Source organism: Polynucleobacter sp. VK25 (assembly GCF_018687355.1).
Taxonomy (GTDB): Bacteria; Pseudomonadota; Gammaproteobacteria; order Burkholderiales; family Burkholderiaceae; genus Polynucleobacter.
Genome location: NZ_CP061288.1, coordinates 683,487 through 798,829, shown reverse-complemented (window position 1 = coordinate 798,829; position 115,343 = coordinate 683,487). Strand labels below are relative to the sequence as shown.

Below are 115,343 nucleotides of genomic sequence, written 5' to 3'. Positions count from 1 at the left end.
CCCATTTCACATCACCGCTATCGGCAGCAATACCTTCAAAGCGCTTACTCAAGATTGTTTTTAATAGGGTTGTCTTACCAGCACCGTTTTGACCAATGATGGCAATTTTCTCGCCAGCGCGCACGCCTAATTTGAAATTCTTGAAGATAACGCGGTCATAAGCTTTGGTCAGTGCATTGCACTCAACTGCCATGTTATGCAACTTCTTCTCAGTGTCAAAACGTATGAATGGATTTTGACGTGAAGAAGGCTTCACTTCAACAATCTCAATCTTCTCCAGCTGCCTCTGACGTGAAGTCGCTTGACGAGCCTTCGAAGCATTTGCAGAGAAGCGCGCCACGAAAGCAGCTAATTCAGCAATTTTTTCTTTGGCTTTTACGTTATTGCTTAACTGTTGTGTACGAGCCTGCACCGATGCCAACATATAGGAGTCGTAGTTGCCTGGGTAAACCTTTAAGGTTCCATAGTCCATATCGGCCATGTGCGTACAGACTTCATTGAGGAAGTGACGGTCATGGGAAATGATCACAATGGTGCTCTTAATTTGATTCAGGATGTCCTCAAGCCAATGAATGGAATGAATATCCAAGTTATTGGTTGGCTCATCTAGCAACAAGACATCTGGATCGGAGAACAATGCTTGCGCAAGCAACACACGCAACTTCCAACCTGGGGCAACATTGCTCATAGGCCCGTTGTGTTGTTCGATAGGAATGCCAATACCCAATAACAATTCGCCTGCTTTAGCTTCTGCTGTATAGCCACCGTATTCAGCATACTTACCTTCAAGCTCGGCAGCCTTCATGTAATCTTCATCAGTAGCGTCTGGATTAGCGTAGATTGCATCGCGCTCAGCAGCAGCCCTCCACATTTCTTCGTGACCCATCATCACTACATCTAGTACGCGCACATCCTCGTAAGCAAATTGATCCTGACGCAACTTACCCAAACGAATGCCAGGATCCAAACTCACATTACCGCTGGTTGGCTCGAGCTCGCCACCTAAAATTTTCATGAAGGTCGATTTGCCGCAACCGTTTGCGCCGATCAGACCATAACGATTACCGCCGCCAAACTTCACGGAAATATTTTCAAACAGAGGCTTTGCCCCAAACTGCATGGTGATATTAGATGCTGACAGCACGGATGTTTTCTAGCTTTCTGAAATTCAATTGGATAGTTACCCCCCGACTTTGGGGGCAAAGACCGTTATTTTAACGGCTTAGAGGTCTTTGTTGGCAGGAAGCTCGAGGTCTTGCTTAGACTTTGACCCTAAATGGGGTGAAATTCGTATGAATATCATAGAAATCCTCATTTTCCTTACGCTTAAGGAAGTTCACGACCCAATAGGTCATCGGGGTTGCCAGAACTTCCCAGGAGGTCTTCAGGACGTATTGAGCCAGCGCTACCTGAATGATTTCATGGGTTGGCCAGATACCATAGAAAGCCAACACATAGAAGAATGAAGAATCAACCATCTCCCCTACCGCGGTAGAGCCAATCGTCCTCATCCACAGAAAGCGCCCCTGAGTCCAAACTTTCATTTTGGCCAAAACATAGCCATTTACAAGACTGCCACACCAAAACGAGAACATGGAAGCTAAGGCAATACGCCATGAATTACCAAAAACCGTTTCGAGGCCTTGCTGGTAATTGGCCATATATTCACCTGACGCTACTGGCAAGGCGATGACAATCTGCGCCATGATGGCTGCAAATGCGAGGGCAGCAAAACCTGCCCAAACCGCCCTGCGATCGTAGGCGTATCCGTAGACCTCGGTGAGAATATCGCCAAAGAAATAGGCAATTGGGAAAAATAGGATTCCCGCACCAAACGGAACGGACCCAAAGTACGGCAAATCCACTACCGCCGCCTTGCCGGCACCAATAAAATTCGAGCACAACAAAACGACCACAAAGGCGGCCAAAATGAGGTCGTAATAGCGATGATGTCTTGGTAAGTCCATAAGTGCAGAAAAATGGATAATACAAATAAGAATATCTGCATTCCTGGAAATTCGCAGGGAGCGGACCTAAAGTAACGATCACACCGAATAGAGGATGACAAGGCAATGAGCAAAAGTAAGGCAAGCTTTAACTGGGCAGACCCCCTGCTTCTCGATACCCAGCTAACTGAAGAAGAGCGCATGGTTCGTGATGCAGCAGCTGAATACGCTCAAGGACGCCTCATGCCACGCATTCATGATGCTTACCGCAATGAAACAACTGACCCAGCCATCTTTCGTGAAATGGGTGAACTTGGTCTATTGGGTATCACTATTCCCGAACAATACGGCGGAGCAAATCTGAACTATGTTTCTTACGGTTTGATTGCTCGTGAAATTGAGCGTGTTGATTCTGGTTACCGTTCCATGATGAGTGTGCAGTCCTCCTTGGTCATGGTGCCCATTAATGAATTTGGTAGCGAAGCACAAAAGCAAAAGTATCTGCCTAAATTAGCGAGCGGCGAATGGATTGGTTGCTTTGGTTTAACAGAACCAAACTATGGTTCCGATGCTGGCGGCATGATTACTCGTGCCAAGAAAGTCCCTGGTGGATTTTCATTAACGGGTTCGAAGATGTGGATCTCCAATTCCCCAATTGCTGATGTATTTGTAGTGTGGGCGAAAAATGATGAAGGCATTATTCGTGGCTACATCCTTGAGAAAGGCATGAAGGGCTTAAGCGCTCCAAAAATCTCCGGCAAGATGGGTCTGCGCGCCTCCATCACGGGTGAAATCGTAATGGATGAAGTATTCGTGCCAGCTGAGAATGAATTCCCTGAAATTGAAGGCCTCAAAGGCCCCTTCACCTGCCTTAATTCAGCTCGTTATGGCATCGCCTGGGGTGTTTTGGGAGCTGCTGAATGGTGTTGGTATGCCGCTCGCCAATACACCATGGATCGGAAGCAATTTGGCAAGCCACTAGCCGCCAATCAATTGATTCAAAAGAAATTGGCTGACATGCAAACTGAAGTTACTCTTGGTCTCCAGGGTTGTTTGCGTTTAGGTCGCATGAAAGATGAAGGCATTGCTGCTCCAGAAATTACTTCCATCATGAAACGCAACTCTTGTGGCAAATCTTTGGACATTGCTCGTATGGCACGCGATATGCACGGTGGCAATGGTATTTCTGATGAGTACGGCGTTGTGCGTCACATGCTCAACTTAGAAGTTGTGAACACCTACGAGGGTACTCATGACATTCACGCCCTCATTCTGGGTCGTGCGCAAACTGGCATTCAAGCGTTCAGTTAATCGGCTAACTCAGAACCAAGCTCAGAAACGATGGCCTTTGCTGCTTTGGCAAAGGCCTCGTCGCTATCATCTTCTAGTTGTACAAAATTCTCGATCTTGTATTGGGGAAAGTTCCGCACAATTGATGATTGGTATGAGGGGTCGTAATGCCTTACGAGCAACTCTTCAACCAGCTCTGGAAAATTACCCGCATCAATAGCTTCATTCCATTTGGAGATTTGCACTTTTCCATAATGGGTAGTGAGCAAAGCTAACTTCTGCTTGAAATTATCGGTATCCGTTAAGAAGTGATGATATTCACGAATCAACCAAGAAACTCGAGTCTGCGTGCTCGACCGCAATTCGATACAGGCACCATTGCGAATCTTTTCCATCAAGGCATCAGGTACGTGTAAGCCCCCTACCTTTTTGCTTTCAGACTCCACAAATACGGGCTTAGAAGGATGAAGCAAACGCAAGGCGTTCCACAAGGCAGTCTCAAAGCCTTTTTGCGAAGGCTGGTCTTCGTTGGGCTCGTTACCTAGCACTGAGCCGCGGTGCACGGCCAAGCCCTCTAGATCTAGAATTTGAGCGCCTAGAGCGCCAATATCCTGTAGGACTCTTGTTTTGCCGCTCCCCGTCATTCCACAAATAACCTGAAATGAAAATTGTTTTGCAGCATGGTCCAGGCCGTCAATGACGGTTCTTCTAAATCCCTGATATCCGCCCTCGAGCTGTTTAGCTTTCCAGCCAATGCGATTGAGAATATGGGTAAACGCACCACTTCTTTCGCCGCCACGCCAGCAATAAATTAACGGACGCCATTCACGGGGGAACTCTAGAAAGTGACTCTCTAGGTGTGTAGCAATATTTTTAGAAACTAAAGCGGCGCCAAGTTTTTTGGCCGCAAAAGGAGATTCTTGTTTATAGAGCGTACCAATTGTGGCGCGCTCCTCGTTATTCAAAACCGGATAATTGACTGCGCCTGGAATATGATCCAGCGCAAACTCAGCTGGAGATCTGACATCAATCACTAAATCAAACTGATCTAACTCAGATAAAAATTGATCAGATCTGAGAATGTGCGGATTACTCGGTTGCACGGTAGGCTAGCGCAACTTCTCTAATACATGCTCCGGCCATGGAGCAGACTTATTGGTAGTGAGATCAACCCAAACCATAGTGGCACCACCAATAGCAGCCTCCACTTCGGGTGAGGTAGTTAAAGCCATACTGGTGTAGAGATCAAGACTAGTTCTACCAATAGCACCAATTGAAGTCTTCAAGATCAACTCGCCTGGAAAGGTGAGCTGCTGATAAAAATTACAGAAGCCATTGAGCATCAACATCGACTCACGACCAGGAGCAACATCGTAACCCATGGAAGTAATCCACTCGCAGCGCGCTTGCTCCATATACCGAAAGTAAATAGTATTGTTAACGTGCCCATACGCATCCATATCACCCCAACGAATGGGCATGATCATTTCATGAACCAGTTTTCTCTCTTCTGGAATGGTGATGCGCATAGATTGACGAAAGCTTTGTTAACTTAACCCACTTGCAGCGCAAGTTGATATAGATTAGTTGAGCGCGCACCAGAACGGCAGAATGCTAAAACTGGACCAGGCATTGTCTTTAGCAAACGCGCCATCTCTCTCACTTGTTCAACAGTCATAGCGCTAGGCACGACTGGTAAATAAGCGTAATTCAATCCCAATTTTTCTGCTTCCGCTTGAATGCTTGCACTGGTTGGCTGGTCTGGACCACCTTCACCATCAGGGCGATTATTAATTACGCTCTTATAGCCCTGCTGAGCAATTTCAGCCAAGTGACTTGGATCGATCTGACCGAGAGTGCCAAACTGGTCGTTATGGCAAGAAATTGGAAGACTCATGAAACCCTCTACATTCAGTAAATATGTGATGGGGTTGATTTTAAATCAGGCGCGACTTAGATGTTTGGTTTGGCTCTATGGGCAGTAAAGAAACGCTCGCAGATTTCCATACCTACAAGCATTGCAATGACAAACACCAAGGCTTTGAGGTGACCAGCGCCCAAAGCCACTAGGGCTGGACCAGGACAAAAACCAGCAATGCCCCAACCTGCACCAAAAATGAGGCTGCCAACAATGAGCGGCTTCGTGATATCCCTACGAGTTGGGATATGCAAGGCGCCACCAAAAAAAGCTTCCGTTCTTTTACTAACTACGTAAAACCCGCCAAGACCTACTATGACCGCACCCAACATCACGAACATCAATGAAGGATCCCAATTACCAGCTAAATCTAAGAATCCCAAGATCTTCTGGGGATTACTCATGCCCGAGATGATCAAGCCCCAACCAAAGAGGACGCCAATAGCGTACTGACTCAAAAGACCAAAATGTTTTTTCATCTTAGACTCCGATCAAATGACGAAGAATAAAAACAGTTAAGAAGCCTGCGCCCATAAAGGAGAGCGTGGCAACAAGAGATCGCGGCGATAAACGCGAGAGTCCGCAGATACCATGCCCACTTGTACAACCAGATCCATAGTGAGCACCAAAGCCAACCAGAAGACCGGCAATCACAATGGCAATCCAGTCGGATTCAATTTCTACAACTGGGAATATTCCAAAAAATAGTGCCGCCATAAATGGCGCCGATACCAAACCCAAGACAAGACTGACACGCCAGGCTGAATCAGTCAGCTTGGGGTGTAGCAATCCAGAAACAATGCCGCTGATGCCCAAAATACGGCCATGCAGCAGTACGTAGAGTGCAGCAGCAATACCAAGGATCATTCCACCCAATAAGGAAGGGATGGGCGTGAATGAGAACCAGTCAATTTGCATTATTTAATCTAGCAATCTATAAAATTAGCTGCAAGGGTTAGGGGCAAGACGTTTTTGCAAGTAACGCAAGCCTAAATAAGCTCCGAAAATAAATCCTGGTAATGCCAGTAATGATCCCAGGGCTAGCGTTGAAATACCACTCAAACCCTGCCCCACTGTACAACCTAAAGCGGTCACACCACCAAAGCCCATCAATGCAGCACCGACCAAATGATTCGCAGTGTCTTCAGTGTTGCGGAAGGATTCCCAGCGAAATGATTTTGTCGCAATAGAAATCACAGCCGACCCCAAAATCATTCCCAAAACAGCCATAATGCCAATTGTTATCACTTTCGAGGTATCGCTGTACATCATTAACCAGTCAAGTGAATAGGCGTAAGGCGCTACAAAAGACAAACTTTCCATACGCCCCGAGTTCGTAAGCAAAAAAACTTCTTCTAAAGTATTTGGATCTTCAGCAACAAAACCAAGATTGCCTGAGACCCACCATACGGCACAAATTGCCAAACCAACTGAAATGCCAGCAAATAGATTTTCAGCAGTCCAAAATGCTTTACTCACCAAGGCATATGTAATAAATGCAGAGCCAATGATCAACCCGAGAGCCAGATGCAGGGTTGGACGAGCAACGCCCAGAGGCGCACTTAAAAGACTCGGAAGATCCTGTGGAGTATTAAATGCAATAAAGAAAGTATCCAGGGTATTAATGCGAATAACACCTAAGAACCCACGCATCGTCATATAAGCCGTTAGACCCAGCACCATAAACACAACGATAGACTTTAAATTACCGCCGCCGATACGGATCAAAGTTTTGCTGCCACAACCTGAAGCCAAAACCATCCCGATGCCGAACAAAATGCTGCCCACAATTGTGGAAAGCCATAAAAATTTGCTTCCGGTATACATACTCTTCAGAGGATCAATCCACCCGAAATAAGACATTAAAGTAAATCCAATAATGGCAACGCCAATAGCCAGGAACCACTGCTTCAGACGATCCCAACTAGACATAATGAATACATCTGATACGGCACCCATGCTGCAAAAACCTGTCTTTTGCATGACTGCACCAAGAAAAAAGGTAATGGCAAAGGTTGCCCAAAGAACTGACTGACTTAAAGATTTAATATCAACAACATCCATAGCGACTGTATCTTGAAAAATTAAGGTTTAAATTTATAAAACTGCTGATTGAGAAACGCAGTAACGTCTGCCTCATCCTCGGGAAATAAATCAAGGCGGAGCTCGCTGTTACAGAGTGCAACCATCTTCTTTAAATTGGCTAGTGATTTCACTTTGCCATCGGAGCGGGTGTAAATCATGTCGCCGTTACCAAAGCCACTTTTCTTGGCGTGGCAGGCGTAGCATTTTTGCTGATCGATGACCTTACCATTCGCCAAATCCGGAGCAGCAATCACTGGCACGCTGAAAAGCATACCGATCACGGCTGTAGAGATGGATCGAAGAAAAGTCATTTTCATTACAAATCAAGGATTTAGCATTAATTGTCTATTTTAAGGCCCAATGGCTGAATTTGCCCTACTCGGACTGGATAGACAAATAGACGTTATAGGCATTCATGCGGTTGGCAGCCCTAAACAGCGGCATCCCTTCATATTCCGACCAGTTAGCCTGCTTATAGGCATCCTCAAATAGATCCATATTGATAGCCGCTTTGGACATGGATTCACGCAGGTATTTCAAGTAATTCCTGGTAAAGACAATATCTTCGGCTGGCTTAACCGAATAATTGCCATGGCCAGGAATCACAATATTTGGGTTGAGCTTTTCGATTTCATCAAGGGCTACTAACCACCCTTTGCTATCGGCATTACCGACAAAAGGAATGCGCCCCCTAAATACTAAGTCCCCAGCAAAAAGTACTTTTTCTGAAGGCACGTACACCATGAGATCTTCGGGAGCATGAGCAGGTCCTACCCTGCTAATTAAGAAATCAATACCGCCAATCGTCAATTTTGATTTTTGATCAATCCATTCATCGGCAGATACGAGTCTTGTATTGGCATTAACCCAAGGAGCAAAATCGATTCTGGATGCAATTAAGCGCTGTTTTGCAGTTTCAGAAGAAAGATAGTTTCGCCCTTCACCCTGAGCGTAAATCTTAGCGCCTATTTTTTTAAATTCTTGTAAGCCATAAACGTGATCAGCGTGATAGTGACTGATGATGACAGCGACAATTTTTTGGGGAGAAATTTTCCTTATTTCTGCAATTAACTTTTGCGCAAGAACAGGTGAACCCAAAGCATCCACCACCACTACACCACTCGGGGTAACAACAAACCCAGCGTTTGAGATGAAGTTTTGGTTAGTGCTACTCCCCAGCTCAGGCAGTCCGCGAACAAAATAGGTATGTGGCGCTACCTGAATCGGTTTTAGCTGAACAGTGTCAGAAGGCTTACTCTGCCCGAAGGCTGAACTCAAAAAGACAAAGGATCCCAGAAGGATCCCCGCAAGACTCTTAGAGCATTTCATACTGGATTGCTTAAGGTTTGATGTAGGCAAAACCATCTTTATATTGCAGATCGGCTACACGCACCACACCTGATGGCGTGAAATCTGCATCCAGAATAAATTGATCTTTCTTTAAATTACGATTCTTGAGGGTGATTTCACACACCTCAAACTTTACGCCACGTGATTTAAGAGCAGAGACCAATGGGGCATATTCCGTATTGTTCTTTTTGTCTTTGGCGCCCTCCATCAACAAATCAACGCCATTGGCGTGGGTCACAACAATAATAGTAGTTTGCGGCGACACATCCAAATGGTTTCGAATGTTTCGTAGACCTTTTAAACCTTGAGTCTCAGCATCATCGATGTGATAAACCACTTTGGTATTGCCGGAAGATTGAGCTGAAACAATGGAAGCAAATCCAAATGCAAGTGCCGCAGCAGTAATGATGGATAGTATTTTTTTCATGCTGATTCTCGTGTGGTTAGATATAAAACCAATTAAATTGGGGCCATACCAGGGTTATTTGAAACCCCTTTAATGATTGGCTCGTTGAGCTTGACCGCTTTAACAACTTTGACATCACGCAAGTGTCGCTCCATGACATCCCAAATCGCTTCGCCACCGACATTTTTCGCCTCTTCACTGACTGGGGCCCAGCCAGCTACCTTGTAAGTCTTGCCAGCTTCAATCGGCTTACCATTCAAACGCATATCGGTAATGCGCTTACCAGCGGTTTGCACTGGATCAATGGTGTACTGCATTCCACCAACACGAACCATATCGCCACCCTGTTGGTAATAAGGATCAGGATTAAATAAGTTGTCAGCGACGTCTTCAAGAATGGTCTTAATGGTTTCACCGCTCATATTGGTAACTGTAGTGTACGGATAGGTAATCGCTGTTTGGTCCAATAGATTCTCACGCGTGATCGCCTGACCTGGCAATAGGCTAGTACCCCAACGGAAGCCTGGTGAGAACGCAATCTCCGCATTCTTCTGCGCCATCAGTCCATCTAGAATTAATTGATCAAAGCTGCCGTTGAAATTACCACGGCGATATAAGAGACCTTCAGTCGTGGCCAGCTTTTCATTCAACTTCGCTTCATAGGGTGCTCTAACCTTCGTAATGAGCTTACTCATGGTTGGGTCTGCCGGAATCATATTGGAGAAAATCGGCAATAACTTGTAGCGGAAATCTACTGGCTTGCCACCTTTAACATCAAAGTCGAGCACGCCAAGGAATTTACTATTAGATCCTGCATTGGTAACGAGCGTTATGCCGCCAGCATTTTTTACCTTAACCGGAATAGGAACGCCGTCATGAGTATGGCCACCTAAGATAGCGTCCAAACCACGAACACGGGAAGCCATCTTCAAGTCCACATCCATACCATTGTGAGATAAAAGCACCACCACCTTGGCTCCTTTTGATCTCACCTCATCAATCGTCTTTTGCATATTCTCTTCTTGAATACCAAAGGTCCAATCCGGAGTGAAATAACGAGGATTCGCAATCGGTGTGTACGGGAAAGCCTGACCAATAATGGCAACCTGAATACCATTCTGCACTTTCATAACATATGGGTTAAACACCATGTCACCAAAGTCTGCAGTCTTTATGTTTTGCGCAATGAAAGAAACTTTCCCCTTGAAATCGCCGTTCACAATTTCCATCACGCGCTTCTCACCCAAGGTCATTTCCCAATGAGGCGTCATAACATCAACACCCAATGCTAGAGCGGCATCAACCATATCCTGACCATTGGTCCAAAGCGCAGTACCTGAGCCCTGCCAGGTATCTCCACCATCAAGCAGCAAAGCACCTGGACGATTGGCTTTCATTTGCTTGATCAATGTGGCCATATGCGCAAATCCACCCATCTTGCCGTAGTTCTGCGCGGCAGCCACGTAATCTAGATAGGTAAATGCATGTGCATCTCGCGTACCTGGAGCAATGCCATTGGCTTTTAAGAAATATTCACCAACCAAATGCGGTGTCTTACCTTCTTGCGCGCCAATACCTAGATTTACATTAGGCTCACGGAAATAAATTGGTAGCAATTGAGCGTGACAGTCTGTGAAATGCAGAAAGTGCACATTACCAAACTTAGGCATGTCATAGAATTTTTGTGCAGTACTTTGCGCATTCACAAAGTTTGATTGCAGACTCATTCCACCTGCAGATGCAATAGCCAAGGCCTGCAAAAAATCACGACGACTTAAAGACATAACATTCCCCTAGGAAAACAGGCCTGTCGGCCTGTCTTTTATTTCTTATTTATTAACTGGTGAGGCAGGATCAAGCAGTAAGGCCATGACATCCTGAATCTGTTGCTCATTTAAGAGCTTAAAGTGCGCAAATCGAGGCATATTACTGCATGCGTTATATGCCTTTGAGTTATTGATACGGTTCCAGGTGTAGGTCACGACCTCCTGAGAATAACCACGCAACTTTCCATAGCCGGTTAATGATGGGCCGATATTGCCATAGGAAATTTCTTTGGAATCGATCTGGTGACAGTTGTAGCAGCCACCACCAATAACGGTATCAGCCTTATCAGTCCAAGTAGCACCGCGACCACTCTGTGCAATTGCTTCGCCCTTCTTCCAATCACCGATATATTTGCCATCAGACGGTTGCTTAATGCTATCCATATTCATTTTCTGAATCTTGTCACGCATCTTTTCCCCCTGCTTGCTGTTGGCAAACACAGGATCAGAACAAAACTTTTGGGTTTCGTCTTGTGCAATACGGTCTAGACCGGCGATTCCTTCGGCTCTAAAGCTATCAGTCATCATCCTGTTGAACTTTGGGTCGTTCTTTTGCTGTGCCACCGCTACATTTTGCAGCAAGCTTGAGGCAACAATAAATCCAGCAATAGTTAAGAGCTTTTTGATATTTGTATTTTTCATGATCTTTGTCTCTTATCTCTTAACGCTTTAAACCAGGGGTTTCAACTGTGCCGCCATTTGCAGTCTTAGCCATATACATGGACAAAGCAATCGTGACATCTGATCCATAGATTGGGAATGGGAAGCGTTGCTGACGGTAGCAATCATTCAAGCGTTGCTGCATTGTCCAAAATTGGCCGCTCGATACACGATAAGCGGGCCAGTAACCCCAGCCCATCGCTGCGCCCTTTTGCTCAGTTAGATTAGGCAAATCTTGTAGACGAATACGTTTACCATTTTCAGCATGGCAAGAGGCGCAGGAGAAATCCATTGGCCCGCCTTGGAAAAAGAAAGCGCGCTTACCAAGTTCATACATCTCTTTTTCTTTTGGATGCGCTGTGCTGACTTTAATTTTGTCGCCCTTAGACAAGGTGACTACATAAGCAACAATCGCTTCCATATCCTTCTTAGGACCCTTTTGAAAAGAGGCATCAATCATCTCTTGCGGATCACGACCTTGTAGCTTTTGCATGCAAGTCATCAGACGAGACTCGAGATCCTGAACCTTATTGGTGTCTTTGAAGTAACGCGGCAACTGTGCTGCTGCGCCCTTCACTACACCCGGGCCTAGACCTAAATCGCACTTTTCTAAAGTGGCATTCTTTGGACCAGCTGGCTTTTTCCAAAGCTCTTCACCAGCCGCTTCATAAAGCTCTGAAGGGTTGCCATCAGCGATCATCTCGCGATATTTCGCAATATCGTCTGTGGCACTATTTTGCGCTGAGACTGAAGATGCCACTGTTAATAAGGTAGCCAATAATCCAGAGGCCAGCCCTAATGTAAATTTACGCTGCATTTGCAACCCTTTCAAAGCCCACGAGATAGTAGATATTTAATGATTCACCAGCAATTAAGAAGCAGTCGCTTCGTCAGTACGCTTGTCGCCTTTGCTATCTACCCAGCTCACCACAATCTTGTCACCTTTAGCACCCTTGTACTTAAAGTTCAAGAATGGATCCTTTGAAACCGCTGGACCAAACTGACCATTCAATACATCTTTGCCATTAGCTTTGACGTTAATAGTGCTAATGAACCATGCGGGAATCGTTTTACCGGCAGCATCTTTACGCTGACCAGATTCCATATCGTGTTTCATCAAAATCTTTACATCCACAATTCCACCGTTCTCAGCAGCTCTAACGCGCATTGGATCAGCCATGTTTTCCTCTTGTAATCTAGTAATTAATTAATGATATTTATTGGATTGAGAGCGATTAACCGCCGCAACCACCCAAAGTAACTTTTACTTCCTTAACAGCCATGCTCCACTTGCCATCAGCTTTTACCAAGGCATATACGTTGGAGGTTTGACCCATCTTGATACGAGTAGTAACAAAAGGCTCCGTGCCGGCAGGAATAAAAAATTGTGCAGCTAAGGCGCTTGGGTTTTTCTCAACCAGGATAGCCATTTGCTCTGCTTTAAGTGTTGTAACAATTCCAACGGGAACTACTGCACCATTTTCTGCAATATCTGGAGCGTTCAAAGTAACAGCGCCAGACTTATCTGGACTGCCTGCACCTAGGATCTTGAATACATCATCGAGACTCTTGCCTTCAAAAGCGGCTTTATTCCACTCTTGAGCTTGGGCTACGCTGATGAGACCCGCAGAAGCCATTAAGCCGAAAACGGCTGAATATTTCATTAAACTGCGTCGCTGCTGATTCATAAAAACTCCTTTAATAATCTACTCTTAGTATCAAATATAGCGGTATTTCAAAAAACCTTCTGTAAACCTATTGTCCAGTCAGGACCCAGTGCACAAGAGTTGCCCTATCCTCATCGGATAACTGTGACTGTGGCGGCATGGGAATTGCACCCCACACCCCAGAACCCCCATTCTTGACCTTAGCCATGAGCCTTTCTTGAGCGCCGCCTTGCCCCTTATATTTGGCAGCAATATCGGCAATGGATGGGCCAACCAACTTAGCATTAGGCGCATGGCATGCTGAGCAGTTTTCACTCTTAAACAGCGCTGCAGGGCCTTTTGTAGTGGCAACATGGGTATCAGCAGCATGGGCTAGACCTTCACCCGTGGAGCCTGGCAACTTATCCAATGGCGGCTTGGTAGAGTCTGATCCACGATATGGGCCGTATAAACGATTTTGCTCTGCAATATTGCCATGGGCATCCCTGGCAAAGTCTGGGAGTGTGGACCCAATCTGCACAAACTTTACGCAATTTGTCATGCAAGATGAACCGTTCACATCTGGTTTGCCATTGACACTCCAGAAACCATGATTACGCGTCATACCATTGCGGTTAGGCATCTTCTTCTGCACATCCGCAATATTGGTATTACTTAATACAAAATCATCCGGGACAATTTCGCCCAGGCTCAGAATAAAAGCAACGAGTGCATAAGTATCATCTGGTGTTAATGATCTTGGCGCATTCCAGGGCATAGCTCGATAGATGTAGTCCCATAAAGTAGATACGGTTGGCACCTTCATCAAGGTAGTGCGCTGAGGTTGCTTGCGATCACCCAAAGAAGCAACCCTTCCTGTTTTCACGTCGTCAGCGGTGGTTCCACCAGCAATTGGCGTAAAGATCTCGTTAGATTCACCAAAAACGCCGTGACAGCTTGCGCACTTGGATTCCCAAATAGCCTGGCCCTGCTCTACCGATCCCGATCCCTTTGGTAGACCCTTAAAGTCTGGGCGCACATCAATATCCCAAGCCATCTCCTCTGCAGGTGTTGCATTGCGACCAACGCCTGGAAACTTAACAGATCCCTGAGTGTTTTGTGCACAAGCTAGTTGCGCTGATAACGCCGCTAAGAATGCAATTACAAAGCGGGCGATTAATTTATCCAACTTGTACATTGCTCACCTCGCCGTTTGAATCCAACTTCCAAGACTGAATTGCATTGTTGTGATAAATCGAGCGATTACCCCTGACATCACGCAATACTTTGATGGAAGGTTGAATATAGCCTGTGTCATCAACCGCTCTTGACTGCAGAATTGCCGGCGAACCATCCCATACCCAGTCAATATTGAAACGAGTAATGGATTTTGTGAGGACTGGTGTTTCTAACCGAGCAGTACGCCAGTTATTGCCACCATCAAAAGAAACATCAACACGCTTAATCTTGCCGCGTCCTGACCACGCCATACCACTCACGTTATAGAAACCTTTATCTAGTAATTGCTGGCCGCCAGAAGGCGTAGTAATCACTGATTTGCATTCCTGAATCGACGCATATTGGCGGTGCATGCCATCTGGCATCAGCTCAATGTAGTGAACCGCCTCATCTTTGGTATTCCAAGGCATATCACCCACCTCGAGGCGACGCAACCACTTGACCCAGCTAACACCTTGCACACCTGGAACAACTAGGCGCAGTGGAAAACCGTTTTCCGGGCGTAACATTTCGCCATTCATGCTCCAGGCAACAATCGTATCGTCTAGGCAGCTCTCCAAATTAATGGTGCGAGTCATACCAGAGCCATCACCACCCTCAGCAAGTAAGAACTTACCTTTTTTCAGATCAGCACCACACTCTTCAAGCAATACTTTGAGGGGCACCCCAGTAAATTCACAGCATGACAACATGCCATGGGTGTACTGCACTGTTGGCACAGCAACGTTACCCCACTCTAAGCCAGTATTGGCGCCGCACTCAATAAAGTGTGTGCGAGAAACCGAAGGCAATCTCATCAAATCGTTCATCGTAAAGACGCGCGCGTTCTTCACCATGCCGTTCACCATCAAGCGATGTGTTTCAGGGTTGAGGTTGTACCAACCCTGGTGATGCCGCTCAAAATGCAAGCCGTTAGGAGTAATGGTCCCAAATAAACCTTGCAGCGGAGTAAATGCAACAGAAGATGCGGAGACGCGAGTTAACCCAGGTGATTCACGTCGAATCAAATTCGCTTCGTAAATTGAAGGTACGCCGTATGGCATGGTGGCAACGTTTTTACCTAAAGTGGTTTGCCATTCTTGTTTCTCAAGAATCGCTGGATCGCCATCACCTGCGGCAAAGGCCATGGGCGCCACTAATCCTGCTGCCGCGCCGCCTACTGCAGACATAAAGCCTTTGCGCAAAAAGCCACGACGACTTTCATCTAATCCATTCGCATTAATATCGGCAATCAACTCTTGGGAGATAAAGTGTTCTGGCGCCTTTACTAAGCGCGCTCTATTGACGGGCTTCTCAATCGCGGAGATGTCCTCGGCACTCAATTCAATTTGCTTCTTAGTCATTTGACCTCAACTTAAAATAATTACTGCAATGCTTATTAAATACTCTTAGTGAATACTCTCAGCAATCTTGGCACAGACTGTTTGACACATCTCAACCGTTGCGTTATCCGCAATCGAGTAATAAACCGTTACACCCTCTTTTCGCCTCAATAAAATTCCAGCCTTATGAAGCGCCAATAAGTGTCTTGATACATTGGCCTGACTTGTGCCGCACATCTGTACAACCTCAGAAACTGATTTTTCACCGCTACAAACTGCGTACATGATGCGCAAGCGAGCTGGCTCAGATAGAACATTGAAATAGGAGGCAACTTCAGAAAATACCCTCTCCATTTGTTTTGGGGTTAAGTTTTTGCTTGCTTTTTGAACTTTTGCTTTCATATGACCTATTTATATGAATATATGCGTATAAATGCATATTTAACGCTCAAGTTAACTAAGTTCATATAGTGAGTTACCCTGACAGCATCTAAAGATACAATCATTTGATGGATATTGAAGCCCTCCTTCTCTCATTAAGGCTAGCTATTTGGACCCTAGTCCTGATTATTCCTTTTGGTATCTGGGTAGCGCATTCACTCCAAAGCATGGGCAAAAGCAGGTCATGGATCGAGGCATCACTTGCCCTTCCTTTAGTTCTACCCCCCACCGTCTTGGGCTATTACCTCCTAGTGGGCCTAGGAGGTAAAACGCTCTTTGGGATCCCGTTGGTATTTTCTTTCACCGGAATTCTCATTGCATCGCTAATTGTCAATTTGCCTTTCGCCATTCAGCCAATACAACGTGCATTTGAGGGTATTAATCCTGAGATCCGGGAAGCTGCTCAAGTGAGCGGACTGACAAAATGGCAAATCTTTCGACTGATTGAATTACCGCTGGCGTGGCGTGGGATTACCAGCGCAGCCGTGCTCACTTTCGCCCATACCCTAGGCGAATTTGGTGTGATTCTGATGGTTGGCGGCGCCATTCCAGGAGAAACCAAAACAGTATCCATAGCCATTTATGACAAAGTGCAAAGTTTTGATACGTCTGGCGCTGGCGCGCTTTCATTGCTGTTGCTTTGCACCTCCCTAGTAGCCATTGCAATCTCCTATGGCGTCTTTGGGCGCAGTTCATCCCAATCAAAAAAGTGGAGAAGCTAATGCTTAAAGTAAAACTTCTCCAAACTAACCCAAATCCCTTGCAACTAAACATTGAATGCATCCCAGGAGAATTGCATGCGCTAGTAGGGCCATCTGGTAGCGGCAAGACAACCGCCCTTAGAACCATCGCTGGCCTAAACGATGCCGAGAGCGGAAAAATTGAGTGTGATGGCAAGCTATGGTTTGAGGCGAATGAAGTTAATGGAGTTACCACCTCCTTAAGCCCTGCCAATCGCTCGTGTGGATTTCTATTTCAGCAGTACGCCCTTTTTCCCCATCTCACAGCACTTGAGAATGTATGCATACCGCTATACAACTCAACATCACAAATTGCGGAACGCAAGTTGCAAGCACAGCAATGGCTAGACCGCATGGGAATCGGTGAGTTAGCCAATCGCATGCCAAACCAACTCTCGGGCGGACAACAACAGCGGGTTGCGCTTGCTAGAGCGCTGGCGCGATCACCAAAAATACTCTTACTTGATGAACCCTTCTCTGCGATTGATGCGCCTACGCGCCAGGGCCTTTATAAGACCCTAGCTGAACTTCGTCAAGATTTAAATATTCCAATCCTGCTGGTCACTCATGACTTAAGAGAGGCTGATTTATTAGCTGATCGCATTACTGTGATCGATCAAGGCGTAGGACTTCAAACTGCTCCGCCACAAGTGCTGTTTGACAGACCTAGAAACTCGCGGGTTGCTGAACTAGTTGGTATCAGCAATAAGTTTGAAGGGATCTTTACAGCAGGAAAGTTAAGCTGGGATGGTAGCCAACGTATCTTTGATGTAGCCGACAAAGGCAAAATCCCACCAAATACACCTGTTGCCTGGGTTATTCCAGCAGAGGGGCTAAGTCTTCACCTCAGCTCCAGTGCAACCACTATCACTGTGACTGTTGAGCAGATCAGCGCCTTAGGTCAGATAGCGGTCATTCAACTACGTACGCTTGATGGTGGACACGCTATTACTTGGGAAGCTTCTGCTGCAGAAGTTAAACGGCTCTGCTTAGATGTCGGAAAAAATACAAATCTTGAGATTGATGGCAGCAAGATTCATATCATGCCATTACGTCCGATTAACGATCCTCGTCGCTTTACAAACTAATAAATCAATTACTTTCTAGCAACCAGCCCCAATATTGCAGACATGCCCGTGTGTCTCGGGCCCTCAGAAAGTTCTTTCTCGTAACTTACGAGCTCAAGAACCTCAAACTCTTTAGCAAGATCCCGGATTAATTCTTCTGTGTACAGATGCTCTATTAAGCTTGGACCACCAGTTTTGTATTCGAGCTGCTTGGGTGTGTAGCCCTGCAGAATGAAAAGGCCACCCGGCTTTAGAGTTTGATAAGTCTGCTCAAATATTCTGGTGCGCATTGCTGGATCGGCAAACTGTATGAAGATTCCAATTGCTGCATCGTATGTATTTTCGGTCCAAGCATAGCTATCAGTATCGGAAAATGAATACTCAACCTCGACTTGGTTATCTTTGGCAAACTGTTTTGCTTTAGAAAGTGCGATGTCAGACGCATCAAAGCCAACGACTTGCATACCTTGCTTAGCCAACCACACGCCATTGCGGCCCTCGCCATCAGCGATACATAACACCTTATCTTTTGGCTTTAAGTATTGATGTGTTTTTTCAACGAGATATTCATTTGGCTCTTTGCCAAAGATGAACTCTGCCTTATCAAAGCGCTCATTCCAAAATTGCGTAGCATCAGAAAAACCCATGGGCTTATCTTGGTGTACTTGATTATTTTTTGAGTCCACCAACGAGATCATTCTTTAAGTCATTGATGTTTTCAAGTCCAACCGCAATGCGCACTAAGCCATCTGAAATACCAGCAGCTTTACGAGCCTCTGGTGTCACGCGGCAATGCGTTGTTGTGGCTGGATGAGTAATGGTCGTGCGGGTATCACCCAAGTTTGCAGTAATCGAGCAAAGCTTGGTTTGATTGATCAGTTTGAACGCAGCCTTCTTGCCACCCTTCAAGGTGAAGGAAAGAATTGCCCCACCTTCTTTTTGCTGGCGCATTGCCAAAGCATGTTGGGGGTGTGATTTGAGGCCTGGGTGATAAACACGTTCAACACCAGGCTGCTTCTCTAGCCATTGAGCCAAGGCGAGTGCATTTTGACTCTGTTGCTTCATACGAAGCTCTAAAGTCTCTAAGCCTTTCAGGAATACCCAAGCATTAAATGCGGAGAGCGTTGGGCCTGCGGTACGAACATATGGAAATACCTTGCCCATGATGAAATCTTTGCTACCAACAATTGCTCCACCCACTACCCGGCCTTGTCCATCCAAGTACTTGGTAGCCGAATGAATCACGACATCAGCACCGAGTGCCAATGGTTTTTGCAATGCCGGCGTACAGAAGCAGTTGTCAACAGCAAATAATGCACCTGCCTTCTTCGCTATCTTTGAAATGGCTTTGATATCAGCAATCTCAGTTAAAGGGTTGGAAGGTGTCTCCAGGTAAAAGAGTTTGGTATTTGGCTGCACTGCAGCCTGCCATGATTTGGTATCAGCCAAATCTGCATAAGTGGTTGTGATGCCGAAGCGGCCTAAGATGTTAGCGAACAACTGAATCGTTGCACCGAACACCGAACGTGAGCAAACCACGTGATCGCCCGCTTGTAGATGAGCCATCGCCATTGTGAGAATGGCGGACATGCCGGAAGCAGTCGCAATACAAGCCTCGCCACCTTCTAAAGCAGCCAAGCGATCCTGGAACATGCTAACTGTCGGATTGGTGAAGCGTGAATAGATGAATCCTTGATCGGCATGCGCAAAACCATCGGCTGCTAATTCAGCACTATCAAAGCAAAAACTAGAAGTGAGGAACATCGCCTCTGAATGTTCTTGGTATTCAGCTGTGCGACGGGTACCGGCGCGAACCGCTAAGGTCTCAAGCGCTAGCTTAGAAAAATCCGGTTTTTTGCGGGTAGTTTTACTCTTCATCCTGCTATTTTGACACCGAATTGGAGATTTGCCTCGAGTGAGGCAAATTCCTGTGGCTTTTTAGTCTTCGGTAGCCAAATGCAGATGGAGTTGTGAACGAGCAAAGTCGCTCGAATCCTTTTGGCGATCTGCTTTAGCGGCCGAGGTATTTCTGGCAGCTTCCAAAGCATCTAGATAGGACTCGGTGATGTCACCAGTTACATAGAAACCATCAAAGCAAGAAGCCTCAAAGTTCTTAATGTCTGGATTCACGTCCCTAACTGCCTGCTTCATATCTTCAATGCTTTGATAGATTAATTGATCGGCACCAATCATCTTATTGATTTCTTCATCGGTGCGGCCATAGGCAACCAATTCGCTGCGGGTTGGCATATCAATACCGTAGACATTCGGGAAGCGCACTGGCGGCGCAGCAGAAGCAAAGATCACTTTCTTGGCACCAGATTCACGAGCCATCTGCACAATCTCAAAGGAAGTGGTTCCACGGACAATCGAGTCATCCACAATTAAGACAGTCTTATCTTTGAACTCAATACGCATAGCGTTGAGTTTTTGACGAACTGACTTCTTACGAACAGCCTGCCCTGGCATGATGAAGGTGCGGCCGATATAACGGTTCTTAAAGAAGCCTTCACGGTAATCCACTCCAAGATTCTTGGCTACTTGCATTGCTGCAGGTCGGCTTGAGTCTGGAATTGGCATGACTACATCGATCTCAGAGACATCAGTCTCCTTGCGGATCTTCTCGGCCAAGTAATCACCCATACGCATACGCACGTTATAGACAGTGACGCCATCAATCGTGGAGTCTGGGCGGGCCATGTAGACGTATTCAAAGATACACGGTGTTAATACGGCATTAGGTACGCATTGGCGTGAATAGAAATTACCGTCTAAGTCGATATAGATTGCTTCGCCTGGATTCACATCGCGCACGAATGTAAATCCTAGACCTTCAAGCGCTACAGACTCAGATGCAATCATCCACTCGGGACCTTGAGGTGTATCAATACGACCAATACAAAGAGGACGAATACCATACTGATCGCGGAAGGCCAATAAGCCATAGCCTGCTATTAAAGAAACTACTGCGTAAGAACCTTTAACGCGATTGGTTACAGCAGTTACTGCATTAAACATCGCGCCCTCGTCGAGAGCTACGCTATTCGTTTCTTTTTGGAGCTCATCCGCTAATACGTTGAGCAGCACTTCAGTATCAGAACTGGTATTGATGTGACGACGGTCACGATAGGCCATCTCTACACGCAAGCTTGGTGCGTTAGTTAAGTTGCCGTTATGCGCCAAGATAATGCCGTAAGGAGCGCTGACATAAAAAGGTTGCGCTTCTTCTTCGCTACTTGCAGAGCCGGCAGTTGGATAACGCACTTGGCCGATGCCAGCATTACCTACCAAGCTGCGCATATTGCGAGTTCTAAAGACGTCTCTAACTAAGCCATTGGCTTTATGCATCGTGAACGAATTACCGTTCATGGTTGCAATGCCTGCAGCATCTTGACCGCGATGTTGCAAAAGCAACAAGGCATCATAGAGAAGTTGATTTACTGGTGAGTGGGAAACAGTTCCGACGACGCCGCACATATCTCTAGATTCCTATTGTTATTTTAGGAGTAATGGTAGGGGTAACTTTAGGCATTGCATCACCTAATTGCTTTGCCCAGTCGGCAGGAAGCCAACCTTTAATTAAACCGGTTGCCATATCAATTGCTGGCCTGGTAATGGCATTCTTCCAGGCCATACTTTGCGGAATGGGCGTGAGTGCAGCGAGAGTCGCAAGCACCACCACGATCAAGCCGCCACGAATCACGCCAAAGATCAAACCCAAGAAACGGTCAGTCAAACTCAGACCGACCGACAAAATAATTTTTTGCACTACTCCACCAAACAAACCGCAAACAATCAGAGTCAGGATAAAGAGGATGAGGAAGCTGATGCCCAAGCTAAGTAGCTCATCTAGATGAAATGTAGACAGCCATTCTGTGGAGAGGTAATTACTGTAGTGATAAGCAACCCAAGCAGCTGCGAACCATGAGGCTAGAGCAAGCACCTCTTTAAATAAGCCGCGAGAGATACCGACTAAAGCGGATATCAAGAGCACAACTAGGGTGAAGTAATCCACCGATGTTAGCTTGAGGGTGGATAAATATTCCATTACTGCTTACCGGATTCGACGAGTCTTGGTGAGAGACCCATCGCCTTAATTTTCTTTTCTGCGGTTTCTGCAGCATCTTTGTCGGTAAAGGGCCCTGCACGCACAAGGAAAATCTTGCCTCCATCAGCTCCCGCTTTATTCAGGGTATAGCTTGGAATGTTTTGATTTTTGAGTCTCGCGGACAAGGCCTTTACATTAGCCTCGGATGCAAAGGCGCCAATCTGAATAACGTATTTACCTGAACCATTTGAAGCGGCAGGCTTAGGCGTATCTTCTGTCTTAGACTTAGCGTCTGCCTTAGGAGTGCTTGCCGCAACCACTTCTTCACCAGCCGCCAATCCTAGTGTTGCAGATTTATTTGCAACAGGTGGTGTTGGTTTAGTTTCTGATTTTGATTCTGTTTTAACGTCAGCCTTAGTTTCTGCTTTAGCTTCTGGTGCAGGTGCAACTGCCGCTTTAGGAGCTTCTTTAGCAGACTCAACAGGAGTCTCAGCTTTTGGTTTTTCTTCTAGCTTGGTTTCAGTACCAGGAATTGGCAAGCTGGTCACAATGTTGACAGCGATATCGTTTGGCGCTGACTTTGGTTTGTTATCCAAAATACGAGGCAAACCAACGACAGCAATTAATACCAAGACTGCCGCACCGATTAGACGATGACGCGCTCTTTGCTGTTCTGGATCTTCTGTAAGAGCTAACTCTTCAGCTTCTGCTGCGCGCTGAAAACTACGGGGGGCCACTCGTTTAGCGGTGCGACTACCCCTTGAACCTAATTCAAGGTCATCAGACTGGGTTTTTCGCTTAAAAAAGCTTGGTAAACGAATCATGGATCAGTGGGCCTGGTTGTTTCGGTAAGTCATTACGCCTGCAACGGTATAGAAGGATCCGAAGGTCACAATTCTATCACCCTCACCTGCCAAAGATAGCGCTTTTTGATACGCTAAAGCAGGTTCTGGGAAGCATTCAATGCCGCCATCAGCCCCATTTTTAGGCTTTACACCCATAGCTTCGAGCTTCTCGGCCAAGACCTTAGCGCTGGCAGCCCTAGAGGTCGGCAAATCGGTACAAAACCAGAAATCCACGATATTGAGAAGAGGTTTAATCACGCCCTCAATATCCTTGTCAGCCATTGCCCCAAAAATGGCATAGGTATAGGGGTGGTAACCCATCTTATCCAACCCCTGGGCCAAAGTAGCTGCGGCATGGGGGTTGTGGGCGACATCTAATACGATAGTAGGTTGACCCGGCAAGACCTGAAAGCGTCCTGGCAACTCAACGAGCGCAAAGCCATTGCGAATATCTTGGGCACTCACTGGTAAGCGCTGGTGAAGCGCCATCAAAGCAGCTATGACTGCTGAAGCATTCAGAATCTGATTGGCGCCACGCAGTGCTGGATACCCAAGTCCACTAAAGCGTTTTTTGCGCCCTGCCCAACCCCATTGCTGCTTATCACCCTGGAAGTTGTAATCGCGCCCCTGCAACCAGAGATCACAGCCCAGCTTTTCAGCATGGTCAATGAGTGATTGTGGCGGCACAGGGTCACCACATACTGCAACATGCCCCGGACGGAAAATGCCCGCCTTCTCCAGACCAATTGCTTCGCGTGTGCCGCCCAAGAAATCCGCATGATCGATGTCGATGCTAGTCACGATGGCGCAATCTGCATCCACGATATTGACCGCATCTAAACGGCCACCCATTCCCACCTCTAGTACAACTGCATCTAAATTCGATTTCGCAAATAAATGCATGATGGCTAAAGTGGTGAACTCAAAATAGGTTAAGGTTGGCGCATCTACCAAACTCACGCGGGCTTTTTCAACGGCAGCAAAATGCTCAAGCAAGAGATTGTCTTTAACATCCTCACCGTTGATGCGAGCACGCTCATTAAATTTGAGTAAATGTGGTGAGGTATGGCAACCCACTCTATAACCGGAGGCTAAGAGAATGCTCTCCAAGAAAGCGCAGGTAGATCCTTTGCCGTTTGTACCAGCAACAGTGATGACTGGGCATTCAAAATGTAAATCTAGTGCGGCTTTGACTCGATTGATGCGCTCCAGCCCCATGTCGATACCAACAGGGTGAGCAGTTTCGAGGTGGCTAAGCCAAGCCTCTAGGCTGGGAAACAATACGGGGGCTTGGTGTGCTGAGCTCAAGCGCTTAAACGGCTGCGCTACCCGCTATTGCAGGCTCAGGAAGCTTTTGTAGTAGCGCCAACAAACGGGCAATTTCACCGCGCATTTGACGGCGATCAACAATCATATCGATGCCGCCTTTTTGCATTAAGAATTCCGAACGCTGAAATCCTTCTGGTAATTTTTCACGCACAGTCTGCTCAATCACACGCGGGCCAGCAAAACCAATTAAGGCTTTTGGCTCCGCCATTACGACATCACCCATAAAGGCAAAGCTCGCAGAGATACCACCCATCGTTGGATCGGTAAGCACGCTGATATAAGGCAAACCTTTTTTGGCCAACAAGGTCAACATCGAGTTGGTCTTGGCCATCTGAAAAAGGGATAACAAACTCTCTTGCATACGCGCACCGCCAGTAGCGGTAACGCAAATGAAAGCACACTTCTTATTAATCGCCTCTTGTACTCCGCGGGCAAAACGCTCACCGACTACAGAGCCCATCGAACCGCCCATGTATTGGAATTCAAAGCAAGCGGCCACCACCGGAATAGTTTCAATCTTGCCCCCCATCACAATAAGGGCCTCAGATTCACCAGAAGCGTCATTTGCTTCTTTAATGCGATCTGGGTATTTTTTGGAGTCTTTGAATTTCAGTGGATCGGTTGGATAGATGTCAGCTCCGATTTCGTAGCGCCCTTTTTCATCCAACAAACTATCCAAGCGCAGGCGTGCGCCAATGCGCATGTGATGACTACATTTTGGACATACCGATAAATTCGCTTCAATGTCAGTGCTATAGAGAACAGTCTCACAACTCGGACACTTAACCCACAATCCCTCAGGCACTGACTTGCGATTTGCAGGGTCAGTATGTTGAATTTGGGGTGGGAGTAATTTATCTATCCAGCTCATTAGTTTTTAACTATCCAATGCGTCGCGAATTTCACGAATGAAGGTTTCCAGTGATTGTACTGCCTGCCCAGGGGGCGCATCTTCTAAAAGGCGAATAATGCGGCTGCCAATCACGACTGCATCAGCGCTCACTGATACCGCCTTGGCGCTGGCTGCATCACTAATCCCAAAGCCAACAGCGATAGGAATATCAGTTTCTTCACGAATTTTTGGAATAATGCTGGCCACATCCTGAGTGTTAAGGTTGGAGGCGCCAGTAACCCCTCGCATAGAGACGTAATAGATATAACCAGAAGCAATTTTCGCAGCGTCTTTAATCCGCTCATGAGATGAGGTTGGTGCCAATAAGAAAATCGGATCAATACCAGCAGCGCGCATACGAGCTGCAAAGTCCACGCACTCCTCTGGTGGGTAATCCACCACGAGAACACCATCGACTCCAGCGGACTTAGCTTCAGCTGCAAAACGCTCCGCACCCATTTGTTCCACAGGGTTTGCATAGCCCATCAGAACAACCGGTGTATTGGCGTCCTTCTGACGAAACTCTTTCACCATCTCTAGGCAACTACGCAAAGTAACGCCTTGGGTCAATGCGCGCTCTGATGATCTTTGAATCACAGGACCATCAGCCATTGGATCTGAAAATGGTACACCCAATTCAATTACGCTTGAACCACCGCGAACTAATGCATGCATTAACTCAACCGTTTGTTTAGGATCTGGATCGCCAGCAGTAATAAAAGGAATCAATCCTTTTTTACCTGTTGCTTTTAGCTCCTTAAAGAGCGCAGTAATTTTTGACATAGCTAATTCGTTTTTCTATTTTTGTTTTTTATTCTTATTTTCTGCTTAGCCTTCGGAGCCAGTTGCCTGTGCAACGGTATGCATGTCTTTGTCACCACGGCCAGATAGATTGACCAAGATGGTTTTATCTTTTGGCAAAGTCTTAGCGAGCTTGCAGGCATAGGCAATGGCATGAGAGGACTCAAGAGCCGGAATGATGCCTTCAATCTGACAGCAATCATGGAATGCTTGGAGCGCTTCTTCATCCGTAATTGCTACATAATCTGCGCGACCAGAATCTTTCAACCAAGCATGCTCAGGTCCAACACCTGGGTAGTCCATACCAGCAGAGACTGAATGTGTTTCAGAAATCTGACCATTCTCATCTTGCAATAAATAAGTACGATTGCCGTGCAATACACCTGGTTTACCTACGCACAGAGCAGCAGAATGTAAGCCACTTCCTAGACCGTGACCTGCTGCTTCAACGCCAATGAGCTTCACTTCTGGAAAATCAATGTATGGATAGAAGATACCCATCGCATTAGAACCACCACCAACACAAGCTAAAACATAGTCAGGCTGACGACCAGTCATCTCTGGCATTTGCACCTTGCACTCTTCACCTATGACACTTTGGAAATCTCTCACCATCATTGGATAAGGATGAGGACCAGCAACCGTACCGATGATGTAGAAAGTGTTGTCTACGTTGGTAACCCAATCACGCATTGCCTCGTTGAGAGCATCTTTCAAAGTCTTAGTGCCAGACTCCACTGGAACTACTTTGGCACCAAGTAATTTCATACGGAATACGTTTTGCGCCTGACGAGCCACATCAACAGATCCTTGATATACCGTGCAATCCAGGCCAAAGCGGGCACAGATGGTTGCTGTAGCAACCCCATGTTGACCAGCGCCTGTTTCAGCAATGATGCGAGGCTTGCCCATGCGCTTAGCGAGCATAGCTTGACCGATGACGTTATTAATCTTGTGTGCGCCAGTGTGATTTAAATCTTCACGCTTAAGATAGATCTGCGCGCCACCCAGCATTTCACTCCAACGCTTAGCGTGGTAGACCGGTGATGGTCTACCTACGAAGTGTTTGAGCTCGTAATGAAACTCTTCAATGAATTCTGGATCATTTTGATATTTTGCATAAGCCTCTTTAAGCTCATTCAATGCAAACATCAATGTCTCAGAAACAAACACGCCACCGTATGGACCGAAGTGTCCTCGTGCATCTGGCTTGTCGTACATAGCTACCTCTTTTGATTTATCTACAGCAAATTATTGAGATGATGCTTTGGCATCTGCTGCGCGCACTGCTTTTACAAACTCAGTCATCAGCGCAGGATCTTTAACACCCCTGCTGCTTTCTACGCCACTACTGACGTCAACCGCGCAAGGATGTAGGCGTGCAATTGCCTCGCCCACGTTGTGCGTGTTCAATCCACCACTCAAAACGACCCGAGGCGCGTTTTCGCTTACCCATGTCTGTGGAATCCCTTGCCAATCAAAAGGAACGCCTCCGCCACCATATCCCTCAACGAGGGCATCCAGCAGAAAAGCATTTGCATCCCCATATTGTAGGGAAAAATCATCAAAAGCGAAGCCAGTGCCTACACGGGCAGCCTTCATCCAGGGCTCGCCTGCGGCAAGCTGGGCACAGCGCTCTGGGGTCTCATCCCCGTGAAACTGCCATAGGGTAATCGAGGCAGCAGCCCGTATCGCGGCAAATTGCTCATCTGTGGCATTTACAACGAGTCCAACAGCATCTACCCCTGCTGGGAGTCTAGAGGTGAGCTGGGCTGCGATATTAGGGCTTACAGCGCGTACGCTAGGAGGGTAAAAAACAAAGCCAACTGCATCCACCCCTGCAGAAACAGCAGAATCCACATCTGCCGCCGTCTTTAAACCGCAGATTTTGACCCTAGTTCGGTCCGGAGAGTATGTCAGTAAACCCATGAATGAATGATAAGGCCAAGGGCCTTTATTTCCCTTGCGCTTTCTTTTGCTCTTTATTTGGTTTTCCGATGACCTGGGCTGGCAGCCAAGAGTTTTCCAGCCAAGGCTGCGGAATGGCAAATTCCTCAGGGTAGGTGATTTTGGCCAAATACAAACCATCCGCCATAAATGTAGGAGCTGCGATTTGCCTATTCTTTGCTGCCAAGACTTCGGCCATCCATTCGGGCTTTTGTCTATCTTGGCCTATCTGTAAAAAACAGCCAACCACATTACGAATCATATGATGCAAGAAGGCATTGCCCCGAATCCGAAAATACAGCCATGGCTGCTCAGAAATAATCTCAATCGAATAAATCGTTTTAATCGGAGTCTTGCTCTGGCACTCCGATGATCTAAATGAGCTGAAGTCATGCTGCCCAATTAAACACTCGGCTGATTTTTTCATCGCCTCAACATTAAGCCACTGATTTGGCGGCAACATTAAATAGCCAGCACGTGAATCAGACATTGGCGAACGACAAGGACCTGCTTGTAGGGCATAAATATATTCACGTTCATAAGCAGAAAAGCGCGCACTGAACTCATCACTAACTGGCTTTGCCCAGTTCACCACAATCGATGACGGCAGAAAAGAATTCACTCCCCTCACCCATGAAAAGTCTTCGCGCTCTACATTGGTATCAAAGTGCACCACCTGCCCTAGCGCATGCACACCAGTATCGGTTCTGCCAGCAGTAATGGTATGGATAGGGCATTGAGCGCTGGATTGCTCGCCTACAAAAGCAGATATCGCTTTTTCTAATTGGTCTTGTACCGTATTGTGATTGACCTGCGTTTGCCAGCCTGAATATAAGCTGCCGCTGTACTGGAGGCCAAGGGCTATGCGCATGATCTAGGTATTACGATGCGAAATCTCTGCCAACAAACCCTGCGCTTCAATCGTAATTGCAGGGTCAACCGAATTACTCATTCGGAGCACTTCATCCAAAGACTTTTTAGCTGCAGAAAAGTCCTCAATCGTGATGTAGGCGCGCGCTAAATTCAACTTGACACGTAAGGTATCGGCCAAAGGATTGGCTACAGGAATATTTACTGCTGATGGCACTTCTTTTGCAGGTTTTGTAAGATCGAGATCGATTCCTTCAAACAATGCCTTTGCGCGAGCTGGCATTTCAAAATGAGTACCAGCTGCAGGCTTTTCATCTTTAGCTACATGGCGAGCATCCGCGTGAAAGCTTGGCAGCTCTGAGCGTCGAGCATTGCGAGCTAAGCCCCACAGCAATAAACCAGTCAATGCAATTAACGCAATCGCCAGTATGGCCGGACCAAATCCGCCCAAGCCAAAATTATTGTCTACCGCTTTCTTCTCTTTAGATTTATCCAGTAGTTTTTGTAGATCAGCGATATTCTTTTCTAGCTCAGCAACGCGAGCTTTGGTTTGCTCCAGCATTTTCTCCTGAGCTACCAACTCTTCTGTATAGCGACGTTCTTGTTCGTTACCATCAGCGCTCGAACCAATCTTGAGACGGTCCCTAGGTGAAGCTTCGGTAGATTTAGCGTTAGTGGATTTGGAAGAGCCTGTAGCCGCCTCCTTATCACCATGCTCTTTGCGCCACTGCTCATTAGCATCGGCAACAAACTGATTTGCTTCTGCAGGACTGATCGAACGCAATAGAGCCTGGCTTGGTTTTGTTAGTTCAGCGCCAGCAGCCAAACGATTAATACTGCCACTGGCAAAGGCATCAGGGTTGGCTTTGTATAAAGCCATCATGGTTTGATCTAAAGTAGCGCCATCCAATTGAGGTGCAATGATGGCGGCAATCTCAGACAATGTTTGACCAGACTTTACCGTTACCTTCTGCACGTCACCGAGTAGCAATGTAAATGTTTTTGTAAGGCTACCGCTTGCCCAATTGAGGTTCACTAGCACATCGAAGAATGGATCATCAGTCATCGGAACTGAATTCACAGTCTCGACCAGCACCATGAGTTGCTCTTGGCGATTACGGTAAACCATCGCCTGTGGATTGAGCTCGAGAATCTTTTGAGAAATTCCTAAGCGCTCGTAAGCTAGCTTATTGGGCATTGCTACATTTAGAGTAGATAAGGCGCTCTGCTCATCTGCCCCAACCCGAATCGGAATTTCTACGCGTAGTGGCTCACCAGGACGCGACTGTAGCTGTGGAGCACCTAAGGTGATTGCGCCAGCTACAGCAGACCAACAAAGCAAAACAAAGCAAAGAAGCTTTAATAAGCCTAGCTGGCTAATACGAGACATAGAAGTTGAATTACTTCTCAAGCAAGATGCGCAGCATACGGCGCAATGGCTCGGCAGCACCCCACAAGAGTTGATCGCCAACCGTGAAAGCACCTAAGTACTCTGGGCCCATTGCCATTTTGTGTAAACGGCCGATAGGCACAGTTAATGTACCGCTTACTGCTGCAGGCGACAAATCACGCTCAGTAGTTTCACGATCATTCGGAACCACTTTGACCCATTGATTATCAGCAGCCAAGATCGCCTCAATCTCTTTGAGCGGAATATCTTTTTTGAGCTTTACAGTTAAACCTTGTGAATGGCAGCGCATCGCGCCTACGCGTACACATAAACCATCAACTGGAATACTGCCAGGAGTGCGGAATGCCGGGCGACCCAAGATCTTATTGAACTCAGCGCCACCCTTCCACTCTTCTTTAGTTTGACCATTGTCAACCGGTACATCGATCCACGGAATCAAGCTACCCGCTAATGCAGTATTACGGAAGTTCTTTTTCGGAAAATCGGCTGAGCGCAATGTCTCAGTCACTTTGCGATCAATATCTAATATCCAAGAGGATGGATCAGCCAACTCAGTAGCTACGCTGTCGCGCAAGGCACCCATCTGTAGCAATAGCTCGCGCATATTTTGTGCACCAGCACCAGAAGCAGCTTGATAAGTCATCGCGCTGATCCACTCAACCATGTCAGCCTTAACCAAACCGCCCATAGCGATCATCATCAAACTCACAGTGCAATTGGCGCCGATCCAATTCTTACCACCTGAAGCCAAAGCCTTATCAATTACTGGACGATTGACAGGATCCAAAATCAATACCGCATCATCTTTCATACGCAATGCGCTAGCTGCATCAATCCAGTGGCCATTCCACCCTGCTGCACGCAATTTAGGGAAGATCTCATTGGTGTAATCACCACCTTGGCAAGTCAGAATGATGTCGCAACGTGACAATGCTGCAATGTCATTGGCATTTTGCAAAGTGCTTTCACTCTTAGTCACTTTTTTACCATTGAGGAGCGGCACTTCACCACCCGCTTGGCTGGTACTAAAAAATACAGGCTCGATGAGATCAAAATCTTTCTCGGCAAGCATGCGCTCCATGAGAACGCTGCCAACCATACCGCGCCAGCCAACTAAACCAACCAAAGGTGTATTTGTATTTGCCATGATGATTAACTATCTAGTGAATTTGTTTTCTTAAATAAGAATTAATGTTTTCGTTTTTTCTACTAAGCTAACGCTGCAACTACAGCATCACCCATTTCAACCGTTGATACCTTTTTCGTGCCTTCGGTGTAGATATCGGCAGTACGCAATCCTTGCGCCAATACTTTCTGCACCGCTTTTTCAATACGATCTGCCTCTGCAGGCATGCCCAAGGAATAACGCAACATCATTGCAGCAGACAAAATGGTTGCCAATGGATTAGCAATGCCCTTACCAGCAATGTCAGGTGCTGAACCATGGCTTGGCTCATATAAGCCCTTGTTGTTCTTATCTAGGGATGCAGATGGCAACATACCAATGGAGCCAGTCAACATAGCAGCCTCATCAGACAAGATGTCGCCAAAGAGATTGCCAGTTACTACAACATCAAATGCTTTAGGTGCTTTAACCAATTGCATAGCCGCGTTATCTACATACATATGAGATAACTCAACATCTGGGTACTCTTTAGAAACGCGAATCATCACCTCGCGCCAGAGCTGCGAAGTTTCCAAAACGTTGGCTTTATCTACGCTACATACTTTTTTGCCACGCTTACGCGCTGCTTCAAATGCAACATGACCAATGCGCTCCACTTCTGGTTCGCTGTAATGCATGGTGTCAAAGCCTTCACGCGCACCCTTAAATAAAGGCAACTCTGAAGTACGAATACCACGTGGCTGACCAAAGTAAATATCACCATTGAGCTCGCGCACAATCAAAATGTCCAAGCCGCCAATAATTTCTGGTTTAAGACTTGATGCAGCAGTGAGTTCTGGGTAGCAAATAGCAGGCCTGAAGTTCGCAAATAGTTGGAGATGCTTACGTAAACCTAAAATAGCCTGTTCAGGACGTAGTTCGCGTGCAAGTGTGTCGTATTTCCAATCACCGACTGCGCCAAACAAAATAGCATCTGCTTTTTTAGCCAACTCTAATGTGGCTGGTGGCAAAGGATGGCCAGCAACGTCATAAGCAGCACCACCAACTGGTGCTTCCTCTAAATCAAATTTAGGGCCAAGCGCTTGGAGCACTCGAACGGCTTGGGCAACGATTTCCGGACCGATACCATCGCCCGGTAGAACTGCAATTTTCATGAAAGGCCTTTAAATCAACGAAATTACGGCAATTGTGTAGCAAGCCAAGGCATCTTGAGGATGCGCTCGGCTTCATAAGCCTTGATTTTATCTGCATGTTGCAGAGTTAAGCCAGTATCGTCTAAGCCGTTGAGCAGGCAATACTTTCTAAAGGGGGCTACTTCAAAGCTATAAGCAGTGCCATCAGGAGTAATCACCTGCTGAGCGTCTAAATCGATTGTTAATTGATAGCCATTAAATGCTTGGGTTTCATTAAAAAGATGGTCGACCTGCATTTCAGTCAAAACAATGGGTAAAACACCGTTTTTGAAGCAGTTGTTATAGAAGATATCGGCAAAGCTAGGTGCGATTACTGCCCTAAAGCCAAATTGATCCAATGCCCATGGAGCATGCTCACGAGAACTGCCACAACCGAAATTTTTACGTGCCAACAAAATTCCGGCGCCTTTGTAGCGCGGTTGATTAAGAACAAAGTCTGGGTTGATGGGACGCGTGCTGCAATCTTGACCTGGCTCTCCGTGGTCTAAGTAGCGCCACTCATCAAAAAGGTTTTGACCAAAACCAGTCTTCTTAATCGATTTCAGAAACTGCTTCGGAATAATGGCATCGGTATCCACATTCTCGCGATTAAGCGGAGCAACTAAACCTTTGTATACCGTAAATTTTTCCATGATTCGACTTTTACTCTATTTGCTCTAATTATTTACTTCACAGGGGTAACTACAACATCCTTACCCTTGGTTTGAGATTGATTGTTTTGTTGTGTGTTACTTGATCCACCCATGGAAGTCCCCATGTTCTGCAAATCTTTGCCAACACCTTCCATCGTGCTGCTACAAGCAGAAATAATGATTCCAACAGCACCAATAATTGTTAGCCTGGAAATTAAAGAGAGTGAAGAGAATTTCATTGTTCAGTTTCCTTATGAAATCTTGCGAACATCAACAAAGTGACCTTCGATTGCCGCAGCAGCAGCCATTGCAGGGCTCACCAAATGAGTACGACCGCCATTACCCTGACGGCCCTCAAAATTACGATTGGATGTTGAAGCACAGCGCTCGCCAGGCTCAAGGCGATCAGCATTCATGGCTAAACACATAGAACAGCCAGGCTCACGCCATTCAAAACCAGCGGCCTTGAAAATACGATCTAGACCCTCACGTTCTGCTTGGGCTTTTACCAAACCTGAACCAGGTACTACTAAGGCTAACTTCACATTCGCAGCAACTTTTTTACCCAAACGATCAACTACCTTAGCGGCAGCGCGCATATCTTCTATGCGGCTATTGGTGCAAGAGCCGATAAATACCTTATCAATAGCAATGCTGCTCAAGGGTGTATTCGGAACGAGGTTCATGTACTCTAAAGCGCGCTCCATTGCTGAGCGTTTATTAGGATCACGTTCTTTTTCAGGATCAGGAACACGCTCGCTAATCGCCAGCACCATTTCCGGTGAAGTGCCCCACGTCACTTGCGGAGCAATTTCTTCTGCGCGTAACTCAACCACAGCATCAAACTTGGCATCAGCATCTGAATGTAAGGTTCTCCAATATTGCATAGCTTGCAACAATGCTGGGCCCTTAGGCGCATATGGACGACCTTGAATGTATTCAATCGTAGTTTCATCTACGGCAACTAAACCAGAGCGGGCACCAGCTTCAATCGCCATATTGCAAACCGTCATACGACCTTCCATCGACAGGTTGCGAATGGCTTCGCCAGCAAACTCAATGGTGTAACCGGTGCCACCTGCAGTACCAATCTTGCCAATCACTGCGAGAACGATATCCTTAGCAGTAGAGCCTGGTTGTAAGCGACCATCAACGCGTACCAACATGTTTTTGCTCTTCTTCATGAGCAAAGTTTGGGTTGCCAATACGTGCTCGACTTCCGAAGTGCCAATACCAAATGCCAAAGCACCAAAGGCGCCATGGGTGCTGGTATGAGAGTCGCCGCAAACTACGGTCATGCCAGGCAAAGTTGCGCCCTGCTCTGGTCCGATGACATGAACAATCCCTTGGCGGGTATCGTTCATTTTGTATTGAGTAATGCCAAAGGCATCACAGTTCTGATCCAAAGTATCTACTTGTAACTTAGAAATTGGATCGGCGATACCTTCGGAACGATCGGTCGTTGGTACGTTGTGATCTGAAACCGCCAAATTGGCGGATATGCGCCAAACTGGACGGCCAGCCAAATTCAAGCCTTCAAATGCCTGAGGGCTAGTTACCTCATGAAGCAACTGACGATCAATATAGATCGTGGCTGTGCCATCATCTTCAGAATAAACAACGTGGTCATCCCACAATTTGTCATAAAGCGTACGAGACATGAGAGACCTTAGTTACCTTATTTACGAACTGAGATGTTCGGAACCTTGCGGTTTGTTTCGCCAACGTACAACTGACGTGGACGACCAATCTTGTACTCAGGGTCAGTAATCATTTCTTCCCACTGAGCAATCCAACCTACTGTTCTTGCCAAAGCAAAAACACAGGTAAACATTTCTGTTGGAATGCCAAGAGCGCGTTGCACGATACCTGAGTAGAAGTCTACGTTTGGATAGAGCTTGCGGCTCACGAAATATTCGTCTTCCAAAGCAATCTTTTCAAGCGTCATTGCCAACTTGAACAATGGGTCATCTTGGAGACCGAGCTCATTCAATACTTCGTAGCAAGTTTCGCGCATCAACTTCGCACGTGGGTCAAAGTTTTTGTAAACACGGTGACCAAAGCCCATCAAGCGAACGCTTGAGTTCTTATCTTTTACTTGAGCAATAAATTCATGAATCTTGTCTACGCCGCCATTAGCTTGAATTTCGTTCAACATTTGCAAGCAGGCTTCGTTTGCACCGCCGTGTGCTGGACCCCAGAGGCAAGCAATACCTGCTGAGATGGCGGCGAATGGATTGGTGCCTGATGAGCCGCACAAGCGTACTGTTGAAGTAGAGGCATTTTGCTCATGGTCTGCATGCAGTGTGAAGATGCGATCCAAAGCACGAACCAATACTGGGTTTACTTTGTACTCTTCACATGGTGTTGCAAACATCATGCGCATAAAGTTTGCTGTGTATGACAAAGAGTTATCTGGATAGATAAATGGCTGTCCTACGGAATATTTATATGCCATCGCAACCAAAGTAGGCATTTTCGCAATTAAGCGAATTTGCGCAATTTCGCGCGCTTTAGGCTGGCTGTAATCAATCGCATCGTGGTAGAAGGCAGCCATTGCGCCAACCAAACCAGTCAATACTGACATTGGATGGGCATCACGGCGGAAGCCACGCAAGAAGAACTGCATTTGCTCATGAACCATGGTGTGGTGCATAACCATTTCATCAAATGCTTTTTTCTCAGCAGCATTTGGCAGTTCGCCATTGATCAGGAGGTAGCAAACTTCCAAGAAATCGCAATTATTTGCCAAGTCTTCAATTGGGTAGCCGCGGTAGAGCAATTCACCCTTATCGCCGTCGATATAGGTAATCTTGCTATTACATGACGCAGTAGAAAGAAAGCCTGAATCGTATGTGAACTTCCCAGTCTGACCGTAAAGCTTGCGAATATCGATTACGTCAGGACCTACTGTCCCCTTGTAAATTGGCAGATCAATATCTGGTGTGCCATCCGAAAACGAGAGTTTTGCTTTGATGTCCGATTCAATCATTTCTAATCCTTAGTCATTCAAAATTATGATTAATGCACTGCTCATTCATGCGTCTATGCCGCTACCGCTTTGAAAGGCTGAATTACTTCTCTCTCAACCTTTGTAAAATCGTTTTGAAAGAGTCTGCTTGCATCTCTTTCTCCAAGCTAGCTACAGAATCTTTACGACCAATCAATAAATCCATTAAATCGTTGTCATCTAAAGCCAATAGCTGGCTTAAAACTTTTCCATCTTCTACGCTTAACTGAGTGCCGTAACGCTCAAAGAAACGCTGCAGAATTAAATCGTTCTCTAGCAAACCCCTACGAGCATCACTCTTTAAACGATATAACTCTGCATTACCGAGGGTCATACTGCCCTGCGAACCATCAACTCTTTAATCTTGCCAATCGCCTTGGTTGGATTTAAGTGCTTAGGACATACGTCAACGCAATTCATAATCGTATGGCAACGGAATAAGCGGTATGGGTCTTCCAAGTTATCCAAGCGCTGATTGGTATCTTCATCACGGCTATCAGCAATAAAGCGATACGCCTGCAATAAACCAGCTGGGCCAACAAACTTATCTGGATTCCACCAGAAAGATGGGCATGAAGTTGAGCATGATGCACACAAGATGCACTCGTACAAACCATTCAACTCTTCGCGCTCTTCAGGGCTCTGGAGACGCTCTTTTTCAGGAGGTGGATTTTCGTTTACCAAGTAAGGCTTGATAGATAAATATTGCTTGAAGAACAATGTCATGTCGACAATCAAATCGCGCACTACTGGCAAGCCAGGTAATGGGCGCAATGTGATGACCTTCGGCAAAGTCAACATATTAGTCAAGCAGGCCAAACCATTTTTACCGTTGATGTTCATTGCGTCTGAACCGCAGACACCTTCACGGCATGAACGACGATAAGAAATGGTTTCGTCTTGCTTCTTTAAGGAAATCAAAGCATCCAACAACATACGCTCACCAGTGAGCTCTAGCTCATAGCGTTGCATACGCGGAGCAGCATCGACATCTGGATCGTAGCGGTAAATTTCGAATATACGGATATCACTCATTTTCTATTTCTCTTCGCTTAGAAAGTACGTTCTTTAGGTGGGAAGGACTCAACAGTTAAAGGCTTCAAGACAACCGGCTTGTAAGTCAGCTTGTTTCCCTCGCTATACCAAAGGGTGTGCTTCATCCAATTCTCATCATCACGCTCTTGATGGTCGTCGTGCGAATGCGCACCACGACTCTCCTTACGAGCTGCCGCAGAAATCATGGTTGCATTTGCAGTCTCGACCAAGTTAGCCACTTCCAAAGCCTCAATACGCGCTGTATTGAAAATTTCGGACTTGTCCTTAACCCATAAGTGCTTGGCGCGCTCTGTCAATTTAGCCATTTGACGAACACCTTCATCCATCAATTCTTGATTGCGGAATACGCCTGCATATTTCTGCATGCACTTACGAATGTCGTTTGCAACGTCTTGAGCGTATTCGCCAGAGGTGGAGTTATCCAGGGCAGCAATACGAGCCAAGGTTTGCTCACCAGCATTTGCAGGCAATGGCTTGAACTCACGATTCTTGAGATCAAGACCAACAATGTGGTTACCAGCTGCGCGGCCAAATACCAAGAGGTCGAGCAATGAGTTAGTACCCAAGCGGTTAGCGCCGTGAACTGAAACACATGAGCACTCACCAATCGCATATAAGCCATTGACGATCTCATTGTGAATACCATTCGCTGGAACAACTACTTGTCCATTGATGTTTGTAGGGATACCGCCCATCTGATAGTGAATGGTTGGCACTACTGGGATTGGCTCTTTAGTTACATCAACGTTTGCAAAGTTAATACCAATTTCATAAACAGATGGCAAACGCTTCATGATTGTCTCGGCACCAATGTGTGTCAAATCAAGCACAACATAGTCACCATTAGGGCCGCAACCGCGCCCTTCTTTGATCTCTTGGTCCATACAACGGGATACGAAATCGCGTGGAGCTAAATCCTTATAGGTTGGCGCATAACGTTCCATGAAACGCTCGCCATCCTTATTACGCAAAATACCTCCTTCACCGCGACAACCCTCTGTCAATAACACGCCCGCACCAGCTACGCCAGTTGGGTGGAATTGCCAGAACTCCATATCTTCTAATGGAATGTCTGCGCGAGCAGCTAAGCCCATGCCGTCGCCGGTATTAATAAATGCGTTTGTAGATGCATCCCAAATACGGCCAGCACCACCAGTAGCCAACATCACAACCTTGGCTTCTAAGATGTAAACCTGACCTGTTTCCATTTCAAGGGCGGTAACACCAACAACGTCACCAGCATCATCACGAATCAAATCCAACGCCAACCACTCAACAAAGAAGTTGGTTTTAGCGCGTACGTTGCGCTGGTAAAGGGTATGCAACATTGCATGACCAGTACGGTCAGCTGCAGCGCAAGCGCGTTGCACTGCTTTCTCGCCATAGTTGGCAGTGTGACCACCGAATGGACGCTGATAAATCGTGCCATCTGGGTTGCGGTCAAACGGCATGCCAAAGTGCTCTAACTCGTAAACGACTTTAGGAGCTTCGCGACACATGAACTCGATCACGTCTTGGTCACCTAACCAGTCAGATCCTTTGATGGTGTCGTAGAAGTGATAGTGCCAGTTGTCTTCACTCATATTGCCTAATGAAGCACCGATACCACCTTGTGCGGCAACAGTATGTGAACGTGTTGGGAATACCTTAGTTAGCACCGCAACATTCAAGCCGGCTTCAGCCAACTGCAATGATGCGCGCATACCAGAACCACCTGCTCCAACAATCACCGCATCAAAACGGCGGCGTGGCAATGATTTTTTAATTGCAGTCATTGAATTACACTTTCCACAAAATTTGTACGGCATAGGCCGCACAGGCTACGAGATACAAAACGGTTAACACTTGCAGTGTCAAACGAATGCTGACAGGCTTGATGTAATCCATCCAGATGTCACGGATACCAATCCAAGCGTGATAGAACAAGCTGATGAATGCCAAGAGCGTCAACAACTTCATGAATTGATTGCTAAACAAAGCAGCCCAACCTTCATAAGTTGCGCTACCAGTTACGCAGTAATCAACCAACAAAACGATTGTGAACACCACCATCACGATCGCAGTAACGCGCTGGATGATCCACTCTTTAAGGCCGTAGTGCGCACCGACTACTAAGCGCTTAGGTCCAATTTGATAAATAGGCATGAAATTTCCTTAAATGATGTGCGCTTAGTACACGCCGAATAATTTGAGACCAACAACTGCGGTCAAAGCCAGACCCAAGAAAAATACAAAAATTGCTGAGCGGTTTGCATCAACTTTTTCAACGCCGATTTCTAAATCCAAGAGAAGATAGCGAATGCCAGCGCAGAAATGGTGCAAGAAGGACCAAATCAATCCAAGGCAAATAATTTTCACCAGCACATGGCCAGTAATTGCTTGGAACTTTTGGTAGCTCACTTCCGAGGCCAAGCTCTGGTCTAAAAGATAAAGCAGGAAAGGCAACATTAAAAAGAGTGTCGCCCCGCTAATACGATGAAGAATCGACACTTTACCGGCCCAAGGAAGGCGGTATTTAATTAATTGCGCAAGACCAATATTTCGGTAGACCGGTCTGTCTTTTTTAACGTTTTGCTGTGAATCAACCATGGGTAATCTCTATCTTTAGGTGGAGGTTCATTGTGGTTTTGTTGTATCGCAACATATTCTATTGGAAACCTTAGGGGTGGTGGGGATTTTTTAGCGTTTAAAGGGGTGAATTACTGGTTTTTACTGATCTAGCTCTTCTGTGGTTCTTACTTAACTTAGTTCAATTTGTTCTCATAATGCTGCTCTGAAGTGTCATACCTTGCATGCCGAATTTCTACTGGTTTATTCCCGTAGGTAAATGCCACACGCTCTACCGAAAGGAGTGGCGCTCCTGCTTTTAGGTGCAGGTGTTTAGCCAATACCTCATCAGCAGCCACGGCTTTGATTTTTTCTTCTGCGCGAACCATATGGGTGGCGTATTGCCCTTCATAGAATGCGTACACTGGTCCATGCCAAGCATTGAGCGCCTCAAGATCCAAACCCTTAAAGCGCAGACCTGGCAGAAAAATCTCTTCAAAAACAATGGGTTTACCCGCAAAGCTTTGAACACGATCGATGTGAATAATCGGGTCACCTGCCTTTAATTTAAGCAAGTTGGCCACGTAGGTTGTTGCTTTAGTCTTTTTGCAGGATAAAAATTGATTGGTTAAGTGAAACTTTTCACCAGAATCGGGAGCTAATCGTAAAAAACGGTATTGCCAGTCATCTTCTTGATGGGTGGCTACGAAGGTGCCCTTCCCTTGCCTGCGAACCAAGAGATTTTGAGCCGCAAGCTCATCTATAGCCTTGCGAACGGTACCCTGACTAACAGCATAACGGGCTGCAAGCTCCATTTCACTGGGAATAGCATCCCCTGGCAGCCACTCTGAGGCTTGCAAACTAGCCAAAATCATCGCTTTAATCTGCTCGTACAGAGGGCTAAATGAGGCAATAGGCAAAGTCAAATCAGACAAATTAACTCCAGACCGCGTCAATTGGATAAAATTCTCACTAATTCTAGTCTTATATAAGACATCATTGACAGTGTAAAGCTAAAGTCCCTACACTTGAATGGATAATAGAAAAGTTTTCTTTATTTAACCCTCACAACCTTCATTTGGAGTTCTCAGTAATGGCAAAAGCCCCAATGCGTGTCGCCGTAACCGGTGCAGCCGGTCAAATCGGATATTCCCTTTTATTCCGTATCGCCAATGGCGACCTTTTAGGCAAAGATCAGCCCGTAATCCTGCAATTGCTTGAGATTCCTGATGAAAAAGCCCAAAAGGCCTTAACCGGCGTAATGATGGAGTTGGAAGACTGTGCGTTCCCATTGCTGGCAGGTATGACAGCCCACTCTGATCCAATGACCGCTTTTAAAGATATCGATGTTGCGCTATTAGTTGGTGCACGTCCACGCGGCCCTGGTATGGAGCGCAAGGATTTGCTCTCAGCGAACGCGCAAATTTTCACTGCTCAAGGTAAAGCCTTGAATGCCGTTGCCAAGAAGACAGTAAAAGTATTGGTTGTTGGTAACCCAGCAAATACCAACGCTTACATCGCCATGAAATCTGCTCCAGATATTCCTGCGAAGAACTTCACTGCAATGTTGCGCTTGGATCACAACCGTGCCCTCTCACAATTGGCCAGCAAGTTGAATAAGCCAGTTGCTGATATTGAGAAATTAGTTGTCTGGGGTAACCACAGCCCGACTATGTACCCTGACTATCGCTTTGCAACGATCGATGGCAAGTCTGTAAAGGATTCCATTAACGATGCGGCATGGAATAAAGATGTATTTATTCCTACCGTAGGCAAGCGTGGCGCAGCCATTATTGAAGCGCGCGGCCTTTCTTCTGCAGCCTCTGCAGCCAATGCAGCAATTGACCACATTCATGATTGGGTACTTGGCACAAATGGCAAGTGGGTAACTATGGGTATTCCTTCTAAAGGCGAATACGACATTCCTGCTGAAGTCATTTATGGCTTCCCAGTGGTTTGCGAAAACGGCGAATACAAAATGATCGAAGGTTTAGAGATCGATGCATTCTCTCGTGAGCGTATGACACATACATTAAATGAATTACTCGAAGAACAAGCTGGCGTTAAGCACTTGCTCTCATAAGGAAATTTTGCACATGAAAAAAAATCTTCTCACCATTAGCGTAGTGCTTGCAAGCCTTCTAGGTGCTGCAAATGCTAGCGCTAATGAAGAAGTATTTACTTGGACATGCCAAGAAGGTAAGCAGTTTAAAACGGCTGGGACAACCGAGAAAATTCGTTTAACTTGGGACTCCAAAACACACGATTTAGACCGTCAAACTTCCCTACCCGGCAGCTTGCGTTACAAGAATACGAACTCTGGTTACGACCTAGTAGTGTTAGGTAACAAAGCAATGTTGTTCAACATTAAAGCGGGTGTGCGTCTTGCCGATTTCTGCCAAACAGCAGAAATGAAGTCAGGCAAGTTGCCACATTTGTTTGCTGGCGCGGAACCTTTTGTGCAGAATTAATTTCTGAGATTGCATTCAATAAAAAAGCCGCTTAGTTGCGGCTTTTTTATTGCTTAGTTTTTCTTTAATGGAACAAGGGCTGCTGTGACGGCGCATCATCCGGCATCTCGGCATGCACTGCTTCACCGGAGCGGTCTGGAAATAACGGCGCGCCGCAGTCATCACAAAGTTCCGGATCAAACAGCATCGCGTGACGGAAGACATCCTCTACTCCCGCATCATGCAAGGCATCACAGATCTTCTTAATCGGGCTCTCGTCATCCGATAGGTCATTCAAGGCATCACTCGCTACACTTTCGCGGTCGTATAGCGGCCAGATGACGCCATACATCACGTCGGATGAACCCTTTACGCTAAAGGCAATTCGATACTCATCTGCCTGCTCTTCACCAAAAGCACCGACCACACAAGATAGGCCGGCTGGCAAGATTCCCAGAGTGCTTTCTAAGAAGTTCACTGCGGCACGAATGCTGAGAGGTCGAACATGCTTATCAGCCAAACGGCAGTTTGTGAAATACGCTTCGGGCAAGAGCAATTCAAACTCGCAACCCGGCATCAAGGAGGCTATGGATTCCTGCATTGCATTTTGCCAACCAATCAAACTCACGCCCCGCTCTTGACGAGCCGGCGGCTCAGCCTGCCAACGGAAAATGGGGGAGCCACTCGGCGTGCTTAAGGCGGCAATAATGAAACGAGGGTCTGCCAATACAGCAATGGTTTCAGACATATCACGCAACTCAAGCTTGACTTCATTTGAAGAGATTGCGGCAGTTGCCAAAGCTTCAGTCAATACACGAGTTTGGCAATGTGAATGGGGCATTTGGTCAATGCTATACAGCCAAGGAACTATGGCTATGCGCGTATCGGTTGAGGCAATAGCGCTGTGTAAAGCCTGCGCAGTTGACTCAATGATATTGACTGGTAGTGGCCCTGAAGGAATCTGATAACGTGTATGGGCAACGATAGGCATTGCGACTAATAGCACATCCCACTCTTGCCCCTCATGCTCCACCTTCAATGACTCAGCCAATGTTTCTGCGATATCTGCGAGTACTTCAAAGGCTACGGTGTTGATACGAAAGGTCTGATCCAAGGCAGCATCAATCACATTTTGATTTTGACTTTTGAGTAGGCGCATTAAGCGCACATTCAAGCGCTCCTCCCAGAAACGATCTTCAACTTGACTTCCAGACGCCGCCAAAGAAATAGCGTCAGCGACCAACTTCTCTACTTCGGGAGAATTGCGTTGCGATGGTTTGGTGCGATGCACGGCCATTATTTTCTTTCTGCCCTTCTAAACACCGGCTTATCTACTGTAGATTCTGCAGCAAAGTATTTATAACCATCTAAATTGAAGCCTTTTAAATCTGCTGGATCGGTAATACGATTTTCAACAACGTAGCGCGCCATTAAGCCACGAGCACGCTTGGCATAAAAAGAAATGATTTTGTACTTACCGTCCTTAGCATCCTGAAAAACAGGGGAAATGACCTGGCAATCCAACTCTTTAGGCTGGAGTACCTTGAAATACTCCTCTGAGGCTAAGTTTAAGAGCGCAGGCTTCTTTTGCTTCTCCAGATCCTTCTTGATGAAGTCGGTGACGCGACTCCCCCAAAAAGCATAGAGATCCTTACCTCTGGGATTTTTAAATGCCGTACCCATCTCGAGGCGATAAGGCTGCATCAGATCTAATGGCTTTAGCGCACCGTACAGGCCTGACAAAATGCGGATGTGGTCTTGAGCAAACGCCACCGCTTTAGCATTTAGGGTTTTGACATCAAACCCATCATAGACATCCCCATCAAAAGCATAGATTGCCGGCTTACTGTTCTCTGCAGTGAATTTCTTGGACCAGTCCCGATAACGACCAACATTCAAAATGGCTAATTGATCGGATAGACCCATTAATTTGGCAACATCCTGCGGACCCAGCTTCTTGAGGTCTGCAATGAGCTTGGCTGATTCTGAGACAAACTCGGGCATGGTTGGAGCCTTGACCATTGCAGGGGTCTTGTAATCCAGAGATTTAGCAGGTGAGAGAACGATCAGCATGGCACAATTTGTTAATGTATTTTTACCATTCTAGCGACTACCGGATATATCCGCTTTAAAAGACTGATCACCACCTCCCCTCCATGAGCCCACTAGAGACCCCCTCTTTTCCAAGTCGCCTTCCGCTGGTGGGAACCACGATCTTTACGGTAATGTCTGCCCTTGCTGCAGAGCATCAAGCGATTAATCTGGGGCAAGGCTTTCCTGACTTTCCTTGCGACCGAAAGCTGATTGCCGATGTGAATGCAGCTATGCTGTCAGATCGCAATCAATATCCTCCAATGGCTGGGGTTGCAGAGCTTCGTAATGGCGTTAGCAAAAAGATTGAATCTCTTTATGGCCACCACTACGATCCTGAAACTGAAATCACAATTACCGCCGGTGGCACACAGGCTATTTTTACAGCCATACTCTCTTGCGTTGGACCTGGCGATGAAGTCATCATCATCGAACCCGCTTTCGACTGTTACCGCCCCGCAATCGATTTAGCGGGAGGTAAAACGATTGCGATTTCATTGCAAGTCGTACGCGATGACTCTGGGCAAGTTGCTGCCTACGAAATTCCATGGGATTTATTGGCCCAGGCAATCAATCCCAAAACGCGACTCATTTTATTTAATACTCCTCACAATCCTACTGGCATGGTTTGGGATAAAGCAGACCTAGATCGCCTGGCAGATTTAGTTCGCAACACTTCCGCATTAGTTCTGAGCGATGAAGTCTATGAGCATATGGTCTATGACGGTGCCAAGCATCATAGCGTTGCATCCCACCCAGAGCTAGCAGCCAGGAGCTTTCTGGTTTCTAGCTTTGGGAAAACCTTTCACGTTACTGGCTGGAAAGTGGGTTATGTTGCCGCCCCGCCTGCGATGACAAAAGAGTTTCGCAAGGTTCATCAATTCAATGTCTTTGCTGTTAATACGCCAATGCAATACGGCTTGGCTGCCTATCTTTCAGATGAAAAACATTACTTAAATTTGCCAGCCTTTTATCAAGCTAAGCGAGATTTTTTTAGAGCGGGGTTGAGTCAAACTAAATTCAAATTACTCCCTACTCTAGGCAGTTATTTTCAATGTGCCGATTACTCTGCATTGGAAATTCCTCAAGCCAAATTAAATGAGGCTGATTTTTGTAAATGGCTTACTACCGAAGTTGGGGTGGCTGCCATTCCTGTCTCTGCTTTTTATGATCAAGCTACCGAGTCTGGAGTCATTCGTTTTTGTTTTGCAAAGCAAGACCAGACTCTTGCAAATGCGCTGCAGCGCTTACAAACCTTATAGAGGAAAATATGTCCAATCCAAAATCCAATAGCGTGATTGATGTCTACAGCTGGCCAACACCCAATGGTCACAAGATTCACATCATGCTCGAAGAATGTGGCTATCGCTTAGGTCGCGACTGGATTGCCCACCCGATTGATATTGGTGCTGGAGATCAATTTGCCAAAGCCTTTTTAAAAATTAGCCCCAATAACAAGATTCCAGCAATCGTTGATCCCAATGGACCGGACGGCAAACCCATCAGCCTTTTTGAGTCCGGCGCGATTCTGCTCTATTTGGCGAGCAAGACTGGCAAGTTCTTGCCGCAAGACACGCGCGGCAAGTACGAAGTACTGCAATGGCTGATGTTCCAAATGGGTGGACTTGGACCCATGCTTGGGCAAAACCACCACTTCCGCCTTTACGCACCTGAGAAGATTGAATACGCCATCAATCGCTACACCAATGAAGCTAAACGCATCTATGGGGTGTTGGACGGCCAACTGAAAGATAATCCTTATATTGCTGGGAAATCCTACTCTATTGCTGATATTGCGATTTATCCATGGACGCGTAACTGGAAGAATCAAGGTATCGACATCAACGACTACCCGCATTTCAAAAAGTGGTTTGAAAAGATTGGTGAACGACCAGCAGTAAAGCGTGGTTGCGAAGTATTAACCGCATTACGTAAGCCCTTGCACGATGACAAGGCAAGAGAGCAGCTATTTGGTTCCACCCAGTATCAAAAGAGGAAATAAGATGAGTATTCAATCAGTAGGCGTCATTGGTGCCGGAACTATGGGTAACGGTATTGCCCAAGTATGTGCTGTAGCAGGCCTGGATGTAGTCATGGTTGATATTAATGAAGCTGCCGTACAACGTGGTCTTGAACAAATTGGCAAAAGCTTAGATCGTCTCGTCAAAAAAGAAACGATTACCGTTGAAGCCAAGGAAGCTGCACTTAATCGCATTAAAGGTAGCACCTCTTACGCCGACCTTAAAGGATTGGGGCTGGTCATTGAAGCCGCCACCGAGAATCAAGCAATTAAAGAAAAGATACTTAAGCAAGTAGATGAAATGGTGAGCAAAGACACCATCATTGCCACCAACACCTCCTCGCTATCCATCACCAAACTCGCAGCGCTTGACTCCAACCCTGCCCGCTTTATTGGCATGCACTTCTTTAACCCGCCACCCCTGATGGCTCTGGTGGAAGTGATCCGCGGCCTGCAAACCAGTGATACTACTCATGCTGCCATTATTGATATGGCTAAGCATGTAGGCAAAGAGCCAATCACGGTTAAAAACTCACCAGGCTTTGTGGTTAATCGTATTTTGTTACCAATGATTAACGAAGCTTTCTTTGTGCTGTCAGAAGGACTTGCTAGCCCGGAAGATATTGATGCTGGCATGAAGTTAGGCTGCAATCAACCAATTGGCCCACTGGCTTTGGCAGATCTGATCGGACTAGATACTTGCTTGGCTGTCATGGAAGTCTATTTTGAAAACTTCAGCGACTCTAAATACCGCCCCTGCCCACTTCTGCGCGAGATGGTTGCAGCCGGATATCTCGGACGCAAAACAGGTCGCGGTGTCTATACCTACGATAAATAATTTCACTCACAACTTATTAACTTAGATACCTCCATCGTGAACCCTATCTCCCCTTTAGTTCGCAAACTTGGCTATGCCGGTCTTATTCCATTTATTGGCTTAGCCTTAATGGTGCAGTTGGCTCCAACCCCATTGAATTACTTAAGCGCCGAATCTTTAGCGGGTTATGGCGCTGTAATCACCTCATTTATGGGCGCCTTACATTGGGGTGCCAATCTGCACTTGCTCGGCAAAGCACCTGTGGGCGATCGCTGGGAAGACCGTAATGCTTGGATCTGGGGCGTTATTCCAGCTTTAGTTGCATGGCTAGCGCTGCATATTTATATACCAGTGGGTTTACTGATTTTGGCCTCCACTTTAATTATTCAGCGCAATATTGATCAGAACACCTATCAATATTATTTTTCTGATGAAGCGACTCGAAATGCGTTCATGACGATGCGCAATCGTTTGACCTATGTTGCCGCTGCATGCCTTACTTGGGCATCCCTAGTAATTCTTTTTATTCAAGCATGATGCAATGAGCAATCTTTTTGACAGCGCTCCGCCCCCTCCATTAGCGGAAGCATTGCGCCCAAAAACGATTGAAGAAGTCATAGGACAAGCCCATCTATTAACTAGCGGCAAACCGCTCAATCTGGCCTTTGCCTCTGGCAAGCCTCACTCGATGATTCTGTGGGGACCTCCAGGCGTTGGCAAAACTACGCTGGCACGTCTTTCAGCCAAGGCATTTGATCGAGAGTTCATTGCGATATCCGCAGTTCTTGCTGGCGTAAAGGAAATCCGCGAAGCAATTGAGCAAGCTCAGCGAAACATGGATCAGTATGGCAAACAAACAATTCTGTTTGTAGATGAAATCCATCGCTTTAATAAAAGCCAACAAGATGCCCTGCTACCCCATGTGGAATCAGGCTTATTTACCTTTATTGGCGCCACTACCGAGAACCCTTCATTTGAAGTGAACTCAGCATTACTATCACGGGCCCAGGTTTATGTACTGAAGTCCCTAACTCCAGAAGAGTTGAAACTCCTCTTTAAACGTGCGCATCAGCATGCCATGCCTGAAGTGCAATTTGAATCTGCAGCAATTGATACGCTCATCTCAAATGCTGATGGTGATGCCAGACGCCTGCTGAACTTGGTTGAACAAGTACGTAATGCGGCACTCACCCCAAATGCAGAAATCAAGATAGTGGGTCAGCAATTTATTGAAAACGCACTAAGCGCTCAAGCACGGCGCTTTGATAAAGGTGGCGATCATTTCTACGATCAGATCTCCGCGCTACATAAATCCGTTCGAGGATCCAATCCAGATGCCGCCTTGTATTGGTTTTGTCGTATGCTTGATGGCGGCGCAGACCCCCGCTACCTAGCCAGACGCATTATTCGAATGGCCTGGGAAGATATTGGTCTAGCAGATCCACGAGCAATGCAGTTAGCTAACGATGCAGCTCAGACCTTCGAAAGGCTGGGCTCCCCTGAAGGCGAGCTTGCACTGGGACAAGCGGTGGTTTATCTTGCGGTTGCTTCTAAGAGCAATGCCAGCTACAACGCTTTTAACGCAGCTCGTGCTTATGTCGCGAATGATCAATCTAAGGCAGTACCCAATCACCTACGCAATGCCCCTACGAAGTTAATGAAAGAGCTTGGTCATGGCAAAGCGTATCGCTATGCCCATGATGAGCCTCATGGCTATGCTGCTGGCGAATCCTATCTACCAGATGGCATGAAAGAACCCCATTGGTATGAGCCGGTTGAGCGTGGACTAGAGGCGCAAATCAAAGAAAAACTGGCTTTCTTGAAAAAGCTCGATGATGAGCACAAGAAGAAATAAAAGAATAAATCGAGAAATAACCTGCAAGATCATATGAGTACGAAGATAGCTGCCACTTTTTATTACGATATCGTCTCTCCCTTTGCTTATCTTTACGTCAAACAAAGAAAGCGTCTTGAAGATCAGTTAGATATCAAGCCAGTTCCTATTTTGTTAGGCGGTCTACTCAGAGCATCTGAAAACAAAGGTCCAGGAGAAGTAGCTGCGAAACGTCCACATACTTATCAGTTCTGTGTTTGGCAAGCCGAGAAGTTGGGCATTCCTTTTCGCTTTCCTGAGCACCATCCGTTTATGACTGTTGCGGCACAGCGCCTCTTAATCGAGAAGAATGCCGATTGGGCTATGGTTGAGCGCGCCTTTGATTATGTTTGGGTAGAGGGCAAAGATCCCAATCTATCCTGGCCAGAATTTTGCACTTACTTAAACTTACCAGCAGATACACCAAAACCCGAAAGCCCTGAAGTAAAAGCCAGGCTGATTGCCAATACCAATCAAGCTAAAGTCGATGGGGCATTTGGAGTGCCTGCTCTGATAGTCAATCAACAGTGCTTTTGGGGTGTGGACACCATTGACTGGACCTTGGATTACCTTGCTAGACCCGGCATGTTTGAAGAAGCTTCTTATGCCTATGCCAGCAATGTACCTAATGGGCTAGTCTGATAAGCCCAAACAGGTTTTCCACTTCAGCGGTATTGGGCAATACAATCAAATACAAGCTATTTTTATTGAAGGAGTTCTTATGCGTAAGCTATTTATCGCACTTGTAGTGGCTGTTTCTTGTTTTACCAGTCATTCAGTGTTTGCAGGGCCAAAGGTGGAATTCAAAACCACGATGGGTAATTTCGTGGTTGAGCTTGATGATGTAAAGGCACCCAAGACAACTGCTAACTTCTTAAATTACGTGAAGAGCGGTTTTTATAATGGCACCATCTTTCATCGTGTGATTGATGGCTTCATGATTCAGGGCGGTGGGTTTACTGCTGACTTAAATCAGAAGCCTACAGATTCTCCAGTAGTGTCTGAAGCGCAGAATGGCCTTAAGAATAATGTTTACACGATTGCGATGGCGCGCACCTCCGATCCAGATTCTGCAACTTCACAGTTCTTCATCAATGTGAAAGACAATGCCGCACTGGACTACCCCAATGCTATGGGCAATGGATATACCGTGTTTGGCAAAGTAGTTTCTGGCACACAGACCATCGACGCTATCCGCAAAGTACCGACGATGGTTGCCCCCGCTCCGCGCATGGGCAGAATGGTTGATGTTCCAAGCAAGACTGTCACTATCGAATCTGCCACGATTCTGAAGTAAATAGAGCTTATTAGGTCAGCCGCGATGATTTTGCTCGACGATGCGCAAAGCACCGCGGCCTCACCTACCAGTCGCCTCTATGAGAATGCACTTCATTATTGGCGGGTTCTTCCAAGCGGTGATCAATCGACTGATTTAGTAGCGACACAACAATGCTTTGCTGAAATATCTTCCGCTCTATCTAGAGGAGAATATGTTGTAGGCGCTTTTGCTTATGAGTTGGGCAGACAAATTCATAAACTGCCTCAAAGATCACATTTGCCCGATGACCATCACCCTTTAATTGAGGCCTGGTCATTTGTAGACTTCAAAAAACTCTCTAAGCAAGATGTAGATCTATGCATTAGCCAAAAGCTCACTTCCCTCGATCAATCCCAAAGTAATGCTGGGGTAATGGATATTCGGGAATCTCTGAATGAAGATCAATTTTCGAATGATATTGCTGCGATTCAAGAATACATTCGTAATGGCGATACCTACCAGATCAATCACACCTACCGAATCACAGGTAAAACATATGGCGCACCACTCGCCCTGTATAGCCGTTTAAGAGACCGCCAGCCTGGAAGATTTGGTGCTTACATAGAGCATGAGGGTAATTTTTTATTGTCGCAGTCTCCTGAATTGTTTATTGCACGCGATGGCGACACATTAAAAGCGATGCCAATGAAAGGCACTGCTAGTGCTTTATCTGCAGTAGCGAGCACCCTCTCTGAGGACCCCAAGAATCAAGCAGAGAACGTCATGATTGTGGACTTGCTGCGCAACGATCTGAGCCGCATCTCTTTACCAGGAACAGTCACCGTCCCTAATTTATTTGAAGTAGCAAGACATGGGGATGTTTTGCAAATGACTTCCACCGTGCAGGGGCAGATTCAGCCTGAAACTTTACTTTTCGATATTTTCAAAGCAGTGTTTCCATGCGGATCTGTTACAGGTGCCCCCAAAAAACGCAGTATGGAAATTATTCAAGAGTTAGAGCCTCAGGACCGTGGTTATTATTGCGGCGCCTTAGGTTGGCTTGACCCCAATGGTAATTTTGCCTTTAGTGTGCCGATTCGGACATTGGAGATTCATCGGGATGATCAGTCTCATGCATCTCATTTCACACTCGGGATAGGTGCTGGTATCACCAATGATTCTGATGCTAGCCAAGAGTGGCAGGAATGCCGCATTAAAGCAGCGTTCCTCATGGATCTGCCCAGCACTCAAGGCCTATTTGAAACCATCGCCATCTCTCAGGGTGAGGCACTCCGATGGGAGGCTCATCTATATAGGATGAAAGCCTCCGCTCTCTCTTTAAGAATTGCCTTCAACCAAGAAGTCGCAACGAATTTGGTTACAAGCACTTGTGCATCCCTTGATAAAAATTTGTCCTATCGACTAAGACTCGATCTTGCGCCTAATGGCGAGCTTTCTGTTACAAGCGCAGTCATTGACCAAACAAACGAGCCTGTCAAAATCTTTTGGGCCAAAGATATTCTTTCTGGTGACGTAACCATGTTTTCTGGAGACTTCTTATTGCGTCACAAAATTAGCAATCGCACGCTCTATGATCATGCTTGGCAAGAGGCTGTGAAGCTAGGTGGATTTGATGCGCTGTTTGTGAATGAGCAAGGCTTTGTTACTGAGGGTGGCAGGACTAGCATTTTTATTAAGCCTCAAGGAAGCTCTGAATGGCTCACACCCCCTATTTCAGCCGGCCTTCTGCCTGGGGTAATGCGCGCAGTATTGCTTGCTGACCCCTCCATGAATGTCCGTGAAGCTAACCTGACTATTAAAGATGTTTCAATGGCAGAAGAGATTATTCTTAGTAATGCCCTACGTGGCGCCATTAAAGCCCACTTTTAGAAAGTCAGCATGAAGTATTGCCCTAACTGTGCCTCTGTATTAACGATCAAGATTCCGGCCGACGATTCGCGCGAACGCCATGTATGCGAAGCTTGTGGCAGCATTCACTATCAAAATCCCCGCAATGTGGTGGGTAGCATTCCGGTGTATGGCAAACAGATTCTGTTATGTCGCCGAGCGATTGAGCCACGCAATGGGTTTTGGACCTTACCTGCTGGATTTATGGAGTTGGGTGAAAGCACTAGTCAGGGTGCCGCACGCGAAACTCTTGAAGAAGCCGGTGCCGCCGTGGAAATTGGACCACTTTATTCCTTGCTGAATGTGCCCCACGCAGAGCAAGTGCATCTGTTCTATTTGGCCAAGCTGCCAACGCCGGAGTTTTCTGCTGGCGAAGAAAGTTTAGAGGTGGCACTTTTTCATGAGCATGAAATCCCCTGGGATAAATTAGCTTTTCCCACTATTAAGCAAACACTCGAATGGTTCTTTGCCGATCGCGCTGCAGGCCATTTAGATTCAGGGAAAGAATTTCATGTGCGCAGCCGCGATGTTTTACCCTCCGAACGTATTTGAGTCAGCATGAGTCAGATTGCTTGGTTAGGGCCTCAAGATCCTTTTCCAAACCCTCTCACAGAGGCAGACCCTGACCCCAGCGTTCCCGGATTAATTGCAGTCAGCGAGCATATCTATCCAGGGCAGCTTGCTCGCGCCTATCAACAAGGTATTTTTCCATGGTATTCAGATAACCAACCTATTCTCTGGTGGTCTCCTGATCCCAGGATGATATTGAAGCCTCAGGCATTTAAATGCAGCGACTCCTTGCGAAAAATTATTCGCTCCTTTTGTCAAAATGCTCGTTCGCAAATAATGGTTGATGATGATTTTGGCGCAGTCATACGCTCATGCGCTACCAGCTCCCGCAAAGATCAAGATGGCACTTGGATCACCCACGAAATTATTGATGCCTACACCGCACTTCATGAACAAGGAAATGCCCATAGCATTGCTGTTATGGAAGAGGGTCAGCTGACTGGCGGCCTCTATTGCGTCGCCTTTGGGGGCATGGTGTTTGGTGAATCTATGTTTAGTCATAAGACCAATGCATCAAAGATCGCATTAGCCGCACTCAGCGCTTGGTGCCTCAGTAACAATATTCACATGATCGACTGCCAGCAAGAGACAGCTCACCTCCTCTCATTGGGGGCGGCCCCAATGCCCAGACAGGCCTTTTTAGAGCAACTGCAAATATCCATAAATCAAACTAAGATTGAGCAATCCTGGACTTTTGATAAAACCATCTTGCACCACTGGCTATGACCCAGCTTAAAGAACTCCCTCTCACCGCACTGCAGTTTTATGCAACAGCACCATATGCTTGTAGCTATCTGCCGAACAAGACTGCACGCTCGCAAGTAGCCACGCCTTCACACCTCATTCATTCGGACGTCTACAACGATTTACTCAATGCTGGATTTAGACGCAGTGGTTTATATACCTACCGCCCCTATTGTGATGAATGCAAAGCATGTGTTGCTACGCGTATTTTGGTAAACCAATTTTCACCTTCACGCAGTCAACGTCGCGCACAGAAAAAACATGTTGGCCTAGTCACCTCCGTTCTCAATCTTGGCTATCAAGAAGAGCACTACCAACTCTATCAACGCTATCAAACTGAGCGCCACGCAGGTGGTGATATGGATAGCGATGATCAAGATCAATACATGCAGTTTTTATTACAAAGTCGAGTGAACTCACGCATTGTCGAGTTTCGGGATGGTCCCCACGACCCCCATCCCGGTCGTTTGCGTATGGTCAGCATGATCGATATTTTGGAGCAGGGTATTTCGTCGGTCTATACCTTCTATGACACCTCTGAACCCACTGCAAGTTATGGCGCTTACAGCATCTTGTGGCAGGTAGAACGGGCTCGGGAATTGAATTTGCCTTACCTTTACCTTGGTTACTACATCAAGGAAAGCGACAAGATGTCATACAAGGTGAAATATCAACCGATGGAGGGTTTGATTGATGACCATTGGCAACCGCTGTCTGAGTCATAATATCTACCCATGATCGATCGTTACTCTCTTCTACGCCCATGGCTCTTTTGCATAGACCCAGAAAAAGCGCATAACCTTACTCTAAGCAATATGGATCGCTTGCAGCGCTGGGGATTATTAGAGCGCCTAGTTAGCAAACCAATTAACGATCCACAAAGACTCTGTGGTATTGAATTTCCGAATCCCGTTGGATTGGCGGCAGGATTAGACAAAGACGGAAAACATATCGACGCACTTGCTGCATTGGGATTTGGTTTCTTAGAAATTGGCACAGTCACTCCAAAACCACAGCCCGGCAATCCTAAGCCACGGATGTTTCGCTTACCCGAAGCTCAGGCGATCATTAATCGCATGGGATTTAATAATGATGGTGTGGATGCCTGCGTAGCTAGAGTTCGTCGCTCAAAGTTTTGGCAAAGCGGTGGCGTACTTGGATTAAATATTGGCAAGAATGCGAGCACCCCTATCGAAGAGGCTTCGAGTGACTATGTACTAGCAATGGAAGCAGTCTACGAAATTGCCACCTACATTACCGTCAATATCTCTTCTCCGAATACGCAGAATCTACGCGCCTTACAAGGCGAAGAAATGCTCCGTGATCTATTGGGCAGCTTAGATGTAGCAAGACAACGTTTAAGTGACCGCTTTGGTATCCGCAAGCCACTGTTTCTGAAGATTGCACCAGACTTAGATCACGGTGATATCAACCTGATTGCTGATCTTCTGATGGAGTTCGGAATTGACGCAGTCATTGCAACCAACACAACCATCTCCCGAGATGCAGTGCAAGGCATGGAATACGGCACTGAAGCCGGCGGCCTATCTGGTGCGCCCGTGCGCAATGCATCAAATGTTGTGATCAAAGCCTTAAAGGCAAGATTGGGCAACCAATTACCCATCATTGGGGTTGGCGGCATTCTGAGTGGTGCTGATGCTAGAGAGAAGATCATGGCTGGCGCCAGCCTAGTGCAGATCTATAGCGGCCTGATCTATCGCGGTCCAGATCTTGTGAATGAGTGCGCCAGGGCCCTGAGACAGCCTTAATTCGCAGGGATAGCTCCCTAAAATGGGATTTCATAATATGCAATTTCATCCGAAATCGCTACAATGAAGGCTATGAATACGAGCAAAAGCGTCAAAACTCCTAGATCTACTGGCGAGGTAGGTAAAACTGCCATCCAGGTAGTGGAGCGCATGATGAATTTGCTTGACGCGCTTGCCGACCAAGAGGATTCCAGCAGTCTCAAGAACTTGGCGGAAATGACGGGCCTACACCCTTCTACTGCACATCGAATTTTGAATGACATGGTTGCTTGCCGATTAGTGGAGCGTGGTGATGGCGGCACTTATCGCCTTGGTCTAAAACTATTAGAGCTGGGTAACTTAGTTAAAGCACGTCTATCTGTGCGTGAGGCCGCTCAACTACCAATGCGCACTCTTCATAAGCTCACCGGTGAAACTGTGAACTTATCCGTTCGCCAGGGAGATGAAATCGTCTACGTTGATCGCGCTTATAGCGAGCGCTCCGGCATGCAGGTTGTTCGTGCGATTGGTGGTCGCGCCCCACTACACCTAACCTCAGTTGGAAAACTCTTTTTAGCTAGCGATGATCCTGGTCAAGTGCGCGCTTATGTCACTCGCACTGGTTTGTCTGGGCACACACGTAATAGCATTACTGAGCTTGGCAAACTCGAAACTGAACTCAATCATGTTCGCAAGGTTGGTAGCGCACGTGACGATGAAGAATTAGAGCTGGGGGTTAGCTGCTTGGCTGCTGCCATTTTGGATGACACCGGAAAATTGGTTGCCGGTTTATCGTTAAGCGCCCCAACAGATCGGATTCAGGCAGATTGGTTACGTGCCCTGCAAGAAACTGCTCTGCAGATATCCAAAGGAATGGGCTTCAAACCCAAATCCGCTGAGCCTGGCTCAGCAAGCCAATAACTCTATAAGTTACATCAAGCGTCGAATGGAATGTGCGCTGCCAGAAGGCATACGCTCATACCAATCACGTACACGCACAGCATCAGCAAAACGCGATTGCGTTCCAACCGAATCCAAGAAGACTAATAGCAATGGCGTGTTGTTTACTCTGGCTTGCATTACTAAACATTTGCCCGCAGCATTAATAAAGCCAGTTTTCTGAAGACCGATATTCATGTCGCCTGATCGCACTAGGCGATTGGTGTTCAAGAATTTCTGCGGACGTTTTGCAATCACCATGGTTAAATCTGGCCAGGTTGAAAATTCCCGAATCGTTTTGTACTGGTATGCAGCGCTCAACATGCGCGTGAGATCTTCTGCTGAAGCAACATTCTCACTTAGGAGTCCTGTTGGATCTGCAAAATGCGAATGGTCCATGCCCAACTCTTTTGCCTTGCGATTCATCGCATCTACAAACGCCGGAATGCCGCCTGGATAATTTCTGCCCAAGGTATATGCTGCGCGGTTCTCAGAGGACATCAAAGCCAATAATAGAGCCTCTTCGCGCGTCAGAACCGTACCGCCAGCAAGTCGTGAAGTGCGATAGATGTGCACGTCATCTGCATTGATGACCAATGTTTCGTCTAGCGGTAACTTAGAATCCAACACCACCATTGCTGTCATTAACTTTGTAATAGAAGCAATTGGCAAACTCACTGAAGGGTTCTTTTCAAAATACACTTCTTTAGTATCTTGATTGACGACCATCGCTACGCTGGATTTCAGGCTGAGCTCATCGTGTTGACCACGTAAACCCAACGCTGTCGCAAGAGATGGTCTTGCCGGAATGATAGGTTCGGCTGCACGAGTTACTGTGACGCGAACGGTTTTGGGCTTCTTGGCAGATTTTGTAGCGGTCTTAGTGGTTGCCTTGGCGGGAGTTTTAGCAGCCTGCTTATCTTTAGTAGAAGCAATAGCTGGTGCGCTTAATAATGTGCCAACAGCAAAAAGTGCCCCTAAGGCAGCAAGCCAAAATCGATTCAAACGCATCCCAAAATACCTTCCAAAACTTTCAACATACGGAATGATAATTAATTTCCTAAGGTAAGGCGCTTTTATTCGCCCCATTCTAGGTAATTCATTCCACTAAATGAATGCCAATATGAACGCCCTATTCAGCAATCGTGGCTACTGTATTGGTCTGACGGGCATTTACCAGTACCACGCCAGTCATCGTCAAACACAAGCCCACGGCCATCAGCAATGTAAATGGCTCATCAAACAACATCCAAGCCATTGCAGCAGTTGTCGGCGGCACTAAATAGAGAAAGCTAGTGACTTTAGTTGCAGCCCCCTTGCGAATCATCATAAATAGCAAGCTAATTGATCCAATGGACAAGGGAAAGATAGCCCATAGCAATGCGCCGGTTACAGGGAGATTCCAAACCATCTCTCCCGACTCAAATAAATACATACAAATAAAGCACAGCACCGCTGAAACACCAAACTGAATAGAAGACCCGGCGCGCAGATCAAATACAGGGCAGAACTTCTTTTGATACAGCGTGCCAAACGTAATGGATAAGAGTGCAATAAATGCCAATATGTAACTAACTACAGGGATATGCACAAAACCAATTTTCTCGGCAACCACCAATGCAACGCCTGCAAATCCAAAACCTAGACCTATCCATTGGCGTGGCGTTACCTTTTCAGAAATCCACGCAGCAAACCACGCAGTGACGATTGGCTGCAGTCCCACAATAATGGCCACCAACCCTGCCGTCATCCCCAATCTGACTGCACACCATACTCCGAGCAAATAACCAAACTGCAACAAGATGCCAGCAACGGCGATATGCTTGATTTGCGACCAACTGGGCCAGGTGATTCTCCACACCAGACTAAGGGCTGCCATCGCCGCTAGAACACCTGCAAAACGCCAAAACAGAAAGGTAGCCGGCTCTACGTATGGCATAGCTAGACGCGCAATTACAAAGCCAGTACTCCAAATGAGTACAAATATTGGCGCAATGGCGTTATCTAGGGAAAGCTTCATGGGTAACTTACTGAAAATATTGAGATTTTTTTCTAAGACCCTAATTTTAGGCTCTTTTCCTAATTCGGCCATTTATGAGCTTTACATGGCTCTTATGCTGCAACGCAATATCTATGCAATACAATTATTTAATGGGAGTACATTAAGCTAAAAGCATCAGAAAATAAAAGTAGCAAGTCCGACGAAAAGAGATAGATATGAATTTAACTCCAGAGCAAATTGCAGCAGCTCAAAAAGCAAACTTAGAGACCTTGAGCGGATTAACCAATCAAGCGTTGCAGAGCATTGAAAAATTAGTTGAACTCAATATGCATATTGCCAAGCAAAGCTTGAGCGATAGCATGAATAGCGCCAAGAAAGCCTTGGAAGTAAAAGACATTCAGCAATTACTTGCCCATCAAGCAGAAGCCGTGCAACCCATGGCTGAAAAAATTATGGCTTATAGCCGTCATTTATATGAATTAGCTCATGAAACACAAAATAGCTTCACCGAGTCTGCCGAAAAAGAATTGCAAGCTGGTCAGAAAAAAATCAACTCTTTAGTCGAAGAGTGGACTAAGAATGTCCCAGCGGGATCGGATGCAGCCGTGCAAGCGATGAAGCAAGCGATTGCTTCTGCAAATAACGTATTCGAAACCAGCCAAAAAGCTGTGAAGCATGCAGTTGAAGTTGCACAAACCAACCTGACTGGCGCTACCGAAACAGTATTGAAGACTGCTGGCACAAGCAGCAAAGCCTCTAAGAAGAAATAAGAACTGCAGAGAACCCTGCAATGACCAAAAGTCTCAACAGAGATGAGTTGCTAACCCTCGCCAAGTCTTTTAACCTCAAAGATAAATGTCCTGACTGCTCATCGTTAAGCTGTGCAGGCTGGGAAACCATTCCTGGCGGCTTCATGACAGCCTCTCTAGAATGCGTTGGGACTCTGAGGGTAGAAGATGCCCCTGAGTATTGGGAAGAAGATCTCCCCAAGGGAATGACTATCTGGTCTAAGGATGCCCCCATCTCAATTGCCTCTCACCCCTATAACAAGTCTGACGTATGTGCATGCAAGCAATGTGGATGCAAGTACCTTCGATATACAGAGTGTGGTGGTTACTATGTAGATGAACGCATTCGAGAACTCAGAGCTGAGCTCATTTCATAACTATATTCACCGCAATCATTACGTTGAAGTAGAAAAGCCCCGATTACTCGGGGCTTTTGTTTTACAGATGTAGCGTTTCTTAAGATTTCTTTTTCACTGGAGGCAAGTCAGTGCAATGACCGTGCGCTGCTTCAGCCGCCAAGCCAACTGACTCTCCCAGGGTTGGGTGCGGATGAATCGTTTTACCGATATCTACTGCATCAGCACCCATCTCAATTGCTAAACATACTTCACCAATTAAATCACCAGCGTGTGTGCCCACAATTCCGCCACCAATAATGCGGTGAGTCGTTGCATCAAAAATGAGTTTAGTGAAACCTTCATCGCGTCCATTAGCAATCGCGCGTCCACTAGCAGCCCATGGGAATAAACCCTTCTCATAAGCAATGCCTTGAGCTTTACACTGCTCTTCTGTCAAACCAGCCCAGGCTACCTCAGGATCAGTGTAGGCAACTGATGGAATTTGCTTCGCATCAAAGTAAGATTTTTGACCTGCAGCAGCTTCGGCGGCAACGTGACCTTCATGCACTGCTTTATGTGCCAACATTGGCTGACCAACCAAGTCACCAATTGCAAAAATATTGGAAACATTGGTGCGCATTTGTTTATCAACAGGAATAAAGCCGCGCTCATCAACTTGAACGCCCGCTTTACCAGCATCAATCTTCTTGCCATTCGGAGTGCGGCCTACTGCAACCAATACCAAGTCATAGGTTTGTGGTTCTGCCGGTGCATTTTCACCCTCAAAGCTCACCTGAATTCCATCAGACTTTATTTCTGCTTTTGCTGCACGAGTTTTGAGCATGATTTTTTCAAAACGTCCGGCATTAAACTTCTCCCAGACTTTTTCTAAATCACGGTCCGCGCCAGCCATGAGACCGTCTATCATCTCGGCGATATCAATACGTGAGCCGAGTGTGCTGTAAACAGTAGCCATCTCTAAACCAATAATGCCGCCACCAATGACGAGCATGCGCTTAGGAATGCTCTTCAGCAATAAGGCGCCAGTACTATCCACAATACGGGGATCTTCAGGCAAGAAAGGCAACTTCACAGGCTGACTACCAGCAGCAATGATGGCCTTCTGAAAGCGCACTACCTCTTTTTTACCAGTGAGATCTTGACCAGTACCATCAGTTAGTTCAACTTCGACATGGTTTGCATCCAAGAACTTACCTAAACCGCGCACTACTTTTACCTTACGGGCCTTTGCCATACCAGCAAGACCGCCAGTCAATTTAGCAATCACCGATTCTTTATAGCCACGCAATTGATCAATCTCAATTTTGGGTGCGCCAAAAGTAATGCCGTGCTTAGCCATAGTTTTGACTTCATCCATCACTGAAGTTGTGTGCAGTAATGCCTTGGATGGAATGCAACCGACGTTTAAGCAAACACCACCCAAAGTTGGGTAGCGCTCTACTAATATGGTATTCATACCCAAGTCAGCACTACGGAACGCTGCGCTGTAACCACCAGGGCCAGCACCAAGCACTAGCACTTCACATTCATGGTCCGCTTTACCGCTGTACTGCCCTGCTACTGGTGCAGGCGCGGCTGCCATTGTTGGTGCTGCTGGTGCTGCTGGCGCTGCTGAAGTGGGCTGAGCAACCGGTGCTGCACCACTCGCTTCGATCTCTGCAATAACAGAACCTTTGCTGACTTTGTCGCCAAGCTTTACTGCAATACTAGTAACAGTACCTGCTGCATCTGCTGGTACCTCCATCGTTGCTTTGTCGGACTCAAGAACCAATAGCGGCTGTTCTTTTTCAATCACATCGCCAATCTTAACCAGCACTTCAATTACCGGTACATCTGAATAGTCCCCAATGTCCGGAACGAGGATCATTTGCTTAGCCATAGATCCCCCTTATAGACTGGCGCGACGGAAGTCGGCCAAGAGCTGAGCAATGTACACGTTAAAACGCGTAGCTAAAGCGCCATCAATCACGCGATGATCTGCGGATAGAGACAATGGGCAAATCAGACGCGGGACAAATTGCTTGCCATCCCAAACTGGTTTCATAGCAGCTTTGCTCACACCCATGATTGCTACCTCAGGCGCATTAACGATCGGCGAGAAATATGTACCGCCGATACCGCCTAGTGATGAGATCGTAAAGCTCGCGCCTTGCATTTGATCTGGCTTCAACTTGCCGTCACGTGCAAGAGCAGCCAAGTCTGAAGTTTCTTTAGCTAACTCAAAGATACCTTTCTTATCCGCATCTTTAATCACTGGCACCACTAATCCGGTTGGCGTATCTGCAGCAAAACCAATATTGAAGTATTTCTTCAAAATAAGGTCATCGCCATCTAAAGAACTATTGAACTCTGGATATTTTTTCAACGCAGCCACTGCAGCCTTCATCAAGAAAGCGAGCATGGTGATCTTGACGCCCTTTTTCTCATTCTCTTTATTCGTGAGAACACGGAATGCTTCCAAGTCAGTGATATCAGCATCTTCGTGATAAGTCACGGCTGGGATCATCACCCAGTTACGACCCAAATTGGCTGCTGTGAGTTTCTTAATGCGATTGAGTGGCTGACGCTCGATCTCACCAAACTTTGTGAAATCGACCTTTGGCCAAGGAATCAGATTTAATCCGCCTAAGCTGCCGCCACTAGAGGCAGCTGCAGGACTACCCGCGCCTCCACTCATAGCAGCCTTCACAAATGCCTGTACGTCCTCTTGGGTAATGCGCCCTTTAGGACCGGATCCTTTGACCTGGTTAATGGTGACACCCAACTCACGTGCAAATTTACGCACAGATGGACTTGCATGACTTGCTGTCGCATCTACTGGCGGAGGTGTATTGCCAATAGGAGGAGGTGCTGGAGCACGTGCAATGGGAGGCTCAACAGCTTTGGTTACTGGAGCTGCTGGTGCTGCAGTTGCAGCCACTGGTGCAACTGTTGATCCCGATGCCCCACCTTCCAAGATCACCACCACTGATCCCTCAGAGAGGCTGTCACCTACCTTGACTTTAACTTCTTTCACAATCCCAGAGTGGGATGAAGGAACGTCCATGGTAGCTTTATCAGACTCAAGCACCACGATAGACTGCTCTTTCTCAACCTTGTCACCAGCTTTAACCAGAACTTCGATTACAGGTACATCTTTGTAATCACCGATATCTGGGACCTTGATTTCAATTGGAGCACTGCTTGCACCAGCGGCCGCAGGAGCTTGTACCGGGGCACTCGCTACTGGTGCTGCTGCTGATACTGAAGTTGAAGCTGCTGCACCCTCTTCTAAGGTAATCACAAGTGATCCCTCTGACAGGTTGTCACCTACTTTGACTTTGACTTCTTTCACAATGCCAGAGTGGGATGAAGGAACGTCCATTGTGGCTTTATCTGACTCAAGCACAACAATGGATTGCTCTTTCTCAACCTTGTCACCAGCTTTAACCAAGACTTCAATGACGGGCACATCTTTGTAATCACCGATATCCGGGACTTTGATTTCAATTATTTGACTCATAGTATTTATCTCTTATCAAACCGTCATTGGGTTTGGTTTAGTAGTGTCGATATCGTATTTCTTGATTGCTTCAGCCAATTTAGAGCGATCAAGCTGACCAGCATCAACCAAAGATCTCAAGGCAGTCAGAACCACCCAACGACGATCTACTTCAAAGAAGTCACGGAGTTTTTCACGAGTATCGGAACGACCAAAGCCATCAGTACCCAAAACTTCGTAACGACGACCCATGTGCTGAATTGCTGGACGAATCTGTTCGGCAAACAAACGGACATAGTCAGTAGCTGCAACGATTGGGCCTGAAGTATCTTTCAAGCACTTCTCAACGTGAGATAAGGTTGGCGCAGCCGTTGGATTTAATAGGTTGCTGCGGTGAACTGCAGTCCAGTCACGGCCAAGCTCAGTAAAGCTTGGGCAACCCCACAAGTCAGAAGCAATGCCCCAGTCTTTATGAAGAATCTCTGCCGCTTCAATCACTTCACGGAAGATGGTTCCAGAACCTAAGAGCTGTACACGGAGCTTTGCCTTGTCATCACCAACTGACTTCAGCTTATACATACCCTTGATGATGTCTTTCTCCGCACCCTTAGGCATTGCTGGATGTGAATAGTTTTCATTCATCAAAGTAACGTAGTAATAAACGTCTTCCTGTACTTCCAGCATGCGACGCATACCATCCTGAATCACCACTGCCAATTCAAATGAGAAGGTTGGGTCATAGCTAATGCAGTTTGGAATCGCACCGCTCCACAGATGACTATGGCCATCTTCATGTTGCAAGCCTTCGCCGTTCAAAGTAGTTCTACCGGCCGTACCGCCGAGTAAGAAACCACGGCTGCGCATATCACCTGCCGCCCAAGCTAAGTCGCCAATACGCTGGAAACCAAACATGGAGTAGAAGATGTAGAAAGGCAACATTGGCACGCCATGCGTAGAGTAAGAAGTCGCGGCAGCAATCCAGTCGCACATGCCACCCGCTTCGTTAATTCCCTCTTGCAGAATTTGACCAGTCTTATCTTCTTTATAGAACATCAATTGATCATGATCTTCTGGTGTGTAAAGCTGACCTAATTGATTCCAAATACCGAGTTGACGGAACATACCTTCCATACCAAAGGTACGAGACTCATCCGGAACAATCGGAACTACACGCTTGCCTAAAACTTTATCGCGCACGACTGTGTTGAGCATACGTACGAACGCCATGGTTGTGGAGATCTCACGACCTTCGCTAGTTGCCTCAAGTAATGCCGCAAAAGTATCTAGTGAAGGAACCGGCAAGCTCTCCGCTTTAGTACGACGCTGTGGCAAGTAACCGCCCAACTCTTGACGTCGCGCCTTCATATACTCCAACTCAGGACTGCCTTCAGCAAACTTCACCAAAGGCATGTCATCTAATTGCTCATCTTGTACCGGAATCTCAAAGCGATCACGGAAACGACGGACATCGTCGTCATTCATCTTCTTCGCTTGGTGAGCAATATTCATCGCCTCACCTGAACCACCCATGCCATAACCTTTAATGGTATGGGCGAGGATTACCGTAGGCTGCTTCTTGTGATTTACCGCTGCATGGAATGCTGCGTAGACTTTATGAGGATCATGACCGCCACGATTGAGCTGCCAGATCTCATCATCACTCCAATCACTCACTAGGGCTTTTAACTCTGGAGTGTTAAATACTGTCTCACGAACGTAGCTGCCGTTCTTGGACTTCATAGTCTGATACTGGCCATCAACGATCTCACCTAGGCGCTGCATCAAGATGCCTTTTTTGTCGCGTGCAAATAGAGCATCCCACTGACCACCCCAAACCACTTTGATCACATTCCAGCCTGCACCACGGAACTCGCTTTCGAGCTCTTGAATAATGCTGCCGTTACCACGCACTGGTCCATCTAAACGCTGTAAGTTGCAGTTAATAACAAAAATGAGGTTATCGAGTTTTTCACGACCAGCCATTCCGATCGCGCCCAGTGATTCTGGTTCATCGGTTTCGCCGTCACCCAAGAAAGCCCAGACCTTGCGACCCTGCTCTTGAATAAAGCCACGATCAGTGAGGTACTTCATAAAGCGAGCTTGATAAATCGCCATGATGGGACCTAAGCCCATCGACACGGTCGGGAACTGCCAGAAGTCTGGCATCAACCAAGGATGCGGATAACTGGAGATACCTTTACCGCCCACTTCTTGGCGGAAGTTATTAAGTTGACCCTCTTCGAGGCGACCCAACATATAAGCACGTGCATACACACCTGGTGCTGAGTGACCCTGAACAAAAATCAAATCTCCGCCATGCTCAGGAGATGGTGCATGCCAGAAATGATTAAAGCCTACGTCATACAAAGTAGCTGCTGACTGGAATGAGGAAATGTGTCCACCAACGTTGGTGTCTTTGTTGGCGCGCAGAACCATTGCCATAGCATTCCAACGAGTATAGGAACGAATACGATGCTCAATATTCTGATCACCAGGCAAACGTGCTTGATTTTCAACAGGAATGGTGTTGATATATGGAGTCTCAGCATGGAAAGGTTGAACCACTCCGTTCACACGTGCATGAGAAATTTGTTGATCAATAAGGTAGGCAGCTCTCTCAGGGCCCTCGTTGCGAATCACGCCATCCAGCGCTTGCAACCATTCTTGGGTTTCTCCTGGATCAGCATCTTGTGGATTCTGTTTACCTAATACTTGGTCTGGAACTGCTGCCATCTTTTGTCTCCAATAAATAGTGCTTAATTTGTCATTAACTCTATAGGCAATATTCTAGGAAGGTATATGGGTGTAAACAAGCAATTTTCCACATAATGATAGTATTTCTCATAATGTGGTATTTTATTGCGCTGCAAATAAGAAGCTCTGATACAGGCAAAATTGCAGTTCAGAGGGGCTAAGTAAGGCAAAATCGTTACATTCATGAAAAAAACAGCCTTTTCCGGACTAATCCTGAATCCTTACAGATGGCTTCGCAAAATTCGCGGATTCAGGATTGTTTACACCCCACTTGTAGCCATTGTTCTGTTTACAGCAGTTATGGGCATTATTTTGGGCACGCTGCATTTACAGGAAAAGACCCAGCAAGAAGCAGCACTATTTAGAGAACTCTCTTTTGCCAAGCAACGCATTCAGACTCGCTTCGCCAGCAATTTAGATGCATTGACAACCATCAACCGAGAAGTAGCTGCCAGCGAAGACCAGGTCAAGTTAAGGCAAATTGCTCGAGAACAGGCAGAAGATCTCATTTTAAATAATCATGAGATTGTCAAAATCATTTGGCTTAACAAAGACAATCAGCGCCAATGGGTCGCTCCATTTGACAGCGGTAAGCAAGATTGGATTAGTAAAACTCAAAATGACCAACTCATTAATTCCAGTCTTGCGTCAACTATCGAACTGAGCCGCGTAACCAGTAGAGCAGCCTTCAGTCAGTTTGTTTCCCTAAACCTACCAAGCAATGAGCCAATCTCAGTAGAGAGAAAAATCGTTTTATGGCAAGTAGTCCCCAATATCGTTGGCGGGGAAATTGTTGGGTACTTGGCGGCACTCTACACCACCCGAGGCATATTGGATGTTATCCCCGGGGAACTGAAATCAAATTACCGCTTCACCCTTCTTACTGATGATGAAAGAGTGTTGGGCATCTCCTCTGATAAAAACACCCCAAAAAGGGCATTTAGCAATCAGACTAGTTTGGATATTGGAGTCTTAAGCCCCAACCTCACCCTACGCATAGATACTTACCCACCGCCAACCAATCTCACTTTCAGAATGTTGATTGGGGTAGTTCTCGGATTGAGTGCATTCGTGGTTTGGAGTCTGTGGTCAGTTCTCAAGCAGATGCAAGTGCGTCAAGAAGCCGAGGCAAGTCTTCGTGCAGAAACCAGATTTCGTAATGCCATGGAAAACTCAACTCCCGTAGGTATACGTGCGCACGATATGCAAAAGCGCATTACCTATGTGAATCGCGCCTTTTGTGAAATGACTGGCTGGACTGCGGACGAATTAATCGGACTCACTCCACCGTTTCCATTTTGGCCTGATAGCAGAAGAGATGAGCTTGTAGAGAAAATGAATCGGGCGATGAAATCGGAGATCAACCTCATGATGAGGGTCGGTATTGAGGGTGCGATCTTAAAACGAGATGGCAGCCTAATACAGACGCGCACTTTTATTGCGCCTCTCATTGATGAAAAAGATAAGCAGACTGGCTGGGTTACCTCTCTGATTGATATTTCAGAGCCAAAGAAGATTCGTGAAGAACTAGCCGCTTCTCAAGAACGTTTCACTACCGTTTTAGAGGGCTTAGATGCTGCGGTATCTGTTGTATCACTTGAAACAGACGAGCTACTGTTTGCCAACCGCTTCTATCAGGAAAACTTTGGTAGCGACTCTAAAGGCCACTTTCAGTTAGCCCATCAAGAAAAGCAAATCGATACTTTGCATAATATTGCGCAAGATCTTCAAGATTACATTCGTGATGGCATCCCGACTTCATTCCTGTATCAGGAGTCAGAGTCTGAAGAGATTCAGTTGACTGATGGCAGCAATAAATGGTTTGAGGTTCGTCGCCGCTATATTCCTTGGGTTGATGGACACTTAGCCCAATTATTGATTGCTACCGACATCACCTCTCGTAAGGCTTCCGAGGATCAAGCGCGCCAGCAAGAGGAACGCATGCAGTTCACTAGTCGTCTCACTACGATGGGTGAAATGGCGTCCTCTTTAGCCCATGAATTAAACCAACCACTTTCGGCTATTTCCAACTACTGCATGGGTGTTGCGAAACGCTTAGAAGGTAACTTAGACCCTGCGCTCAATAAAGAAATTTTGCCTGCCCTCGAGAAGGCCTCTGAACAGGCGCACCGAGCAGGCACCATCATTCAGCGTATTCGCGGCTTTGTTAAGCGCAGCGAGCCACAACGCAAAGAATCTAATATTGCTGAAATTATTAATGATGCCGTTGGCTTGGTTGAAATTGAAGCCCATCGCCACCGCTTAACCATCAACTCTGAAATTGCTGAAAATCTACCAGTAGTGAATCTCGACCCAGTTCTGATCTTGCAAGTAGTAGTGAATCTACTCAAAAATGCCTTGGACAGCGTCAGGGAGGCATACCCCCTCTCCTCCCGCTGGTCGGCACCGCCAGTGCGGATTAGCGCGGATTTAGATACCAGTATTTTCCCAGCCATGCTCAGAATCCAGGTTACCGATGCCGGGGGCGGGATCTCAGAAAACGTCCTAGAACACATGTTTGAGCCATTTTTCAGCACAAAATCGGATGGGATGGGCATGGGACTTAATATTTGCCGCTCTATTATTGAATCCCACCATGGCAGGCTATGGGCAACCAACGTCCAAGACTCAGAACAGACTAAGCTGGCTGGCTGCACCTTTACAATACTATTACCCCTGGAATCCCCCCAAATCCAAGGCTAATATTTAACGGATTTACCTTACGAGAACTGATATGAACCTAGGTGCTGCCGCAAAACCAAACCAAGCTGAAGTGGTCTATGTAGTCGATGATGACGAAGCAGTTCGTGACTCGCTGACTTGGCTCCTAGAAAGTAATGGTTACGTTGTTCGTTGCCATGCAAGCGCAGAACGTTTCTTGCAGTCTTTGCAAAGTACTGATAAGTCCACGATCTCTTGTGCCATATTGGATGTGCGCATGCCAGGTATGTCTGGCCTCGAATTACAAGAGCGCCTGACTAGTGAAAACTTACCCATGCCAGTTGCTTTTATTACTGGTCACGGAGATGTCTCTATGGCAGTCTCCACCATGAAACGTGGCGCAGTAGACTTCATTGAAAAACCTTTTAAAGAAAATGATCTTTGTGGGTTGGTGGATCGCATGCTTGCTAAAGCACGTATCGATTATTCACAAGCTAGTCAGCGCAAGATCACCCAGAGCTTACTCAGCAAGTTGACTGGGCGTGAGCGTCAAGTTCTCGAGCGCATTGTTGCTGGTCGCTTAAACAAACAAATTGCCGATGATCTTGGTATCTCCATTAAGACTGTTGAGGCACACCGCGCCAACATCATGGAAAAGCTCAACGTCAATACGGTTGCAGACCTGCTCCGCTTGGCATTATCCGATCCCCAGCCTAATTAATTAACAGGGTTTTCAATGCCAGCCCAACTATTAGACGGAAACGCCCTTTCTAAAAAACTGCGCACTGAGATTGCCGCGCGCGGCGCCATTGTTACCGCCAAAGGTACAAGGCCTGGTTTAGCGGTAATTGTGGTTGGCGACAACCCTGCCAGTGCGGTGTATGTGCGTAATAAAGTGAAAGCCTGTGAAGATGTTGGCTTTCATTCTGTTTTGGAGCGCTACTCTGTTGAATTAGGCGAAGAGGAGTTGCTCGCCCGTATTGCTACCCTCAATGCAGATCCTTCAATACATGGGATCTTGGTGCAATTACCTTTGCCAGAGCACATTGCCTCTGAGCGGGTGCTTGAAGCAATTGCCCCAGAGAAAGATGTAGACGGCTTTCACGTTGCTAATGCTGGTGCCTTAATGGTAGGTCAACCAGAATTCAAGCCATGCACTCCATATGGTTGCATGAAGATTCTCGAAAGTATTGAATACCCAATTCGTGGTGCTCGTGCAGTGATTGTGGGCGCATCGAATATCGTAGGCAAGCCCATGGCTATGCTGTTGTTGCAAGCCGGCGCAACCGTCACTATTTGCAATAGTAAGACGCGTGACTTAGCCCACCATACAAAAGACGCTGATATTTTGGTGGTGGCTACCGGCAAACCCAAAATGATTTCCGGCGATATGGTGAAGAACGGCGCGGTTGTCATTGACGTAGGCATCAATCGCCTGCCTGATGGCAAGCTCTGTGGCGACGTCGATTTTGATACCGCTAAATATGTAGCTGGCTGGATAACGCCTGTTCCTGGCGGCGTAGGGCCTATGACCATCACTATGTTGCTCATGAACACTCTAGAGGCCGCTGAAAAGGCTGCCAAGCATTAACTAACTAGGCGCTAAGGATTTGTCTGGGACTTTTGGCAAAATTGCTCCCAGTCCATTAAGCTAGAGGGATGACTACATCCCCTACGAATCACCTACCTGCCGAACTGCAAAACAACCCTCTGACCACTTTTGGCCGAGGCATTGCCGCCTACTCCGAAGTCAAGCCTGAGCACATTGCGCCGGCGATTGAATATCTGCTCAAGCATGCACAAGATGCGGTTGATTTAGCTACTAATCCAAGTACTCCATCTACTTGGGATTCCTTAGCAGAACCACTAGAAGATGCTACAGAAACCTTAGGCAGATCTTGGGGTGTGATTTCTCATCTCAATAGTGTTGCTGATACACCAGAGTTGCGTACCGCTTATGGAGAAATGCTGCCGAAGGTAACTGCATTCTTTTCGAGTCTTGGACAGAACTTAGATCTTTACAAAAAGTTTAAAGAATTAAGCAAGTCTTCTGACTTTTCAAAGCTGAGCGCAGCCCAGAAGAAAGTGATTGAAAACTCCCTGCGAGATTTTCGTTTGGGTGGAGCAGAACTCAGCGATGCTGATAAGCCTCGCTTTTCTCAAATTCAGGATGAGCAAGCAACCTTAGGCAAAGCCTTCTCAGATCACGTCTTAGATGCGACCGATGGCTTTGTGCATCTTGTAACTGACAAAGCGGACTTAGTAGGGCTACCTGAAGACGCCCTTGCTGCTGCCGCAGATACCGCGCAGCAAAAGAGCCTGAAGGGCTGGGCATTCACGCTGCACTTCCCCTCTTATTACCCAGTCATGCAGTACTCAGAAAACCGAGCTTTACGTCGCCTGATGTATGAGGCCTATGTGACACGCGCTTCTGAGCTGGCGCCTGAGTATGCCAAGGGAAAATTAGAGTGGGATAACACCCAAAATATGTTGCAGCAGTTAAGACTGCGTGATGAAGAAGCGCGCATGCTGGGCTTCAAAAATTATGCTGCACTAAGTTTGGCTCCGAAGATGGCTAGTAGCGTTGAAGAAGTAGATTCTTTCTTAACGAATTTTGCACAAAAAGCAAAGCCTTTTGCACTTAAAGATTGGCAAGAGCTTTCAGAGTTTGCCAAGACTAAATTATCGATTACCGATGGATTAGAGCCATGGGATGTTGCTTTTGCATCAGAAAGATTGAAGCAAGAACGCTATTCCTTTTCCGAGAATGAGCTCAAGCAATACTTCCCTCTACCAAAGGTATTGGATGGGCTCTTCCAAGTGATTCAGACTTTGTTTGGCGTCAAGATAGAAGCAGCAGCTTTGCCAACATGGCATTCCGATGTTCAATCCTTCTCAGTCAAGAATGCCAAAGGTAATATCGTGGCTTACTTCTACCTTGACCCCTACGCTCGCCCTGGTAAGCGTGGCGGGGCTTGGATGGATGACGCTCGTGGTCGCAGGGTATTGACCGATGGTGAGATTCAAGTTCCAGTAGCCTACTTAGTCTGTAACTTTGCGCCTCCAGTGAAGGTCGATGGTGTGCTGCGCCAACCCACCATTACGCATGATGATGTAATCACCCTCTTCCATGAGAGTGGTCATGGTTTGCATCACCTCTTAACCCAAGTAAGTGCTTTAGGGGTTTCTGGCATTAATGGTGTTGAGTGGGATGCTGTAGAGCTTCCAAGTCAGTTTATGGAAAACTTCTGCTGGGAATGGGAAGTGCTAGAAAAGATGACTGCCCACGCAGAAACAGGCAAACCTTTACCGCGTGAACTCTTTGAAAAAATTCTAGCTGCTAAGAACTTCCAGAATGGCTATATGACCTTACGCCAAATCGTGATGTCATTAACCGATTGGCGTCTGCATGCGAGCTTTGATGCAAAAAAAGCCCAAGGCCAAGGAGTGCTGGATCTATCCAGGGCAATTGCAGATCAGTTCAATGTCATTCCGCAACCTAAGATCTCGCGCTGGATTAATACCTTTAGCCATATCTTTGCCGGTGGTTATGCGGCTGGATATTACAGCTATAAGTGGGCAGAGGTCTTATCGGCTGATGTCTACTCGGCCTTTGAGGAAGCAGCAAAGTTAACAGGCAGCGTCCTCGATGAAAAGACTGGCGCTCGTTATCGTGAAGAAATCTTAGAAGTCGGCGGCAGTCGTCCTGCTGCCGAATCCTTTAAAGCCTTTAGAGGCAGAGAGCCAAGTATTGACGCCCTCTTAAGACATGGTGGCTTAGCTTAGAGCTTAAACACCGGTCTTACCAGCCTTTTTATTGGCACGGTTCTCAAAGAAGGTTTCGATTTCTACGTAGAAGATTGGGACTAGAGCTACCGCGAGGCAGGTAGAGGCGATCATGCCACTAAATACCGTAATGCCAAGAGAGATACGTGCTGCTGCACCTGCACCAGTAGACGTAAGTAATGGCATTACCCCCAAAATAAACGCAATCGATGTCATCACGATTGGCCTAAAGCGTTCTCTGGATGCCTCTAAGGCTGCATCCACAAAACTCATCCCTTTATGTCTGCACTCAATAGCAACCTCAACAATCAAGATTGAGTTTTTACAAGAAAGTGCAATCATCAATACCAAGCCAATCTGTACATAAATATTGTTTGGTAGACCGGTGAGCAACAAAGCCAATACCGTTCCCGATAAAGAAAGCGGAACTGCAGTTAAAACGGCTAGTGGTGCTATCCAAGTTTCATACTGTGCTGCAAGAACCAGATATACCAACAAGATGGATAGTGCAAAGATCAGAATCACGGTATTGCCCACCAAATTTTCTTGATATGACATGCCTGCCCATTGATAGGTGACGCCATCAGGCAAAGTTTTAGCTACTTGATCCAGGGCCTTCATCGCCTGCCCAGAGCTATAACCATCATTGGCTGCACCCAGAACTGCAGCAGACGGATAAAGCTGGAACTGTGATGCAAAGGCGGGCCCAGTGGTGTCTTTAACGTCAATAAAGGATCCCAGCGGCACCATATTGCCGCTCTTATTTTTTACATAGAGACGGTTGATCTGCTCAATAGCATTGCGATATTTACCGTCGGCCTGCACATACACTTGGTAGGTTTGACCGTATTTGAAGAATTGATTGACGTAAGAGGATCCCAGATAGGATTGCAATACATCATAAGCATCCCCAATATCAACACCAAATGTTTCTGCTCTGCCCACATTAAAGCTGAGCTGCAGTTGTGGCACGTTATTTTGGAATGGCGTAAAGATCATCATGATCTCTGGATGTTTTTTAGCTTCCGCGATAAAAGCCTTAGTGGCTGCGTCTAACTTGGCAAAATTATTGCTGCCGTCAGTTAGCATTAATCTCAACTCAAACCCGCCAGATAGACCCAAGCCAGGAATAGCAGGTGGCAAGAGTACAAAAGACTTAAGCTCTTGAACCTGCTTAAGCCCTTCATTCATATTGTTGTAGATATCACGCAGGCCCTCGCCTTTGCCACGCTCTTCCCATTTTTTCATAATGACGTATAGGCCGCCGCTATTCGACTGAGAGCTACTATTGTTCAGTAAGTTGATGCCGCCGATCACCACAACCGTGTCAACACCAGGCACCTTCTTAATTACTTCAACTGCTTTTTTCATTCCCTCTTCAGTGCGCTGTAAAGATGCCGCATCTGGCAAGGTAGTTGAAACCACCAAATAGCCCTGATCCTCGTTTGGAATAAAGCCTGTTGGTACAAACATCAAACCAATGAGAGAGGCAGCAATAATTCCAATACCCACCATAGATGCCTTCGCTCGATTCTTCATCAAGCCTTCAATCTTGTGCTCATACCAAGTTGCCAAGCGATTGAAATACAAATCAAATTTTTGATAGAGCTTATTTTTAACCGCATTAGGGTCAACGGGTTTTAAATACTGCGCTGACTGAGTTGGCTTTAAAGTGATCGCATTAATTCCGCTAATTAAAGCAGTGGCTGCAATCACCAGCGCAAACTGTCGATACATCTGCCCCGTAATACCCGCAATAAATGAAGCAGGGATGAACACTGCCATCAACACCAGAGTAATACCGATGATCGGGCCCATCAAAGCAGTCATAGCATCAATCGCACCTTGCTTCGGATCTTCGCCCTCTTCTACCTTCTTAGATACCGCCTCAACGACCACAATCGCATCATCCACCACAATGCCAATACACAAGACGATCGCAAACAAGGTGAGCAAGTTGATGGAGAAGCCAAGCGCAGCCATACAAGCAAATGCGCCAATAATGGTGACAGGGACGGTTGTGGCAGGAACCAGCGTTGCACGCCAGTTCTGCAAGAAGATCATGATTACAAGCAGCACTAAGATGCCTGCCTCGTAGAGCGTTTTATATACCTCATGAATCGAGGCCTTCACAAACATCGTGGTATCAAATGGAATTGCCCAAGTAACTTCTTTTGGAAGTGTCTTGGCGATACTCTTCATTTCATCTTGGACTGCTTGTGCGGTTGCAATTGCATTTGCGCCAGGCATTTGATAGATAGCAATACCGCCCGCTGGCTTTTCATCAATCTTGAAGAATTGACTGTAATTCTGGCTGCCCATTTCAATTCTGGCAATATCCCGCAAATAGGTTATTTCAGCCTTGCCACCAGATTTGACAACAATTCTGCCAAACTGCTCAGGGGTTGTCATGGCACTCGTGACATTCAGTGTTAACTGAAAATCCTGACCCATTGGTGTTGGTGGAGCACCAATTTGACCTGCTGTGAGTAAGACGTTTTGCTTATTGATAACGGCAATGACATCGTTTGGCGTCAGATTGCGCATCTTGAGCTGGGCAGGATCAAGCCAAACTCGCATACTGTAGTTACCCACACCAAAGACATTGGCAGCAGCGACGCCTGGCAAACGCGCTAAGCGCTGTTGCAACTTTAGGTTTGCTAAGTTACTTAAAAATAAACCGTCATGCTCTGGATTGGATGAAGTGAGGGTAACGAACTGCAGAATGGCAGTTGATTGTGTTTTCGTTGTGACGCCCTGCTTCTGAACTGCCTGTGGCAAAGAAGGAAGTGCAATAGCTACACGGTTTTGTACGTTAACCTGAGCTAAATTAGGATCCGTTCCGACCTTAAAGGTAACGGTTAAGGTGTAGTTTCCGTCATTAGTGGATGCAGACTCCATATAGAGCATCCCATCCACACCATTGACCTGAGTTTCAATATTGCTAGCCACCAATTGCTGCACAAGGGTGGCGCTTGCTCCAGGATATCTAGCGGTAACCTGAATGGTCGGCGGAACAATATTGGGGTACTGAGCAATCGGCAATCCATTAATGGATACTGCCCCAACCAATAGCATGATCAGTGCAATCACATTGGCCAGTACCGGCCGTTCGATAAAAAATTTAGAGAGCATGATTATCGGGCTGGCATTGCCTCAAGCGTGACCTCTGTTGGTTTGGCGATCTGATTAATACTGAGATTGATAAATCCATTAATGACGACCTTACTGGCGGCGGTCAAACCTTTGCTGATCTCGACATATTTCTCGAAGCGCTGCCCCAAAGCAATATCTTGACGTTGTGCGCGCAGCGCCTCATCCAAGACAAAGACGTAGTCACCCACTTGATCGGTCATTACGGCGGTCTTCGGCAACAACAAAGCCTGTCTCGGAGCACCATACTGAGCCATGACACGAGCATATAAACCAGGGATTAACTCGTACTTCTCGTTCTTAAAGATTGCCCGTAATTGCAAGGAGCCAGTCTCTGTGGAAATTAAATTAGCTGCGTAATCCAAGATGCCTTCAAATGGATATCCAACCTCCCCTTGAAGACCTGCATAGATAGGCAAGGTATTGACTTCAGACTTGCGCTCTGCATTTGGATCTTGGCTCTTTTGAAACTTTAAGTAATCTCTCTCGTTAATGGAGAAGTACACATAAATTGGTGAAATCTGCTGAATAGTGGAAAGCTGAACCCCTTTTGTAGTGCTGTCTAAATAGGTGCCGACATCCAATAGGTGCCTTCCCATGAGGCCATCAAAAGGCGCTTTGATTTCGGTATAGCCTAAATTAATCTTAGCGAGAGTTAAGTTAGCCTCAGCTTGTTGGTACTGAGATAAGGCTTTATCAACTGCCGCCTGAGAAGTTGCATTTTCTTTGAGCAAAGATTTCTGACGACCATACTCAAGCTTCGCTTCGGTATAGATCGCTTGCTTTAACTTCACCTCTTGAATATAGGGCTCCTGCTCAATCACAAACAGAAGATCGCCCTTCTTCACCATGGCTCCATCTGCAAATCCAATCTTGGTGAGATAACCTTTAACCCGTGCATCCAGGTTTACCGTGAGAAATGGTTCTACCAAGCCATCAAATGTAGCAAAACTACGAATCTCTTGAGACAGTGGCTGGGCAGTTGTCACTGGTATGGGACTCTGCTTAACCGTCTTTCCACAAGACTTCAAACAAATCAGCGCAATTAAGGCGACTATAACCAACAAAGATATGCCAATCGTGCGTGGTGATAGCTTCTTCTTAAGCATAGGAATTTCAACTGTGCTCAACTTCTCTAGAAGCGCATTCCATTTAGCGATAAGTGATCTCCATAAGGTCAAGAAGCGACCCCATACAGGCATCAGCAAAAGTTTGGCTTTTATTAATAGATCTTTCATGGCGCAGCACTTCCCTGGGTCGGCGGAATAGTTGTATTAGGTGCATCTAATTTAGTTGGCGGCAGAGCTTGTGTAGGCTTTGATGGGTCTGGAGCATCTACCAGAAACTTACTGACCTTAACTGTTAGCGGATCACCCGCCCTTGTGAGGACAGAACCCCAATCTGTTCGGTCTGTCATATCAGCAATCATCTGGTTTGGCAGCTTAGGTGGACTCATATCTGCAGTCCAACCGCCACCCAGCGCTTTAAAAGCGCCAACATAGCCAATAAGTTCATTGGATGAAGTCTGAACTAAGGCGTTTTGAATACTTAATAGTGACTGTTGTGCAGTAATCACAGTGGTGTAATCATTCTGCCCCGCCTTGTAACGCTCAAGCGCTAAATCTGCAGCACTTTGTGCTGCAATCACACCGCGACTTAAATCTTCTTTTGAGCTTTTAGTGGTTGAGATGGTGATGAGTGAATCCTCAACTTCCTTCTGAGCATTTAAGACTTGGTTCTGATAAGCCAACAGGCTCTGCTGGAAGATGGCATCCTGCACTCGAACTTGATCCACAATCGCACCCCGATAAAACAGCGGTAAAGATATTCCAGCATTGAATCCAGAAGAGTTATTACCCCAACTAAATAAATTAGCAGTCGATAACGTTCCGTAATTGGAGGTGGCATAACCAAAGACGCCACCCAAGGTAAATGTTGGGAACAGTTGTGCTTTGCTTACGCCAATTAAGGCAGATTTAGAGGCGGCATCAAACTCAGCCTGCAGAACATCCGGACGACGACGCAGTAAGTCTCTTGGCATACCAATGCCTAGAGCAGTAGGTGGCTTGAGTGTGCCCTTGGTATTGCCATAAGTCTTTTCATAATACTCAGGAGGCTCGCCCAATAAAATGCTCATGGCATGCTGATTTTTTCTTAAATTAGCGATCAAACCCGGAATCTGGGCCTTAGTCTGCTCATACTGTGCCTGTGCCTGACTTAAGTCCAGCATTGAGGTAGCGCCATATTTGAAGCGGGCGCCAGCAATACGTAAGCTTTCTTTTTGTAAGGCTAAATTGGTTTTGGCAACCTCAATCAATTCTTCGTAGTTGCGAATATTGATGTAGGTATTGGCTACGTCTGCAGTTAATGAAACATCCGCCGAGTAGAAGGCAGCAACTCCAGATAAATACGAGCTCAATGAACTCTGAATTCCACGGCGATTCTTGCCCCAAAAATCTAACTCCCAACTCACCTGCACTAAAGCATTTTTTGAGACCAAGTTATTGGAATCATTAATTGCCTCTTGAATTGCGCTATTGCGGGCATTGGAATATGAAGCACTTAAAGCAGCAGATGGCAATAATGTGGCATCACTCACGCCAAGCTGGGCCTGCAATTGATATATCCGAAGAGCAGTTTGCTGCAAAGTTAAGTTTTGAGCTGTTGCTTGTTTTAGCAAGGCATTGAGTGTCGGATCATTAAAGCTTTGCCACCACTCCACCGGGTCCAGAATCTTGTTTGAGTTTTCACCTAAAGATTCTGTAAATTCAGTTTGAGCAGATGATTTAAATTGGTCCGCAGCCTTAACCGGTGGTCTAGCGTAATCTGGCCCAACCATCATGCAGCCAGCCAGCATCAAAGTGCTGGTAGCGACTAATACATAGGAGAGCGCGTTTCTGGGTAATGGCATTCAGGAGGTCAATTTTTTAAAGCTATTCAGTCCACCAAAATGGTGCTATTTCTGTCAATAATAAGCCAATATGACCCCAGCCCAGCCTACTAAACCTTCTTAATTACCGCAATTACAGGGGCATGGTCTGAAGGCTGCTCCCAGGTCCTAGGCTCTTTATCGACTGTACTAGCGCTGCATTTTCCTTGAAGTGCCTCGCTTAGTAAGATATGGTCAATACGCATTCCGGCATTTCTTCTGAAACCCATCATGCGGTAGTCCCACCAACTAAAGGTTTTAGGCGCCTGCTCAAACATTCTGAATGAATCATGTAGCCCTAGCTTAATGAGCCCCTGAAATGCTTCTCGCTCAGGCGGGGATACTAGGTTCTGACCCTCCCACGCTTTAGGGTCATGCACATCTTCATCAGCTGGGGCGATATTAAAGTCACCCAAGAGTGCAAGGCGGGAGTTTTGCTTGAGCTCATCATCGAGCCAAGCATTGAGCGCTTTCAGCCAACCGAGCTTATACACAAATTTATCGCTATCAGGTGACTGTCCATTCGGAAAATACGCTGATACCAACCTCATCGGTTGCGTGCCAGCAAAACAAACCGTTGCAGCCAGAATGCGTTGCTGCTCATCCTGGTTGCTTGGAATATTTCTAATGGGCTTAAGGAATGCTGTTTCAATATCAGATGCAATTGGTGCAAGTGCTGCCTTACGCAGAATGATCGCAACGCCGTTGTAGGTCTTTTGCCCAGCAGCTAGACTCAGGTAACCCGCGTCCTCTAATTCTTTATGGGGGTACTTATCATCAGTGAGTTTTAGCTCTTGCAAGCAAAGCGCATCAATTGGCTGCTGCTTCTTTTCCTGGTCTTGAAGCCAACGTAAGACTTGTGGAAGGCGAACTTTCAAAGAGTTCACATTCCACGCAGCTATTCTTACTGAATCAGTCATCGATACCCAATTCTTGTAACTTACGAGTAATCGTATTGCGACCAATACCAAGGCGTTGTGCAGCCTCTACCCTTCTGCCGCGAGTTACCTCTAAGGCAGCTTGTAGAACTGCTTTTTCAAAGCGAGCAGTCAAGGCATCAAAAACCTCTTTGTCGCCATCTTGCAACATCTTGACAGCAAGACGTCCCAAGCCACCCTCCCAGTCACCTGTGGCAGCCTTTGGAGCAATAGGGTTACTGGGTGAGGACTCGCCCTGAATAATGACGGGTTGCTCACTCGCCTCTGTAACGATGTCAGCAGGAAGATCGCTCACACCAATCACGTTTGCAGACGTCATCACGGTTAACCAGTGACACAAGTTCTCTAGTTGACGCACATTCCCAGGGAAAGGCATCAGACTGATTTCCTTTAAGACTTCATCAGATAATTTTTTAGGTTCAACACCTAATGATTTTGCACAGCTCAACATGAAATGTCTGGCTAACATTGAAATGTCTTCACTACGCTCACGCAATGAGGGCATACGCAAACGAATCACATTTAAGCGATGTAATAAATCTTCGCGGAAGAAGCCAGCAGCAACTCTGGCATCTAGGTTTTGATGGGTCGAGGCAATGATGCGTACGTTTGCCTTAATTGGGTCTTGTCCACCAATGCGATAAAAATGACCATCAGTTAGAACTCGAAGTAAACGAGTCTGCAAATCAAATGGGAGATCGCCTACTTCACCTAAAAATAGCGTACCGCCGTCGGCTTGCTCAAAGCGGCCACGACGCAAGGTCTGAGCCCCTGGGAAGGCACCGCGCTCATGACCAAATAACTCAGACTCCAATAAATCCTTTGGTACAGCAGAGGTGCTCAAGGAAACAAATGGACCTTTTGCGCAAGGGCTATGTTTATGCAAGGCATGAGCAACCATCTCTTTGCCGGTACCAGACTCACCCGTAATGAGTACTGTGGCGTTAGATTGCGCCAAGCGTCCAATAGCACGAAATATCTCCTGCATCGCTGGGGCTTGACCAATAATCTCGGTGGCATCTTGTCTCCAAGCACTGAGATCTTTCGCTCCAGAGTCATTGCGAATACCCTGCTCTACCGCACGACGGATTAACTCAATTGCCTTTTCTACATCAAAAGGTTTTGTGAGGTATTCAAAAGCTCCGCCTTGGAAGGAGGAAACTGCAGAATCCAAATCAGAGTAAGCCGTCATGATGATGACTGGCAAATTCGGGTGACTCGCCTTCACATGCTGCAACAGATCTAATCCATTGCCACGTGGCATGCGAATATCCGAAATCAATACCTGAGGAGCTTCTTTTTCCAAGGCATTCAGTACATCATTTGGATTAGAGAAGCTCTTATGCGGAATGTTCTCGCGTGCCAATGCTTTTTCTAAGACCCAACGAATGGACTGATCATCGTCAACGATCCAAATTGGTTTCATGATGCTTTCTCCTGCCTACGGTATGGAATTTGAATATGAAAATCGGTACGTCCAGGTCTACTATTGCATGCAATAAAGCCCTGGTGCTGCTGAACAAAGGTTTGTGCCAGGGTAAGGCCAAGCCCACTACCCCCATCCCTGCCCGAAACTAATGGGAAGAAGATGCGCTCAATAATGTCTTCTGGGATCCCAGGACCGTTATCAATCACATGCAGATCCATGGCTAACTTATAGCGATGCTTTGCAATGGTGACTGAACGCGCGACACGGGTTTTCAACTCAATCTGAGCAACACCGCTATTAATTTCTTCGCTGAGCGCTTGTGCTGCGTTATGAACAATATTTAAGGTTGCCTGAATCAACTGCTCGCGGTCCCCCAATACATCGGGAAGGCTCGTGTCGTAGTTACGAATAATGCGCAGGCCTTTTGGAAACTCTGCCAAGACCAGGCTACGCACGCGCTCTAAGGCTTCATGCACATTAAAGGACTCCATCACATGCGCCTTGCGATGTGGCGCCAGAAGGCGATCTACCAAAGTTTGGAGACGATCAGATTCCTTAATAATGACTTGGGTATATTCACGCAAGCCTTTATCAGGTAATTCAAATTCTAATAACTGGGCCGCTCCACGAATGCCGCCCAATGGATTTTTAATTTCATGCGCTAAATTACGCATCAATTGTTTATTTGCCTCAACTTGCTGTGTCACGCGTTCATCGCGCTCACTCCGCAGTTGTTGATCTATCGGAAACCACTCCATCATGATGAGATTGGGATCTTCTAGGGCTGCTACAACTACGTGCGCAGGAATAGAGTCCTGATGGATGCTTCCTGGCAAAGAATGCAACATCATTTCTTGGCGTTGCGCGAGTATGTGCCCTAGCTTCACCTCAGAAATCATGTCATTTAAAGCAGTGTTATCGCCAAACAAATTGTGCACAGACTGACCCTCAAGTGATTTACGCGATAAATCCAGTGCTGACTCAGCAGCCGGGTTCACGTACACCAATTGTTGGTTGTCAGCCTCAAATACCACGATGGCATTGGGCATCTGATCAAGCAATGTCGGAAAAAAAGGAGCAGCCGAAGCTGCTCCCTTGAACGAATTGCGCAACAGACCTGCGCTCAAGTTCTCTCCTTCGCTTACAGGGAGTAGTACATATCAAATTCGATAGGATGAGTAGTCATACGGAAACGTGTGACATCTTCCATCTTCAAATTGATATATGCATCAATCATGGACTCAGTGAATACACCACCGCGAGTCAAGAACTCGTGATCTTTCTTCAATGCATCCAATGCCTCTTCCAAGCTTGCGCAAACGGTTGGGATCTTTGCATCTTCTTCTGGTGGCAAGTCATACAAGTTCTTGTCAGCAGCTTCGCCTGGATGAATCTTGTTCTGAACACCATCTAAACCAGCCATCATTAATGCTGAGAAGCAGAGGTATGGGTTCGCCAATGGATCAGGGAAGCGAGTTTCAATACGACGACCCTTAGGATTTGGAACGTGTGGAATACGAATCGAAGCAGAACGGTTACGTGCTGAGTAAGCCAACTTCACTGGAGCCTCAAAGCCTGGAACCAAACGCTTGTATGAGTTTGTACCTGGATTAGTAATCGCATTCAATGCTTTGGCATGCTTGATGATGCCGCCAATGTAGAACAATGCGAATTCTGACAAACCTGCATAGCCGTTACCAGCAAACAAGTTCTCGCCGTTCTTCCAAATGGATTGGTGAACGTGCATACCAGAACCGTTGTCGCCAACTACTGGCTTAGGCATAAATGTTGCTGTCTTACCGTAAGCGTGAGCTACGTTTTGAACAACATATTTCTGCCAGATAGTCCAGTCAGCGCGCTGTACTAATGTGCTGAACTTAGTACCCAATTCGTTTTGGCCTTGACCAGCAACTTCATGGTGATGAACTTCAACTGGAATACCCAATGATTCGAGAATCAAACACATTTCAGAACGCATATCCTGGAATGTATCTACTGGGGCAACTGGGAAGTAACCGCCTTTTTTACCTGGACGGTGGCCAGTGTTACCGCCTTCGATCTCTTTAGATGAAGACCATGGAGCCTCTTCGGAATCAATCTTCACGAAGCAACCCTGCATGTCGGCACCCCAACGAACGCCATCAAAAATAAAGAATTCTGGTTCTGGGCCAAAGTATGCTGTGTCGCCCAAGCCTGTGCTCTTCAAGTATGCTTCAGCGCGCTTAGCGATAGAACGTGGGTCACGGTCATAACCTTTGCCATCGGCTGGCTCGATAACGTCACATGTCAGAACCAAAGTTGGCTCTTCATAGAACGGATCGATGTAAGCAGCTGTTGGATCTGGTCTGAGCAACATGTCAGATGCTTCGATACCCTTCCAACCGGCGATAGAGGATCCGTCAAACGCATGACCACTCTCAAACTTGTCTTCGTCAAATGCAGAGATAGGAACTGTCGTGTGCTGCTCTTTACCCTTTGTATCCACAAAGCGGAAATCAACGAAAGTACATTCTTTCTCTTTAACTAACTTCATCACATCAGCGACGGTCTTCGTCATGCAAATCTCCTCTATTAACTAAATTCGGAATCAAAACTTAAGGCATACACCCTTGTTTATTCCAGGCATCAAACATGCCTAATGGATGTATGTAATTTACTGAAGCAAACAAATGGGAACTCTCATTATTGCACTGTTTAAGTGCCCAAATACCCCTCATCCAAGCTCAAATACCCTTATTTGCACCTTTTTAGTGCAATTAGGATCAGCTGATATCGTGGATTTCGTAACCCAGCTCTTGGGTGCCTGCTCTTAAGGCAATCCAAGCGCTTTCTAACAGGTTGGCATTACCCTTGATGCCCAATTCAATATGGCGCTGGGCATACACGCCACCCTTTGAGGCATCCCCTACCGATGGGAGACTAAAGACCTTCACCCCAGGAAAACTGGCTTCAATACGCTCCATGAGAGGAGTCAAAGACGATTCAATTCCTTTGGGCACGATGAAACTCTGCTCAGCCCAGTTCTCTTGATGAAATAAGTCCTTGTAATGAGTATCCAAACACCAAGCCATCATCGGCGCCGCCATTACCGGAAAACCTGGGACAAAGTGATGCTCTTGAATTCGAAAGCCAGGAATTTGGTTGTAGGGATTGGGGATGATTTCACTGCCAAGCGGAAACTCACCCATCTTAAAACGATGTTGATTTTCGGGAGTATTTAAATCCGCCTTAATGGGGTCGCCCTCTGCCGTTGACTGAATACGACCGGCAATGAGTTCTTGCGCTGTTGGGTGTAATTGCGTTTTAGTACCCAATGCAAGTGCCGCGCATTGACGAGTGTGATCATCTGGTGTTGCACCAATACCGCCGGTACTAAACACCACATCGCCACTCACAAAACTGGCTTTTAAGGTAGCGGTAATTTGCTCAGGATCATCAGCAACATATTTAGCCCAAGCCAGACTCAGTCCACGCTCATTGAGTAACTCAATCAGCTTGCTCATGTGCTTGTCTTGACGACGACCTGACAAGATCTCATCACCAATCACAATCAAACCAAAGCGTCTGGTTGCAGTTGGTGCTCCTACTACTTCATCTATTTCAACTTTTTTCATTTCATCATTCATTTTATTGGCCATCGTATTAACTCTGATTCGGAAGCTCCATATCAACAACACGCGATTGCACAGTAAGTGCTTTGTCCAACTCGTCCTCTCTCAGTTGCTTGAGAGCGTCTAACAAGAAATAGCTGAACCATAAAGCAGCAAACACAAAGATCAAAGAATAAATCCAGAGCGCTATAAAGCTCACGATCGGGAATAAAACCAATGCCAAGGCGGACGTGGCCCAAAAGAAAGTAGGCACCGCGCCCAACATCCCCGATGCAATGCCCATACAGAGCAAAGGCCAGCGGTATTTTTCAAGTAAAAGATCCCGCTCTTCTGAGCTGGCATGTTTTGCAAGGACATCGTATGACATGAGTCGCATTGTTAACCAGCCCCAGAGGAGTGGTGGCAATACTGCTACTAATGGTGGGACCCACCAGACGGGTAAGGTCAACATGACTAAAGCCAAACAAATTAGCGCTGACCACAAGGTATAAACCAAGCTACCAAAGAAGCCGCCACCGCGTTTACATTCCAGTTCTTGGAATGGGGATTGTCTGCAGGCGATTTTTACAATCGCAGGCACTGTTGAAAAGGCGATGAATATCAGCAAACTGATTGTGATCAAAGGAATAATCAGCATCACAAAAAATAGCGGTGCAATCCATGCCCTAGCATTTTCAAAGCCGGCCCATACAAGGCCTTCTTGTATCCAACTAGTGAAGATAGATGTTGTTAGAAAGGTGCTTAAGGTCTCAAGCGCTGGAGTCCAAGTCAGCCAAATCAGAACACCCCATAACACTGACACGATCAAAAATGGCCTTAAGCTTAGCCATAGCATCCGAGGATGCATGGTCCCAACCAAGGCCATTCCAAATGATTTAAATACTTGCGGTAATCCGACCATACAACTCCTATTGCCTGCAGATCTGCAATCTACTTAGGCTTGAATTCCTTAACGGCGCGTACCAGACCTTGCCATTGCTGCGTGAGGATATTGTGCGATACCGTTAAATTCCTCACCCCCGTAGGATAGACCTCTTTAGGAAATACGGCGGTTCTGAAAACCATATCCCACCATGGAAACAAAATGCCAAAATTACAGCCGCCTAAGACTCCAGGCTTACCCTTGGCCTCATGGCCGTAGCCTACCGCATGGTGCATACGATGAAACATTGGAGAGATCAGCAGATATTTAGCAGACCCAAGGTGCACTTTGATATTGGCATGCTGCCAACTTTGAATAAATTGGCTCAGCGCTATCAACATGATGAATTGGCCGGGAGACACGCCAAACAACAACGCAAAGAACGCCATAAAGGTGGCGCGCATGATGTCATCGAGTATGTGGTTGCGATTATCTGACCATGCCGTCATAACAGTTTGACTGTGATGCAAAGAGTGTAGCTGCCACCACCAATTAAATGCATGGGAGGCGCGGTGATATAGGTAGTCAACAAAGTCCAACAACACTAAGTAAATCAAGAAGCTAATTACTGGGATTGAACTCACCCCAGGCCACCACGACTCAACATTTAAACGGTCGAAACGAAAGTCGTGCAAGATTGAATCGATCTCAAAGAAGAATCCGGATAAGGCAATGAAGATGAGTCCGTGGAAAATGCCTAGGCGATGAAACAGGGTATAGAAAACATCTGCCCTACTCGTTTTTGCAAAGCGTTCTTGCTGTTCCGCAGGAGCTAAGCGCTCCCACGTTCTTAATACAACAATAATTAAGAAAATTTGAATGCAGCCAAATAAGAACCAATCAACTCCATCAAATACATCCTCGGCCCAAGCCATTAAATCCAATTGATACAGAATCGGACCCACCACATTGGAGAAAATGAATTCCTGCACGCTTGCGTAAGCGTTTGAAATCAATGAGGTGAATGCACTTAAGTCCATGTCTTATTTTGACGGATTTACAGAATTTTTGGGGAGCAAGCCAAAGCAGAACCCGCGACCCTTTAGATTCACAATGAGCTGCTCCAAAACGGCAGGCGCCCAAGGGTCTTTTCTAGACCAAATACCCAAGTGAGCCATGGTGATATCCCCGTCGGCAATATTACGACTCGCCTTATCTAACAGACTGCTATTGGGATGCTTGTCCGAGTTCAGCTCATCACCCAAGAAGCCAGCGGGAGCCCAGCCAATATGCTGATAACCGCACATATCGCCCATCCGGATTAAGGTCGGTGAAGTTTTGCCACCAGGAGCACGCCAAATCTTTTGTAGCGGGTGATCAGTCAGCTCCTGAAACCGCTGATCAACTCGGCGAATCTCTTTGCACATCGCCGCTTCGTTATACAGAATCATCATGCCTGCTTTTGGACCAAATTGAGGCTTCTCAAATACTTCACCTTTAGGGCCGTCTTTTACGAAATACGTATGGTCGTAGGTATGGCTGCCAAAGTGATGGCCTTCTTTAACGCGCTCTTGCCAATAAGTCTTCCAAGAATCATCTAAAGAAAAGTCGCCGCGGAATGTTTTCTCATTTGCCAAGAAGAAAGTCGCTTTTACGTTCTGTCGCTTGAGAATCTCGGCAACCTTTTCTGCTACAGACATATTGCCTGTATCAAAAGTGAGGTAAACCTTTTTGCTGCACTCGGGAGTCTGAGCAATAGCACCCAATGAAAAACAGCCGAGCATAAGCGCGGCTGCAGTGCGGATCAATGCCTTATGACTGATGCGCTTCATAGTGACTGTTACTCCCATCCAGCCCTTGGAGTAAAGAACACACCATGCGGAGATTTACCAACCGGAATGACTGTTACCAACTTCATAGTTGGGATGTCGATCACCCCCACCTTTTTAGAGAAGCGAAAAGTGACCCAAAGTGTTTTACCATCCGGGGTAATTTCCATGTCGTCAGGACCAGCCGGTAGTCCAGTAACATCACCAACCTTCTCCAGGGTTTGCATATTGAGCAGGCTGATTGTGGAGCCAATACGGTTACTCACGAATACGTGCTTTTTATCGCCCAAAGGACGGAAATTATGAGCGCCCTTGCCTGTGGGAATACGCTTTATTTCCTTACGTGTTTTCCAATCAATCACCTGAACGTAGTCGTCGCCAGTAATACCAACTAAGAGATATTGGTCTCCAGGCGTCATCCACAAACCAGCAGGAACTTTTCCTGTGGGCATGGTCCACAATACATTTTGAGTTTCCAAATCAATTGCGGCAAGCTCATTAGAGTCTTGCAAAGTAATAAATGCAATTTTGCTATCCGATGTGAAAGCAATATGGCTTGGTGTCTTAGCCAACTTCACAGTCTTAGCTAATTTCAAGTCTGCACCGTTGGCCGCATAAATGTCCACACGATCCAAACGATTACCGTTTGCTACAAACCATTTGTGGTTTGGCGAGTAACCAATTTGGTAGGGGTCAATAATATTGGGAATCTTACCGGTCAACTCACCAGTCGTTGGATTCATCAAGGCTACATCGTTACCAGCTGCATTTGCAATCAGTAAAGTCTTTTGATCTGGAGTCAACATCAAATGGTGAGGCTCTTTGCCAACTGGAATTGTTTTGATGACTTGACGTGTATTCATATCAATCAGACTGACAGAAGCTTCTCCAGAGTTTAGGATGACAGCTAACTTTGGTTGATTGGCAGTAGATGCTGACGATACGGTATTGGCAGCTTGAGCAAAAGCATTTTGATTGACCGCAAGAAGAGCCAACAATGTGGAGGTCGCAAGAATGCGAAAACCTCTAATCTTGATAAATGTATACATACCTCCATTGTAAGCAATTGGGAGGGTTTAATAGGCCTCCAAATCTAATGGATATCGGTACGGATTTGACTTAGCGCAAGCTTGCTAAAACCTTTTCGAGGCGCTTTAAGGACATCGGGGTCGGTGTTTTCAACTCCTGAGCATATAAAGCTACCCTCAACTCTTCCAACTGCCAGCGGAAATCCACTAAAGCTTGATCTTCGGCCATTGCATACGAAGCGGCCCCCTTATTGCCCTGCATCAGCTTTTGCCAGGGTCGGGCAACGGATTCCCAATCCTTTTGGAGTTGGGCGTCACGACTGGGGTTAGAACGTAATTTATCGATCCGCATTGCAATTGCTTTTAAGTAACGAGGTACGTGTACTAATTGGGTATACGGTATATCAGCAACAAATTTTGGAAATATGAGCCCCTGCATTTGCGTCTGAATATCAGCATAGGCAGTCGGTGAAGCAGCTTTTGCACTGGCCACTTTTTTCTGCAAATCAGCATGGGCTTGCAACGCATTTAATGCGTGACGCGAAATCTCTTGGGCAATCAGCGCTAACCGTGGCTTACCTGCCTGAAGACGCTCTGCAAATTGCTCTGCATTGGCTGGAAGCGGCTCGGTCATAAATGCACGCTCAAGAGCGATATTGAGAATCTGCTCTATTAGACCCTCTACCGATCCTACATTGATAAATAACAAACCCAACTCACGAATACCAGGCAGCTGCTTTTGCAATGCCTTAATCGTATCTTTATTACTCAGAGCAAATAAGCGCCGCAATCCTAGAGCGTGTTGTTTACGCGCCTCTTCCAAATCATCAAAGACCTCAAGATCACAGTAGTCAACGCGATCTACTAATGCGGGATAACCAAATAGGGTCTTATTCCCTTTTTGAATCTCCAAGGTTTCTGGTAACTCTCCGAACTCCCAAGTGCGATAACCGCCCTGCTCGACTTTGCGCGTGGCATCAGCGACCTTTGTATTCGCTTGGGATCTTTCCCCAACCGGTGGCTCGACTCCTAACTCGACCTGGGCTGTCTCTTGGGCAATTGCTTGGAAAGCACTGCGGGCAGTCTGTCCATACTCAGAACGTAAGCGAGCCAAGTTACGCTCTACTTCAAGTTGCCGCCCATGCTCATCAATCAAGCGGAAGTTCATCGAGGAGTGCAACGGCAAGGCCTCAGGCCTAAAGTCTGTGCGTTTAATTTCTAAACCACGTTCTTTACGAATATCACTAATTAGACTGTCTAAGAAGTCGCCCGTTCCAAATTGCTTCTCTTCTAACTTTCGCTCTAGGAAGGACTTTGCATAGTCTGGCAACGGTACGCAATGGCGTCTGAGTTTTTGCGGCAAGGATTTCAGGAGAAGGAGTACCTTCTCCTCACACATCCCGGGAACTAGCCATTCACAACGACGACCATCCACTTGATTAAGTTGAGTCAAAGGAACAACTAGAGTTACCCCATCCTTTGGGCTGCCAGGCTCGAAGTGATAGGTCAGACTGAGCTGTGCGCCGCCGACCAACATGGTTTTCGGATAGCGATCTACGGTAATACCAGCTGCCTCATGGCGCATCAAGTCGGCTTTTTCTAAGCGGAGCTGTCCATCCAAGTCTTGCTCATTGTTTTCATCTTTATTTTTATCTCTGCTTTTATCTTTGCTTAACCATGCCTTGAGGCTTTCTCGACTGCGCACCTCTTTGGGCACACGAGAGTTATAAAAAGCAAACAGCAAATCATCATCGACCAATACATCTGGACGGCGCGAACGATGCTCTAGAGCCTCAATCTCTTTAATCAGTCGGCGGTTATGCCAGAAGAATCCAAACACATTGGGGTATTTCTTTTTGGCATCGGCTTCTGTTTCGCGCTGCAAGGCGGGTGTGTCCATGCGCCCAAACATTTCCTCTTGCACCAAAGCTTGTTGAATAAATAACTCTCTTGTCTCTTCAGGGTTATGTGGCTCGTAGCGAACGCGGCGCCCATGATAGATTGGTAAGCCATATAAAGTACCCCGTTCAAAGGCCATGACTTCGCCCTGGCGGTTATCCCAGAATGGATCACTCAAGGATTTGATCAGGCGATGCGCAGCAACACGCTCTACCCATTGCGGCTCGATCTTGGCAATCGTTCTGGCGTACATGCGATTGGTTTCTTGCAGTTCGCCAGCCAAAATCCAAGCACCCGCCTTTTTGCCGATGGTCGAACCAGGCCAGATAAATGGACGAATACCACGCGCCCCAACATAACCGCCTGTTTTGCTATTGCGATCTTGGGATTTTTCATCCTCTTCTTTTTTAGCCACATATCCAAGTAGGCCCGTTAATAAAGAGAGGTGAACTTCTTCATAGGTTGCGGCTATGCCATTTTCTTTCCAGCCCTTTTCGCCGAGCATGGTGTGCAATTGACCATGCACATCGCGCCACTCTCGTAAACGACGCGGTGACAGAAACTTACTCTTACATAGGTTCTCGAGTTGACGATTGCTGCTCTTATGCTTTAAAGCGTCTTGATACCAATTCCAAAGCTTTACAAAACTGAGGAACTCCGATCGCTCATCCGCAAACTGCAGATGTGCTTGATCGGCAGCAGCAGCTTGGTCCATTGGCCGATCACGCGGATCTTGTGTGGCCAAAGCAGAAGCAATGATGGTGACCTCTTTTAAAGCATTCTGCTCTTTGGCTGCTAGTAACATTCTGCCAATACGTGGATCAAGGGGTAAGTCTGCCAGTTGCTTACCGGTCGCAGTGAGTTTGAAGCTGTTGTTAATATCCTTACCAATATCCTTAGCATCAGCTGACTCTGACTCATCAAATTCAATCGCGCCCAACTCATCAAGTAGCTGAACGCCATCTGCGATTGCTCTTCCGAGAGGTTTATCAATAAAAGGAAAGTGTTGAATCTTGGGCAAGCGCAAGGAACTCATGCGCAAGAGCACTGCAGCTAATGAGCTACGGAGGATTTCTGGATCAGTAAATTTAGGGCGGCCTTGATAATCTTGTTCGCTATACAAACGTACACAGATACCATCAGAGACACGTCCGCAACGACCCGCCCTTTGATTGGCAGCAGCCTGGGAGATGGGCTCAATCTGGAGCTGCTCAACCTTATTACGGTAGGAATAGCGTTTAACTCTTGCTAGACCGCTATCGATGACGTAACGAATATTCGGAACAGTTAACGATGTCTCTGCAACGTTAGTTGTCAAAATAATGCGTCGCCCATTACCTGGACTAAATACCCTCTCCTGCTCAGCCACTGATTGACGTGCAAACAAACTGAGGATTTCTGGGTGAAAGCGTTGTTGCAGGACATGGTCCTTGCGTAATGCTTCTGCACAATCGCGTATTTCTCGCTCGCCGGGCAAAAATACCAATACATCACCGGCACCAGCAGTGCCTTCACGCCATAGACTCGCAATCTCTTCAGTCACCGCATCCGGAATTTCCTTTGCAGTCTTGGATTCTTTTTTTCCATCCGGCTTAACGTCAGGTTCTAGTGGTGAGTAACGCTGCTCTACAGGGAACAGTCGGCCACTGACCTCAATGACTGGCGCAATCTTGCCATTGATCGCAAAGTGCTCTGCAAATCGCTGGGCATCAATCGTTGCTGAGGTAATGATCAGCTTAAGGTCTGGTCGCTTGGGAAGCAGCTGTCTTAAATACCCCAATAAGAAATCAATATTGAGACTACGTTCATGCGCCTCATCAATGATGAGCGTGTCATAGGCGCGTAGTTGAGGGTCACGCTGCGTCTCCGCCAACAAGATGCCATCGGTCATCAGCTTAATGGAAGCGGTATGGCTAGTCTTGTCAGCAAAGCGAACTTGGTAACCCACATCTTGACCAATGGGTGAGCCTAGCTCTTGGGCAATTCTCTTGGCGGTGGCAGTTGCTGCGATTCGGCGAGGCTGAGTGTGGCCGATGAGCTTGCCACCATTGATGGTGCCCCTCCCCAGATCCAAGCAGATCTTCGGCAGCTGGGTAGTCTTGCCTGAGCCTGTCTCACCGCACACAATCACCACCTGGTGGCTCTGCAGGGCATCCTTGATCAGCTGACGCTGACCAGAGACCGGCAATTCCTCCGGAAACCGTATTTCTAGCCTGCGTGAGGTGTTGGAAGCAGACACAGGCAGTGACATTGCTTTGGGTTTTTGTTGGTTTATAGGCTCTTGCACCCTATAATTTTCTCACTATGCCAACAAATGCACCGAACCAGGCCTTAATTGCCGAAGAAACGACCTCCAACTTCCCCTTCGTAGGGTGGTTGCGCGATGTTGCGCCCTACATTCATAGCTTTCGCGAGAAGACCTTTGTAATTGCCTTTGCAGGTGAGCTTGTCCAAGAAATCGGCCTTGAGAACCTGATTGAAGATATCGCCATGCTCCATGCCATGGGTATGCGCATTGTTCTGGTTCACGGCATCCGTCCTCAGATTGAAGAGCAGCTCATGCTCCGCAATATTAAAAGCAAGTTTGGCAAGAGCGCCCTTCACAGCTATCGGATTACCGATGCAGCTGCACTAGAGTGCGTTAAAGAAGCTGCCGGTGAATTGCGTCTCGATATTGAGGCGGCATTTAGCCGTGGCTTACCAAATACACCAATGGCTGGCTCACGCATTTCTGTGATCTCCGGCAACTTTATTACTGCAATGCCAGTGGGCGTTGTAGAAGGTACTGACTACATTCATACCGGATTGGTACGTAAGGTTGACTCTAGCTCCATCAGGCAGTCTTTGGATAGCAACAAGATTGTGCTGCTATCGCCTTTAGGTTTTTCACCAACAGGTCAAGCATTTAATCTGGCATACGAAGATGTGGCTGCGTCCACCGCTGCCGCCCTAAAAGCAGATAAGTTGATCTTCTTAAGTCCATATGCTGGCTTAAAAGATGCTGAAGGTGATTTCATCACCGAACTCTCTATGCCACAACTGCAAGAATATGTGTCGCAGAACAAAGATATGGATCTTGGCATGAAGAGCCTACTCAATATCTCTGGTAAAGCTATACGTGCGGGTGTTAGCCGCGTTCATTTCCTGCCATGCAATCAAGATGGAGCGCTGTTGGAAGAGCTCTTTACCCATGATGGTATTGGCATGATGCTCGCCTCATCTGATATTGAGAACTTACGTGAGGCCAATCAAGATGACGTTGGTGGCATCTTGCAATTGACTATGCCCCTGGAAGATGAAGGCATCTTGGCAGCGCGTGGTCAAGATGTGATTGAGCGTGATATCCAACGCTTCTCAGTGATTGAGCATGACCGTGTTCTCTTCGGTTGCGCAGCCCTCTTCCCATTTCCAAATGGTGTTGGTGAGTTGGCTTGCCTTGCCGTTGATCCTGATGTTCAAGGATCCGGAGATGGCGAACGCTTATTGAAGCGTGTTGAAATGCGCGCCAAACAAGAGGGCATTAAAAAGTTGTTTGTTCTAACCACCAGAACTGAACACTGGTTCTTAAAGCGTGGCTTTAAACGGGCATCAGTAGATGATCTGCCGGAAGAGAGAAAACAAATTTATAACTGGGACCGCAAGTCCATGGTTTTAACTAAAGATCTATAAGAAATCCAAGCAACTTAAGAATTACTAGAAAGGTATTACAGATGGCACGCATGGTTCAATGTATCAAACTCAATAAAGAAGCTGAGGGAATGGATTTTGCCCCGCTTCCAGGCGAGCTAGGCAAGAAGGTTTGGAATCAAGTTTCCAAAGAGGCTTGGGCTGCTTGGTTAAAGCACCAAACCATGTTGATTAATGAAAACCGCCTCAATATGGCCGACCCACGTGCACGTCAGTACCTTTTAAAGCAAGTAGAAAAGTACTTCTTTGAGGGCGGCGCTGATATGGCGCAGGGTTACGTGCCACCAGCAGAATAAATATTTACACCTTTTAATTAATTATTGATTTGGGGTGTTGACACTACCAAAGATAAGCGTAGGATGAAGTTGTGGTGAGGCAGTTTTGGTGCCCCGCTACATTGGCGAAAGCCACTCTAAATAAGTACATCTATGTACTTATAGGCTAAGGAACTAAATACCTTCCGAGAGCCTGCGCCATGCATACCATGGCAAACAAACCCGATGGGCATACCCCGTCGGGTTTTTTAATACCCAAATAATCTCAACCTGTAATTAAAGGGCTATGCGTTCCACGCCAGCAGCATTGCTTACCAGCAGAATATCGGCTTTTTCTTTGGCAAATAAGCCGACGGTAATGACGCCAGCAATTTGATTGATTTGCGCTTCCATCTGAAGAGGGTTAGCAATCTTCAAACCAGCCACATCCAAGATCCAGCCACCGTTATCAGTAATAAAAGGCTCGCTTGGTGTTTGGCTTAGATCGGCTCGGGTGTTCTTGGCCAAGCGCAAAGTCACTTTGCCACCAAACTTCTCTAACTCTCTACTCACAACGCCTTTAGCCAGTGGAATGATTTCTACCGGTAATGCAAAGTTACCCAGCATAGGCACTTGCTTAGATGAGTCGCAAATACAGATAAATTGCTTTGCCATAGAGGCAATAATTTTTTCTCTGGTAAGCGCTCCTCCGCCACCTTTGATCATGTGGCCAGCTGGATCAATCTCATCTGCACCATCGACATAGGCTGGTAGACCCTGTACATCATTTGGATCGAGCACTTTGAAGCCATGCTTAAGTAAACGATCGGTAGTGGCGTTTGAACTTGATACGGTGCAAGCAAAATGATCCTTATGAGGAGCCAGCGCATCAATGAAGCAATTGGCAGTCGAGCCTGTGCCAACACCCAAAATCTGTCCTGCAGGCAGCTTAAGCACTTCATCTCTAGCCGCTTCGCCCACCATTTGCTTTAGTTGATCTTGGTTCATATAGCTATCAAATGCCTTTACTGGAACTGAGTAATTAATCCATCTATCATATGATATCTACCAGAAACCCACCCTAAAGCAGCGAGTAAGCCCATGAATAGCACCCCTTCGTCACTAAGCCAACTCGAGCAACTCAAGAAGCTCACTACCGTTGTGGCCGATACAGGCGATTTTGAGCGTATGCAAGCGTTCCAGCCACAGGATGCGACGACCAACCCTTCCCTAATCCTGAAGGCTGCCCAACAAAGCAATTACCAGAATTTAGTCCAGTCAGTCAAAGCAGCCCACCCAGGCATGAGTCCGACTGACTTAGTGGATTACATCTTGGTTGCCTTTGGCTTAGAGATTCTGAAAATTGTTCCGGGTCGTGTTTCTACAGAAGTAGATGCCCGCTTGTCTTTTAATACAAAAGCTACCGTATCTAAAGGCAAACATTTAATTGCCCTCTATGAATCTCATGGCATTGATCGCAATCGTATTTTGATTAAGCTTGCCGGCACATGGGAAGGTATTGCTGCCGCAAAAGAATTAGAGGCGGAAGGTATTCATTGCAATATGACTCTACTCTTCTCTTTAGTGCAGGCTGCAGCATGTGGCGCAGCTAATGCAAAACTGATCTCTCCATTTGTGGGTCGCATCACCGATTGGAATAAAGCGAAGTTAGGCGCTAACTGGAGTGATAGCACTAATGGTGGCGCAAATGATCCTGGTGTGACTTCAGTAAAGAGAATCTTTCATTACTACAAGCACTTTGGCATCTCTACGGAGATCATGGGTGCTAGCTTTCGCAATACCAGCCAGATCCTAGAGCTAGCAGGGTGTGACCTCTTAACCATTAGCCCAGAGCTCTTGGCTGAACTTCAAAACAGCAATACATCTATTGAGAAAAAGCTCAATCCAGTCAATGCCGCGGCGGCATTGCAGGCTGAAGGCCTTACACCATTGAAGCTCGATGAGTCTAGTTTCCGACTGCAACTCAACAATGATGCAATGGCCACCGAGAAATTGGCTGAAGGGATCCGGAACTTCTGTGTGGATACTGAGAAGTTGGAAGCACTACTAGCGAAGTAACTACTTCTTAGCAGTATTGATGCCCAGTATTGAGTAGGCAGGGCAATTGCCGATCATTCCTGTTAATAAGGGAATAATGCCTATCCAAGCCCAAGGGCCAGTAATGCCAAAACCAGCTAAGCCCATTAGCGTAACGCCAACAGTCATTCGTAGAACGCGATCAGTGTGTCCGATATTGCATTTCATATGAAGCTCCTTGTTTTACTTGGCAGCTTTGTCATTCTCTTTTGCTAGGCGCTGTCTTAATGCCTCATACAAGCATACGCCACTTGCAACAGAAACATTCAAACTCGATACAACACCTTGCATTGGGATGCGTACGAGCTCGTCACAGTTTTCTTTAGTGAGGCGACGCATGCCCTCGCCTTCGGCGCCCATCACAATCGCAATGGAGCCCGTGAGATCGATGTCGTAAATGGATTTGGTGGCCTCGTCATCGGTGCCGATGAGCCAAACGCCAGCTTCTTGCATTTCTTTCATGCTGCGAACGAGGTTCGTAACAGTAATCACCGGCATCACCTCGGATGCGCCGCTAGACACTTTACTTACGGTGGCATTAATAGATGCAGAGCGATCTTTAGGAACCACTACAGCATCTACGCCAGCGCCATCCGCAACACGCAAACAAGCGCCAAAGTTATGGGGATCAGTAATACCATCTAACACCAGGAATAGCGGCTTCTCTTTTGCGCCCTCTACATCCTCAACCACTTCAGTGATAGTACGTGCAATCGTCATTTTCTCAGCCAAAGCAACAACGCCCTGGTGACGATCATGCCCAGTCAACTTATGGAGACGCTCTGCATCTGCTGCATGCAAACGCTCGCCTAGAATCTCTTCTGCTTGCTTTAAAAAATCGCCCATACGTCTATCACGACGACTAGGATCAAAGTAAACCGACTTCAAGCTATCTGGATCTACCCTTAAGCGCGCTTGTACTGCATGAAATCCAACTAGTATTTGCTTCATCTTTTTTTCTTGATCTTATTTTTCTATTGAATCTTTATTTACGGCGTGCTTTAGTGCTCCGAACTGGAGGCTTGCTACCTGCTGGCTTGCCAATAGACCTGCCTGGCTTAGCAGATTTACCATTCTTGCGGGCAGCTTTACTCTTAGACTGATTGGCCCCTAATGTACCCGCAGATTTAGCTGCGTTGACATTAATGCCGCTTGGCTTTTGTGGAGTCTTGTTGTCAGAGCGACCTCTTTGAGGGGCGGCCTTCTTATTGGGTCTACCCGTGTCACTCGCTAGCATCAGTTGTCGACGATTAGACGACCCGCCAGGCTCAGCACCAACGGATTTAACAAGGCTAAATTCAATCTTGCGTGCATCAAGATCAACTCGACTTACCAATACATGCAAACGATCACCCAAGCGATAACGAATACCAGTACGCTCACCACGCAACTCTTGACGTGCTTCGTCATATTGGAAGTAATCTCCGCCAAGCTCAGTGACGTGCACCATGCCCTCAACGAACAAATTTTCCAGTTGAATAAATAGACCAAAGTTAGCAACGCCTGTGACTGTGCCGGCATACTCTTGACCTAAATGGTCACGCATGTAGTAACACTTCAACCAAGCCTCTACATCACGTGAAGCTTCATCAGCACGACGCTCATTGGATGAGCAATGAACGCCTAACTGACCCCAGATTGGTAACGCTGCATTAGCCCCTTTAGGTGGCTTGGTGCCTTTGGCTGCCCCTGCTTTAGCATCACTTTGGGATTTCTTGGCATTGACTGCATTCTCACGACCTTTGCCCTTACGCGGCAAGGTGAGGTTGAGTGGAACCTTAGGAGGCAATACGGGTACGTATGGTTTTTTCTGTAGGATCGACTTGATCACGCGATGCGTTAGCAAATCAGGATAACGGCGGATCGGGCTCGTGAAATGAGAATACGCTGGATAAGCCAAACCAAAGTGGCCTTCGTTATCCGGCTGGTACATCGCCTGCTGCATCGAGCGCAATACCACCGACTGCAGCATATTGGCATCAGGTCGCTCTTTAATTTCACGCATTAATTTAGCGTAATCACGTGGCTTGGGCTTATCGCCGCCGCCCAATGACAAGCCAGAAGTTCTGAGAACTTGTCGTAATGTCACCAACTTCTCTTCCGATGGCTCACCGTGAACACGATACAGGCTAAGGCGCTTATTTTTCTCAATGAAGTCTGCCGCACAAACGTTGGCAGTTAACATGCACTCTTCAATTAAGCGATGCGCATCATTACGGAGGCGTGGCTCAATGCGCAGAATCTTGCCAAGCTCATTACTAATAATTTGAGTCTCGGTAGTTTCAAACTCAATCGCGCCCCGCTTCTCGCGAGCGGCCAACAGAATTTTATAAAGCGAATATAGGTTACCCAGCAACGGACGGAACTGAGCAAAGCGAGTTGCTTCTGGACCCTTACTATTAGAAAGAATCTCCCAAACAGTATCGTAAGTAAAGCGCTGTGCTGAATGCATTACCGCTGGATAAAACTGGTAAGCCAAAACAATGCCATTGTTATCGACAACCGAGTCGCAAACCATACATAGACGGTCTACGCCAGGATTAAGAGAACAAAGACCGTTAGAGATCTTCTCAGGCAACATCGGAATAACGCGTCTTGGGAAATACACTGAAGTAGCACGCAATAAACCTTCGTCATCCAAAGGCTGGCCTGGCTTAACGTAATGAGACACATCGGCAATCGCCACAATCAAACGCCAAGCCTTAGTCTGACCATACATGACGGGCTCACAATAGACGGCATCATCAAAGTCACGCGCATCAGCACCATCAATAGTGACTAAAGGTATGTCACGTAGATCAACACGACCTTCTAAATCGGATTGCTGGACTGTATCTGGCAATGCTGCCGCTTCTTTCATGGCAGCCGCAGAGAATTCATGGGGAACGCCGTACTTGCGCACGGCAATTTCGATTTCCATACCGGGATCATCAATCTCACCCAAGACTTCGACCACGCGACCAACTGCTTGACGATAACTATCTGGGTAATCAATGATCTCCACACTAACCACTTGACCTAATTTAGCGTTGCCCTGCCCCTTAGGCGGAATGAGAATGTCATGACCAATGCGCTTATCTTCAGGCGCAACAATCAGCACACCATTTTCATTTAAGAGGCGGCCAATCACTACTTTATTGGCGTGCAGCACCACCTCGACGATCTGCCCTTCTGGACGGCCACGTCGATCGGTTCCTAATACTCTGACATTGACTCTGTCACCGTGCATGACGCGTGACATTTCCCTTTCAGAGAGAAAGATATCTTCGCCACCATCATCGGGAATAACAAATCCAAATCCATCTCGATGCCCTTGAACTGTTCCTAAGCGGTCAGCCTCACGTGGCACCAAGTCTTTTGCTTTACGCATTTAATTCCTTCGGCAATACATGCCCTGTATATATCTACTGATATCTATTTTTGTTATGAATAAGGCTACTGTATCAAACCACCAAGTCTGAAGGGAAAAAGCCAAAATGGGGTTCAAAATGCCTAAAAACGCCCATCCCCCTATAATAGAGGTATGCCCAGGTGGCGAAATTGGTAGACGCACCAGCTTCAGGTGCTGGCGATCGTAAGGTTGTGGGGGTTCGAGTCCCTTCCTGGGCACCAAATACACCTACAAAGTCCTATATGGGGCCCAAAGCCCTTTTTTCAACAGGCGCGATACTGTATTCCCAAAGAAAAACCGCCCGAAGGCGGCTTTCTTTCAATCGGCAATGAATGCTAATTAATGGGTATGAGCATTTTTCAGAGCTGCAGTACCCATACCCTGGTGTTCAGTAGGATCAATCGCAGAAATTTGCTCAATGAACTTGGTGGTGTCGATTTTCTTGCCCCCAAGCCATGTGCCTTTAACCTTGACCTTCTCGAGAATCTCGTTAGGCTTCACAGCGGTAATGTCTGCTGAAAGTTCTACCAAGTCGGCAAACTTACCAACTTCAAGCGATCCAATATCTTTCTCGCGCTTTAACTGATATGCCCCGTTAATGGTGGATGCTTTAAGCGCCTGATCTAGAGTGACCGCCTGATTAGCACCATGGACTTTGCCAGAGTCAGTTGTACGAGTCACCATGCGCGCAATGTTTCTTAAGGTATCTGGCGGCGAAACAGAGCCATCGTTATGAAATGTGGTGCGTGTTTTCATTTTCATACCATCACCAGCTCGCTGCCATTGCGATCCGTACTCGGACTTAAACATCGTGCCATCCAGTAAATCACCCCAATAAATATATTGGAATGGGGCTAAAGAAATGGTCACGCCAAGCTTTTCTGCACGCTGGAACTGGTCGGCACGAGCTGAACCCAAATGCTCGACACGCCAGCGGTGATCTGTGCCGATGAGATTGTGTGTATTCAGGGCACGCTCATAAGCATCTAGCACCACATCAAATCCTACGTCACCATTACAGTGGAAGGCCATTTGATAACCCATTGGAGCGTATTTATCCAACATTTGGTCAAGCTGTAAACGTGTGTAGTTCATCCCCTTTTCACCAAGTGGCCCGATAATGATTTGAGCATTCTTAGTGGTCGAGTTTTCTAAATAAGGAAAGCTTTGTGCCACTGTTCCCAGCCAAGGCGTGCCATCAGCCCAAAGCTTAATCCCGTTTTTACGAACCAAACTGGGATCTGACCATGTCGCCTGATCACCTGCGTCAGCATCAATCGCCATGTGGTAAACATGCAATCTCAAAGGAGTATCAGGAACTGAAGCAAGCGCTTGATAACCCTTATACATACCTGAGTTATAGGTGTGCTCTGAAGTGGAGGTGACCCCTAAAGATGCCATGTAGGCATACCATTTAGCGGTAGACAGGAGGATGTGGGGGACGGCCTTTGGCAAAATTGGGCCGACCACTGCAGCTAGTGCAGCAGCTTCATTTGCAATTCCATTTGAGGTGCCATCTGGATTTCTGCCATAACTTCCGCCAACCGGATCAGCGGGAGGTTTGCCATCCTTCCAACCCAAGATCTTGATCACTGCAGTATTGAAATACACCGCATGACCAGAGTTATCAATCACCAAAATTGGTCGACCACTTGGAGTAAGCCTGTCTAAAATATCACGAGTAGGCGCTGGCGCCTGCTGCAAGAGACGATCAATGCCGTTAAATACCAGGGGCTTACCAGCCGGCGCTGCTTTATCTTCCTTCTGAATTTTTTTCTGAACATCTGCCCACGTTTTATAACCAACATATGGCGCGATCCAAAATGATGGCGACTGCGTTGTGATTCCAGAAAGAATTGGGTGGTTATGTGGGTCAATAAAACCCGGCATCAATACCGTTGTCCCCAAATCTTTGACAGTTGCGTTAGGAGCGGAAGCGCGAACATCCTTGAGAGATCCAACCGCAGTAATTTTCTTGGTATCTGTGTCAAAAGCAATCGCCTCTGCGCGTGGATTCTTTTCATCCATAGTGATGATGTTTGCAGCCTTTAGGACCACAACATCTGCCGAGGCGAACAATGGAGCGGAGCACATCACAAGAGTGGCAATGGATTTAGAGATGAAAGTGCGGCTGATCTTTTTCACAGAAATACCCTCTGATAGTTATTGTTCAAAATTATGCCATTGACTATTCAGCTATATAGCTCTGTATAACCCTAAATAGCTTTAATATAGGGTACTTACTAACAAGTTTGCGCCACATTGACCAATCAACTGAATCCCTCCCTACTCAAAAAAGAGAGTAAGAATGCCAAAGGCATTAGCCTCTTTTCTGCTACTGCTCTCGGCATCGGCGGAATGATGGGTGCTGGGTTGTTTTCCCTTTTAGGCACCGCTAGTGCTCACGCTGGGTCACACATTCCCCTGGCATTTCTATTGGGGGCTATTGCCGCCTCTTTCTCGGTCTACTCATACGCTAAATTGGGCGCCACTTTTCCGAGCAGTGGGGGTGCCGCGACGTTTACGGTAATGAGCTTTGGGCCCGGCGTTCTCTCTGGTGGCCTGAATATATTTCAATACATTGCCTATCTGATTGCAGCTGCACTCTATGCTGCTGGGTTCTCCGAATACGCAAATACCTTACTGGGTGGCAAGCTATCCCCTTTCGAAATCAAGCTTATCGGTGCAGGCATAGTCATTTTTTGCGCCGGCATTAACTTGTTGGGCACCGATATCGTTGGTACAGCAGAGACACTAGCTATTGGATTTGTGACGCTTGCGCTTTTACTATTTTCTGCTGAGGGCATTCATGTGGCTGATGTTGGTGCATTCGAAATGTCGAGTTGGTCTATCAATGGGATAGCGATTGCTACCGGCATCCTGTATATCAACTACCAAGGCTTTGGGGTTGTGACCAACTCCTCCAATGCTATGCATGCACCCCACAAAGAACTACCCCTTGCTATGTTCTCGGCACTGATTTTGGTAACGATTGCCTATGTACTAGTCAGTACCGCAGTAATACTGCTACTTACCCCCGCCCAAATTGCACTGTACAGCGGTCACGTATTAGCCGACGCAGCCCAAATCGTAGCTGGTAAAGCAGGCTTTATTGTGATTGGAGCATCAGCGCTTCTAGCCTGCGCAGCTGCACTGAACGCTACCATCTTTGCCGCATCTAATATTGCAGCCGATATGACGCGCAAGAGTTCGGTCTCAAAGGCCTTAAGTGACGAGGTCTTAAATACAGAGTTTCGTGCCTTAACCATATCAGCGCTCTTGGTAATTGCCTTAGTAATCGCATTTCCATTAGATGTTGTTGGCAAAATGGCCAGCCTTGCTTTTTTATTGGTCTACGCTGCTATTACTTATGGACACATTCGCGTACGAAATCAAACGGGTGCCAAGCTTTGGCCACTCTGGGCGGCAATTGTCATTAACCTAAGTTTGTTTACTACCTTATTTGTGAATGTGATCGAGACAGCGCCGAATAGTGCAATTGCTTTAATGATCGCCTTAGTTGGATCTTTTGCGATTGAAGCAACTTCCCGTAAATTTCTGAGGAAGAAATTAAAGCCCCATTGAGCGGTGCAGGATTTTGGCTTTCATTTCTAGCCAGAGGCTTTCAAAATCCTCGATTTTTTCATCCGATAGCTGAATGGGCGCGAAGAGTGAGCCAAAAATAATTGAGCCCTTCTTCACCAAAGTCTTATCAAATTCGCCCAAGCCAATCGGCTTATCGTCCATATCTCTGGTGAGCTCTGCCGAGCAGACGATTGCTTGTGCATCATCTCGATCAATAACTGCAAACTCAATAAATTGCTGCCTCTTATCAACAATAACTAAAGTACCTCGGGCATAGCAAACCGCCTCATGTGCCTGCACGATATATGCAAGAAATTGATTCTGCTCATCATCACCAGCCATAGGCAGATCATCGATAAAAAAGAGGTATTGATCCCCCTCGCCGTTTACCAAAGTGAATACCTTTGGAACAACGCCATGGCCTAAGGCTAAGTTACGGTAATAGGTAGAAATCTCTACCGCAAGGTTTTCAGCAAATAGGTGCATAGTGATTCAAGAAAATATTACTCTTTACGAGTTTTAATGGATTCAATAATTTTATAGAAAGAGTCTGGCTGAACTGAATTCTGACCCTTAAATGGCTGATCGGTTATCACCAATAGCGAAATTAATGCCCCCATAGTGATTGGCAGTATCTTGAGGCCAAAGAAAAAGGAGTCTGACGGCAAGAACAAAGTATTCGTTCCCATGAGCGCAAACATACAAATCAGAATAACAACCCAAAACAATCCGGGTAAGCGAATGGTCGAGCGCTCAATACGAGCCTCCCTACTCTCAGCAACCTCTTCGGACTTTTTAATGATGTCGGTATACATTGCCGTCTGACGGTTAGTCTGGGGCTCGATAGACATCAGCTTGCGAGAAATACCACGCCAAAGCATGTGCGTCTTAGGGCTACCCTCGCCTTTTTGCAAGAGCGCCCATTCATCATTGACGATGGAATTCATATACTCAAATAGCTCTGCACGAATAGGCGCTATAGCTGGATCACCAAAACGAGTTAATAAGCGATCTAAGTTATTAATACGCCCTGCTTCCTGAGAAACCAGCGTTTGCACTTCTCTAAAATTAGTTTGCGCTTGATTCAGTAAAAAACCGATTAATAAACCACTTAAAGTGATGATTGACCCGAAGAGCCCTAAACCTAAACGAGTACTATCCTGAGTTGGGGCAAACAAGTGAATTGTTTGCAGTAAGCGCGGCAATATATCTAATAGTGTGACGAAGAATAAAATGAGCATTAAAAGAATTTGGATATTACTCTTCTTGTATATCCAATTAAAGAATGCGTCTTCACGTCGAGTATTCATAAAGCCTACTTATTAATATATTTTTGTAAAAATTGAATCGTACGATCCCAAGCAAGCTGCGCCGCTTCGGCGTTGTACTCTAAAGGAGCTAAGCCGCGGGAATCTGATTTGGGATTTGCAAAGGCATGCTTAGTGTCATAGCGATGAAATTCATAATTCACACCCGCTTTTTTGAGTTTCTCTTCCAATTGATCTACGCCTGCGATCGAGAAGAACTCATCGTGCAAGGCCCAGTGACCTAGCATCGGTTTAGTAATAGCCTCCGCGTTCACATACTCAAGAGGGGGATTGCCATACCAAACAATAGAGGCATCTAATTCTGGGACGTTGCATGCTGCAAGTACAGTTAAAGCGCCACCCATACAAAACCCAGTTACCACAACTTTCGCGCTGCCGGTCGCTTTTAAATATTGGACAGCACCTCGAATGTCTTGACCAGCAGCATCGCCAAAATTTAGGTCGCCCATTAAATGCTCTGCCTCATTCGCCTCGAGAGCCAATTTGCCACGATATAAATCAGGAACCAATGCCCGATATCCTGCTTTAGCAAAGCGATCTGCAACAGCCTTTACTTCATCATCCAAACCCCACCACTCTTGAATAACAACAATGCCAGGGGCATTTGCGTTATCAATAGGCTCAACCAAGTATCCGTTTAAAGCTTGTCCGTCAGGTTTTTTAAATTCAATCATGAGATCTCCTTTTATGCTCTTTTCTTTATTCTTTTGTTCTTATGCTTTTTTTGTATCAGTGTGAATATATCCTACCAGCCAGAATGTGAGCAACCCACACATTGCAGCACCGTAACCAACTAGGTTGTAGTGCTCCATCTTACCGTCCGGTGTGATGGTGACAATCAAGCCCGCCAATACAGATGCAATACCAGAAGCCAACATCTGAGTCGAGCCCACTAAGCTCATAAAGGTTCCTCTAATCTTTGGCTCCACAAGCTGACTCACAATAGCCATTGCCGGGATCATACGCCCTGAAATGAGGATAAAAAATGCCGTGGAGTTAATCAAAACCACCCAAAGGGGAACTGGCACAAGATTCGTTGTTACTAACAATGGGATCAAGCTCACAATTGCCAGAACCCTAAAGACACGCACTTTGCCATACTTATCAGCCATATGACCAATCACCCTCGAGCTCATTAGGGTGGCAATGCCACCACATAGGTAAATTAGCGAAATGTAAGAATTTGCAACGCCGATATTGGAGGTCAGATAAAGGGCAATATAAGGAATCACGGAGAACCCAGTAATCATAATGAGCCCCATAAATACAAAGGCACGCGCATGTTCATGCGCTATGACTATGTCATAGATTTGCCTGAAGCGACTACCCTCTCTGACGTGATCTAGGTGACCAGAAATCTTAGGGATATAGCGATACCCAATGAATAGAATCAATATAGAGATAAGACCGATAAACATGAACGGAGCGCGCCAGCCTAGAAAGCTAATGTTGTTAGCCAAGTACAAACTTAATGGCACTCCAGCTACAGTAGATACCGAGAAAGCAGCCATGACCGTACCCAGGGCCTTCCCTCTGCGCTCAAAAGGAATGGAATCGGCCACTATTGTCTGCACCAATGATCCCAATATTCCACCAAATGCGCCAGCGCATGCGCGAGCGATAAATAGCATGTGATAGTTGGGAGCAAAACCACAGGCAATCGTAGCGATAATGAAACAAACGTAGAGGCGCAAAAGCAATTGCCTTCTCTCGAACCGATCAATGTAATACGTGGCAAATACACCCGCGATCGCAGCAGCAAAAGTATAAGAAGAGAGCAATAAACCAAACTGATGCGTATTGATATTGAGCTCCCGAATGAAATCTGGGCCCAATGGCATCATGATCATGAAATCTAAGATGTGGGTGAACTGAATACCCGCCAATGAAAACAAAAAGAAGCGCTCTCGCTTCTTGGTTTCAGCAGTATGGGGGGCGTTATTCAAGGGCTACTTTACTTGGGTTATTCAATATGACATTATCAACCCTGATAGGGAAAATTGCTTTCCTTGATGCGACCACAACCTCCTTAAATATATGTCCACCACCCTCAACCTAATAAGCCAAACAAATCTAGCGGGCATTCCGCTGCTGCCACTGCTTAGAGACGCTCTATATGGCATATTCGGCCTCATCTTGATTCTCCTCTTTCACGGCAGCGCAATTAACTTCATCATGTTGCGCTTCGAAAGATTAACCAATGGCAACCTCAAGGTAAGGCAATACAACCGTGTATTTTTTCACTTCTACTTCACCTTTTTCTTTATTGCCTTAATTCATCTGACAGAAATCATCATTTGGACAATTTATATCCTGGAGCTCAATTTAATTGAAGATGGCATTAAAGCCATGATATTTGTCGGAAGTTGCTATACAACCATCGGTTTTATTGAGGATATCTTGCCAGCTGGATGGAAAAGTCTTGCCTTCTTCATCTCCTTCTCAGGATTATTTGCGATGGCATGGACTACCTCAGTCATGATTAGCATGACAAGTACATATAAGGCTGCTTGGAATCTAAAACACCACCAAAGAGATCCTAACGCTTCTTAAGGTAGTAGCCATATACGCAGCGAGTCCCGCCCCTAGAAGGGTTGTGCGTATCGTGAATGACTCCGTCCATAATTGCAGTGAGGTGTTTGGAAACTTTAGCAATTAAGACCCCGTTAGGCAGCTCATCGGGACGTAGGTGAACCTGGCAGCCTGCGCCCACCTTCATTGTCGGCACCCATTCAAAGCCTTGAGCCAAAATGTAATCATGAAAGACGTTGCGATGATTACCATTCCTAGGAGAGGAGCCTTTCATGTTGAGCCGCTTAGCGAGCCGATCATTCTTGAGCTGGGCATAGCTCTCATTTGCAAGTCTCAAATCTTCATACACTTGCATATAGGGAAGATTTGCGGCAATCGCAATAGATCTCACAACGCAGTCTCCTGCTCCACCTTTAAAACCAGCCTTCTCCCTGCCTCCATCATTGAATTGAAATGGAAACTGAGAATGGGATTTGGTAAAGAGGTTTAGAAATCCGAACATACTCAATAGTCAATAAGTTGCGACCAATAAAAAATGGATTTGCTTTTTGAGCAAATCCATCCTTATCAAGAACGTCGGCTAAATTACTTAGCGTGAGCTTTCTTTACTTCTAAACGCCAAGCATGCAACAAAGGCTCTGTGTAACCGTTAGGCTGCTCAAGACCTTTGAAAATCAAATCACTAGCTGCTTTATAAGCATAGGAATCTTGGTAGTTAGGCATCATTGGCTGATACAAAGCATCGCCAGCATTCTGACCATCTACTACCTTAGCCATACGCTGCAAACTCTCGTTCACTTGGTCAGCAGTCACGATGCCATTGAGTAGCCAGTTAGCAATATGTTGACTTGAGATACGCAAAGTTGCGCGGTCTTCCATCAAACCTACGTTATGAATATCAGGCACCTTAGAGCAACCAACGCCTTGATCAATCCAGCGAACGACATAACCCAAGATACCTTGGCAGTTGTTATCTAACTCTTGCTGAATCTCTTCTTTAGACCAGTTAGCCTTTTCCACAACCGGAATAGTCAACAAATCATTGATCAATGCTTCAGCTTCAGCAGCAGTATCGAGCTTTTCCATTTCCTTTTGGAGTTCAGCTACGTTTACTTGATGGTAGTGAAGCGCGTGCAAGGTAGCAGCTGTTGGAGATGGCACCCAAGCAGTGTTTGCACCTGCTTTAGGGTGAACAATCTTCTGCTCAACCATGGCTTTCATCATGTCTGGCATTGCCCACATCCCTTTACCGATTTGAGCGCGACCACGTAAGCCACAATCCAAACCTGCAAATACGTTGCGACGCTCATAAGCAGATAACCACTTGCTGGTTTTCATATCGCCTTTGCGCATCATTGGACCTGCATACATCGCTGTGTGCATCTCATCACCAGTGCGATCCAAGAAGCCAGTATTAATAAAGGCTACACGGGCTCCAGCAGCCGCAATTGCCGCCTTGATGTTGGCACTCATACGACGCTCTTCATCCATGATGCCGAGCTTTACAGTATCAGCTGGTAAACCGAGTAATTTCTCAACACGACCAAAGAGTTCGCCAGCAAAAGCCACTTCTTCTGGGCTATGCATTTTTGGCTTAACGATATATACAGACCCCTTGCGTGTGTTACCAATCGCTTGGCTTGCTGGACGATTGATGTCATACAAAGCGATCAATACAGTCACTACTGCATCCAAGATACCTTCGTAGATTTCTTTGCCATCACCAGTGATGATGGCTGGGTTAGTCATTAAGTGACCAACGTTTCGGAGGAACAAGAGTGAGCGGCCATGTAATGTCACGATGCCATCTTTTGCATCAACAGCGCCAATACCGGCTTTGTACTTACGATCTGGATTCAGAGAGCGAGTAATAGTCTTGTCGCCCTTCTTCACTTCCTCAACCAACGTACCCTTCAAAATTCCTAACCAGTTTTCATAAGCAAGAACCTTATCATCGCCATCAACTGCGGCAATAGAGTCTTCCAAGTCCAAAATAGTAGAGAGAGCCGCCTCGAGCACAACGTCATTAATACCAGCAGGATCACTAGCGCCAATGGTTTTGCTCTTATTGATTTCGATATCAATGTGTACCCCGTTATTGCGTAGCAAGATAGAGCTTGGAGCCGCTGCATCACCTTGGTAGCCAACGAACTGCTTCTCATCAGCCAAGCCAATGGAAGTACCGTCTTTTAATTTAACGGATAACTTATTACCATCTACTGTGTAAGCTACTGAATCGCGGTGTGAACCTTTAGCCAATGGAGCAGCTTGGTCTAAGAAGTTACGGGCATAAGCAACTACCTTTGCGCCACGAATTGGGTTGTAAGCACCAGTCTTGGTAGCGCCATCTTCTTCAGACAACACATCTGTACCGTAAAGGGCATCGTACAAAGAACCCCAACGTGCATTAGCAGCATTTAATGCATAACGGGCATTAAGCACCGGAACAACCAATTGCGGACCGGCTTGGAGCGCTAACTCGTCATCCACATTCTTAGTAGTTGCAGTAATTTTTCCTGGAACGTCAACTAAGTAATCAATCTCTTTCAAAAACTGGCGATATGCAGGCATATCTTTGATTGGGCCCGGGTTAGCTTGGTGCCATTTGTCTAAATCCAATTGAATGCGATCGCGCTTAGCAAGCAATGCTTCATTTTTTGGAGTTAAGTCCTTAACGATTTCATCAAAGCCTTTCCAAAAGTCGGCACTCTTAATACCGGTACCCGGAAGTACTTTGTCTTCGATAAAGCGATATAAAGGGGTTGCCACTTGAAGGCTATTGCAGGTAGTACGCGCAGTCATGTTGTTATCTTCTTAAACAAAAAAGTGAATAAATAGGGTTGGTTACGTAATTAATGAATTGTGAAATATTTTCCATTAATCCTGAAAAGGGTGCTGGAGGAGGATGGTTTCATCACGCTCTGGGCCTGTAGACACCATGGCGATTGGCTTGCCGGCAACCTCTTCAATACGACGCAGGAACTTTTGAGCTTCCGCTGGCAATTTGTCCCACTCACGAATACCGAAGGTTGTACCCTTCCAGCCCGGAAAATCCTCATAGATTGGCTGGCAACGGGCTACAGATTCTGCGCCGCGTGGCAATACATCCAATTTTTGACCATCCAAGTGATAGCCAACACATAAACGGATTGTTTCAAAACCATCTAGTACATCCAACTTAGTGATGCAAAGGCCAGACAAGCCATTGATCTGAATGGAGCGCTTCAATGCAGCAGCGTCCAACCAACCAGTGCGGCGTGGGCGGCCAGTTACAGAGCCAAATTCTTTACCCACTTCAGCCAAACGCACACCAACCGGATCTTGCTTAGCTGGGTTGTCATGATCATAGAGCTCACTTGGGAATGGACCTGCGCCAACACGTGTGCAGTAAGCCTTAGTAATGCCTAAGATATATTGCAAAGAATCAGGGCCAACACCAGAACCAGCGGCAGCATTACCTGCTACACAGTTACTGGAAGTGACATACGGATAAGTACCGTGATCGATATCAAGCAGAGTGCCCTGCGCACCTTCGAATAACAAATTTTGGCCAGACTGCTCTGCAGCATATAAGGCGCTAGAGACGTCTACCACCATTGGCTTGAGACGCTCCGCATAAGACATTGCATCAGCCAAAGTTTTTTCATAATTTACTGGCTCAGCGCCATAGTAATTAGTGAGCATGAAATTGTGATACTCCAAGTTCTCACGCAATTGCTCGGCAAATTTTTCTGGGTAGAACAAGTCTTGTACGCGTAATGCACGACGAGCTACTTTGTCTTCGTATGCTGGACCAATGCCACGACCAGTGGTGCCAATCTTTGCCTCACCACGCTTCTTCTCACGCGCATGATCAATTGCTACGTGATACGGCAGAATCAACGTAGTTGCCTCTGAAATCTTCAAACGAGATTGGACATCCAAACCAGCAGACTCAAGCTCGCCAATTTCTTTAAAGAGCGCCTCTGGTGAGAGCACTACACCATTACCGATGTAGCAGATTACATTTTTATGCATGATTCCAGAGGGAATCAAACGCAAAATAGTCTTCTTATCGCCGATGATGAGGGTGTGGCCTGCATTATGGCCGCCTTGGAAACGAACCACAGCTTGCGCATGATCAGTCAACCAATCCACCACCTTACCTTTGCCTTCATCACCCCACTGGGTGCCAATGACAACTACGTTACGACCTTTAGTTTGCTGCGTTGAAGACATAATGAAATCCAAAAAGATAATTACAAAATAAGTTAACTGCTTAATGCCAAATGTATTGCTCTACTTTTTCTTTACTTCCCAAGAGTTGCCTTGCTTAACCAACTCTCGATCACATTCATATTCAGCAGCCTCTACTGAAGTACCCACTGGAATCTGTATTACTACCTCACCCTGACTTCTCAGGCTGGTGATTACCTTGTTCAATTCAGCATCGTCGACCCAAGGGGCTGAGATCGCCAGCTTGCGCACGTTCAATGGCGATAAATTGGCTAAAGTTAATAGGTCCAAAGAAAAGCCAGTTGCCGGACGCGGGCGACCAAAGGCCTGACCAACATGGTCATAACGACCACCTCTGGCGATAGGTTGTGGCAACTGCTCAACATAAGCAGCAAACATAACGCCGCTGTGATACTGGTAACCACGCAAATCAGCTAGGTCAATACTGAGCTCTAAATGGTTAGACAACTTTGCTGCCGCAGACACTAAACGCTCGAGATCCGCTAAAGCTTGGTCAATCGCTGCATGTTTAGGTAATACTTTCTTAGCTTGAACCAATACTGCAGCACAAGGACCGTTCAACTCAGTCAAAGCCATTAGTGCTTGCGCAACATTTGCTGGCAAGCAAGTTGCCCACTGACTTAAGCGAGGGCGATCTTTACTTTGTAGTAAGCCGTACAAAGCTTCAATCGTTTCTTTGTCTAAGTTCTGGCCATCCAAGATTCCCGCCAAAATACCAGCGTGTGACAAATCTAGGTAAACCCTCTCTAAACCAGCAATAGAAAGTGTTTTGAGCAGTAAAGTGATCGCCTCTAGATCGGCTTCCCAGGTTGCGCAACCGTAAATCTCGGCACCAAGTTGTAACTCCTCACGCGCTGAGCTACCTACTGGCGTGCGAGCGTGTGCTACAGAGCCGGCATAACACAGACGGGTGATACCAGCGCGATTCAATAGGTGCGCATCAATACGAGCGACTTGCGGAGTCATATCAGCGCGCAAACCTAAAGTGCGACCAGACAACTGATCCACCAACTTAAATGTTTGCAGATTGAGATCTGAGCCTGTGCCCGTCAATAAAGAATCTAAGAACTCCAAAATAGGAGGAGCCACCAACTCGTAGCCATATGACTGATACAAATCCAGGACGGCACGGCGCAAAGACTCAACCTTGCGAGCCTCAGCAGGCAAAACGTCTGCAATATCTTCAGGAAGTAACCAGCGATTCATGATTGGGACTATTCGCTTTCTTATTTTTTGTGCAAGAACTTAAAGAACTCACCATTCGGCTCAACTACCATGATGTCCTTCTTATCTTTGAAAGAGCTTCTGTAAGCTTCTAGGCTTTGATAGAACTGAGCGAACTGAGGATCGCGCCCAAATGCTTCTGCATAGAGTGCGGTCGCTTTCGCATCCCCTGCACCCTTAATCTTCTGAGCATCACGATAGGCTTCTGCCAAGATCGTATCGCGTTGACGTTCTGCATTTGCGCGAATCTTGTCAGACTCTGCAGCGCCCATTGATCGCAACTCGTTCGCAACGCGCTTACGCTCTGCTTCCATGCGGCGATAAACAGAATCACTAATTTCCGCCAAGAGATCAACGCGCTTTAGGCGCACATCCACAATCTCTACGCCAATATCAGATGCATCATCTGCAACCTTCTTGCGAATACCTTGCATCACTTCTTCACGCTGATCGGAGATCAACTCACGAACGGTACGCTTAGTGAACTCTTCATTTAGAGCAGAGCGCACTAACTGGGTTAAGCGATCTTGCGCCAAGCGCTCATCACCCTTAAAGCTAATGAAGAACTTACGAGGATCGACAATGCGCCACTTCACATAAGAATCTACCAATAAGTTTTTCTTCTCGGCAGTAATGAAGCGCTCTGCTTCTGGATTATCGATTGTCAAAATGCGACGATCAAAGAAGCGGACGCTTTCAAATGGGGCTGGAAGCTTGACCTGAATACCTGGCTTTTCAATCACGCGCACAATCTGCCCGAATGAGAACACCACAGCAAACTTACGCTGATCAACTACAAAGACGCTTGAAGATAGAACATAGATCAGCACAATGAAGCCGATACCTGCAGCAATTAAACGATTGGCATTCATTATCTGGACTCCCGATCACGACTGCGGAGACCATCGCGTTTATCTGCGGCGCTATTCGTTACTGGCGCTACAGGAGTAGCACTGGAAGTAGAGCCATTAGGATTTGTATTTGCACCCGTTGCACCACCTACCGTTACGCTGCCAGTTGGAGTGCTTGTAGTTGGGGTAGCTTGTCCACTGGCAACTTGTGCACTTTCAGCACTTACCTGAGCAACAATCTTATCGAGCGGGAGATAAAGCAAGCTATTGCTCTTGGTTGTATCAACCAAGATCTTGGTAACGTTGTTGTACATCTCGCGCATGCTATCGATATACATACGATCACGAGTGACTTGAGGTGCCTTTGCGTATTCAACAAGGATCTGCTTAAAGCGTGTGGCATCGCCCTCTGCAGTAGCCACCACACGGGCTTTATAGCCCTCAGCTTCTTGAATGAGGCGAGCAGCAGTACCTTTGGCGCGCGGAATAATGTCGTTGGCATAAGCCTGACCTTCACTCTTTAGACGCTCTTGATCTTGACCCGCTTTAACCGCATCATCAAACGCAGCTTGAACTTGTTCAGGAGGTTGGACATTTTGTACGGTCACGCTGGTTACATAAATACCCGTTTTATAACTATCCAAAATCTTCTGAATAGAGTTCGCTAAATCAATACCAATCTTTTCGCGACCTTCATACAGAACAGTGTCCATCTTGCTACGAGCAACGATTTCACGTACAGCCGTTTCGGCAGCTTGGACTACTGCTGCATCTGGATCACGGTTATTAAATAAATAATCGGTAGGATCTTTCAGGCGATATTGCACAGCAAAGCGCACGTCAATGATATTTTCATCTTCAGTGAGCATTGAAGAATCTTTTTGGTTGGTAGCCTTAATTAATACGGGGCGGCCCACTTCTACAGAGCGCACGCCGGATAAGTTCACCGTCTCTTCAGACTGAATCGGCCATGGCATACGCCAGTTAATACCTGGCTTTGCGGTGTAGTCATACTTACCAAAAGTGAGAATAACGCCTGCCTGACCTTCTTGGATAATGAAGAAGCCACTGCATACCCACATAAAGAAAACAATCGCTCCAGCGATCAGGAAACTTGCCTTAGAGCCAAATGGATTGCTGAAATTAAAGTTCGGCGTATTCATGCCGCCATTGCTGCCACCATTACCGCCGCTTCCATTGCTGCGTTGTGAAGGCGGGGGAATGTCAGTACTGCTTGGCTTATTGACCGGCCTACTCGAAGGATTGCTAGTTGCGCCTGGCTTCTTCTTACCGCCAAAGATACCGGCAATTCTGTCATTGAAATCGCGCCACAATTCATCCAAGTCTGGCGGGCCGTCTGGCTTATTAACTGGATTTGTCGGCTGGTTTGGCTGAACCTCTACAGGCTTATTGGTTTCAGGATCCGCTTTTGGAGCTTGATCACTTCCCTGCCCGTCTTTGGCATCTTTAGATCCACCGGCATTGTGGCTATTGCCCCACCCTGGATCATTCACCGAGAAAAGGTCGAGAAATTTACGCGTCATTAGAAAAATAGCTTCGGTTGGCAATCGGATTAAATTCAGAAGTTTCTGGTCGTTCAGGTAAAGGTTCTAAAAACTCATCCGGGGCCAATTGCTTCTTGGCACGGTTGTGCTCGACCCTTATTCTATCAGTCATTTGGGAGCATTCGGCCAGGGCCGAGCGGAGTAAATCAAGCCCTAAGCCCGTCTTGGCTGACAGGAAAACCTGGCTTGGAAAACCTTGCCCGTCACGCTCTAAAACGGCCCCTCGAGTGAAGGTTTGCGGCATCTGGTCGATCTTATTCATGATCTCGATTCGAGGGATATCATCAGCCCCAATTTCCGCCAAAACAGCCTCAACTTCTGCCTTTTGCTCCCTGGCTACAGGGCTGCAAGCATCGATAACATGCAAAATCAGGTCTGCATGGATGGTTTCATCCAAAGTAGCCCTAAATGCCTCTACCAGCTGGTGGGGCAATTCCCGGATAAATCCCACCGTATCAGAGACCACAATTGACCCAACCCCGTCCAAATGGACTTTTCTGGAGGTGGTATCTAGGGTGGCAAACAGCTGATCGGCCGCATAAGTCCCTGCTTTTGTTAGGGCATTAAATAAGGTGGATTTACCAGCATTGGTATAACCAACCAAAGAAACCGAAAATACGTCTTTGCGATTTCGAGCCCTTCTTTGGGTTCTTTGTTGGCGCTGCAGTTTTTCAAGCTCGTTCTCTAAACGCTTCGCCTTGGTGGCCAACATACGGCGATCCAACTCCATCTGCGTTTCACCAGGCCCACCGCGCACACCAATACCACCACGCTGTCGCTCTAAGTGACTCCAAGCCCTAACCAAGCGAGACATGCGATAACGCACTTGCGCAAGCTCAACTTGCGTCTTACCAATATGACTTTGCGCTCTTTGACTAAAGATATCCAAAATCAAACCAGTGCGATCCATTACATGGAAACCAATATGACGCTCTAGATTTCGTTGCTGCGTTGGTGAAAGTGGATGATTGAAAATAGCGAGCTCGGCGCCCTGCTCCTCCATCGCTCTCTTGAGCTCATTGG

At 46.6% G+C, this 115,343-nt stretch carries 108 protein-coding genes and 1 tRNA gene (2 of these 109 cut by a window edge); 30 read left to right on the top strand and 79 right to left on the bottom strand.

Annotated elements, in window-relative coordinates:
* Both AOC21_RS04175 and AOC21_RS04170 read right to left on the bottom strand, forming a co-directional pair.
* Positions 1–1,144 carry the 5' portion of an ABC-F family ATPase gene (locus AOC21_RS04175; protein WP_215392517.1) on the bottom strand. 464 nt of this gene lie to the left of the window's left edge, so 1,144 of the gene's 1,608 nt are visible here — the first part of the coding sequence; it begins with the start codon at positions 1,142–1,144; its stop codon lies beyond the left edge, outside the window.
* Between the two features lie 115 nt (positions 1,145–1,259).
* Complete coding sequence (locus tag AOC21_RS04170; RefSeq protein WP_215392516.1) at positions 1,260–1,967, bottom strand: queuosine precursor transporter; 708 nt, start codon at positions 1,965–1,967, stop codon at positions 1,260–1,262.
* A 105-nt stretch (positions 1,968–2,072) separates the two neighbouring features.
* Here AOC21_RS04170 and AOC21_RS04165 point away from each other — a divergent pair, with 105 nt between their 5' ends.
* Positions 2,073–3,257, top strand: coding sequence for an acyl-CoA dehydrogenase (locus AOC21_RS04165; RefSeq protein ID WP_215392515.1), 1,185 nt, complete (start codon positions 2,073–2,075; stop codon positions 3,255–3,257).
* Here the strand turns inward: AOC21_RS04165 and mnmH are convergent.
* From mnmH to AOC21_RS04080, 17 genes are all read right to left on the bottom strand, one after another.
* Positions 3,254–4,339, bottom strand: a complete 1,086-nt coding sequence (gene mnmH, locus AOC21_RS04160; protein ID WP_215392514.1) for a tRNA 2-selenouridine(34) synthase MnmH — start codon at positions 4,337–4,339, stop codon at positions 3,254–3,256. The genes AOC21_RS04165 and mnmH overlap by 4 nt on opposite strands.
* A 6-nt stretch (positions 4,340–4,345) precedes the next feature.
* Positions 4,346–4,765, bottom strand: coding sequence for a thioesterase family protein (locus AOC21_RS04155; RefSeq protein WP_215392513.1), 420 nt, complete (start codon positions 4,763–4,765; stop codon positions 4,346–4,348).
* A 23-nt stretch (positions 4,766–4,788) separates the two neighbouring features.
* Positions 4,789–5,133 (bottom strand): TIGR01244 family sulfur transferase, encoded by a 345-nt coding sequence (locus AOC21_RS04150; RefSeq protein ID WP_215392512.1) that lies wholly within the window; start codon positions 5,131–5,133, stop codon positions 4,789–4,791.
* 56 nt (positions 5,134–5,189) lie between these two features.
* Positions 5,190–5,633, bottom strand: a complete 444-nt coding sequence (locus AOC21_RS04145; RefSeq protein WP_215392511.1) for a YeeE/YedE family protein — start codon at positions 5,631–5,633, stop codon at positions 5,190–5,192.
* Between the two features lies 1 nt (position 5,634).
* Complete coding sequence (locus tag AOC21_RS04140) at positions 5,635–6,072, bottom strand: YeeE/YedE family protein (protein ID WP_215392510.1); 438 nt, start codon at positions 6,070–6,072, stop codon at positions 5,635–5,637.
* Between the two features lie 24 nt (positions 6,073–6,096).
* Positions 6,097–7,218, bottom strand: coding sequence for a YeeE/YedE family protein (locus AOC21_RS04135; protein ID WP_215392509.1), 1,122 nt, complete (start codon positions 7,216–7,218; stop codon positions 6,097–6,099).
* Between the two features lie 20 nt (positions 7,219–7,238).
* On the bottom strand, positions 7,239–7,550 hold the full coding sequence (locus tag AOC21_RS04130; RefSeq protein WP_251371574.1) for a hypothetical protein: 312 nt from the start codon (positions 7,548–7,550) through the stop codon (positions 7,239–7,241).
* Positions 7,551–7,614: 64 nt separating this feature from the next.
* Positions 7,615–8,568, bottom strand: a complete 954-nt coding sequence (locus tag AOC21_RS04125; protein ID WP_215392508.1) for an MBL fold metallo-hydrolase — start codon at positions 8,566–8,568, stop codon at positions 7,615–7,617.
* Positions 8,569–8,578: 10 nt separating this feature from the next.
* Positions 8,579–9,016 carry a DsrE family protein gene (locus AOC21_RS04120; protein WP_215392507.1) on the bottom strand — a complete coding sequence of 146 codons (438 nt, stop codon included), beginning with the start codon at positions 9,014–9,016 and terminating at the stop codon, positions 8,579–8,581.
* A 32-nt stretch (positions 9,017–9,048) separates the two neighbouring features.
* Positions 9,049–10,779 (bottom strand): thiosulfohydrolase SoxB, encoded by a 1,731-nt coding sequence (soxB, locus tag AOC21_RS04115; protein WP_215392506.1) that lies wholly within the window; start codon positions 10,777–10,779, stop codon positions 9,049–9,051.
* Positions 10,780–10,824: 45 nt separating this feature from the next.
* The gene (soxX, locus tag AOC21_RS04110) at positions 10,825–11,463 is read right to left on the bottom strand and encodes a sulfur oxidation c-type cytochrome SoxX (RefSeq protein ID WP_215392505.1); all 639 of its coding nucleotides are present in this window, start codon (positions 11,461–11,463) and stop codon (positions 10,825–10,827) included.
* A 19-nt stretch (positions 11,464–11,482) separates the two neighbouring features.
* A complete protein-coding gene (gene soxA, locus AOC21_RS04105) occupies positions 11,483–12,298 on the bottom strand; it encodes a sulfur oxidation c-type cytochrome SoxA (protein ID WP_215392504.1) in 816 nt (271 codons plus the stop codon).
* A gap of 54 nt (positions 12,299–12,352) precedes the next feature.
* Positions 12,353–12,661 (bottom strand): thiosulfate oxidation carrier complex protein SoxZ, encoded by a 309-nt coding sequence (soxZ, locus tag AOC21_RS04100; protein ID WP_087909856.1) that lies wholly within the window; start codon positions 12,659–12,661, stop codon positions 12,353–12,355.
* Between the two features lie 55 nt (positions 12,662–12,716).
* Entirely contained in the window at positions 12,717–13,169 is a 453-nt protein-coding gene (gene soxY, locus AOC21_RS04095; protein WP_215392503.1) for a thiosulfate oxidation carrier protein SoxY, read from the bottom strand.
* A 67-nt stretch (positions 13,170–13,236) separates the two neighbouring features.
* Positions 13,237–14,325, bottom strand: coding sequence for a c-type cytochrome (locus AOC21_RS04090; RefSeq protein WP_215392502.1), 1,089 nt, complete (start codon positions 14,323–14,325; stop codon positions 13,237–13,239).
* Positions 14,309–15,664 (bottom strand): sulfite dehydrogenase, encoded by a 1,356-nt coding sequence (gene soxC / locus AOC21_RS04085; protein ID WP_371817812.1) that lies wholly within the window; start codon positions 15,662–15,664, stop codon positions 14,309–14,311. Before soxC ends, AOC21_RS04090 begins: the two co-directional genes overlap by 17 nt.
* 90 nt (positions 15,665–15,754) lie before the next feature.
* Entirely contained in the window at positions 15,755–16,090 is a 336-nt protein-coding gene (locus tag AOC21_RS04080; protein ID WP_215392500.1) for a metalloregulator ArsR/SmtB family transcription factor, read from the bottom strand.
* Positions 16,091–16,197: 107 nt separating this feature from the next.
* Here AOC21_RS04080 and modB point away from each other — a divergent pair, with 107 nt between their 5' ends.
* Together modB and AOC21_RS04070 are read left to right on the top strand one after the other, a co-directional pair.
* A complete protein-coding gene (gene modB, locus AOC21_RS04075; protein ID WP_215392499.1) occupies positions 16,198–16,851 on the top strand; it encodes a molybdate ABC transporter permease subunit in 654 nt (217 codons plus the stop codon).
* On the top strand, positions 16,851–17,957 hold the full coding sequence (locus AOC21_RS04070) for an ABC transporter ATP-binding protein (RefSeq protein WP_215392498.1): 1,107 nt from the start codon (positions 16,851–16,853) through the stop codon (positions 17,955–17,957). The genes modB and AOC21_RS04070 overlap by 1 nt, the downstream gene beginning before the upstream one ends.
* 8 nt (positions 17,958–17,965) lie before the next feature.
* Here AOC21_RS04070 and AOC21_RS04065 read toward each other — a convergent pair whose 3' ends face one another.
* From AOC21_RS04065 to AOC21_RS03950, 24 genes are all read right to left on the bottom strand, one after another.
* The gene (locus tag AOC21_RS04065) at positions 17,966–18,583 is read right to left on the bottom strand and encodes a bifunctional 2-polyprenyl-6-hydroxyphenol methylase/3-demethylubiquinol 3-O-methyltransferase UbiG (RefSeq protein ID WP_215392497.1); all 618 of its coding nucleotides are present in this window, start codon (positions 18,581–18,583) and stop codon (positions 17,966–17,968) included.
* A 22-nt stretch (positions 18,584–18,605) separates the two neighbouring features.
* On the bottom strand, positions 18,606–19,814 hold the full coding sequence (locus AOC21_RS04060; protein ID WP_215392496.1) for an O-succinylhomoserine sulfhydrylase: 1,209 nt from the start codon (positions 19,812–19,814) through the stop codon (positions 18,606–18,608).
* A gap of 60 nt (positions 19,815–19,874) precedes the next feature.
* The gene (gene purF, locus AOC21_RS04055) at positions 19,875–21,413 is read right to left on the bottom strand and encodes an amidophosphoribosyltransferase (protein WP_215392495.1); all 1,539 of its coding nucleotides are present in this window, start codon (positions 21,411–21,413) and stop codon (positions 19,875–19,877) included.
* A 4-nt stretch (positions 21,414–21,417) separates the two neighbouring features.
* The gene (locus AOC21_RS04050; RefSeq protein WP_215392494.1) at positions 21,418–21,984 is read right to left on the bottom strand and encodes a CvpA family protein; all 567 of its coding nucleotides are present in this window, start codon (positions 21,982–21,984) and stop codon (positions 21,418–21,420) included.
* Entirely contained in the window at positions 21,984–22,808 is an 825-nt protein-coding gene (locus AOC21_RS04045) for an SPOR domain-containing protein (protein ID WP_215392493.1), read from the bottom strand. The genes AOC21_RS04050 and AOC21_RS04045 overlap by 1 nt, the downstream gene beginning before the upstream one ends.
* 3 nt (positions 22,809–22,811) lie before the next feature.
* Entirely contained in the window at positions 22,812–24,137 is a 1,326-nt protein-coding gene (folC, locus tag AOC21_RS04040) for a bifunctional tetrahydrofolate synthase/dihydrofolate synthase (RefSeq protein ID WP_215392492.1), read from the bottom strand.
* Positions 24,138–24,141: 4 nt separating this feature from the next.
* Positions 24,142–25,029 carry an acetyl-CoA carboxylase, carboxyltransferase subunit beta gene (gene accD, locus AOC21_RS04035; RefSeq protein ID WP_215385226.1) on the bottom strand — a complete coding sequence of 296 codons (888 nt, stop codon included), beginning with the start codon at positions 25,027–25,029 and terminating at the stop codon, positions 24,142–24,144.
* A 6-nt stretch (positions 25,030–25,035) separates the two neighbouring features.
* Complete coding sequence (trpA, locus tag AOC21_RS04030; RefSeq protein WP_215392491.1) at positions 25,036–25,833, bottom strand: tryptophan synthase subunit alpha; 798 nt, start codon at positions 25,831–25,833, stop codon at positions 25,036–25,038.
* 45 nt (positions 25,834–25,878) lie between these two features.
* Entirely contained in the window at positions 25,879–27,072 is a 1,194-nt protein-coding gene (gene trpB, locus AOC21_RS04025; RefSeq protein WP_215392490.1) for a tryptophan synthase subunit beta, read from the bottom strand.
* 30 nt (positions 27,073–27,102) lie between these two features.
* Positions 27,103–27,780 carry a phosphoribosylanthranilate isomerase gene (locus tag AOC21_RS04020; RefSeq protein WP_215392489.1) on the bottom strand — a complete coding sequence of 226 codons (678 nt, stop codon included), beginning with the start codon at positions 27,778–27,780 and terminating at the stop codon, positions 27,103–27,105.
* A gap of 25 nt (positions 27,781–27,805) precedes the next feature.
* Positions 27,806–28,669 (bottom strand): tRNA pseudouridine(38-40) synthase TruA, encoded by an 864-nt coding sequence (gene truA, locus AOC21_RS04015; protein WP_215392488.1) that lies wholly within the window; start codon positions 28,667–28,669, stop codon positions 27,806–27,808.
* Positions 28,670–28,672: 3 nt separating this feature from the next.
* Positions 28,673–30,058, bottom strand: coding sequence for a FimV/HubP family polar landmark protein (locus AOC21_RS04010; protein ID WP_215392487.1), 1,386 nt, complete (start codon positions 30,056–30,058; stop codon positions 28,673–28,675).
* Between the two features lie 10 nt (positions 30,059–30,068).
* Complete coding sequence (asd, locus tag AOC21_RS04005) at positions 30,069–31,226, bottom strand: aspartate-semialdehyde dehydrogenase (RefSeq protein WP_215392486.1); 1,158 nt, start codon at positions 31,224–31,226, stop codon at positions 30,069–30,071.
* Positions 31,227–31,288: 62 nt separating this feature from the next.
* Entirely contained in the window at positions 31,289–32,359 is a 1,071-nt protein-coding gene (gene leuB / locus AOC21_RS04000) for a 3-isopropylmalate dehydrogenase (RefSeq protein WP_215392485.1), read from the bottom strand.
* 23 nt (positions 32,360–32,382) lie between these two features.
* On the bottom strand, positions 32,383–33,030 hold the full coding sequence (gene leuD / locus AOC21_RS03995) for a 3-isopropylmalate dehydratase small subunit (RefSeq protein ID WP_215392484.1): 648 nt from the start codon (positions 33,028–33,030) through the stop codon (positions 32,383–32,385).
* 32 nt (positions 33,031–33,062) lie between these two features.
* Positions 33,063–33,269, bottom strand: coding sequence for a hypothetical protein (locus AOC21_RS03990; protein ID WP_215392483.1), 207 nt, complete (start codon positions 33,267–33,269; stop codon positions 33,063–33,065).
* Positions 33,270–33,281: 12 nt separating this feature from the next.
* Positions 33,282–34,691 carry a 3-isopropylmalate dehydratase large subunit gene (gene leuC, locus AOC21_RS03985; RefSeq protein WP_215392482.1) on the bottom strand — a complete coding sequence of 470 codons (1,410 nt, stop codon included), beginning with the start codon at positions 34,689–34,691 and terminating at the stop codon, positions 33,282–33,284.
* A gap of 17 nt (positions 34,692–34,708) precedes the next feature.
* Entirely contained in the window at positions 34,709–36,022 is a 1,314-nt protein-coding gene (gene gltA / locus AOC21_RS03980) for a citrate synthase (protein ID WP_215392481.1), read from the bottom strand.
* An 82-nt stretch (positions 36,023–36,104) separates the two neighbouring features.
* Positions 36,105–36,374 carry a succinate dehydrogenase assembly factor 2 gene (locus AOC21_RS03975; protein ID WP_215392480.1) on the bottom strand — a complete coding sequence of 90 codons (270 nt, stop codon included), beginning with the start codon at positions 36,372–36,374 and terminating at the stop codon, positions 36,105–36,107.
* Positions 36,371–37,075: a succinate dehydrogenase iron-sulfur subunit gene (locus tag AOC21_RS03970; protein ID WP_215392479.1), complete on the bottom strand. Its 705-nt coding sequence runs from the start codon at positions 37,073–37,075 to the stop codon at positions 36,371–36,373. Before AOC21_RS03970 ends, AOC21_RS03975 begins: the two co-directional genes overlap by 4 nt.
* 17 nt (positions 37,076–37,092) lie before the next feature.
* Positions 37,093–38,871: a succinate dehydrogenase flavoprotein subunit gene (gene sdhA / locus AOC21_RS03965; RefSeq protein ID WP_215392478.1), complete on the bottom strand. Its 1,779-nt coding sequence runs from the start codon at positions 38,869–38,871 to the stop codon at positions 37,093–37,095.
* 4 nt (positions 38,872–38,875) lie between these two features.
* The gene (sdhD, locus tag AOC21_RS03960) at positions 38,876–39,241 is read right to left on the bottom strand and encodes a succinate dehydrogenase, hydrophobic membrane anchor protein (protein WP_215392477.1); all 366 of its coding nucleotides are present in this window, start codon (positions 39,239–39,241) and stop codon (positions 38,876–38,878) included.
* Between the two features lie 24 nt (positions 39,242–39,265).
* Positions 39,266–39,685 carry a succinate dehydrogenase, cytochrome b556 subunit gene (sdhC, locus tag AOC21_RS03955; protein WP_215392476.1) on the bottom strand — a complete coding sequence of 140 codons (420 nt, stop codon included), beginning with the start codon at positions 39,683–39,685 and terminating at the stop codon, positions 39,266–39,268.
* 155 nt (positions 39,686–39,840) lie between these two features.
* Complete coding sequence (locus AOC21_RS03950) at positions 39,841–40,578, bottom strand: GntR family transcriptional regulator (protein ID WP_215392475.1); 738 nt, start codon at positions 40,576–40,578, stop codon at positions 39,841–39,843.
* Positions 40,579–40,736: 158 nt separating this feature from the next.
* Between AOC21_RS03950 and AOC21_RS03945 the strand changes: the two genes are divergently transcribed.
* Entirely contained in the window at positions 40,737–41,726 is a 990-nt protein-coding gene (locus AOC21_RS03945; protein WP_215321898.1) for a malate dehydrogenase, read from the top strand.
* Between the two features lie 13 nt (positions 41,727–41,739).
* Entirely contained in the window at positions 41,740–42,114 is a 375-nt protein-coding gene (locus AOC21_RS03940; protein WP_215392474.1) for a hypothetical protein, read from the top strand.
* A gap of 64 nt (positions 42,115–42,178) precedes the next feature.
* Here AOC21_RS03940 and AOC21_RS03935 read toward each other — a convergent pair whose 3' ends face one another.
* Positions 42,179–43,390, bottom strand: a complete 1,212-nt coding sequence (locus tag AOC21_RS03935; protein WP_215392473.1) for a DUF2863 family protein — start codon at positions 43,388–43,390, stop codon at positions 42,179–42,181.
* On the bottom strand, positions 43,390–44,166 hold the full coding sequence (gene yaaA / locus AOC21_RS03930) for a peroxide stress protein YaaA (RefSeq protein ID WP_215392472.1): 777 nt from the start codon (positions 44,164–44,166) through the stop codon (positions 43,390–43,392). The genes AOC21_RS03935 and yaaA overlap by 1 nt, the downstream gene beginning before the upstream one ends.
* A gap of 83 nt (positions 44,167–44,249) precedes the next feature.
* Here yaaA and AOC21_RS03925 point away from each other — a divergent pair, with 83 nt between their 5' ends.
* The 13 genes from AOC21_RS03925 to AOC21_RS03865 all read left to right on the top strand — a co-directional run bounded on the left by AOC21_RS03925 (position 44,250) and on the right by AOC21_RS03865 (position 56,043).
* On the top strand, positions 44,250–45,446 hold the full coding sequence (locus tag AOC21_RS03925) for a methionine aminotransferase (RefSeq protein WP_215392471.1): 1,197 nt from the start codon (positions 44,250–44,252) through the stop codon (positions 45,444–45,446).
* Positions 45,447–45,478: 32 nt separating this feature from the next.
* The gene (locus tag AOC21_RS03920) at positions 45,479–46,186 is read left to right on the top strand and encodes a glutathione binding-like protein (protein ID WP_215392750.1); all 708 of its coding nucleotides are present in this window, start codon (positions 45,479–45,481) and stop codon (positions 46,184–46,186) included.
* Between the two features lies 1 nt (position 46,187).
* Positions 46,188–47,042 carry a 3-hydroxybutyryl-CoA dehydrogenase gene (locus AOC21_RS03915; RefSeq protein WP_215392470.1) on the top strand — a complete coding sequence of 285 codons (855 nt, stop codon included), beginning with the start codon at positions 46,188–46,190 and terminating at the stop codon, positions 47,040–47,042.
* A 36-nt stretch (positions 47,043–47,078) separates the two neighbouring features.
* Positions 47,079–47,558 carry a DUF3429 domain-containing protein gene (locus AOC21_RS03910; protein ID WP_251371573.1) on the top strand — a complete coding sequence of 160 codons (480 nt, stop codon included), beginning with the start codon at positions 47,079–47,081 and terminating at the stop codon, positions 47,556–47,558.
* Positions 47,559–47,562: 4 nt separating this feature from the next.
* Positions 47,563–48,876 carry a replication-associated recombination protein A gene (locus AOC21_RS03905; protein ID WP_215392469.1) on the top strand — a complete coding sequence of 438 codons (1,314 nt, stop codon included), beginning with the start codon at positions 47,563–47,565 and terminating at the stop codon, positions 48,874–48,876.
* A gap of 33 nt (positions 48,877–48,909) precedes the next feature.
* Positions 48,910–49,536: a 2-hydroxychromene-2-carboxylate isomerase gene (locus AOC21_RS03900; protein WP_215392468.1), complete on the top strand. Its 627-nt coding sequence runs from the start codon at positions 48,910–48,912 to the stop codon at positions 49,534–49,536.
* 79 nt (positions 49,537–49,615) lie between these two features.
* Positions 49,616–50,191: a peptidylprolyl isomerase gene (locus AOC21_RS03895; RefSeq protein WP_215392467.1), complete on the top strand. Its 576-nt coding sequence runs from the start codon at positions 49,616–49,618 to the stop codon at positions 50,189–50,191.
* Positions 50,192–50,215: 24 nt separating this feature from the next.
* A complete protein-coding gene (locus AOC21_RS03890) occupies positions 50,216–52,042 on the top strand; it encodes a bifunctional chorismate-binding protein/class IV aminotransferase (protein WP_215392466.1) in 1,827 nt (608 codons plus the stop codon).
* A gap of 9 nt (positions 52,043–52,051) precedes the next feature.
* Complete coding sequence (locus AOC21_RS03885; RefSeq protein ID WP_215392465.1) at positions 52,052–52,612, top strand: NUDIX hydrolase; 561 nt, start codon at positions 52,052–52,054, stop codon at positions 52,610–52,612.
* 6 nt (positions 52,613–52,618) lie between these two features.
* Positions 52,619–53,356 carry a leucyl/phenylalanyl-tRNA--protein transferase gene (gene aat / locus AOC21_RS03880; protein ID WP_215392464.1) on the top strand — a complete coding sequence of 246 codons (738 nt, stop codon included), beginning with the start codon at positions 52,619–52,621 and terminating at the stop codon, positions 53,354–53,356.
* Positions 53,353–54,099, top strand: a complete 747-nt coding sequence (locus AOC21_RS03875) for an arginyltransferase (RefSeq protein WP_215392463.1) — start codon at positions 53,353–53,355, stop codon at positions 54,097–54,099. The genes aat and AOC21_RS03875 overlap by 4 nt, the downstream gene beginning before the upstream one ends.
* A gap of 9 nt (positions 54,100–54,108) precedes the next feature.
* Positions 54,109–55,143, top strand: a complete 1,035-nt coding sequence (locus AOC21_RS03870; protein WP_215392462.1) for a quinone-dependent dihydroorotate dehydrogenase — start codon at positions 54,109–54,111, stop codon at positions 55,141–55,143.
* A gap of 63 nt (positions 55,144–55,206) precedes the next feature.
* Positions 55,207–56,043, top strand: coding sequence for an IclR family transcriptional regulator (locus AOC21_RS03865; protein ID WP_215392461.1), 837 nt, complete (start codon positions 55,207–55,209; stop codon positions 56,041–56,043).
* Positions 56,044–56,052: 9 nt separating this feature from the next.
* Here AOC21_RS03865 and AOC21_RS03860 read toward each other — a convergent pair whose 3' ends face one another.
* Positions 56,053–57,072: a serine hydrolase gene (locus AOC21_RS03860; RefSeq protein WP_215392460.1), complete on the bottom strand. Its 1,020-nt coding sequence runs from the start codon at positions 57,070–57,072 to the stop codon at positions 56,053–56,055.
* Positions 57,073–57,193: 121 nt separating this feature from the next.
* The gene (locus tag AOC21_RS03855; RefSeq protein WP_215392459.1) at positions 57,194–58,081 is read right to left on the bottom strand and encodes a DMT family transporter; all 888 of its coding nucleotides are present in this window, start codon (positions 58,079–58,081) and stop codon (positions 57,194–57,196) included.
* A 197-nt stretch (positions 58,082–58,278) separates the two neighbouring features.
* Here AOC21_RS03855 and AOC21_RS03850 point away from each other — a divergent pair, with 197 nt between their 5' ends.
* Together AOC21_RS03850 and AOC21_RS03845 are read left to right on the top strand one after the other, a co-directional pair.
* Complete coding sequence (locus AOC21_RS03850; protein WP_215392458.1) at positions 58,279–58,833, top strand: phasin family protein; 555 nt, start codon at positions 58,279–58,281, stop codon at positions 58,831–58,833.
* A 20-nt stretch (positions 58,834–58,853) separates the two neighbouring features.
* On the top strand, positions 58,854–59,228 hold the full coding sequence (locus AOC21_RS03845) for a hypothetical protein (protein WP_215392457.1): 375 nt from the start codon (positions 58,854–58,856) through the stop codon (positions 59,226–59,228).
* Positions 59,229–59,307: 79 nt separating this feature from the next.
* Here the strand turns inward: AOC21_RS03845 and lpdA are convergent, their stop codons facing one another.
* Genes lpdA through aceE form a run of 3 tightly spaced genes read right to left on the bottom strand, consistent with a single transcriptional unit; the run spans position 59,308 to position 65,424 of the window.
* On the bottom strand, positions 59,308–61,089 hold the full coding sequence (lpdA, locus tag AOC21_RS03840) for a dihydrolipoyl dehydrogenase (RefSeq protein ID WP_215392456.1): 1,782 nt from the start codon (positions 61,087–61,089) through the stop codon (positions 59,308–59,310).
* A gap of 9 nt (positions 61,090–61,098) precedes the next feature.
* Positions 61,099–62,712: a dihydrolipoyllysine-residue acetyltransferase gene (aceF, locus tag AOC21_RS03835; RefSeq protein WP_215392455.1), complete on the bottom strand. Its 1,614-nt coding sequence runs from the start codon at positions 62,710–62,712 to the stop codon at positions 61,099–61,101.
* A gap of 15 nt (positions 62,713–62,727) precedes the next feature.
* Positions 62,728–65,424: a pyruvate dehydrogenase (acetyl-transferring), homodimeric type gene (aceE, locus tag AOC21_RS03830; RefSeq protein WP_215392454.1), complete on the bottom strand. Its 2,697-nt coding sequence runs from the start codon at positions 65,422–65,424 to the stop codon at positions 62,728–62,730.
* Positions 65,425–65,628: 204 nt separating this feature from the next.
* Between aceE and AOC21_RS03825 the strand changes: the two genes are divergently transcribed.
* From AOC21_RS03825 to AOC21_RS03810, 4 genes are all read left to right on the top strand, one after another.
* A complete protein-coding gene (locus AOC21_RS03825; RefSeq protein ID WP_215392453.1) occupies positions 65,629–68,148 on the top strand; it encodes a PAS domain-containing sensor histidine kinase in 2,520 nt (839 codons plus the stop codon).
* Between the two features lie 31 nt (positions 68,149–68,179).
* The gene (locus tag AOC21_RS03820; protein ID WP_215392452.1) at positions 68,180–68,827 is read left to right on the top strand and encodes a response regulator transcription factor; all 648 of its coding nucleotides are present in this window, start codon (positions 68,180–68,182) and stop codon (positions 68,825–68,827) included.
* A 15-nt stretch (positions 68,828–68,842) separates the two neighbouring features.
* Positions 68,843–69,697 (top strand): bifunctional methylenetetrahydrofolate dehydrogenase/methenyltetrahydrofolate cyclohydrolase FolD, encoded by an 855-nt coding sequence (folD, locus tag AOC21_RS03815; RefSeq protein ID WP_215392451.1) that lies wholly within the window; start codon positions 68,843–68,845, stop codon positions 69,695–69,697.
* 68 nt (positions 69,698–69,765) lie between these two features.
* A complete protein-coding gene (locus AOC21_RS03810) occupies positions 69,766–71,892 on the top strand; it encodes a M3 family metallopeptidase (RefSeq protein ID WP_215392450.1) in 2,127 nt (708 codons plus the stop codon).
* 3 nt (positions 71,893–71,895) lie between these two features.
* Here the strand turns inward: AOC21_RS03810 and AOC21_RS03805 are convergent, their stop codons facing one another.
* The 13 genes from AOC21_RS03805 to hrpA form a co-directional block, all read right to left on the bottom strand.
* A complete protein-coding gene (locus AOC21_RS03805; protein ID WP_215392449.1) occupies positions 71,896–75,027 on the bottom strand; it encodes an efflux RND transporter permease subunit in 3,132 nt (1,043 codons plus the stop codon).
* Between the two features lie 2 nt (positions 75,028–75,029).
* Positions 75,030–76,283 (bottom strand): efflux RND transporter periplasmic adaptor subunit, encoded by a 1,254-nt coding sequence (locus AOC21_RS03800; RefSeq protein ID WP_215392448.1) that lies wholly within the window; start codon positions 76,281–76,283, stop codon positions 75,030–75,032.
* Positions 76,280–77,956: an efflux transporter outer membrane subunit gene (locus tag AOC21_RS03795; RefSeq protein ID WP_215392447.1), complete on the bottom strand. Its 1,677-nt coding sequence runs from the start codon at positions 77,954–77,956 to the stop codon at positions 76,280–76,282. Before AOC21_RS03795 ends, AOC21_RS03800 begins: the two co-directional genes overlap by 4 nt.
* A gap of 89 nt (positions 77,957–78,045) precedes the next feature.
* Complete coding sequence (xth, locus tag AOC21_RS03790) at positions 78,046–78,894, bottom strand: exodeoxyribonuclease III (RefSeq protein ID WP_215392446.1); 849 nt, start codon at positions 78,892–78,894, stop codon at positions 78,046–78,048.
* A complete protein-coding gene (gene ntrC / locus AOC21_RS03785) occupies positions 78,887–80,338 on the bottom strand; it encodes a nitrogen regulation protein NR(I) (RefSeq protein ID WP_215392445.1) in 1,452 nt (483 codons plus the stop codon). The genes xth and ntrC overlap by 8 nt, the downstream gene beginning before the upstream one ends.
* Positions 80,335–81,456 (bottom strand): nitrogen regulation protein NR(II), encoded by a 1,122-nt coding sequence (glnL, locus tag AOC21_RS03780; protein WP_371817811.1) that lies wholly within the window; start codon positions 81,454–81,456, stop codon positions 80,335–80,337. Before glnL ends, ntrC begins: the two co-directional genes overlap by 4 nt.
* 26 nt (positions 81,457–81,482) lie before the next feature.
* Positions 81,483–82,898, bottom strand: coding sequence for a type I glutamate--ammonia ligase (glnA, locus tag AOC21_RS03775; RefSeq protein WP_215392443.1), 1,416 nt, complete (start codon positions 82,896–82,898; stop codon positions 81,483–81,485).
* 205 nt (positions 82,899–83,103) lie between these two features.
* On the bottom strand, positions 83,104–83,955 hold the full coding sequence (locus AOC21_RS03770) for a molybdopterin-binding protein (protein WP_215392442.1): 852 nt from the start codon (positions 83,953–83,955) through the stop codon (positions 83,104–83,106).
* Between the two features lie 28 nt (positions 83,956–83,983).
* A complete protein-coding gene (locus AOC21_RS03765; protein WP_215392441.1) occupies positions 83,984–84,853 on the bottom strand; it encodes an EI24 domain-containing protein in 870 nt (289 codons plus the stop codon).
* Between the two features lie 29 nt (positions 84,854–84,882).
* Positions 84,883–85,854, bottom strand: coding sequence for a sterol desaturase family protein (locus AOC21_RS03760; RefSeq protein ID WP_215392440.1), 972 nt, complete (start codon positions 85,852–85,854; stop codon positions 84,883–84,885).
* A gap of 3 nt (positions 85,855–85,857) precedes the next feature.
* Entirely contained in the window at positions 85,858–86,646 is a 789-nt protein-coding gene (locus AOC21_RS03755) for a polysaccharide deacetylase family protein (RefSeq protein ID WP_251371572.1), read from the bottom strand.
* A gap of 8 nt (positions 86,647–86,654) precedes the next feature.
* Positions 86,655–87,692: a cytochrome D1 domain-containing protein gene (locus tag AOC21_RS03750; protein WP_215392439.1), complete on the bottom strand. Its 1,038-nt coding sequence runs from the start codon at positions 87,690–87,692 to the stop codon at positions 86,655–86,657.
* A 70-nt stretch (positions 87,693–87,762) separates the two neighbouring features.
* Entirely contained in the window at positions 87,763–91,821 is a 4,059-nt protein-coding gene (gene hrpA, locus AOC21_RS03745; RefSeq protein ID WP_251371571.1) for an ATP-dependent RNA helicase HrpA, read from the bottom strand.
* A gap of 53 nt (positions 91,822–91,874) precedes the next feature.
* On the opposite strand from hrpA, the gene argA reads away from it, so the two are divergent.
* On the top strand, positions 91,875–93,239 hold the full coding sequence (gene argA, locus AOC21_RS03740; protein ID WP_215392438.1) for an amino-acid N-acetyltransferase: 1,365 nt from the start codon (positions 91,875–91,877) through the stop codon (positions 93,237–93,239).
* A gap of 41 nt (positions 93,240–93,280) precedes the next feature.
* On the top strand, positions 93,281–93,553 hold the full coding sequence (locus AOC21_RS03735; protein WP_046330271.1) for an oxidative damage protection protein: 273 nt from the start codon (positions 93,281–93,283) through the stop codon (positions 93,551–93,553).
* Between the two features lie 255 nt (positions 93,554–93,808).
* On the opposite strand, the gene rpiA is transcribed toward AOC21_RS03735, so the two are convergent.
* Positions 93,809–94,519, bottom strand: a complete 711-nt coding sequence (gene rpiA / locus AOC21_RS03730) for a ribose-5-phosphate isomerase RpiA (RefSeq protein WP_215392437.1) — start codon at positions 94,517–94,519, stop codon at positions 93,809–93,811.
* A gap of 93 nt (positions 94,520–94,612) precedes the next feature.
* Between rpiA and tal the strand changes: the two genes are divergently transcribed.
* Positions 94,613–95,590, top strand: a complete 978-nt coding sequence (gene tal / locus AOC21_RS03725) for a transaldolase (protein WP_215392436.1) — start codon at positions 94,613–94,615, stop codon at positions 95,588–95,590.
* On the opposite strand, the gene AOC21_RS03720 is transcribed toward tal, so the two are convergent.
* Genes AOC21_RS03720 through rnr form a run of 3 tightly spaced genes read right to left on the bottom strand, consistent with a single transcriptional unit; the run spans position 95,591 to position 98,978 of the window.
* The gene (locus tag AOC21_RS03720) at positions 95,591–95,776 is read right to left on the bottom strand and encodes a DUF2892 domain-containing protein (RefSeq protein WP_215392435.1); all 186 of its coding nucleotides are present in this window, start codon (positions 95,774–95,776) and stop codon (positions 95,591–95,593) included.
* Positions 95,777–95,791: 15 nt separating this feature from the next.
* Positions 95,792–96,559: a 23S rRNA (guanosine(2251)-2'-O)-methyltransferase RlmB gene (gene rlmB / locus AOC21_RS03715; protein WP_215392434.1), complete on the bottom strand. Its 768-nt coding sequence runs from the start codon at positions 96,557–96,559 to the stop codon at positions 95,792–95,794.
* Between the two features lie 34 nt (positions 96,560–96,593).
* Positions 96,594–98,978 (bottom strand): ribonuclease R, encoded by a 2,385-nt coding sequence (gene rnr, locus AOC21_RS03710; RefSeq protein WP_215392433.1) that lies wholly within the window; start codon positions 98,976–98,978, stop codon positions 96,594–96,596.
* 155 nt (positions 98,979–99,133) lie between these two features.
* Between rnr and AOC21_RS03705 the strand changes: the two genes are divergently transcribed.
* A tRNA-Leu gene (locus AOC21_RS03705) sits at positions 99,134–99,220 on the top strand.
* Positions 99,221–99,338: 118 nt separating this feature from the next.
* On the opposite strand, the gene AOC21_RS03700 is transcribed toward AOC21_RS03705, so the two are convergent.
* Entirely contained in the window at positions 99,339–101,144 is a 1,806-nt protein-coding gene (locus AOC21_RS03700; RefSeq protein WP_215392432.1) for an amidohydrolase, read from the bottom strand.
* 117 nt (positions 101,145–101,261) lie between these two features.
* On the opposite strand from AOC21_RS03700, the gene AOC21_RS03695 reads away from it, so the two are divergent.
* Positions 101,262–102,584 carry an APC family permease gene (locus AOC21_RS03695; protein WP_215392431.1) on the top strand — a complete coding sequence of 441 codons (1,323 nt, stop codon included), beginning with the start codon at positions 101,262–101,264 and terminating at the stop codon, positions 102,582–102,584.
* Here AOC21_RS03695 and AOC21_RS03690 read toward each other — a convergent pair.
* The 4 genes from AOC21_RS03690 to AOC21_RS03675 are packed head-to-tail and all read right to left on the bottom strand — an operon-like array spanning position 102,570 to position 105,858.
* A complete protein-coding gene (locus AOC21_RS03690; protein ID WP_215392430.1) occupies positions 102,570–103,070 on the bottom strand; it encodes a hypothetical protein in 501 nt (166 codons plus the stop codon). The two genes, AOC21_RS03695 and AOC21_RS03690, sit on opposite strands and share 15 nt — an antisense overlap.
* A gap of 17 nt (positions 103,071–103,087) precedes the next feature.
* Positions 103,088–103,894 carry a DUF4239 domain-containing protein gene (locus AOC21_RS03685; RefSeq protein ID WP_215392429.1) on the bottom strand — a complete coding sequence of 269 codons (807 nt, stop codon included), beginning with the start codon at positions 103,892–103,894 and terminating at the stop codon, positions 103,088–103,090.
* Positions 103,895–103,899: 5 nt separating this feature from the next.
* Positions 103,900–104,586 (bottom strand): dienelactone hydrolase family protein, encoded by a 687-nt coding sequence (locus AOC21_RS03680; RefSeq protein WP_215392428.1) that lies wholly within the window; start codon positions 104,584–104,586, stop codon positions 103,900–103,902.
* A gap of 39 nt (positions 104,587–104,625) precedes the next feature.
* Positions 104,626–105,858 (bottom strand): MFS transporter, encoded by a 1,233-nt coding sequence (locus AOC21_RS03675; RefSeq protein WP_215392427.1) that lies wholly within the window; start codon positions 105,856–105,858, stop codon positions 104,626–104,628.
* A 91-nt stretch (positions 105,859–105,949) separates the two neighbouring features.
* Between AOC21_RS03675 and AOC21_RS03670 the strand changes: the two genes are divergently transcribed.
* Positions 105,950–106,465, top strand: coding sequence for a hypothetical protein (locus AOC21_RS03670; RefSeq protein WP_215392426.1), 516 nt, complete (start codon positions 105,950–105,952; stop codon positions 106,463–106,465).
* Here AOC21_RS03670 and AOC21_RS03665 read toward each other — a convergent pair.
* The 7 genes from AOC21_RS03665 to hflX form a co-directional block, all read right to left on the bottom strand.
* Positions 106,452–106,946, bottom strand: a complete 495-nt coding sequence (locus tag AOC21_RS03665; protein WP_215392425.1) for a hypothetical protein — start codon at positions 106,944–106,946, stop codon at positions 106,452–106,454. The genes AOC21_RS03670 and AOC21_RS03665 overlap by 14 nt on opposite strands.
* Positions 106,947–107,029: 83 nt before the next feature.
* Positions 107,030–109,246 (bottom strand): malate synthase G, encoded by a 2,217-nt coding sequence (locus AOC21_RS03660; protein WP_215392424.1) that lies wholly within the window; start codon positions 109,244–109,246, stop codon positions 107,030–107,032.
* A gap of 75 nt (positions 109,247–109,321) precedes the next feature.
* Positions 109,322–110,662: an adenylosuccinate synthase gene (locus AOC21_RS03655; protein WP_215392423.1), complete on the bottom strand. Its 1,341-nt coding sequence runs from the start codon at positions 110,660–110,662 to the stop codon at positions 109,322–109,324.
* A 60-nt stretch (positions 110,663–110,722) separates the two neighbouring features.
* A complete protein-coding gene (locus AOC21_RS03650) occupies positions 110,723–111,886 on the bottom strand; it encodes an ATP phosphoribosyltransferase regulatory subunit (protein WP_215392422.1) in 1,164 nt (387 codons plus the stop codon).
* A gap of 20 nt (positions 111,887–111,906) precedes the next feature.
* Positions 111,907–112,776, bottom strand: a complete 870-nt coding sequence (hflC, locus tag AOC21_RS03645) for a protease modulator HflC (protein ID WP_215392421.1) — start codon at positions 112,774–112,776, stop codon at positions 111,907–111,909.
* A complete protein-coding gene (gene hflK / locus AOC21_RS03640) occupies positions 112,776–114,299 on the bottom strand; it encodes an FtsH protease activity modulator HflK (RefSeq protein WP_215392420.1) in 1,524 nt (507 codons plus the stop codon). Before hflK ends, hflC begins: the two co-directional genes overlap by 1 nt.
* Positions 114,289–115,343, bottom strand: the 3' portion of a protein-coding gene (hflX, locus tag AOC21_RS03635) for a GTPase HflX (protein ID WP_215392746.1). Its footprint extends 151 nt past the window's final position; the window shows 1,055 of its 1,206 coding nt (coding positions 152–1,206); its start codon lies beyond the right edge, outside the window; the stop codon is at positions 114,289–114,291. Before hflX ends, hflK begins: the two co-directional genes overlap by 11 nt.

Excerpts from the sequence above, each read along its gene's own strand:
- AOC21_RS03935 (WP_215392473.1), bottom strand. The coding sequence starts at position 43,390 with ATGGCCGTGCATCGCACCAAACCATCGCAACGCAATTCTCCCGAAGTA.
- sdhA (WP_215392478.1), bottom strand. The coding sequence starts at position 38,871 with ATGACTGCAATTAAAAAATCATTGCCACGCCGCCGTTTTGATGCGGTG.
- AOC21_RS03940 (WP_215392474.1), top strand. The coding sequence starts at position 41,740 with ATGAAAAAAAATCTTCTCACCATTAGCGTAGTGCTTGCAAGCCTTCTA.
- AOC21_RS04150 (WP_215392512.1), bottom strand. The coding sequence starts at position 5,133 with ATGAGTCTTCCAATTTCTTGCCATAACGACCAGTTTGGCACTCTCGGT.
- AOC21_RS03825 (WP_215392453.1), top strand. The coding sequence starts at position 65,629 with ATGAAAAAAACAGCCTTTTCCGGACTAATCCTGAATCCTTACAGATGG.
- AOC21_RS03665 (WP_215392425.1), bottom strand. The coding sequence starts at position 106,946 with ATGTTCGGATTTCTAAACCTCTTTACCAAATCCCATTCTCAGTTTCCA.
- AOC21_RS04135 (WP_215392509.1), bottom strand. The coding sequence starts at position 7,218 with ATGGATGTTGTTGATATTAAATCTTTAAGTCAGTCAGTTCTTTGGGCA.
- yaaA (WP_215392472.1), bottom strand. The coding sequence starts at position 44,166 with ATGCTGATCGTTCTCTCACCTGCTAAATCTCTGGATTACAAGACCCCT.
- AOC21_RS04090 (WP_215392502.1), bottom strand. The coding sequence starts at position 14,325 with ATGTACAAGTTGGATAAATTAATCGCCCGCTTTGTAATTGCATTCTTA.
- AOC21_RS03990 (WP_215392483.1), bottom strand. The coding sequence starts at position 33,269 with ATGAAATTCTCTTCACTCTCTTTAATTTCCAGGCTAACAATTATTGGT.
- AOC21_RS03915 (WP_215392470.1), top strand. The coding sequence starts at position 46,188 with ATGAGTATTCAATCAGTAGGCGTCATTGGTGCCGGAACTATGGGTAAC.
- folD (WP_215392451.1), top strand. The coding sequence starts at position 68,843 with ATGCCAGCCCAACTATTAGACGGAAACGCCCTTTCTAAAAAACTGCGC.
- AOC21_RS03845 (WP_215392457.1), top strand. The coding sequence starts at position 58,854 with ATGACCAAAAGTCTCAACAGAGATGAGTTGCTAACCCTCGCCAAGTCT.
- AOC21_RS03925 (WP_215392471.1), top strand. The coding sequence starts at position 44,250 with ATGAGCCCACTAGAGACCCCCTCTTTTCCAAGTCGCCTTCCGCTGGTG.
- leuC (WP_215392482.1), bottom strand. The coding sequence starts at position 34,691 with ATGTCTCGTACGCTTTATGACAAATTGTGGGATGACCACGTTGTTTAT.
- AOC21_RS03650 (WP_215392422.1), bottom strand. The coding sequence starts at position 111,886 with ATGAATCGCTGGTTACTTCCTGAAGATATTGCAGACGTTTTGCCTGCT.
- AOC21_RS03875 (WP_215392463.1), top strand. The coding sequence starts at position 53,353 with ATGACCCAGCTTAAAGAACTCCCTCTCACCGCACTGCAGTTTTATGCA.
- xth (WP_215392446.1), bottom strand. The coding sequence starts at position 78,894 with ATGACTGATTCAGTAAGAATAGCTGCGTGGAATGTGAACTCTTTGAAA.
- truA (WP_215392488.1), bottom strand. The coding sequence starts at position 28,669 with ATGCGCATAGCCCTTGGCCTCCAGTACAGCGGCAGCTTATATTCAGGC.
- AOC21_RS03860 (WP_215392460.1), bottom strand. The coding sequence starts at position 57,072 with ATGCGTTTGAATCGATTTTGGCTTGCTGCCTTAGGGGCACTTTTTGCT.
- argA (WP_215392438.1), top strand. The coding sequence starts at position 91,875 with ATGCCAACAAATGCACCGAACCAGGCCTTAATTGCCGAAGAAACGACC.
- ntrC (WP_215392445.1), bottom strand. The coding sequence starts at position 80,338 with ATGAAACCAATTTGGATCGTTGACGATGATCAGTCCATTCGTTGGGTC.
- AOC21_RS04145 (WP_215392511.1), bottom strand. The coding sequence starts at position 5,633 with ATGAAAAAACATTTTGGTCTTTTGAGTCAGTACGCTATTGGCGTCCTC.
- trpB (WP_215392490.1), bottom strand. The coding sequence starts at position 27,072 with ATGTACGACAAGCCAGATGCACGAGGACACTTCGGTCCATACGGTGGC.
- sdhC (WP_215392476.1), bottom strand. The coding sequence starts at position 39,685 with ATGGTTGATTCACAGCAAAACGTTAAAAAAGACAGACCGGTCTACCGA.
- rnr (WP_215392433.1), bottom strand. The coding sequence starts at position 98,978 with ATGCGTAAAGCAAAAGACTTGGTGCCACGTGAGGCTGACCGCTTAGGA.
- hflC (WP_215392421.1), bottom strand. The coding sequence starts at position 112,776 with ATGAATGCCAATCGTTTAATTGCTGCAGGTATCGGCTTCATTGTGCTG.
- hflK (WP_215392420.1), bottom strand. The coding sequence starts at position 114,299 with ATGACGCGTAAATTTCTCGACCTTTTCTCGGTGAATGATCCAGGGTGG.
- hrpA (WP_251371571.1), bottom strand. The coding sequence starts at position 91,821 with ATGTCACTGCCTGTGTCTGCTTCCAACACCTCACGCAGGCTAGAAATA.
- AOC21_RS04165 (WP_215392515.1), top strand. The coding sequence starts at position 2,073 with ATGAGCAAAAGTAAGGCAAGCTTTAACTGGGCAGACCCCCTGCTTCTC.
- AOC21_RS04170 (WP_215392516.1), bottom strand. The coding sequence starts at position 1,967 with ATGGACTTACCAAGACATCATCGCTATTACGACCTCATTTTGGCCGCC.
- rpiA (WP_215392437.1), bottom strand. The coding sequence starts at position 94,519 with ATGAACCAAGATCAACTAAAGCAAATGGTGGGCGAAGCGGCTAGAGAT.
- leuD (WP_215392484.1), bottom strand. The coding sequence starts at position 33,030 with ATGGAAAAATTTACGGTATACAAAGGTTTAGTTGCTCCGCTTAATCGC.
- soxB (WP_215392506.1), bottom strand. The coding sequence starts at position 10,779 with ATGTCTTTAAGTCGTCGTGATTTTTTGCAGGCCTTGGCTATTGCATCT.
- AOC21_RS03685 (WP_215392429.1), bottom strand. The coding sequence starts at position 103,894 with ATGAATACTCGACGTGAAGACGCATTCTTTAATTGGATATACAAGAAG.
- AOC21_RS03970 (WP_215392479.1), bottom strand. The coding sequence starts at position 37,075 with ATGAGTGATATCCGTATATTCGAAATTTACCGCTACGATCCAGATGTC.
- AOC21_RS04125 (WP_215392508.1), bottom strand. The coding sequence starts at position 8,568 with ATGAAATGCTCTAAGAGTCTTGCGGGGATCCTTCTGGGATCCTTTGTC.
- tal (WP_215392436.1), top strand. The coding sequence starts at position 94,613 with ATGAATAGCACCCCTTCGTCACTAAGCCAACTCGAGCAACTCAAGAAG.
- soxA (WP_215392504.1), bottom strand. The coding sequence starts at position 12,298 with ATGCAGCGTAAATTTACATTAGGGCTGGCCTCTGGATTATTGGCTACC.
- AOC21_RS03850 (WP_215392458.1), top strand. The coding sequence starts at position 58,279 with ATGAATTTAACTCCAGAGCAAATTGCAGCAGCTCAAAAAGCAAACTTA.
- gltA (WP_215392481.1), bottom strand. The coding sequence starts at position 36,022 with ATGATTGAATCGGACATCAAAGCAAAACTCTCGTTTTCGGATGGCACA.
- AOC21_RS04045 (WP_215392493.1), bottom strand. The coding sequence starts at position 22,808 with ATGATTCGTTTACCAAGCTTTTTTAAGCGAAAAACCCAGTCTGATGAC.
- AOC21_RS03870 (WP_215392462.1), top strand. The coding sequence starts at position 54,109 with ATGATCGATCGTTACTCTCTTCTACGCCCATGGCTCTTTTGCATAGAC.
- AOC21_RS03760 (WP_215392440.1), bottom strand. The coding sequence starts at position 85,854 with ATGGACTTAAGTGCATTCACCTCATTGATTTCAAACGCTTACGCAAGC.
- AOC21_RS03890 (WP_215392466.1), top strand. The coding sequence starts at position 50,216 with ATGATTTTGCTCGACGATGCGCAAAGCACCGCGGCCTCACCTACCAGT.
- aceE (WP_215392454.1), bottom strand. The coding sequence starts at position 65,424 with ATGGCAGCAGTTCCAGACCAAGTATTAGGTAAACAGAATCCACAAGAT.
- AOC21_RS03670 (WP_215392426.1), top strand. The coding sequence starts at position 105,950 with ATGTCCACCACCCTCAACCTAATAAGCCAAACAAATCTAGCGGGCATT.
- AOC21_RS04050 (WP_215392494.1), bottom strand. The coding sequence starts at position 21,984 with ATGGAATATTTATCCACCCTCAAGCTAACATCGGTGGATTACTTCACC.
- sdhD (WP_215392477.1), bottom strand. The coding sequence starts at position 39,241 with ATGCCTATTTATCAAATTGGACCTAAGCGCTTAGTAGTCGGTGCGCAC.
- AOC21_RS03865 (WP_215392461.1), top strand. The coding sequence starts at position 55,207 with ATGAAGGCTATGAATACGAGCAAAAGCGTCAAAACTCCTAGATCTACT.
- AOC21_RS04010 (WP_215392487.1), bottom strand. The coding sequence starts at position 30,058 with ATGTCTCGTATTAGCCAGCTAGGCTTATTAAAGCTTCTTTGCTTTGTT.
- leuB (WP_215392485.1), bottom strand. The coding sequence starts at position 32,359 with ATGAAAATTGCAGTTCTACCGGGCGATGGTATCGGTCCGGAAATCGTT.
- AOC21_RS04065 (WP_215392497.1), bottom strand. The coding sequence starts at position 18,583 with ATGGGTTTTTCTGATGCTACGCAATTTTGGAATGAGCGCTTTGATAAG.
- AOC21_RS04140 (WP_215392510.1), bottom strand. The coding sequence starts at position 6,072 with ATGCAAATTGACTGGTTCTCATTCACGCCCATCCCTTCCTTATTGGGT.
- AOC21_RS03720 (WP_215392435.1), bottom strand. The coding sequence starts at position 95,776 with ATGAAATGCAATATCGGACACACTGATCGCGTTCTACGAATGACTGTT.
- AOC21_RS03885 (WP_215392465.1), top strand. The coding sequence starts at position 52,052 with ATGAAGTATTGCCCTAACTGTGCCTCTGTATTAACGATCAAGATTCCG.
- AOC21_RS04060 (WP_215392496.1), bottom strand. The coding sequence starts at position 19,814 with ATGAAGAGTAAAACTACCCGCAAAAAACCGGATTTTTCTAAGCTAGCG.
- glnA (WP_215392443.1), bottom strand. The coding sequence starts at position 82,898 with ATGACGAAGACCGTCGCTGATGTGATGAAGTTAGTTAAAGAGAAAGAA.
- AOC21_RS03800 (WP_215392448.1), bottom strand. The coding sequence starts at position 76,283 with ATGAAAGATCTATTAATAAAAGCCAAACTTTTGCTGATGCCTGTATGG.
- AOC21_RS03680 (WP_215392428.1), bottom strand. The coding sequence starts at position 104,586 with ATGATTGAATTTAAAAAACCTGACGGACAAGCTTTAAACGGATACTTG.
- trpA (WP_215392491.1), bottom strand. The coding sequence starts at position 25,833 with ATGTCAAAAATTACTGCGCTCTTTAAGGAGCTAAAAGCAACAGGTAAA.
- AOC21_RS03945 (WP_215321898.1), top strand. The coding sequence starts at position 40,737 with ATGGCAAAAGCCCCAATGCGTGTCGCCGTAACCGGTGCAGCCGGTCAA.
- AOC21_RS03755 (WP_251371572.1), bottom strand. The coding sequence starts at position 86,646 with ATGAAGCGCATCAGTCATAAGGCATTGATCCGCACTGCAGCCGCGCTT.
- lpdA (WP_215392456.1), bottom strand. The coding sequence starts at position 61,089 with ATGGCTAAGCAAATGATCCTCGTTCCGGACATTGGGGACTATTCAGAT.
- AOC21_RS03655 (WP_215392423.1), bottom strand. The coding sequence starts at position 110,662 with ATGTCTTCAACGCAGCAAACTAAAGGTCGTAACGTAGTTGTCATTGGC.
- AOC21_RS03975 (WP_215392480.1), bottom strand. The coding sequence starts at position 36,374 with ATGACCCTCGGTAATGCAGAGTTATATCGTTTAAAGAGTGATGCTCGT.
- AOC21_RS03855 (WP_215392459.1), bottom strand. The coding sequence starts at position 58,081 with ATGAAGCTTTCCCTAGATAACGCCATTGCGCCAATATTTGTACTCATT.
- AOC21_RS03895 (WP_215392467.1), top strand. The coding sequence starts at position 49,616 with ATGCGTAAGCTATTTATCGCACTTGTAGTGGCTGTTTCTTGTTTTACC.
- soxX (WP_215392505.1), bottom strand. The coding sequence starts at position 11,463 with ATGAAAAATACAAATATCAAAAAGCTCTTAACTATTGCTGGATTTATT.
- AOC21_RS03735 (WP_046330271.1), top strand. The coding sequence starts at position 93,281 with ATGGCACGCATGGTTCAATGTATCAAACTCAATAAAGAAGCTGAGGGA.
- AOC21_RS04155 (WP_215392513.1), bottom strand. The coding sequence starts at position 4,765 with ATGCGCATCACCATTCCAGAAGAGAGAAAACTGGTTCATGAAATGATC.
- soxY (WP_215392503.1), bottom strand. The coding sequence starts at position 13,169 with ATGAATCAGCAGCGACGCAGTTTAATGAAATATTCAGCCGTTTTCGGC.
- AOC21_RS04020 (WP_215392489.1), bottom strand. The coding sequence starts at position 27,780 with ATGGGTTTACTGACATACTCTCCGGACCGAACTAGGGTCAAAATCTGC.
- AOC21_RS03900 (WP_215392468.1), top strand. The coding sequence starts at position 48,910 with ATGAGTACGAAGATAGCTGCCACTTTTTATTACGATATCGTCTCTCCC.
- AOC21_RS03750 (WP_215392439.1), bottom strand. The coding sequence starts at position 87,692 with ATGTATACATTTATCAAGATTAGAGGTTTTCGCATTCTTGCGACCTCC.
- AOC21_RS03805 (WP_215392449.1), bottom strand. The coding sequence starts at position 75,027 with ATGCTCTCTAAATTTTTTATCGAACGGCCGGTACTGGCCAATGTGATT.
- AOC21_RS03765 (WP_215392441.1), bottom strand. The coding sequence starts at position 84,853 with ATGGTCGGATTACCGCAAGTATTTAAATCATTTGGAATGGCCTTGGTT.
- aceF (WP_215392455.1), bottom strand. The coding sequence starts at position 62,712 with ATGAGTCAAATAATTGAAATCAAAGTCCCGGATATCGGTGATTACAAA.
- AOC21_RS04080 (WP_215392500.1), bottom strand. The coding sequence starts at position 16,090 with ATGAAAGCAAAAGTTCAAAAAGCAAGCAAAAACTTAACCCCAAAACAA.
- AOC21_RS03795 (WP_215392447.1), bottom strand. The coding sequence starts at position 77,956 with ATGCCATTACCCAGAAACGCGCTCTCCTATGTATTAGTCGCTACCAGC.
- modB (WP_215392499.1), top strand. The coding sequence starts at position 16,198 with ATGGATATTGAAGCCCTCCTTCTCTCATTAAGGCTAGCTATTTGGACC.
- AOC21_RS04130 (WP_251371574.1), bottom strand. The coding sequence starts at position 7,550 with ATGACTTTTCTTCGATCCATCTCTACAGCCGTGATCGGTATGCTTTTC.
- AOC21_RS03660 (WP_215392424.1), bottom strand. The coding sequence starts at position 109,246 with ATGACTGCGCGTACTACCTGCAATAGCCTTCAAGTGGCAACCCCTTTA.
- AOC21_RS03770 (WP_215392442.1), bottom strand. The coding sequence starts at position 83,955 with ATGAAAAAAGTTGAAATAGATGAAGTAGTAGGAGCACCAACTGCAACC.
- purF (WP_215392495.1), bottom strand. The coding sequence starts at position 21,413 with ATGTGCGGCGTCGTCGGAACTGTTTCCCACTCACCAGTAAATCAACTT.
- AOC21_RS03820 (WP_215392452.1), top strand. The coding sequence starts at position 68,180 with ATGAACCTAGGTGCTGCCGCAAAACCAAACCAAGCTGAAGTGGTCTAT.
- AOC21_RS03905 (WP_215392469.1), top strand. The coding sequence starts at position 47,563 with ATGAGCAATCTTTTTGACAGCGCTCCGCCCCCTCCATTAGCGGAAGCA.
- AOC21_RS04070 (WP_215392498.1), top strand. The coding sequence starts at position 16,851 with ATGCTTAAAGTAAAACTTCTCCAAACTAACCCAAATCCCTTGCAACTA.
- rlmB (WP_215392434.1), bottom strand. The coding sequence starts at position 96,559 with ATGAAGCAAATACTAGTTGGATTTCATGCAGTACAAGCGCGCTTAAGG.
- soxZ (WP_087909856.1), bottom strand. The coding sequence starts at position 12,661 with ATGGCTGATCCAATGCGCGTTAGAGCTGCTGAGAACGGTGGAATTGTG.
- asd (WP_215392486.1), bottom strand. The coding sequence starts at position 31,226 with ATGGCAAATACAAATACACCTTTGGTTGGTTTAGTTGGCTGGCGCGGT.
- aat (WP_215392464.1), top strand. The coding sequence starts at position 52,619 with ATGAGTCAGATTGCTTGGTTAGGGCCTCAAGATCCTTTTCCAAACCCT.
- accD (WP_215385226.1), bottom strand. The coding sequence starts at position 25,029 with ATGAGCTGGATAGATAAATTACTCCCACCCCAAATTCAACATACTGAC.
- AOC21_RS03690 (WP_215392430.1), bottom strand. The coding sequence starts at position 103,070 with ATGCACCTATTTGCTGAAAACCTTGCGGTAGAGATTTCTACCTATTAC.
- AOC21_RS04120 (WP_215392507.1), bottom strand. The coding sequence starts at position 9,016 with ATGAAAAAAATACTATCCATCATTACTGCTGCGGCACTTGCATTTGGA.
- AOC21_RS03810 (WP_215392450.1), top strand. The coding sequence starts at position 69,766 with ATGACTACATCCCCTACGAATCACCTACCTGCCGAACTGCAAAACAAC.